This window comes from Verrucomicrobium sp. BvORR034 (genome assembly GCF_000739635.1).
GTDB lineage: Bacteria > Verrucomicrobiota > Verrucomicrobiia > Verrucomicrobiales > Verrucomicrobiaceae > Verrucomicrobium.
Map to the genome: position 1 here is coordinate 1 of NZ_BATQ01000007.1, position 100427 is coordinate 100427.

The 100427-nt window shown below is 63.3% G+C and carries 61 protein-coding genes; 37 read left to right on the plus strand and 24 right to left on the minus strand.

Going from position 1 to position 100427, the window contains the following annotated elements; all coding sequences use genetic code 11:
* The coding region (locus tag BV034_RS00810; protein ID WP_050023149.1) for a hypothetical protein at positions 1-2306 on the minus strand (2306 nt) is incomplete at its 3' end.
* A gap of 165 nt (positions 2307-2471) precedes the next feature.
* On the opposite strand from BV034_RS00810, the gene BV034_RS00815 reads away from it, so the two are divergent.
* Complete coding sequence (locus BV034_RS00815; protein ID WP_265592492.1) at positions 2472-4064, plus strand: hypothetical protein; 1593 nt, start codon at positions 2472-2474, stop codon at positions 4062-4064.
* A 222-nt stretch (positions 4065-4286) separates the two neighbouring features.
* Here the strand turns inward: BV034_RS00815 and rtcA are convergent, their stop codons facing one another.
* From rtcA to BV034_RS00835, 5 genes are all read right to left on the minus strand, one after another.
* Positions 4287-5342: an RNA 3'-terminal phosphate cyclase gene (rtcA, locus tag BV034_RS00820; RefSeq protein ID WP_050023153.1), complete on the minus strand. Its 1056-nt coding sequence runs from the start codon at positions 5340-5342 to the stop codon at positions 4287-4289.
* Between the two features lie 117 nt (positions 5343-5459).
* Positions 5460-6974 carry an RtcB family protein gene (locus tag BV034_RS00825; RefSeq protein WP_050023155.1) on the minus strand — a complete coding sequence of 505 codons (1515 nt, stop codon included), beginning with the start codon at positions 6972-6974 and terminating at the stop codon, positions 5460-5462.
* A gap of 118 nt (positions 6975-7092) precedes the next feature.
* Positions 7093-8049 carry a hypothetical protein gene (locus BV034_RS35525; RefSeq protein WP_265592493.1) on the minus strand — a complete coding sequence of 319 codons (957 nt, stop codon included), beginning with the start codon at positions 8047-8049 and terminating at the stop codon, positions 7093-7095.
* A 746-nt stretch (positions 8050-8795) separates the two neighbouring features.
* Positions 8796-10364: a TROVE domain-containing protein gene (locus tag BV034_RS00830; RefSeq protein ID WP_050023157.1), complete on the minus strand. Its 1569-nt coding sequence runs from the start codon at positions 10362-10364 to the stop codon at positions 8796-8798.
* 23 nt (positions 10365-10387) lie between these two features.
* Positions 10388-11119 carry a slipin family protein gene (locus tag BV034_RS00835; RefSeq protein WP_050023159.1) on the minus strand — a complete coding sequence of 244 codons (732 nt, stop codon included), beginning with the start codon at positions 11117-11119 and terminating at the stop codon, positions 10388-10390.
* A 460-nt stretch (positions 11120-11579) separates the two neighbouring features.
* On the opposite strand from BV034_RS00835, the gene rtcR reads away from it, so the two are divergent.
* The 3 genes from rtcR (at position 11580) to BV034_RS00850 (ending at position 15690) form a co-directional block, all read left to right on the plus strand.
* Positions 11580-13217: an RNA repair transcriptional activator RtcR gene (rtcR, locus tag BV034_RS00840; protein WP_050023161.1), complete on the plus strand. Its 1638-nt coding sequence runs from the start codon at positions 11580-11582 to the stop codon at positions 13215-13217.
* A gap of 525 nt (positions 13218-13742) precedes the next feature.
* Positions 13743-14270: a hypothetical protein gene (locus BV034_RS00845; protein ID WP_050023163.1), complete on the plus strand. Its 528-nt coding sequence runs from the start codon at positions 13743-13745 to the stop codon at positions 14268-14270.
* A gap of 61 nt (positions 14271-14331) precedes the next feature.
* Positions 14332-15690 (plus strand): FAD-dependent oxidoreductase, encoded by a 1359-nt coding sequence (locus BV034_RS00850; RefSeq protein WP_050023164.1) that lies wholly within the window; start codon positions 14332-14334, stop codon positions 15688-15690.
* A gap of 10 nt (positions 15691-15700) precedes the next feature.
* Here the strand turns inward: BV034_RS00850 and BV034_RS00855 are convergent, their stop codons facing one another.
* Together BV034_RS00855 and BV034_RS00860 are read right to left on the minus strand one after the other, a co-directional pair.
* Positions 15701-17272, minus strand: coding sequence for a hypothetical protein (locus tag BV034_RS00855; RefSeq protein WP_050023165.1), 1572 nt, complete (start codon positions 17270-17272; stop codon positions 15701-15703).
* A 27-nt stretch (positions 17273-17299) separates the two neighbouring features.
* On the minus strand, positions 17300-18871 hold the full coding sequence (locus BV034_RS00860; protein WP_050023166.1) for a hypothetical protein: 1572 nt from the start codon (positions 18869-18871) through the stop codon (positions 17300-17302).
* 579 nt (positions 18872-19450) lie between these two features.
* Here BV034_RS00860 and BV034_RS00865 point away from each other — a divergent pair.
* The 11 genes from BV034_RS00865 to BV034_RS00915 all read left to right on the plus strand — a co-directional run bounded on the left by BV034_RS00865 (position 19451) and on the right by BV034_RS00915 (position 28097).
* The gene (locus tag BV034_RS00865) at positions 19451-20221 is read left to right on the plus strand and encodes a DUF6065 family protein (protein ID WP_050023168.1); all 771 of its coding nucleotides are present in this window, start codon (positions 19451-19453) and stop codon (positions 20219-20221) included.
* 335 nt (positions 20222-20556) lie between these two features.
* Complete coding sequence (locus BV034_RS00870) at positions 20557-21093, plus strand: MarR family transcriptional regulator (protein ID WP_050023170.1); 537 nt, start codon at positions 20557-20559, stop codon at positions 21091-21093.
* Positions 21094-21149: 56 nt separating this feature from the next.
* The gene (locus BV034_RS00875; protein WP_050023172.1) at positions 21150-21980 is read left to right on the plus strand and encodes an MBOAT family protein; all 831 of its coding nucleotides are present in this window, start codon (positions 21150-21152) and stop codon (positions 21978-21980) included.
* Positions 21977-22444, plus strand: a complete 468-nt coding sequence (locus tag BV034_RS00880) for a hypothetical protein (RefSeq protein WP_050023175.1) — start codon at positions 21977-21979, stop codon at positions 22442-22444. The genes BV034_RS00875 and BV034_RS00880 overlap by 4 nt, the downstream gene beginning before the upstream one ends.
* A complete protein-coding gene (locus BV034_RS00885; protein WP_050023178.1) occupies positions 22441-23367 on the plus strand; it encodes a TIGR01777 family oxidoreductase in 927 nt (308 codons plus the stop codon). The genes BV034_RS00880 and BV034_RS00885 overlap by 4 nt, the downstream gene beginning before the upstream one ends.
* 54 nt (positions 23368-23421) lie before the next feature.
* Positions 23422-23871 (plus strand): hypothetical protein, encoded by a 450-nt coding sequence (locus BV034_RS00890; RefSeq protein ID WP_050023180.1) that lies wholly within the window; start codon positions 23422-23424, stop codon positions 23869-23871.
* Positions 23868-24677: a DUF2071 domain-containing protein gene (locus BV034_RS00895; RefSeq protein WP_081887492.1), complete on the plus strand. Its 810-nt coding sequence runs from the start codon at positions 23868-23870 to the stop codon at positions 24675-24677. Before BV034_RS00890 ends, BV034_RS00895 begins: the two co-directional genes overlap by 4 nt.
* Positions 24678-24716: 39 nt before the next feature.
* The gene (locus tag BV034_RS00900; protein ID WP_265592494.1) at positions 24717-25172 is read left to right on the plus strand and encodes a DoxX-like family protein; all 456 of its coding nucleotides are present in this window, start codon (positions 24717-24719) and stop codon (positions 25170-25172) included.
* A 90-nt stretch (positions 25173-25262) separates the two neighbouring features.
* Positions 25263-25778, plus strand: coding sequence for a hypothetical protein (locus BV034_RS00905; protein WP_050023185.1), 516 nt, complete (start codon positions 25263-25265; stop codon positions 25776-25778).
* 90 nt (positions 25779-25868) lie between these two features.
* On the plus strand, positions 25869-26594 hold the full coding sequence (locus BV034_RS00910; protein ID WP_050023187.1) for a DUF4013 domain-containing protein: 726 nt from the start codon (positions 25869-25871) through the stop codon (positions 26592-26594).
* A 165-nt stretch (positions 26595-26759) separates the two neighbouring features.
* On the plus strand, positions 26760-28097 hold the full coding sequence (locus BV034_RS00915) for a Gfo/Idh/MocA family oxidoreductase (RefSeq protein WP_050023265.1): 1338 nt from the start codon (positions 26760-26762) through the stop codon (positions 28095-28097).
* Between the two features lie 1210 nt (positions 28098-29307).
* Here the strand turns inward: BV034_RS00915 and BV034_RS00920 are convergent.
* On the minus strand, positions 29308-30060 hold the full coding sequence (locus BV034_RS00920) for an exodeoxyribonuclease III (protein ID WP_050023189.1): 753 nt from the start codon (positions 30058-30060) through the stop codon (positions 29308-29310).
* Between the two features lie 397 nt (positions 30061-30457).
* On the opposite strand from BV034_RS00920, the gene BV034_RS00925 reads away from it, so the two are divergent.
* The 4 genes from BV034_RS00925 (at position 30458) to BV034_RS00940 (ending at position 38542) form a co-directional block, all read left to right on the plus strand.
* A complete protein-coding gene (locus tag BV034_RS00925) occupies positions 30458-32776 on the plus strand; it encodes a DUF1549 domain-containing protein (protein ID WP_050023191.1) in 2319 nt (772 codons plus the stop codon).
* Positions 32777-32831: 55 nt separating this feature from the next.
* Positions 32832-34136 carry a DUF1501 domain-containing protein gene (locus tag BV034_RS00930; RefSeq protein WP_050023193.1) on the plus strand — a complete coding sequence of 435 codons (1305 nt, stop codon included), beginning with the start codon at positions 32832-32834 and terminating at the stop codon, positions 34134-34136.
* A gap of 164 nt (positions 34137-34300) precedes the next feature.
* A complete protein-coding gene (locus BV034_RS00935) occupies positions 34301-35314 on the plus strand; it encodes a ThuA domain-containing protein (protein ID WP_050023195.1) in 1014 nt (337 codons plus the stop codon).
* Between the two features lie 507 nt (positions 35315-35821).
* Entirely contained in the window at positions 35822-38542 is a 2721-nt protein-coding gene (locus tag BV034_RS00940; protein WP_050023197.1) for a hypothetical protein, read from the plus strand.
* Positions 38543-39295: 753 nt separating this feature from the next.
* On the opposite strand, the gene BV034_RS00945 is transcribed toward BV034_RS00940, so the two are convergent.
* The 6 genes from BV034_RS00945 to BV034_RS00970 all read right to left on the minus strand — a co-directional run bounded on the left by BV034_RS00945 (position 39296) and on the right by BV034_RS00970 (position 46009).
* Positions 39296-40198, minus strand: coding sequence for a polysaccharide pyruvyl transferase family protein (locus tag BV034_RS00945; protein WP_050023199.1), 903 nt, complete (start codon positions 40196-40198; stop codon positions 39296-39298).
* Complete coding sequence (locus BV034_RS00950) at positions 40195-41676, minus strand: glycosyltransferase family 4 protein (RefSeq protein ID WP_050023201.1); 1482 nt, start codon at positions 41674-41676, stop codon at positions 40195-40197. Before BV034_RS00950 ends, BV034_RS00945 begins: the two co-directional genes overlap by 4 nt.
* Positions 41677-41685: 9 nt before the next feature.
* The gene (locus BV034_RS00955) at positions 41686-43335 is read right to left on the minus strand and encodes a serine/threonine-protein kinase (protein ID WP_050023203.1); all 1650 of its coding nucleotides are present in this window, start codon (positions 43333-43335) and stop codon (positions 41686-41688) included.
* A 297-nt stretch (positions 43336-43632) separates the two neighbouring features.
* Complete coding sequence (locus BV034_RS00960) at positions 43633-44574, minus strand: ROK family protein (RefSeq protein WP_050023205.1); 942 nt, start codon at positions 44572-44574, stop codon at positions 43633-43635.
* 103 nt (positions 44575-44677) lie between these two features.
* Positions 44678-45433, minus strand: a complete 756-nt coding sequence (locus BV034_RS00965; protein ID WP_050023207.1) for a type III pantothenate kinase — start codon at positions 45431-45433, stop codon at positions 44678-44680.
* Positions 45434-45490: 57 nt separating this feature from the next.
* Positions 45491-46009, minus strand: coding sequence for a hypothetical protein (locus BV034_RS00970; protein WP_050023209.1), 519 nt, complete (start codon positions 46007-46009; stop codon positions 45491-45493).
* A 189-nt stretch (positions 46010-46198) separates the two neighbouring features.
* Between BV034_RS00970 and tig the strand changes: the two genes are divergently transcribed.
* The 3 genes from tig (at position 46199) to BV034_RS00985 (ending at position 60214) form a co-directional block, all read left to right on the plus strand.
* The gene (gene tig, locus BV034_RS00975; protein WP_050023211.1) at positions 46199-47545 is read left to right on the plus strand and encodes a trigger factor; all 1347 of its coding nucleotides are present in this window, start codon (positions 46199-46201) and stop codon (positions 47543-47545) included.
* 585 nt (positions 47546-48130) lie between these two features.
* Complete coding sequence (locus BV034_RS00980) at positions 48131-56158, plus strand: autotransporter-associated beta strand repeat-containing protein (protein WP_265592495.1); 8028 nt, start codon at positions 48131-48133, stop codon at positions 56156-56158.
* Positions 56159-56992: 834 nt separating this feature from the next.
* Positions 56993-60214, plus strand: a complete 3222-nt coding sequence (locus BV034_RS00985; protein ID WP_050023219.1) for an inverse autotransporter beta-barrel domain-containing protein — start codon at positions 56993-56995, stop codon at positions 60212-60214.
* A gap of 871 nt (positions 60215-61085) precedes the next feature.
* Here BV034_RS00985 and BV034_RS00990 read toward each other — a convergent pair.
* The 3 genes from BV034_RS00990 to BV034_RS01005 all read right to left on the minus strand — a co-directional run bounded on the left by BV034_RS00990 (position 61086) and on the right by BV034_RS01005 (position 64024).
* Positions 61086-62510 carry a hypothetical protein gene (locus BV034_RS00990; protein WP_265592496.1) on the minus strand — a complete coding sequence of 475 codons (1425 nt, stop codon included), beginning with the start codon at positions 62508-62510 and terminating at the stop codon, positions 61086-61088.
* A gap of 64 nt (positions 62511-62574) precedes the next feature.
* Positions 62575-63606 (minus strand): hypothetical protein, encoded by a 1032-nt coding sequence (locus tag BV034_RS00995; protein WP_265592497.1) that lies wholly within the window; start codon positions 63604-63606, stop codon positions 62575-62577.
* Between the two features lie 178 nt (positions 63607-63784).
* Positions 63785-64024 carry a helix-turn-helix domain-containing protein gene (locus tag BV034_RS01005; RefSeq protein ID WP_050023226.1) on the minus strand — a complete coding sequence of 80 codons (240 nt, stop codon included), beginning with the start codon at positions 64022-64024 and terminating at the stop codon, positions 63785-63787.
* Positions 64025-64217: 193 nt separating this feature from the next.
* Here BV034_RS01005 and BV034_RS01010 point away from each other — a divergent pair, with 193 nt between their 5' ends.
* Both BV034_RS01010 and BV034_RS01015 read left to right on the plus strand, forming a co-directional pair.
* Positions 64218-65141, plus strand: a complete 924-nt coding sequence (locus BV034_RS01010) for a manganese catalase family protein (protein ID WP_050023228.1) — start codon at positions 64218-64220, stop codon at positions 65139-65141.
* A 149-nt stretch (positions 65142-65290) separates the two neighbouring features.
* Positions 65291-65596, plus strand: coding sequence for a DUF2892 domain-containing protein (locus BV034_RS01015; protein ID WP_050023230.1), 306 nt, complete (start codon positions 65291-65293; stop codon positions 65594-65596).
* Positions 65597-66280: 684 nt separating this feature from the next.
* Here the strand turns inward: BV034_RS01015 and BV034_RS01020 are convergent.
* Both BV034_RS01020 and BV034_RS01025 read right to left on the minus strand, forming a co-directional pair.
* Positions 66281-66631: a helix-turn-helix domain-containing protein gene (locus BV034_RS01020; protein ID WP_050023232.1), complete on the minus strand. Its 351-nt coding sequence runs from the start codon at positions 66629-66631 to the stop codon at positions 66281-66283.
* A gap of 553 nt (positions 66632-67184) precedes the next feature.
* A complete protein-coding gene (locus BV034_RS01025; RefSeq protein ID WP_063768637.1) occupies positions 67185-68270 on the minus strand; it encodes a twin-arginine translocation signal domain-containing protein in 1086 nt (361 codons plus the stop codon).
* Positions 68271-68806: 536 nt separating this feature from the next.
* Here BV034_RS01025 and BV034_RS01030 point away from each other — a divergent pair.
* The 5 genes from BV034_RS01030 to BV034_RS01050 all read left to right on the plus strand — a co-directional run bounded on the left by BV034_RS01030 (position 68807) and on the right by BV034_RS01050 (position 76642).
* Positions 68807-70093 (plus strand): serine hydrolase domain-containing protein, encoded by a 1287-nt coding sequence (locus BV034_RS01030; protein ID WP_050023234.1) that lies wholly within the window; start codon positions 68807-68809, stop codon positions 70091-70093.
* 585 nt (positions 70094-70678) lie between these two features.
* A complete protein-coding gene (lpxD, locus tag BV034_RS01035; RefSeq protein WP_050023236.1) occupies positions 70679-71731 on the plus strand; it encodes a UDP-3-O-(3-hydroxymyristoyl)glucosamine N-acyltransferase in 1053 nt (350 codons plus the stop codon).
* Between the two features lie 468 nt (positions 71732-72199).
* A complete protein-coding gene (locus tag BV034_RS34355; RefSeq protein WP_050023238.1) occupies positions 72200-72970 on the plus strand; it encodes a sigma-70 family RNA polymerase sigma factor in 771 nt (256 codons plus the stop codon).
* Positions 72971-73057: 87 nt separating this feature from the next.
* Positions 73058-75724: a serine/threonine-protein kinase gene (locus BV034_RS01045; protein WP_050023240.1), complete on the plus strand. Its 2667-nt coding sequence runs from the start codon at positions 73058-73060 to the stop codon at positions 75722-75724.
* A 174-nt stretch (positions 75725-75898) separates the two neighbouring features.
* Positions 75899-76642: a hypothetical protein gene (locus BV034_RS01050; protein WP_050023242.1), complete on the plus strand. Its 744-nt coding sequence runs from the start codon at positions 75899-75901 to the stop codon at positions 76640-76642.
* A 674-nt stretch (positions 76643-77316) separates the two neighbouring features.
* Here the strand turns inward: BV034_RS01050 and BV034_RS01055 are convergent.
* Complete coding sequence (locus tag BV034_RS01055; protein ID WP_050023244.1) at positions 77317-78915, minus strand: DHA2 family efflux MFS transporter permease subunit; 1599 nt, start codon at positions 78913-78915, stop codon at positions 77317-77319.
* A gap of 68 nt (positions 78916-78983) precedes the next feature.
* Complete coding sequence (locus BV034_RS01060) at positions 78984-80213, minus strand: HlyD family secretion protein (protein ID WP_081887495.1); 1230 nt, start codon at positions 80211-80213, stop codon at positions 78984-78986.
* A 47-nt stretch (positions 80214-80260) separates the two neighbouring features.
* Between BV034_RS01060 and BV034_RS01065 the strand changes: the two genes are divergently transcribed.
* A complete protein-coding gene (locus BV034_RS01065) occupies positions 80261-81202 on the plus strand; it encodes a LysR substrate-binding domain-containing protein (protein WP_050023246.1) in 942 nt (313 codons plus the stop codon).
* 337 nt (positions 81203-81539) lie between these two features.
* Here the strand turns inward: BV034_RS01065 and uvrA are convergent, their stop codons facing one another.
* Entirely contained in the window at positions 81540-87143 is a 5604-nt protein-coding gene (gene uvrA / locus BV034_RS01070; protein ID WP_081887496.1) for an excinuclease ABC subunit UvrA, read from the minus strand.
* A gap of 268 nt (positions 87144-87411) precedes the next feature.
* On the opposite strand from uvrA, the gene BV034_RS36770 reads away from it, so the two are divergent.
* From BV034_RS36770 to BV034_RS01090, 4 genes are all read left to right on the plus strand, one after another.
* Positions 87412-87612, plus strand: a complete 201-nt coding sequence (locus tag BV034_RS36770; protein WP_009966051.1) for an addiction module protein — start codon at positions 87412-87414, stop codon at positions 87610-87612.
* Entirely contained in the window at positions 87609-87902 is a 294-nt protein-coding gene (locus BV034_RS36775) for a type II toxin-antitoxin system RelE/ParE family toxin (protein ID WP_050023248.1), read from the plus strand. Before BV034_RS36770 ends, BV034_RS36775 begins: the two co-directional genes overlap by 4 nt.
* A gap of 283 nt (positions 87903-88185) precedes the next feature.
* Positions 88186-89961, plus strand: a complete 1776-nt coding sequence (locus BV034_RS01085) for a hypothetical protein (RefSeq protein WP_265592498.1) — start codon at positions 88186-88188, stop codon at positions 89959-89961.
* 68 nt (positions 89962-90029) lie between these two features.
* Positions 90030-91265: an inner membrane CreD family protein gene (locus BV034_RS01090; RefSeq protein WP_050023255.1), complete on the plus strand. Its 1236-nt coding sequence runs from the start codon at positions 90030-90032 to the stop codon at positions 91263-91265.
* A 401-nt stretch (positions 91266-91666) separates the two neighbouring features.
* Here the strand turns inward: BV034_RS01090 and BV034_RS01095 are convergent, their stop codons facing one another.
* A complete protein-coding gene (locus BV034_RS01095) occupies positions 91667-93541 on the minus strand; it encodes a S16 family serine protease (protein WP_050023257.1) in 1875 nt (624 codons plus the stop codon).
* A gap of 193 nt (positions 93542-93734) precedes the next feature.
* On the opposite strand from BV034_RS01095, the gene BV034_RS01100 reads away from it, so the two are divergent.
* From BV034_RS01100 to BV034_RS01110, 3 genes are all read left to right on the plus strand, one after another.
* Positions 93735-95960: an NADP-dependent isocitrate dehydrogenase gene (locus BV034_RS01100; RefSeq protein WP_050023259.1), complete on the plus strand. Its 2226-nt coding sequence runs from the start codon at positions 93735-93737 to the stop codon at positions 95958-95960.
* A 1117-nt stretch (positions 95961-97077) separates the two neighbouring features.
* Entirely contained in the window at positions 97078-98442 is a 1365-nt protein-coding gene (locus tag BV034_RS01105; protein ID WP_050023261.1) for a DUF1501 domain-containing protein, read from the plus strand.
* A gap of 17 nt (positions 98443-98459) precedes the next feature.
* A complete protein-coding gene (locus tag BV034_RS01110; protein ID WP_050023263.1) occupies positions 98460-100226 on the plus strand; it encodes a hypothetical protein in 1767 nt (588 codons plus the stop codon).
* The last annotated feature ends 201 nt before the right edge of the window (positions 100227-100427 follow it).

Here is a 100427-nt window from a genome sequence, read left to right on the forward strand (position 1 = left end):
GGAGCTGCGACTTTCTGCACGGCTTTGGGGTTCTTGGAACCAACGGTAGGGGCGGGGGCGGGAGCGGCCTCACCAGCCAGGGCGCGCTGACCGAGTCGGCGGGCGCTGAGCTGCTGGTGAAGAAGCTGGCCGTGGTTGTGGCTGAGCTCAATGCCGGTGCGGAGCGCGCCGTCATAGTAGGTGGGCAGGATCGCCTCAAATGCGGCGGGATATTGATCGGCGCGCAGGACATCCAGCGCGAGAGTGACCTCGCCGATGTCACCGTGCTCGGTGCCGATCCAGTGATCCAGCGCACGCGCGAGGCGGGCCTGGTTGGGCGTCTGCGCCACCAGGGTGTAGCTGGCCGGGGCTACGAGCAGGATGCCCGTGCCGCCTTCCGTAAGGAAACGGCCCCGCAGCACGCCGGGATTCGGCATGACGATGCGATCAAAGCGGCCAGTAATCTTGCCCGCGCGGAGGAAGGGGTACTGGTCGCCAAAGGACACATGCTTGTTCAGCGCCGCGATGCGGAGCGTGCCGTCCAGATGCGCGGTGCCGTGCACGGTGAGGCGGTCAAAGCGTCCGGGGCCAGCCACTTCAATGAGAAGCGTGCCGCTGGAGGTCTGGGTGTAGTTTCCGCCAATCGTGAGGTGGCCGATGGAGTTGCCGGGGCTCACGGTGTCGGCGTTGTGGACGTTGCCGGAGATGTATCCGTTGCCGCCGAGCAGGGCCCCGTGGGAAACATGGACCTGTGGGGTCATGAGGTTTCCGTTCACAAGCAGACTGCCGCCAGTGACGGAGGTGGTGCCTGCCAGGAAGCTCGTCCCGTTGAGCACCGTGGTGCCGCCCTGGAACTGCGCGTTCTGGAAGTCGTAGAAGGAGTGGTTGAAGATGAAGCGTCCGCCCGCACCTGGATTGACGACCAGGGTGTTGGCTCCTGTACCACCGTGGACGTCGCCCACGATGGCCGCTTCTCCGCCGAGGATGGAGAGGGCATCGTCGCCCTCACCGAGATCGATGGCCTTGCTGCCGCCGCTGATCACGGTGCCGCGGTTCGTTATGATGTCGGCGCCGCCGCCGGTCTCGATGGTGGTGACGCCACTCGCGCCTCGGATGACGCCGCCGGCGTTGTTGATGAGGGTGTCGCCAAAGGTGCCGATGATTTTGATGGCGTAGCCGTTCTTGCCCTGGATCAGGCCGCTGTTGGTAATGCTGGTGGCGCTGAGAGCGTTGCCGCCGCTGGAGTCGTCTACCAGGATCCCGTTGCCCGCTGCGGAGGTGTTCGTGGGGTTTTCACCAATGATCTGGCCGCCCGCGAGGTTCACGATGGTGCCGCCGCCGATGGAGACGCCTTCTGCATTGTTGGAACGGTTGTCGCTGTCATTGACCCCGCCAGCGCCGATGCCTTTGATGATGCCGCTGTTGGTCAGGTGCAGGATGCCGTCCACGTCCACGCCGTCGCCATCGCCCACCTGGTACTGGGTGTCGTAGGAGCCGGTGATGGTGCCGCTGTTGTTGACGGTGACTACGGAGCCGAACTCATCGATGTTGATGCCTGCCCCGTTCACGCCGACGAGCTTGCCCCCGGCGAGGTTCGTGATGTTCACGGTGATGTTGACACCTTCGCCGCCGGTGATGCCGTGGCGGCCGGAGATGGTGCCGGAGTTTGTGATCTGCACGCCGGTCTTGTCACGCACGTCGATGCCGTCGCTGCCGCTGGCCTGAGTGAAGTCGTTGTCGTCCACGTCGGCCACCGGCGTGGCCTGAATGAGGCCCTGGTTGGTGATGACCGCGTTGGTGCCGGGGCGGATCGCGTCTTCGCCCGTGGACTTGATGGTGCCCGTCAGGTAGTTGTTGATGATGGCCTTGCCGGTGGTGATCGCGTTGAAGTCGAGGGCCTGGTTGGCACCGATGGATTCGATGGCCCCGTAGTTGTCGAGCGTGATCTTGGAGCCCGCCACATTCACCCGGATGGTGTCTCCGTTTTGGGTCGTGATGGTGCCCGTGGTGCTGTTGGTGATGTTGATCGTGGCGATATTGCTGCCGCCTGTATTGTCGATGCCGCGTCCCGTACCCGTTTGGGAAATGGTCCCGTTGTTGTCGAGGGTCACGATCCCCGTGCCGGTGATGCCGACGGCCGTGGTGCCGCCGCTGATGGAGAGGGTGCCAGTGGCCTGGACCGTGCCCGTTTCACCGGCGGCGAGGGTCTTGGCGTTGGGGTCGGTGACACCGGCGTTGACGGTGAAGTTGGCGGCCTGGATGGCAGGCATCGGCAGGGCGAACAGTCCGGTGACTGCCAGCCCTTGGAGTAAGCGGGAGTGCTTCATGGGAGGATGGGTTGAGGATGAACCCGGTCCCTAATACCGCCCTCCCCCAGGGTGAAAGCGGGGACGGGTGACGATTCCGTCGCATGAATTGGGGTCTCGAAGGCGCGGTTGAACGAAAGCCGGGTTCGCCTGCGTATGGGGAAAACAGCGCACCCTGCTCTCCTCATGAACCGTCTCTTCCTCCCCACGCTGGCCTTGCTCGCCAGCGCCTCTGGCTTGTCTGCCGAGATCAAGCTCTCCAAGCTCTTCACCCCGCACATGGTGCTTCAGCGCGAGATGGCCGTCCCCATCTGGGGCACGGCATCACCCGGGGAGAAGGTGGTCGTGAAGTTCCGGAACCAGGAAAAAACCACGCAGGCCGATGCGGCGGGCAAGTGGTCGGTGAAGCTGGACGCCCTGAAGCCCGGTGGACCGGATGTGCTGATGATTGGCGAGAAGAAGATCGATGACGTGCTGGTGGGAGATGTGTGGGTTGGCTCCGGCCAGTCCAACATGGAGATGCCGGTGACGCGATACTCTGCGGATGACGCCGTGCTGGCGGAGGCGGCCAAGCAGACCTATCCCAAGCTGCGTCTTATGAAAAAGGGGCCCGGGGACGTATGGCAGGAGGCCACGCCTGAGACGATCGCACCATTTAGCGCCCTGCTGTTCTCCTTTGGTCATCCCTTGCAGAAGGAGTTGGATGTCCCTGTAGGCCTCATGGTGGGCGCGGTGGGCGGCACGCCCTCGGGTTTCTGGCTCAGTGAGGAAATGTATCGCTCGGATGCCGAATGCGCCGCGGCCGCTAAGAAGTTCGCGGAAACCTACGACTACCCCGCAGAGAAGGCCAAGTACGACGAACTGAAGACCAAGTATGATGCGGAACTGGCCGTCTGGAAACCTCTGGCCGAGGCGGCCAAGAAGGAAGGGAAACAACCGCCGCCCGGTCCCAAGAATCCGCAAGCGGTTTCTCCAGCGGGAGAGCCCATCAACGGGAAGGTGGGGAATCTCTTTGAATCTTTCATTCGCCCTTATGTGGGCTACGGCATCAAAGGGGTGCTCTGGGATCAGGGAGAGAGCCGCACCGCCATCACCGGGGTGGATCAAGTGACGCTGATGAAGGCGCTCATCAAGGGTTGGCGCAAGGACTGGGGGCAGGGAGATTTCCCGTTCCTCTATGTGCAGAAGCCCAGCGGTGGCAGCCCTGCGTGGGACCCGACGAATCCGGTCACTGCAAAGGCCAATGCCTTCGCGCCCCAGCCCAGAAGCCTGCCGTTCCCGCCTGACCCAACCTATTCCTATGAGGCGCATCTGAAAATCATGAACAACCCCAACACGTTCATGGTCACGAGCACCGATCTGGGCCCGGGCGTCCATCCCGTGAACAAGTCCGGCTACGGTGCCCGCGGCGCCCAGATCGCCATGGCGGCCGTGTATGGAAAGAAGCAGGAGATCTACGGCCCGCTCTATGCGGGGCATGAGGTTCAGGGTAATAAAGTGCGCATCCGCTACACCCATGTCGGCAAAGGGCTGGCGGTGAAGCATGCACCGCAGCTCCAGGGTTTCTTGATTGCGGGCGAGGACAAGAAGTTCGTCTGGGCGGACGCGGTCATTGAAGGCAACGAAGTCGTGGTTTCAAGCCCAACCGTGCCCGCGCCGAAGGCCGTGCGTTATGCCTGGAGCTACCAGTTCCCTTGGGCGAATTTGTTCAATCTGGATGGATTGCCTGCGCAGCCGTTCAGGACGGATGAGCCGGCTGCGCCGGAGACGAAAGACTAGAAGACAAAAGACAGAAGACCTGAGAGCTATTGGCAGCTGTTCGTAGTACAAACTTTAGTTTGCTCAGTCGATCGAGAGTAGTGCGAACTGAGCAAACTAAAGTTTGTACTACGAACAGAACCTCGCTGCGGCAGAGGAAAGTAGTGCAGGTCCCGCATGCGGGATCGGTATTGTAAAACGTGAGTCAGTGCGACTGACGAGCTAAAGCTCTTTACTACTTTTTCATGCCCTTGACTTCAGGTCTGACGTCTGGAGTCTGGCAGTCTGGTGTCTAGTGCATATTTCCTTCATGCCGCGCTCTTTCTCGATCACCTCAAACGCCACCTCCAGAAACTTCGGAATGAGCGCCATGTTGCTCATGGTATGACGGCTCAGGGCGAAGGTGGTGAAGGAGCCTTTGCCAGCGAGGGCGAGGGGCAGTAGGAGTTGATCAGCCAGGTGCACGCCGACAGGGGCATCGTTTTCCAGGTACTTGGCCAGGCCTTTGGCGGCGGAGGAGCCGACCTGCTCGGCAGAGCGTCCCATCTGGGCCACGGAGGAGCAAATTTCTGTGATGTGCTCGAACCGGGCACCCAGCATGACGATGTTGCCAGGGCCGGTGCTTTCGGGCACGGCGCGAACGTTCACGGTATCCGGTTCCCAGCCCAATGAGCCCAGCACGGTTTTCAGCTCACGTTGGACAATCCCTCCATCGAGGTGGGCGTTGAGCACCGTGCCGAACTTGGTCACCAGATCCCCGCGTTCATGCAGATCGAGCTTCTTCCACTTCTTCACCGGGGTGATGGAGGCGTGGAGAATTCCGCCGCCCGATTGCATGAAGCCGGGACGGCCAAGGGCGACGGACGCTTTCACCCCCATGCGGTGTAGCACCGGGAGGAAACACTCTTCAATGAACTCGAACGGCGGAGCGAGCGGGTTGTGGGTGCCACCCTCGATGCGCACCGTGCTGGGGCCGGGAGCATGAAGCAGCGCGGGCAGCAGCGTCTGCAGCACCAGGGTGGTGGCCCCGCCGCTGCCGATCGCAAACTGGTAGTCGCCAGCGCGCACGGGACCCGGACGGAACGTCAGCTCCTGGGAACCCAGATGAGCCCCCTCCACCACGGCACCGCTGATCTCCGCCGCCGCGTTCACACAAGTCAGGTGCTGCCGCATGAGCCCCGGTTTGGGCCGGGCTCCGCGGATGCAGGTCATGTGGAAGGCTTTGCCGGTGATCAGGGAGAGCGAGAGCGAGCTTCGGAGAAGCTGGCCGCCGCCTTCAGTGCCGTTGATGGAGAGCAAGAGAGTTATGGGTTAGGAGTTGGAAGTTATGAGTTAAGAGGTAGGTGTGGTGGCTGGTTATCGGGCTGCATGGATGCTGCTCTCACAACCTTTAACATCTAACCCTTAACTTTTGCATTAATCATCCGCTTCGCTCGCATCTTTGATCACGAAGCGGGCCTTCAGTTTGCAGACCGTTTCTGCCAGACCGGCGGTTTCCACCGAGCGCAGGACTTCGTTGAAATCCTTGTACGCGTTCGGGGCCTCGTCGATCGGGTAGGTGCGGCAGTTGGTGAGGATGTCGTGGGTCACGAAGTCGGCGTCCACCAGCTTCTGATCCAGGACACGCCCCGCCTGCTTGCGGCCCATGCAGCGCCCGGCACCGTGGTTCACACTGTAGCAGGACTTCACGGCTCCGGGCTTGGCGACCATGACGACGGAGCCGTCACGCGGGTTGCCAGGCAGGAGGATCGGGTGACCGGTCTCATGAAATGGCGTTTCCTTTAACCCAGGGTGCAGGGCCGGGAAGGCGCGGGTGGCTCCCTTGCGGTGCACCCAGGTGTTGCGTCCCTCCACCAGCTCTTCGCGGGCGATGTTGTGGCTGATGAAGTACACGAGCTCCCCCTGGGTTCCAGGAAGGATTTCCTGAAACGCCTCCAGCACGAGCGAGTTGATGAGCAGGTGGTTCACGGTGGCGAAGTTCGCCCCCATGGCCATGTCATCAAGGTACGCATTGGCCTCCGGCGAACCGAGCGGTGCATACACGAGCTGGCGGTCATCCGCCGGGAACGGCAGCGACCACTGGCGGAAGAAGCTCTCCAGGGACTTGAACTGGCGCGAGGCCAGATCATGACCAAACCCGCGGGACCCGCAGTGGGAGAGGAAGGCCACATGACCATCCTTGAGACCAAAGGCCTCGGCCGCACGGCGCGCCTCGGGCGATCCGTCCGCAAGCTCTACGCGTTCGCATTCCCCGAAGTGGTTTCCTCCACCATAGGACCCGAGCTGCTCCACCTTCTTGTCGAAGTTGGGGTAGCCGTTGAATCGGCGCATCTTCTCAAGGCGCTCGATGAGCGTGGAGACGTTTCCGTCGTGACCGACATGCGCGCTGTCTTCGCAGCGGGCCGTCCATTCCGGCGGGATCCCGAGCGCTTCGCACACTTCCTTGGAGGCACCTTGGGTCACCACCTTTTCACCGAGGTCCCCATTCACACGACGGGACTTCTTGGCCGTGCGCTGACCGCGGCCGGCACCCGTAGGTGTGCGTTCCACGATGGCATTGATGAGGGCACGACGCACCGCCTTGTCGGCGATGGCGTCATCCGGAATGTTCAGCTGGAGCAGGCTCATCGAGCACTTGATATCCACGCCCACCGGGCCTGGATAGATGTGCGTCGGCGAGACCATAACGCAACCCACCGGAGCCCCGTAGCCAGCATGCGCATCGGGGTTGAGCACGAGATCCGTCACCCCTGGAGCGGAGCGGGAGTTGAGGGCCTGCGCCAAACATGTGGCGTCGAAGCCGTTGCGGATGGCCTCCGTTCCGATCACGGTGATCGGCTTGCCTTTGCTATCCCGGGCAGGGAGAATGGCTTCGGCTTCACCAGTGACGTGGAAAGGGGAGATGTGCATTTGATCTGAAGTGTCGGACATATTCTAACGAAGTAGACAAGTTTGGATGGATTGGGCGTGCCTTCTCGGCAGGGAGGCCCTTCTATCAGTTCGGGAGGTGGGCGGATTTCCCACGTATCAGATCTGACTTGTGGCATCATCACATTGCGTAGGCTCCTGGCTGGAGAGTTGCGAGTTTGTGTTGCGGCTCATTCCAGAGTTTGTTTCTCCATTCTGTGTAATCCTTTGCGGAGTCGAAGCCGTCATTGGAACCTTCACCAAAGATGAAGTGATCGTGGAGTCCACCTTTCCATCCAATCACCGGAAAGTGCGCAACAATGCCTTTAGGCTTTGGTGACTTGTAGCACGATACCTTTGCGAGTGTTCGGCTGATGGATCTCTCCCAATTTTCAAGACCTACAATTAGTCCTTTCATGCATAAGGGCATGTTCAATTTCTTCGATCTTGTCTTGGGGACGCGCTTATTGCGAGCCTTGAGGTAAACATCAAACAGTCCACGCTCCGCAGTGAGGGCTAGCCCTACCTCATCTTTCCACTTTGGCCATTCACCTCTGTGAACGACGCGGTGTCGCCCTTCGCGGAGACCTGAGAGCCATCGTGAATTGTAGAGCTTGTCTACCTTGCGGAACAAAAGCTCCCTAAGGGGATGGGAACCTCTCTCCTTTTTCAATCTATTTCGCAAGCTAGTGAGATCGGGCGTTTCTCTATCTGAAGGAGCTTCTTTGAAGATTAACGCCCAGAGCACACAGGCGAGAGCATCAATCGATGAAATGGCCGAAGCAAGGCAAAGATACATGGGGGTTCCTACACTAGTCCATTGATGACGCCCTGTGCAGTTTCCGACGCTTTCGTAGGCGTAAATTGAAATGCTTTTCAAGCGCATCGCCGCTCTACAATGTTCTTTGATGAACTCAGCCAGCCGTTTGTCTGACGCCAATCTTGAAATATCCCCTACTCCATACCCTAAAATGATGGAGTGATATGCAAAATGATCCTTGGTTTCCAAGGGTTGCCCATCCTGCAAACCGAATGCAGTGTCACCCCAGTGGTCTGGCACCAGATTTCGCAACGAAGTATTGGCGTATGTGAATTGCATTGCGGACAATTTTGTTGGGTTGTGAATTTCGGATGTATAGTTCCGAAGTGCAGCAACGCTGAATGAGAAGGGTGTGGGCGGCAAGGAATGGTGAAACGTATTTTTTCCTGCTCTACCATTGAGCTACCCGTGCTGAACCAGCATGAGACGGGAGTCGAACCCGTAACCAAGTAAGATGTAGTTTCCCCGGCATCCGCCCGCGCAAAGCGGGCCACGATGTGGCATTGACATGTTTGAAAAAGGTGACCGCGACAAGGGGTGAAGAAGCTTTGTCGTGCTCTACCGCTGAGCTACCGCAGGGTGTTGAGCCCTGCGAGTGGGGATCGAACCCACGTCCACGCTTTGGTAAAAGGAGCTCCTTCGGGCATTCGCCGTCATTGGAGAAATGGATGTTTGAGTCAGAAAAGGTGCTGGCGACTAGAGTTTGCGAAACACTCCGTATGTAGTTTCGATGGCATTCGTCAGCGTTTTGGGGATGGAAAGGGGTGACGATGACTAGGGTTTGAGGAACAGACTCTGCTGCTCTACCACTGAGCTACCGCCTGTATTGCTACAGAGGGGCGGGAGTCGAACCCGCGACCGGCAGATTGAGATGTAGTTCCTCGGGCATTCATCGTCGTTTGGGGGAAAATCAAGAAGGGGGGATTGGAGGCTGGTGACAAAGGGGTTAATGAGACAGAACAGTTTGCAATGTAGTCTCAAAGGCATTCACCAGCCTCCAAAGGGTTGTTGTGAGAGTGCGCTGGTTAGAGCGGCACCTGGTTGATCTCGCCGACCCAGTGTTCCGGCCCCAGTTCACCCCGGGCGAAGGCGGCGATCACCTCAAAGACCGAGTCCGAGAACCCGCCGATGTTGAGGATGTCCTTTTGTTCCTTCGCTTGCGTAGTGGTGTAGGGCTGGATGTCCAGGCACACGAGCCGTGCTTGCGGGTTACTCTGCTTGAAGAGTGACCATTCCGCCATGGTGCGGGTCGGGCTTCCGCCAAACCGGCCGTGAGCAGGTGTATCCATCCAAGATTCGTTGTCCGAGACATAGATGACCAGGTCTGCCTGAGCCTTCTGGCGGTTGAGTTCCGCCATGGGCGCGCTGCAGTTGGTTCCGCCCGAGGGCAGGGCCATGAGCTTTTCAGCATTGGTCATCACGGAGTCACGCGGGTTCAGGGTCGCTGGCACCACGTTGTCGGAGAACGGCAGCACCACAGAGTTGCGGTTCTGACGCAGGAGGCATGCGGAGACCAGGGCGGCAACGTGCAGGCACGTCACGGCCGAGGTGGCACCCTTGCGGTAGCCGGTTACGGCGGAACGCATGGAGCCGGACACGTCCGGGCAGATGATGACCTTGCCGTTCACTTGGGGCACGTTGGCCGTGGCGTGTTCCATGGCGTCCTGGAGGGCGTCACGGATCTCCGCCGGCACATCCTGCCCAGCGCTGGTGTAGGCCATCAACAACTGGTACGGAAAGGCGCGGGCGCGCTTCACCTGAGTCTCATTGCGGAGCCGGTCTGCCACGAGGGAGACGATCTGCTTGTCTTCAAACACACCGTGCCGGGCAAAGGTGTTCAAGTTCATGCGGGTCATCTGCCAGGGTGCCCGACGGGCAATGGACTTCCACTGGTCCGATGTAAGCGGCAGGGCCGTCAGCATCTGGAAAGGCACATCCGGCACGGGTCCCTGGCGGTCCTTCTTCCAGGCCTCGAACTCACGTACGATGGCCGGGAGGAGATCTGCCGGGTGCTCACGCTCGAGGAGATAACCATAGAGGGCGGCGCGCGCGGCGGTGGCCGGGCGGGGGTGCACCATCTTGATGATGTCTGCCAGGGACGGGGACTGGCCCACGTCGGCACGGAAGAGGTCTTCATCCCGGCGGGACTCGAGCCAGCGACGCACGAGCCGCTTCGGCAGCGTCCCAAGGGACTTGCGACCGGTCACGCCGGAGCGCAGGATCTGGACGAAGTTGCGGAGCATCTTGGCGTCGTCAATCACGCGATCGAAGATCAGCTCCAGCCGGTCCACATCCCGGGAGGCCAGCACCGCGCAGAGCAGCGCGGGCGTGTCCTTCATGAGGCCCTTCTTGCGGCAGTAGAGAGCGGTGCGGGCCAGGAAGTCCGTGGGCGTCTTGACCGCGAGCTGCAGCACGGTTTCGAGCTGAGTTTCGGCCGAGGCGTAGTAGGTCGCGTTAAGGCATCCCGTGGCGGCGAGCTGGGCCAGGGCAGCCCGGTCTTCGAGCTGGTAGGCCACACCGCCGGCCTCGTTCATCCCCGTGGTACGGGGTAGAAGGGCACCGGGTTGGGATTGGAAGAGTTGCTTGTTGGCCATGGTGGCAGATTGCTTAGGTTATTTCAAATTCCGGACTGGACCTTGGAGGCCAGTTTGTCGCTTTCGGTGAGTCCCAACACGAGGGTGGTGGCCTTGCCGGCACCGATCTCGCCGAGGGTCTGGAGGTAGCGGAGCTGGAGCAGCTCCGGGTGGTCGCGCATGAGTTTCGCGGCGTTGGCCAGCGTACGGATGGCGGCAGTTTCGGCCCGGGCCTTTTCCAGCGAGGCGTTTGCCTCCTGGCGCTGCTGCAGTGCGGCCATGAAGGCCTTCTTGAGCTCTGGAGGCAGCATCACGTCCCGGATCTCCACCCGCTCGATTTCCAACCCGAGGGCTGCGGCACGAGGGCGGAGGGCTTCCAGCAAGGCCGAGCCGTGAGACGACTTGGATTTGAGGAAATCTTCCGAGGTGTTGGATCCCACGAGCTCGCGGAGCGCGAGTTGCACTTCCACATAGAGGGTGGCGGCGGGGTCCGCGACGGCGCGGTAGCTCACCAGGGCATCCGCCACGCGGTAGAGCAGCACCGTGCTGATCTTGAGCGCGACCTGGTCCGAGGTAAGAACGTCCTGACCCTGTGTGATGACCTGCTGGATGCGGAGGTCATACTGCACCACCTGGTGGCCGCCCTGCCAGAGACGGTAGCGTCCAGGAGCAAGCGGGCGGACAAACGCTCCATGCTGGAACAGCAGTGCCGCACGAGAGTCCGGAATAGAGAAAGAAAATCCGGCTGCGAGGTGGAGGGTTTCGATGAGGGCCATGGGAGTTTGAGTGAAAGGGAAGATGCGGAGTATTTTGAGGTGCCTCACCCGCAGAGGCCGCGGCTTGGTGCGGAGGGCGGTCCGGCTGACCTTCGGGACTTCCGAAGGTGCCTGAACCGTCCTGCAGGGCACCGGGCCGTTGCTTCCATTCCCGGAGGAACTTCGGCAGGGTCTGCGGATGAGGCAGGGTAGGGATTGCTCCCTTCCAAGTTTCAGTTGGTACCCAAGTGCTCCGATGTGCGTCTTCGTTGGCGATTGCCGCAGAGTCTGCGTGAAGCGTTGGGGTTGTGTCTTCCTATTGCCAGGAGCGTGCCAAGTCGTGCCAACTGGACCCATCAACGCGCTGGAACCCTTGATTTCACTAGGGAAGAAAGCGCACAATTATTTTTCAGGCCCGTTTTGGCCTATCGAGAAAATCCAATCTTGTTTATATACTGGGATAAGAGTATATCCAGACATCGTGTCTGCTCATCGCCCAACCGTTGTCATTGGCTTTATTGGCGTCCAACTGGACCGCGCTCGGGGTCCGGAGCGCTGGTCGAGGTGGCGTCCGACTGTCGGTCTGTGCCAGCATGAGGACCTGCTGGTGAGCCGGTTCGAGCTGATCTTCGATCCCCGGCATGAGCCGCTGGCCAGGGAGGTGATGGCGGACATGAGAACTTGCTCCCCGGAGACGCAGGTGAACCTGGTGCCGATGCCCGTGCGGGATCCCTGGGACTTTCAGGAGGTATATGAGGCGCTCTATGACTGGGTGCGGGCCTATCCTTTTGATGCCGAGGCGGAGGACTACCTCATTCATCTCACCACGGGCACGCACGTGGCGCAGATCTGCTGGTACCTGCTCAATGAGGCCCGGTATCTGCCGGCGCGCATTCTGCAGACGTCGCCCCCGCGGGGGACGAATCGCGGGGACACCCCGGCGGGCGAGTACTCGATCATCGATCTGGACCTCTCCAAGTACGATCGCATTGCGACGCGCTTCGCCCAGGAGCAGGAGCAGACGTTGGACTTCCTGAAGAGCGGCATCGCCACACGCAACCCGGCGTTCAACCGGCTCATCGGTCAGATCGAGCAGGTGGCAGTAAATTCCTCGCACCCGATGTTGCTCACGGGCCCGACCGGGGCGGGCAAGTCCCTGCTGGCCAGCCGCATCTATGAACTAAGGCAGCAGCGCTCCGGGCTGGCGGGAAGGTTCGTGGAAGTAAACTGCGCCACCCTGCGCGGGGACCAGGCCATGTCCGCGCTCTTTGGCCATCGCAAGGGCTCCTTCACCGGAGCCCAAACGGACCGGCCCGGTTTGCTGAAGGAGGCGGACAAGGGGCTTATCTTTCTGGATGAAATCGGCGAGCTGGGCGCGGATGAGCAGGCCATGTTGCTGCGTGCGGTGGAGGACAAGACCTTCCTCCCGCTGGGGTCGGACAAGCCGGTGCGCAGCGACTTCCAGCTCATCGCAGGGACGAACCGCGACCTGCGGGCAGAGGTGGTTCGAGGAACTTTCCGTGAGGACCTGCTGGCCCGCATCAACCTTTGGACCTTCGCCCTGCCGGGGCTGGCAGAGCGGCGGGAGGACATCGGGCCGAACCTCGACTACGAGTTGGAGCGGCTGTCCCGCGGCCAGCGCAAGCAGGTGCGGTTCAACAAGGAGGCGCGCGACCGGTTTCTCAAGTTCGCCCTGAGCGCCGAGGCCAGATGGAGTGCGAACTTCCGCGATCTCAACGCGGCGGTAACCCGCCTGGCCACCCTGGCACCGCGAGGTCGTATCACGGAGGAGTGTGTGGAGGCTGAGATCGGTCGTCTGAAGGACGCCTGGCTACGACCCGGGGAGGAGGGGGAGGCGACCGTGCCTTGCAAGCTCCTTCCTTCCTTGCTGGGTGAAGAGGCCTGTGCGGAGATCGACCCCTTTGACCTAGTGCAACTGGAGCATGTGGTGCAGGTATGCCGGGATTCCGTTTCGTTGTCGGATGCCGGGCGGAAGCTCTTCACGGTGTCGCGGAAATCGAAGGCGAAGTCCAATGATGCCGATCGCCTGAAGAAGTATCTGGCGCGGTTTGAGTTGAGTTGGGCCCGCTGCGCGGGAGACACAAGACGTAAGACCTGAGCTCACGCCGGGGAGAGGACGACGAGCGGAGCGGTTGGTCAAGGTAGTCACAGAGCTTGAGCTCGGAAACTCCACGCCAACGGCTTGATACATAAGAGCCCGGGGTCAGACCGCGAAGCGGTCGCCACCCCGGGTATCGATGCGAGAGCGATGGAACTCCAAGGGAGCTCTAAAGACCGTCCAGATCATCCGGAGACGACCGTCTTGCATGCGGTGGTCACCTCAGGGATGAGGCCACGGTTTGTAGAACTCACTTCGGAGTTCTGGTCCATCTGCTTGTGTACCCAGGGTGGCGGCTCGTGCCTCGCCTGACCCTGGGCTATTTTGTATGACGCCCTTGGCGTCAGAGCGCTCTCATGCGACAGCGGTAACACCTTGGAATGCCTTCGACATGGGCAGAAAATGCGGTGCCGGATGGTGGGCTCTCTTTGCAGCGAATGGATCCAATCTGACTACAGCAACTTCATGCGGCGCAGGAGGGATTTGTCTCTTGAACACCCAATTCCATCCAGTAGCCTTTCGCGCATGCAGGTACCTCTCCTTACCTTGATGGCGATGTTCATCTGGCTTGGTTGCATCGAGTGCCGGGGAGACTCCATCACGATCCCCAAGCACGAGAGAATCATCAACAGGAGGGACCTCCTCGCCGAGACCAACAAGGTGTTGGTGCAAATGAATCATCAGCAACTGTCCATGGATGAGCTATTGGTTCGTCTGGCGCATCGTGCGTGGATTTCTTCGTCCGATCGGGAAGTGGATGTTCGCATCGAACGCTTCCTGAGGGACATTGCAGAGGACCGGAAGTTCCGCTACCCGATGGAGCTTTGTGTTGAGTACATTGGAGAGGGTATCCCTGTTAACGGCAAGGATCTCCGGCTTCCGCCCCATTATGTGCTCTATGTTCACCTACTCAATCACACCCGTGGCAGTGTGGATCGCGAGCGGATTCCACTGAAGATCACCTGGATATCACTCATGATAGCCACCTCTCCCGCTCCATCGCCAGCACCTCAGAAGGGCCGGCGGTCGTCGGGAAGAGGCAAAGCGGCATAAGCCCATTCTTTTTTTGCTTCGCTGCCTTGCTTGTTTTGTGTAGCGTCCTCCCAAATCATTGATGGCGGAGGACGCAGACATCATCGTGTTGGGAGGGGGCGCGTCAGGGCTGGCGGCGGCCTATCTGGCGGCGCGGGCCGGGTTGAAGGTGATGCTGGTGGAGGCGAATGAAACGGTGGGTGGGCTGCTTTCCACGTTCGCGGTGGGCGGCACGCGGCTGGAACACTACTACCACCACTTCTTCTCGCATGATGAGGAGCTGCGCTGGCTCTGTGCGGAGCTGGGCATTGCCGACCGTCTGCACTACCATGCCGCCACGATGGGCATGTATCGAGGAGGCAACCACTATGCCTTCAACAGTCCTGCGGACCTCTTGTTGCGGTTCAAGCCCGTGGATCTGCCGGGGCGATTCCGGTTCGCGGCGACCAGTCTGTATCTGGGTTCCTATGCCGACTGGCGGAACTGGGAGCACATGACGGCGTTGGAATGGTTTCGCCGCTATGCTGGAAGATCTGCCGCCGACGCGATCTGGCGGCCGATGCTGGAGATCAAGTTTGGCCCCTATGCCAGTGAGGTGCCGGTCTCGTGGATGATTGGACGGCTGCGGCAGCGCATGAACTCCCGGGAGCGGGGCGATGAGCGCCTGGGCTATCTGGAAGGCAGTCTGGAGGTGCTCCTGAGGGCGCTCCTGCAACATCTCCAGCAACTGGGCGTGGTGGTGAAAACGAGCCTGCCGGTGGAGGAGTTCGTGGTGGAGAGGGGCGCAGTGCGTGCCATCAAGACGGCGGAGGGGGCTTACTCGGCCCGTCAGTTCTTGTCCTGTCTGCCCACGCCAGTTCTGGCTCGGCTGTTGGCTCCTCATCATGCCGACTATGCCGCGGCGCTGGGGAGAGTGCAGTACTTCGGCGCGGTGTGCACGATCCTGGAGATGAAACAGCCGCTCAGCAACACGTACTGGCTCAATGTGGCGGATGAGGGTTTTCCTTTTGGTGGCGTGATCGAGCACACGAATTTGATCCCGGCCTCGAACTATCAAGGGCGGCATCTCGCCTACCTGTCCCGCTACTTCGAGGCAGGACATGCCTTGTCCAGCCTGTCCAAGGCGGAGGTGGCGGAGACGATGATGCGCCCGTTGTCACGCCTCTATCCGCATTGGAAAGACTCGCACGTGGACAACGTGCATGTCTTCCGTACCAACACGGCCGCGGTGGTTTGTGATCGCGGGTTCTCCCGGAAGGTGCCGCAAGTTGCCACTCCGCTGGGTGGACTGCACGCCATCTCCATGGCGCATGTGTATCCCGATGAGCGCAGTTGTAACAACTCGATCCGGACGGCGGCGGCGGCCCTGCGGAGCATGGGCCACCCGACCGGTGCTCTCCCGCGAGGGCCCAGCCTGGCGGGTCAGATCGGGTTTGCGTGAGTGAACCTCTTCACGGTGGCGAAGCGGGCGTTGCAGGCTTCACGAGTGGCACTGTGCTGGGCTCCACGCGCACAAGGTTGCGGGGAAGCTTGGGATCCACGGTGAAACGAAATCCCGGGTACATGCTGCTGAGTTGTTCCAGGCGGGCTCCGGAAAGGAGCAACAGGGTGTTCTCTCCGATGAGCGGGTTGGGAGCCTGCCAGTTGGGAAGGCGGAAGGCGCGGGGGTAGAAGGCCGTGCCGCAGAAGGGGCCTTCATCGTAAAAGTATCTCAGCGTCGGGTAGCTGTGCACTTCCACCGCCACGGTGCCGCGTTTCGGCTTGTGGCGGTCGAGGTAAGCCAGCGTCTTTTCGAGGTCGAAGGTCAGATCCTGGCGATGCACGACGAGACACGTGCAGAGCACGCAGATGGCTGCGGCCAGCACGGCTTCTTGCAGAACGGGGTTCGAGCCCGTCAGTCCTCTGCGACGGGAGAGGCTCTCCAGAACATCCGCCGTCAACCGCACGAGCATCACCGCAGAGAGTGCGTGGAGATAACTGCTCCACTTCGTCTGCACTGCCCAGGGGTGCCACTTCCACAGGGCGGCGGTGAAGAGCACCGCCGCGAGTGACATGAGATAGAACTGCCGTGAGCGGTGCCAGACGTCCCCTTCAGCCAGTGAGCCAGCAGGCTTCTTCAGAAGGAAGAGAGCGATTGCGGGAATCACCGTGGTGGGGAGCGCAACGAGGGAGAAGAGATTGTCCGCCAACAGTTTGAGGGTGTCTGCCCAAGGGATCGCCCCCAGCTTGTGAGGGTTCAGGTATTCCACCATGGTGCCACCGTCGTAGGCGATGCGGGCATGATACTGGGGGACGAACCCCAGAAACACCACGCCAAGACCCGCAAGGCCCAGCGGCACAAAGAAGAGCAGCAGGTGCGCGGTGCGCCTGGACCAGGAAACAGGCAGCCTCACCACCTGAAGGAGCCAGATCACACTGATCGCTCCGGCAATGAAGATCGCACTGTATCGGGAGGTGAGAAACAACCCCAGCAGCAGCCCTGCGATGAGACTGGTGGCCGGTTTGGGCCTGGTGAGGAAGAGGTCCACCAGCAGGCACCCGACAAAGACGCCGGTGAACTCCATGCTGTAAGCGCGGGTTTCGTTGGCATGGTCCAGCAGGAGGGGAAAGGCGGCGGGCATGAGGGCGCTGAGCAGGGCGAAGCGCCAGCTCTGCCGCCAGCGCCAGCCCAGCCAGCCGAGGGAGAGCATCCCCACCAGGAAGATGGCCAGCGGCAGGATGCGCATCCAGAGGGGATCTCGTGCGATGAGGAGCCAGTAGTAAAAGATCACGCTGAAGCCACCCGGGTCCAGGTTGGCAAGGCCGTTGTGTTTCATCACGTCGGCGAGCCCGCCCGGCGTCTGGAAGGGTGGGCCGAAGGCGTCCAGCCCCCGCGAGATCCAGTACTGCACGGATTCATCGTACCAGAAGGCGGTGGAGGCCATCGCCCGGTTCATGAAATTGCCCACGGCCACCACGCCTGCGCACGCCAGCAGGAGAGTGAGGATCAGGTTCCATCTTGGATTGAGGGGCTGTGCTCGCATGGAATGATAAAAGGGGGGCAGGCAGGGCTAGGGGGAAGGGCGGGGTGAGACCGTTTTGTTGAGGGTCTTCTCCGGCAAGGGTTTCGCCAGGTGGGTGAAAAACGGTGAGCGGACGGACCCAACGTACTGACCGATGAAGAAGAGCATCTCACGGGTCTGACGCTGCTGCTTGAAGAGGTCTGGCACTTCAGACGCTGGAGGAATGTAAACCCAGTCCCAGGATCTTTCCGCGAACCGCTGGCCGGTGATGCGCAGCATGTTCAAGGGGTAGAGGGCTCCTACGGCCAGGAGCACCACCAAGGCTGATCCCCAGGGGCTCCATCGCCCGCGACCGGGCGTAGGTGTCTGTGCCGCGAGAGTTCGCAGCGCGATGAACTGGAGAACGAACAAGGCCGGAATGCAGACGCGCATCACCAGGTCGTTGTAGGCTCCGTAGTGGATCCAGGGCAGCAGCATCAATGTGACAGCGGCTGCGAACACCCAACGCCGCTCCTGGGCGGCCTGCCGGGGAAGCGCCAGCAGGATCAACGCTGCCAGCAGGCCGAACTCGATGATGAAGGTGCCGGTGTAAGCTGGGAGGAACTTGGCGAAGCCCACCTTTAGGGGTGTCACGTAGAGTTCCCCGCGCTGGACGACCTGAGGCTCGGAAGTGAGGGAAGGAGGAAAGCGGACTGGCGCGCTCCGGGAGTGGAAGTACATCACCAGCACCGCGAGGAGCAGGGTTGCGGCCAGGTTGGCGGGGTGCCACAGCTGACGGATGCTGCTCGTCCACCGGCTCCGCGAGGCTCCGGTCCAGAGCAGAAAGAGGAGGCCTAGGCCCACGGTGACAAAGGGTGACCAGAGCAGGCTGAGCGCGAAGATCCCGCCGAGCGGAGGGGTCTTGTCCCCCCGCTCCAGAGCGGAGACCAGCAGTGCAGTGAAGAGCCAGCCTGGAATCGCCTGGTGCGGCGCGTAGGCGATGAGGGTGAGGTTGGACGGGAGGGTCCAGAGACTGTTCCACCACTCGCCATCAAAATTGTTTTTCCAATGGTCAGGTTTCCACAGGGCGTCTCCGACCAGGTCCCAGCCGGAGAAGAAGAGCAGGCAGGCGAGCACGAGCCACCAGCGCGCCCATGAGAGAGACCAGAGCCAGAGCCCAGCGAGGAAACAGCCTGCAACCGTCCAGAGGTAGATGGCGACGTTGGCCGCCTCCCATCCCCAGATTTTGCCGACTACGCTGGCGGGCAGGTAGTAGGCCACATAGTAGATCAGCGCGACGGGCTGCTTCAGTTGGTCATACACGACCGGCCAGGGGCGCTCGATGAGGTCCTTGAGTATCGCGTTGTGCTTGATCCAGTCCCAGTTCTGCACGCCCAGCCCTCCGGCTCCCTGGGTGCTGACCAGCAGCATCACCGCTGCCAGCAGTGTCCCCACCTGCCACCACGGCCACGGTCGTGTGCCGGTGCTGGGCACGAGGGTGGCACGCACGAGCGGCCAGCCCGCGCCCAACGTGCAAATCACGGCAGGGATCGACCACTGCCACCGCAGCCACCCCGCCAAAAAAATGACCTCGGGCAGGGTCAGATAGGCCAGCGTGACCAAAGGCAGCCAGCGCGGCAAGCGGGCAGCTGGGGGATGTGGAGAGGCCACATCAAGGTGGGATGAGGAGGCGGGTCGCGCTGACGATTTCGACATCATTTTGCCATCTCGCCGGGGGACCGGCGTCGACAGCCACTCTGGCCACGCCCTGCCGTTTATCAATTTTTCTTCACCCTCACCCAGTGCAAACCCTCACAAAGTTCAGGGGCCGTGCCCCGTTGGAAGGGGCTGATGGGGTCTGGGTCCCGGGGGATGCGCAAGCCCTGCTTCACTGGGCGAAGCAGGGCTTGCACCGGGCCTCAGGGCTATCAACCGGGAGGTTGTGGTGGCGGCGGCGGGGGTGGGGGAGGTGGAACGGTGTTCATACGGTATAGGTATTTCTGTCCGCTCGGATGAGCCTAGTGCCGATTTTGGCAGTTGGGTTATCCGGCCAACAGCCCGGAATATCATTTAATAGAATAATGCGCAAAAAATTACTGTTTGGTAACATTTCGCCGAGGTCGGGTCCGGGATCGTGTGCGCCTTTTGCTCCAGGGAAGTGGACCCGCCCGGTTGACTTGCCCAGACGGCAAGCCATCATGCGCCGAGGTGCCATCAGCCATGGAAGATCATCCCCCACTGCCGCCGCATTCAGAAGTCCCCCAGCACTTCACGGCCTACGAAATCACTGCAGGGGCCAAGGACTGGACCCTGACGGCCGCGCCCTACCAGCGGCAGCTCATGGATGACACGCCCGGGCGGGGAGCCTACCGATGCCTGCCGCTGAGCATGGCCAACCAGGCGGGGTGGTTTGTGCATGCTCCAGTGTCATTCACTGCGGTCTGGCATGGCGGGGTGGAGGCCACGGCGGTGGACATTGAGTTCGATGAGTCTTCTGTCGTCCGTTCCGAGGCGGTGATGTCCCATTTCGGCAGCGGCATCATCACCTTCAGATTGCCGTTCCTCTTTCGCACGCCGCCTGGGATCGGGCTGCTGGTCCGGGGTGCCCCCAACTGGCCGCTGGTCAACTTCGCCCCGCTGGAAGGGCTGGTGGAGACGGACTGGAATCCCGCCAGCTTCACCATGAACTGGAAGATCCTCGAACCCGAAAGGCCCGTCCGGTTTGAAAAGGAGGTGCCGGTGTGTTTCATCCAACCGTTCGACCTGAACCTGCCCGAACGTCTTGAAACAGAGCGCAAACCGCTGGACCAGCAATCCGACGATGGCCGCGACTACGTGACGTGGCGGCAGGAGCGGCAGGAATTTCTGGGTTCAGAGGCCCAGAAGCGGGGCGAATGGCAGAAAGATTATTTCCGTGGGATGGACGCCTCGGGCAAAGGCGTCGAGAGTCACCGCACGAATTTCCGGCTGAAGGATTTCGGTGATGCTTGAGCGTGGCTAAAAAAAGTTGCGCACATCCGCATGTGTTGTCAGGATGGCACTGGTCCTGCGTTCAAGGGTGCTCGCGCATCCACCGTAGGACCGCACTTAAACAGAATACACATTCTATGAACACGGTACCACCACCCCCCCCTCCGCCCCCGCCGCCGCCGCCGTGATTGGCGTCGGCTCCGGCTTGGAGCCCAGCCCCGGTCTGCGCAAGCGGTCCGGGGCTGTTTACTTTTGGGAGAGTACGGCGTGTTGAAAAATCTACTCGACAGGAACACATCCTTCGATTATTTCTGTCTTAACCGAAAGAACGAAAAGAGCGCTTAACACTCGCCGCCGTGAAAGACCTTCCGCCCACCGCCCAAAAGTTCATCCTCCACTGGGGGGAGATGGGTGTGCGCTGGGGGATCAACCGCACGATGGCGCAGATCCACGCGCTGCTCTTCCTTTCGGAGAAGCCGCGACACGCGGAAGATATCTGCGAGATCCTGGAACTGGCGCGTTCCAATGTCAGCGTGGCGCTGCGGGAGCTGCAGGGCTGGGGCATTGTGAAGATGGTGCATCTGCCCGGGGACCGGCGGGATCACTTCGAGAGCATGAAGGACGTCTTCGAGATGTTCCGCGTCATCGTCAATGAGCGCCGTCGTCGCGAGGTGGACCCTACCGTGAGGCTGCTGGACGACTGCCTGCAGGAGAGCGGGAGCAAGGCCAAGGCGGGTGAGGCGCATGTGCGGGAGCGCCTGCAGGAGATGCGAGATTTCTTTGAGGTGGCCACCACCTTCTCCGCCCAGCTGGACCGCCTGCCGACGGGGTCCCTGGTGAAGATCGCCCGCATGGGGGAGAAGACGCTCAAGCTGCTCGGCTTGGGCGGCTAGGGCCGGGGTTGTGCTTTTTTTGATTTCAGATTTCGTTAGTTTCCGAAATTACAGATATGATCGCCGAGATCGCCATCGCTGAACCTCTGCCCCGCTGGGCCGTGATGTGGCTGCTGGCGGGCGGGGTGTTCCTCGCCGGGAAGCTGGCCATGCGGGCCGCCCTGGGCCGGGTGCAGCCAGCTCCTACGGGGTGGGATGAGGTGGCCTGGCTGGCGCTGTGGCCGGGCATGGATGCCGGGGCCTTCTTCCGGCGCGGGGCGGCTCCGGCGCGCACGGTGGCAGATGGGTCGGGGCTTACGGCGGTCTTGCTGGGGCTTGGTTTGATCTGGGGCGGGGCCAGACATCTGGAGTCGCCGCTCGCGGCTGGGTGGGTGGCCATGGTGGGGCTGGTGCTGGTCCTGCACTTTGGCCTCTTTCGTCTGCTGGCAGGGTGCTGGCAGCGGCAGGGGCGGAGGGTGCGGCCCATCATGGACCGCCCGGCGCTCTCCCTCTCGCTGGCGGAGTTCTGGGGGCAGCGGTGGAACCGGGCCTTCCGGGATCTGGCCCATCGCTGGATTTTCCGCCCGGTGCTGCGCCGCTGGGGACGGCACGCGGCCACGGCGGCGGTGTTCCTGGCCTCCGGGCTGGTGCATGAGCTCGTCATCACGGTGCCCGCCGGGGCGGGTTACGGTCTGCCGCTCATTTATTTCCTCATCCAGGAGCTCGGCATGACCCTGGAGCGCCGGTTGTTTCCCGGAAGCGCGGCGGTAGCCGGGCGCGGGCACCTCCTGCCCCGCTGGATCTTCACCCATGTCTTCACCCTCGGGCCCGCCTTCATCCTCTTTCCCCCGCCGTTCGTGGAGCGGGTCATCCTCCCGTTCCTCCACTTCATCCACGCCCTGCCATGAAAACGCTGCTCACCCTGGAAAATGCCCTTTACCTGGCCGGAGGGCTGCATTTCGCGATCCTGAGCGCCAGCGCCCTCACTCCGGTGGTGCTGGACTGGAAGTCGGTGCTCAAACCGCTGCCCGCATTCCTGCGCACCCTCTTCTGGGTGTATGGCGTCTTCATCGTGCTCATGATCGTGAGTCTGGGCACCCTGACGTTGTTGCATGCGCCGGAGCTGGCCCGGGGAGCACCGGTGGCCCGCAGTCTGGCGGCGATGACGGCGGTGTTCTGGGGGGCACGCCTGATGGTGCAGTTTTTCATCTTTGATGCGCGGGCCTATCTCACCAACGGCTGGCTGAAGCTGGGCTACCACCTGCTCACGGTGGTCTTCATCTTCCTCACGCTCACCTACACCCTGGCGGCCCTTCAGCCGGGCTTTGCCTTCGATTTCTACACCTTTCACCCCTGTCATCAGCATCCATGAAACAACAACTGAAAGTCATCCTCGCCGGCGGCAGCGGCTTCCTGGGCCTGGCGCTGGCCCGCAGCCTGGCCGCGCGGGACGTGGAGGTGGTCATCCTGGCGCGCAGTCCCCAACCCGCCGGGGCACCGGGCCGCTGGGTGCGGTGGGACGGTCGCACCGTGGAGCCCGCCTGGGCCGGGGAACTGGAGGGCGCCCATGCGGTCGTGAACGTGACTGGAAAGAATGTGAACTGCCGGTATACGGCGGCCGCACTCCAGGAGATCAATGACTCGCGGGTGGACTCGGTGCGGGCCGTTGGCGCGGCCATCCGGGCCTGCCGGCGTCCGCCCGGTGCGTGGGTGCAGGCGGGTTCCCTGGCCATCTATGGCGATGCCGGGGAACGCGAGTGCGATGAAATGACTGCCCCCGGCACGGGCATCCCGGTGGAGACCTGTTTGAAATGGGAGGCGGCCTTCGCCGCCGAGGCCACCCCGGGCACCCGGAAGGTGCTCTACCGCATCAGTTTCGTGCTTGGTCACGGCGGGGGCGCGCTGCGGATGCTGGTGAATCTCACGCGTTGTTTCCTCGGCGGTGCGATCGGCAGCGGGCGGCAGTACATCAGCTGGATCCACGAGGCGGACATGATCCGGCTTTGGGAACGGGCGATGGAGGACCCCGCCATGGAGGGGGTGTACAACGTCACCAGCCCCGGTCCGGTGCCGAATGCCACCTTCATGCAGGAGCTGCGCCGGGCGCTGCACCGGCCGTGGTCACCCCCGCTGCCGGCCTTCCTGGTGCCGCTGGGCTGCTGGTTCCTGAGGACGGAGCCGGTCCTGGCCCTCACGGGACGCCGGGGCACTCCGGCGAGACTGGAAGCGGAGGGCTTTCAGTTTCATCACACCGATCTCCGCCAGGCCCTCCGGCAGCTCTTTGCCAATGATTGAGGTTGTTTCCCGCAACTGCATCCAATCGAACCTGAACCCGAATCTCTTTTCCCTATGAACACGCTCATCCAGACCGCCTTCACCCACCTCGAAGCCCTGCTCCGTTTTGTCGCCATCCTGCAGCTGGGGCTGGCCGTGCTGAGCTTCTTCCTCCCGCGGATCATGAAGTGGGAGGGGGACATCTCCCGCATGTCGCTGCTGGTCCGGGATGTGTTCACCATTCACTCCTGGTTCATCAGCATCACGCTGATCATCTGGGGCGTGCTGACGTGGCGGTTCGCGCCGGAGATGGCGCATGCCCCCACCGAGCTGTCCCGCTGGTTGTGCGGGGCGATGGGTGCGTTCTGGGGCATCCGCTGTGTCTTGCAGTGGCTGCACTACAGCCCGGCCCACTGGCGTGGCATCCCCAGCCGCACCGTCATTCACTGGGTGCTGTTCGTGGGCTACGCGGCCTGGACCACGGTGTACGGCATGGCGGCGCTACAAGCCGGGAGGGTCTTATGAAGACACTAGTCCCACCTGCCGCAGTACCTCTGAAAAGCTGGCTGCCCAGCGCGGCGGGTCGCGAGCGTTTGTTGCAGGGCGGGTTGGGCGAGCCCCTGCTCACCGCCGACTGGGAGCGGGTGCTGATGCTGCACTACGAGGTGGATCCCGCCGCGCTCCAGCCCTGGGTGCCCTTCCCGTTGGATCTGCATGAAGGGCGCGCCTATGTGAGTCTGGTGGCCTTCACCATGCGGGACATGGCCCCACGTCGCGGCGGGCGCTGGACCTCGTGGATGCTGCGGCCGATCGCCACGCACGAGTTCCTCAATGTGCGCACCTACGTACTCTCCCATGCCGGGGAGGGGCCCGATGTGGAAGAAGGGATTCACTTCCTGCACGAGTGGCTGCCGAACCGTCTGGCGGTACGGCTGGGGCGACCGGTGTTCGGATTGCCCTATCGGCTGGGGAGGCTGCGCTACGATCACCGGCATGAGGAAGGTGAGCTCGCCGGGTGCGTGGAGGATGCTCACCGGCGAGGTTGCCTGCGCTATCGGGCGCCTGTGGCGGGGCCGTTTGCACCGTGTGTGGCGGGCAGCCTCACCGAGTTTCTGATGGAGCGTTACAGCGCCTTCACGGAGTGGCTGGGGTGGAAGCGGCGTTTCCGCATCTGGCACCCGCCCTGGCCGCAGGTGGAGGTGGTGCCGGAGGTGCTGGATGACAGCCTCCTGCGTGACAACTGTCCCTGGTTCAAGGAAGCCCGACTGCGCGGAGCACACTATTCACCAGGATCCCCGGGCGTGTGGATGAGCCGCCCCAGCAAAATCTAGTTCGCAAACAAACCGTAAATTTTCTCCAACACCATGAACATGCACAAAGTCAGTATTGCTGTGGAGCCCGAAATCGTGTCCGTCAGCCTCGGGGACTTTCATCGCCTGCAATGGATCAAGAACTTCGCCCGCATCTCCATTGGGCTGGTCTGGGTGTGGGAAGGGCTCATGCCGAAGATCTTGTATCCTTCAGCCACGCAGTTCGAAATGGTGCGCCGCAGCGGCTGGTGGTGGGGCTCGCCAGAGCAGACGCTCTACTGGCTGGGGGTGGCGATGATCGTGGCGGGCTTTGGCATCATGAGCGGGATCTGGGAGCGTGCGGCGGCCCTGATCTCCACGCTGGCGGTGCTGGTGCTCATGGTGCTGGTCATCACGAGCAACCCGGAGGCTCTGCATGATCCCTTTGGCGGTCTGGTCAAAGATGCATGCCTCTTTACCTGCGCCGCGCTGGTGTGGTGGTGGCCCCGGACGCCCGAGAGTGTGTCAAAAAGGTGAAGGCTTTTTTCATTTTGCGTGTCGCAAAGGGGACCAATATGCACAAGAATCGGCGTAGATACTGCACACGGTCACCTACACGCACCTGTCATGAAATCGTTTCCCGCCCTTGTCGCTGTTCCATTCCTTGCGCTCGCCTTGAGCGCGCCCCTCACTGGTCACGCCCAGGAAAAGGAGAAAGACAAACCCCTCGTGGACAAGACCACGGCGGACAAAGCCAAGAACATGCTCGACAAGGTGATCGGCGAAGTGTCGAAGGCCGCCAACAAGACGGAGATCAAGGGCAAGGAGCTCTGGGAGCGGACGAAGGACAATCTGCGCCTGAGCAAGGAGGAGTACCTGAAGAAGGCGCAGTCCGCCATCGCCACGATGGAGGCCGAGATCGACGTGATGGTGGAAAGCGGGGCAGCGATCACCACGCGGGATTATTTCAAGCTGCGCATTGAGTCCTTCAAGCTGCAGCTGGACTACTGCAAGCGCGACATGGAGCGGCTCAAGGAAGCGCCTTCTGAAGAGGCCTTCCGTGTGAAGCAGCGCGGCTTTGACCGCACTCTGGGCGCCTTGAGTGACAACCTCACGCTCGCCAAAGACGAGGCGGGTCTGTGAGACCCCGCTTGAACTGCTTTCTGCGCCTTTCCTCATAAACCCCCCCGCTGCCTCAGTCACTAACACCCGTCTCCCTGCCTTGATTGCACCATGAAATTTGCCGAATCCATCACTGACTTCTTCAAGAGCCCCAAGTGGGTCACGAACCTGCTCTTCGCCGGTCTGTGTGCCCTGGTCTCCAGCATCATCCCGCTCGTTGGTTTCATCGTGCTGGCCGGCTGGCTGGTGACGGGCTTCTACATGCGCCAAAACGACGAGGACTTCGTCACCTTCCCGGACTTTGACTTCAATCAACTGGGCAAGTACCTGGAGCGCGGCCTGTGGCCGGTGCTCACCACGGCGGCGGTTGGCATTGGCGTGGGCCTGGTGCTGTGGGTGGTGCTTTTCATTCCCATCATGATCCTCTCGGCATTGCTCTCTGATTCCAACGGGGTCGTAGGCGGGTTCTTCGCCCTGATCATCAGCCTGCTTTCCCTGGTGATCTACTTCGGCATCTACGCGGTGCTCTCCCTCATCATGATGCCGCTGAGCATCCGCGCCTCGCTGGTGCAGGATTTTGTGCAGGCGTTCGACATCAACTTCATCAAGAAGTTCGCCCTCATGATGTGGAAGGAGATTCTCATGGCCTCTCTGTTCGTGCTGGTGGCCGGGGCGGTGATGAGCTTCATCGGGTTCTTCGCCTTCTGCGTCGGGATCTTCGCCGCCCAGGCGCTGATGTACTTCGCCTGGACGCACCTGAGCAAGCAGGTCTACAAGCTCTACCTGAGCCGCGGTGGTGAACCCGTGCCGGTGAGCCCGAAACTGGCCGTCGCATAGCCGGAACAGGCACACAAATCATCCAGATTCCCGCGGGGCAGGCTGAAAAGCCTGCCCCGCTTGCTTTCCAGGTCAGGGAGGGCGGGATTTGGCAGCGTGCGGATGCAAGAATGCCCCTCAGCCTGCGTAGGGTTGTCCCCTCACCAACTCATCTACACCGTCTCCATGTCCGCACCCTCCTCCTCCAGCCGTCGTCGCTTTTTGCAGACTGCGACCGCCGGCGTTGCCGCTCCGTTCTTCATCCCTGGTCGCACCTGGGCCCAGGACGCCGCTCCCAATGAGCGCATCGTCATGGGTTTCATCGGCATGGGCAAGCAGATGGGCGGCCTTCTGAACCGCTTCCTCCAGTACCCGAACGTCCAGGTGGTCGCCGTCTGCGATGTGGACACCACCCGGCGCGAGGACGCCAAGGCCAAGGTGGACAAGGCCTATGGCAACACCAGCTGCAAGGCGGTGAACGACTTCCGTGAGATCACCACGAACAAGGACATCAATGCGGTCTGCATCGCCACGCCGGACCACTGGCACGCGATCATCAGCCTTTCGGCCGTGACCAACGGCAAGGATGTGTACTGCGAAAAGCCGCTGACCCACAACATCCACGAGGCGGTCACGCTGGTGGACACGGTGCGGAAGCACAACCGCATCCTCCAGACCGGCTCCATGCAGCGCAGTAGTGCGGAGTTCCGCATCGCCTGTGAGCTGGTGCGCAACGGCGTCATCGGTGAGATCAAGACGGTGGACACCTCCTTCGGCGGCCCGGCCAAGCCGTGCACCCTCCCCGAGGAAGCGATGGAACCCGGTCTCGACTGGAATCTGTGGCTTGGGCCTGCCCCGGAGCGCCCGTACAACTCGGAGCTCAGCCCCCGCGGCGTCTCCAAGAACTTCCCCATGGGCTGGCGCTACTCCCGTGAGTACGGCGGCGGCATGGTGACCGACTGGGGCGCCCACCATATCGACATCGCTCAGTGGGGCCTCGGCATGGACGAGAACGGCCCGGTGGAACTTCGTCCGCCCGCCGACTGGCAGACCGCCCAGAAGGGTGGCCAGCTCGTGTACGCGAACGGCGTGATCCTGAACCACGTGACCGGCAAAGGTTGCAGCTTCTTCGGCACCGAAGGGGAAGTGCACGTGAACCGCGGCAAGTTCGAGCTCGTGCTCGGCGGCAAGACGAAGGCCAAGTTCTGGGACAAGGACCTCGACAAAGGCACCTCCCTCCAGCGTGAATACACGCTGATGGAGCGTGAGTTCCTCACCAACGCCAAGGTGAAGCTGTACAACAGCAAGGACCAGATTCAGGACTTCCTGGCCTGCATCAAGTCCCGCCAGAAGCCGGTGTGCGACGTGGGCATCGGCGCCAGCAGCGCCATCGCCTGCCACCTGCTGAGCATCGGCTACTACTACGGTGCGAACCTGAAGTGGGACCCCATCAAGAACCAAATCGTCAGCGGTGGCGATCCCAAGTGGTTGACGCGTGACTACCGCGGCGAGTGGAAGGTGTGATGGGGAGGTGGGAGTTAAGAGTCTGAGATGTAAATGACTCGAACCGCCGGTGCCGATGAGGTGCCGGCGGTTTTTTGTTTGGGGGGGCGGAGTTCGTGGAAGTGACACCTTGGGCAATGTAGAAGAGCCGTCCCGGCTCTTGGGTACGCTGGATGATGCGGGAACTGGGACCGGGGTATGCAGTACAACTGTTGCGGCGAACAAGGTTTTTCAGGCTGTGTTGGTAGACAAAGGGGCTGGCATTTGCCCTCTGCGATTCAACTTCCATTGCCGGTCGTAGTTGTCGACGTAGGGAGGCACCAATTTCCCGGTCTTTGGCGGCAAGGCTGAGGAGTGGATCAAGAGGCCAAGGTGTCCGCTTGGGTGTTTGGAACCGGGGCGTTGGGTGGTTGGAGTTCGATCACCAGATTCATGCCGTAGAAGCTTCAGTTAGTGCCTCCTTACGTCGACAGCTACGACCGGTGTTGGGGTGGCAAGGCAGAGGGTGAGGTGCTGCGGCTGTTGGAGCTTGGGGCAGGCTGAGGGGGGAAACGGCTGGCTAGGGTGCAGGGAGGGTTGGAAGTGCATCTCGCAGGCGAAAGCGGCGCTTCACGCACGCACTCCACAGCGACTTCGTCGCCAGGTGTTGGCCGCGTAAGGGCGTCTGAATGCCGTCAGGCCTGCGACATCGGAGGCCGGGTGGGCGGTCTTGGATCGATGCGCAATCTCCCCCCTGGATGCGTCCCGACGCGTCGGGATGGAGTGCGCGCGGGAACCACCGCTTTGGCGGCCCTTGTGATGGGCTTGAACCCTTTGTCATCCAGCAGCGTCTGCCGTGATCGCAGCAAGACGTGACTGCCAAGGAACCGACTCAGGAGACGGAGCATCTACACAACGCTTTCAGCGTTGAAGAGCTTCCCTGACCGTACCCAACGTTGACTCGCCTAGGGCTCGTCCAACGTTGGGCTGTGTTAGAGATCCCCGCTGGGGATCAACTTCGGAATGAGGCTGGCACCTCCTGGTGGTTCCCTGGTGGTTCCCTGGTGGCCACCCCAAAACGCGCGCGGTTGGTCGGTTCTCCTTACGTCGACAGCGCGACCGGCGTTAAGGGTGGCGAGGCAGAGGGAGAGTCAGTGTGGTAGATGAAGGCATAGGCAAGCTGGAGTGGTGCTGCTGCGGTCACTCAACACTCCATTTCTCCAATACTCCCTCACTCCATCGTCCCCGCACCTCACCCTATCACCAACTCTACCGGGCAATGGTCAGACCCGTGGATGTCGGGGCGGATGATGGAGCTCTTCAGGCCGTCTTTGAGACCCAGGGAGGCGAGCCAGTAGTCGATGCGCCAGCCCACGTTGTTGCCGCGGGCATTGGCACGGTAGCTCCACCAGGAGTACTGGTGTGGGCGGGAGTCGAAGTGGCGGAAGGTGTCCACAAAGCCGGATTCCAGCAGCTTGCCGAAGCTGGCTCGCTCCTGATCGCTGAAGCCGGGGCTGAAGCGGTTTTCCTTGGGCCGCGCGATGTCGATCTCGTTGTGCGCGACGTTCAGGTCGCCGCAGGCCAGCACGGGCTTGGTCTGCTCCAGATGCTTGAGATAGAGGCGGAAGGCGTCGTCCCAGAGCAGGCGATACGGCAGGCGGGCCAGCTCGGCCTGGGCGTTGGGCGTGTACACGTTCACCACGTAGTGATCGGGGAACTCCACGGTGATGACGCGGCCTTCTTTGTCGTGCTCGTCAATGCCCATGCCGATGGCGTGGGACTTGATGGGCAGGCGCGTCAGGATCGCGGTGCCGGAGTAGCCCTTTTTCTGGGCGGCGTTCCAGACGACCTGATAATCCTTGAACCACTCCAGCCCGGCCTGGTCCTCCATGGCCTTCACCTCCTGCAGGCAGATCACGTCAGCATCGCAGGCGGTGAGGTATTCGCGCAGGCCTTTGTCCATGCAGGCGCGGATGCCGTTGACGTTCCAGGAAACGAGTTTCATCGGAGGAGGAAGATGAGAGTGAGGGGAGTTTGAGAAGGTTTGTCGGTCGGTGAAGACCGGGGGAAAGCGGTTATCATGGCAAGGCAGGGCGGGCTCGCAACCCCTTCTGCCTTGGTGCCCACGTCACCGGAGTCGCGGGAAAATACGCTTCTGCGGCCATGGTGGATCTTGCTCAGCCGCATGGACTGGATGTGCGCCCTTTTTTACAAAGTCGCGCTCATGACGGCCTGCCCCGGCCGCCTGCTCAGACGGCCTGCAAGCCGCCCGTCATCAGGCACGGAACCTTTTTCGCCTATCGAATCACAGGGTAGAATGATCCATTCACCTCCCTTCGATGTCCATACACCGTATTGTTCTTACTGATAGAAAGAAAAACACCCATCGTTTTTAGCCCAAGATGAAGACGCTCACGCCTTGCCTTGCTATTCTCGCCTTTGCCGTGGCGGGAACGCTGCCTGCCGCCAAGCCGGACCCCCTCAAGGCGGCGGCGGAGATTGACGCCATTCTGGTCACTGACTGGCAGAAGAACAAGCTCAAGGGCAACGAGCCGGTCTCGGACGAGATGTTTGTGCGCCGCATCCATCTGGACATCGTGGGCCGCATCCCGACCTACCGTGAGACGGAGGAGTATCTGAACTCCAAGGATCCGGCCAAGCGGCAGAAGCTCATCGACCGCCTGCTGGCTGGCGAGGGGTATGTGCAGCACTTTTACAACTTCTGGGCGGACGTGCTGCGGGCCCAGAGCAACGGTCAGGCGGGTGCCATCACTGGCACGGCCTACACGAACTTCGTGAAGGACAGCCTGCGCACGAACAAGCCGTACGATCAGTTCGTGCGGGAGATGGTTTCCGCGCAGGGCCGCTCCTGGGAGAACGGTGCGATTGGCTACTACATGAGAGACCGCGGCATGCCGCTGGACAACATGGCCAACACGGTGCGCATCTTCCTGGGCACGCGTGTGGAGTGCGCCCAGTGTCACAACCACCCCTTCGACAAGTGGTCGCAAAAGCAGTTCTATGAAATGGCGGCCTTCACCTACGGGGTGGAGACCAACGACTACAATGGCGGGGCCCTGACGGGTGTGCGCGACCTGCTGCGCGACCGTGAAAAGGCCATCCGCGAGATGGAGAAGGCTCACGGCAAGGACGTGGCCAACAAGGCCCGTGAAGAATATCGCAAGGAGTCCCGCTTTGTGAATGAGGCCCTGACCCGCCTGCGTGACCCCGTTCGCTACACCGACGCCAGCTTCAACGACCGTCGTGAGCTGCGTCTGCCGCACGACTATCAGTACACCGATGCCAAACCCAAATCCACCGTGGCCCCTGCTGCGATGATGGGCAAGGCGGTGGAGAAGAAGGAAGGCCAGGGCCAGCTGGACGCCTATGCTGCGTGGATGACCTCCCGGGACAACCCGCGTTTCACCAATGTGGTGGCGAACCGTCTGTGGAAGAAGGCCTTTGGCATGGGCCTGATCGAGCCTGTGGACGAGCTCATGGACAGCACGGTGGCCATGAACCCGGAGCTGATGAAACACCTGGAAGGCCTGATGGTCAGCCTGGACTATGACATGAAGGCCTATCTGCGGACGCTCTTCAACACCCGGGCTTATCAGAGCGCGGTCACCCGTGAGGAGATTCCTGCGGGCATGCCCTATCACTTCACCGGTCCCGTCCTGCGCCGCATGTCGGCCGAGCAGATGTGGGACTCCTTTGTGGCGCTCATCAACCCCACGCCGGACATGCCCAACCTGCCGGTGCGTGAGCAGGCGGATCAGCGCATCGCTGCGGCCAAGAAGTACAGTGCCTCCCTGGATACCCTGACGCCTGAGGAGATGCTGAAGGGCGCCGAAGCGGCGGGCCTGAAGTTCAAGGAACAATCCACCAAGCTTACGGAGCTGCAGAAGCAGATCGCCCAGGCTCGGGAGGATGGCGACAAGGAGAAAGTCAAGGCCTTGGGGCGTGAGTCCGGCGAGCTCCAGCGGGCGGCGCGTCAGTCGGTGAACGCCAACATTGTCGTACCTGCCATGCGCAAGCTGGCGTCCAACGTGAGCGGCAAGACTGGGACACCAGAGGCCTCGGCGACGCTGGCCGCAGTGGACGGTGCCGCGGCCGGCCCGGCCATGGCGGAAGGGGCGACCTCCATGATGGCCATGAACCCGATGGAAGCGAGCATGGGCATCGACACCAAGGTGATGATCCCCGGCTATGACAAGGCACCCAAGACGGACGAGCAGATCCGTGAAGAGCGCGAGGCCCAACAGAAGGTGTTGCTGGATGAAGCCGCGTATTTTGGCATCCCCGAGAAAAAGGTGCGCGACTACGCGAAGTCCCGGGTGGGCCAGATGCGCCAGTGGCTGCGCTCGGCAGAGATCGAGTCCCCTGCGCCCCGTGGCCACTACCTGCGTGAGTTCGGCCAGAGCGATCGCGAGACGATCGAAAACGCCAACTACGATGCCTCCGTGCCCCAGGCGCTGGCGATGATGAACAGTCCTCTGCTCCCGCAGATCATGGACCAGTACTCCCAGCTGATGCTGACCATCAACAAGGCGCCGTATCCCGATGACAAGGTGGATGCCGCCTACATGACGCTGCTCTCCCGCAAGCCGACGCCGCAGGAGAGGGAGGTCTGGAGCAAGGCCCAGGATAAAGGTCTTAACACGATGGAAGACCTCATCTACGCCCTGATCAACACCCAGCAGTTCATCTTCATCCAGTAAGTATTTCGTCAGTTCATTTCCTCACCCGCCAGTTCAATCAAGCCCACCCGCTACCATGAATAACCGACTGCTCCGCTCCGACGAAATCAATCGTCGCCAGTTTGTTGCCCGCACGGCGAGCACCCTCCTCGGGGTGGGTCTGCTGCCGGAAGTGTTCACCCCGTCGCAGGCGCACGCCGCCTTTGAGGGATCTTCCAAGCTCAAGCAGGTGGCCACGGCCAAGAACGTGATCTACCTCTACATGTCCGGCGGGCAGAGCCATCTGGACACGTGGGATCCGAAGGAGGGCGTGGAGACGGCCGGTCCCACCAAGCCGATCAAGACCAGCGCGGATGGCGTGCGTATTTCCGAGTACCTGCCCCTCACGGCGCAGCAGATGCATCATGCGGCCGTGCTGAACTCCATCACCTCCACGCAGGGGGCGCATGAGCAGGGCAACTACTTCATGCACACCAGTTACACGCTGCGTGGCACGATCCGCCACCCCGGCATGGGTGCCTGGCTCAATGTCTTCCAGGGCGGTGGCAACAGCACCCTGCCCAACTATGTGTACGTGGGCAATGACAGCCGCCACCCCGGGGCTGGCTTCTTCCCGGCGGGCAACAACCCGCTCTTTGTGGGCAATCCCGAGGCAGGGCTGAAGAACGTCAAGATCCAGCGCAACCTCACGGAGGAGCGCTTTGCCTCCCGCATGTCCCTGGCGGACGATCTGGACAAGGAGTTCCGCAGCACGTTCCCGCACCGGAATGTGAAGGCGTACTCGGACATGTATGACAACGCCATCTCCATGATGAAGAGCGAGGACCTCAAGGCCTTCGACCTCACGGAGGAGCCCGAAGATCTGCGCAAGGCTTATGGCACCGAGGCCTTCGGCCAGGGCTGTCTGCTCGCCCGCCGTCTGGTGGAGCGTGGGGTGCGCTTTGTGGAAGTGTCACTGGGTGGCTGGGACACCCACACGGCCAACTTCGTGCGCGTGCCGGAACTGTGCGAGACGCTCGACAAGGGCCTCTCCTCGCTGCTCGCCGATCTGAACGCCCGCGGCCTGCTGAAGGAGACGCTGGTGGTGTTGATGTCTGAGTTCGGCCGCACGCCGACGATCAACCAGAACGTGGGTCGCGACCACTACCCGAAGGTCTTCTCCGGCATCATGGCCGGCGGTGGCATCCAGGGCGGCATGACCTACGGCAAGTCCGATGCGGAAGGCCGCGAGGTGGCGGAGAACAAGATCGAGATTCCCGACATCAACGCGACCATCGGCTACGCCCTGGGCCTGCCGCTGGACCAGGTGATCTACTCCCCCAGCAAGCGCCCCTTCACGGTGGCGGACAAGGGGCAGCCGCTCACGGGCATCTTTGGCTAAGTCAGTCCCCGCGACGAGTTCTTCTCTGTTCAAAAAACCACGGACCATCCTGTTGGGTGGCCGTGGTTTTTTGGTTTCTGTGATGCAAAGCGGGCGGCTCGGACGTTAAACTCCGCCCTCATCTCAATCACCTTTCAAAGCACCCACCTCACCCACACACTGTCATGAAACGTCGCACCTTCTCCTGGACCCTCGCCATCCTGGCCGCTGCCGCCGGGCTGCTGCCGGTCGTCAGCCACGCCGCTGAGGCCAAGAAAGTCATCCTGGTGACCACCACCACCGGCTTCCGCCACGGCTCCATCCCGTTTGCAGAAAAGACCCTGGCCCAGCTCGCGGAGAGCTCCAAGGCCTACACCATTGTGGACACCTGCAAGCAGCCGGAAGTCCAGGTGCCGAAGAAGCCCAACAAGCCCAAGGATCTGGCCCCGGACGCTGACGCGAAGGCCAAGGAAAAGTACGACAAGGAGATCAAGGGCTACGAGGCCGCCATGGCCAAGTGGACGCCGGAAGTCGAGGCTCAGGCCAAGGCCGCGCAGGCGGAGTTCGACACCCAAATCAAGGCCAACCTCGCCAAGCTGAGCCCGGAGAACCTCAAGGCCCAGGGCATCGACGGCGTGATCTTCGCCAACACCACCGGCGATCTCCCGCTGCCTGATCCAGAAGGTTTCATCAAGTGGATCGAAGAAGGCCACGCCTTCATCGGCATGCACTCCGCCAGCGACACCTTCCACAAGTTCACCGGCTACATCGGCATGCTCCAGGGTGAGTTCGCCGGTCACGGTGCCCAGGTCCCCGCGGACCTCGTGGCCGCCGACACCAAGCACCCGGCCAACGCTGGCATCGGTGAGACCTGGAACCTGAAGCAGGAGGAGATGTATCTCATCAAGAGCCAGGACCGCAGCAAGATCCGCTCCCTCTGGCATATGCGCCACCACCCGAACAAGGTGGAGGAAACCGGCTTCTTCCCCGTGGCCTGGGCTCGTAAAGCCGGTGAAGGCAAGGTGTTCTACACCTCCCTCGGCCACCGTGAAGACCTCTGGAGCGCCGATCCGGAGATGAAAGGCCGTGTGAACTCCGTGGAGCTGGCCCAGCAGTACCAGGCCCACATCCTCGGCGGCATCAAGTGGGCCCTCGGCCTGGCCGATGGGAGTGCGGAGCCGAACCCGGACGCGAAGTAAGCGGAGGATTGGCAGAAGGTCGTTTGTTTGAACTAGCAGTGAGGGCGCGCCTGGAAAGGGTGCGCCCTTTTTTGTGGGGTGTTGGGGGACGCTGATGGGGAGGATGCTGGCGGGGGTACTGGGTGGGGAGGGGATATGTCGGCTGACGAGTCGGGGGCCGTTTGCGGCAAGCGGGGCGCTTGCCCTACAGGGCGTCGAGGGTGGGATGCGGGCACACAGATCTATGGATGTTCTGTCAATGAACCCGCGGGCGAAGATCCTGGGTTGTAGGGCGACCGCCTCGGTTGCCTTGGTCAGGGGCGCTTGTGATGGGATAGAACCTTGGCGTGGGAGCAGGGCGGAGGGGGGCCCCAAGCCCATCTCGCCCTCGCTCCCACCTCTTCTTGACGCATATCGAACAAATCCCTGCGCTCTCTGGGCATGGACCCTCAAAGTCACGCCGTCTTCCCTCCGGGCCGGAGCAAGTTCGTTCTTTTATCGCTTTTGGTCGTCGCAGCTTGGTGCGGCATGGCCCCGGAAGTGATCCTGGCCCAAGGGGATGTGGTTTATCGCCGTCTGGCGCCGGGTCCCGATCCGCTGAAGTTTCTGCTCTCGAACGAAAGTCGCCAACTCGATCCGGGGAGAATCCGCTTGTCCCTGGGACTGCTGCGCATCTCTGCCCAGGACTTTGCAGAGGCCATGTCGCAGCAAGAAGACGGGGACTCGCAGTCCTGGCATCGCTGGCTGGAGAAGGCCAATGCGGACAAGAAGCTGACGCTGGTGACAGCCGAAGATGCCGAAACTGGGCCAGGTCAGGAATTCCGGGAGGGCTATACCAAGCCGTACCGATTTGTCCCGCAGGGAGAGTCGTCCCAAATTTGGGACGACATGCAGCGGGAAGGAGCCACACAGTTGAGCCCCCAGCTCTGGGGCAATCTGGTGCAGAATCTTTCAGAAGAGCGGGTGGGCACGCAGATGAACGGCGCCATCCACGTGGCACCTGACCGCGGAGCCGCGCACCTGGACCTCACCTTCCTCCATGTGAACGAGCCCACGTTGCGCCCCGCGCCTGTGTGGAAGCATGCTCTCTTTGACACGCCCCGGGCGATCTTCCGACCCTGGTCCGTTTACACTCAGTCGGTGGTGCCTCTGGAGGCGCCCTTCCTGGTGGCGGCACAGATGGAACCATCGGACGGGAGCGATCCCAACAACACGGGCACTCACGTGCTGGCGCTGTTTGGGAAGATCGCCTACCAACCGAACCCTGAGGCGAGGAAAGCACCAACCTTTGCTCCAGAGCGGCTGCATTCAGCAGGCACCTTGCAGACCTGGACGCTGGATCTGGCCAGGGAGGATTTTCAGCGTTGGCTCCTGAATCGCCAGACCAGTGAAGGCGATGAGTCGAAGTTGCGCGAATGGCTCGCCGTGGCGTTCCGCCGTCCGGAGGATCCGGCTGCACCGCGAGTGCTGCGCGCAGCTTCTCTGGCGACCTCGACAGGAGGTGGTCCGAACTGGGTGAGCGGTGAACTTCAATGGAATGACCCCAGCGGGTTTGAGCCTCCGGCGAACTCCCGCATCTTCCGCCCGCTGGTCAGTGAGGACAGCCCCTACAGCGTGCGCCAGCGAATGGAGGTGGGCACGCTTTTCCTGACTGCACCACCTGATGATCCCAAGTTGCGGGTGGTGGCCGAACTGAAACTGGAAGCGCCTACCGGGCCGCTTCGCTGGCAGCGGTGGAAGCACGCGATGGAAGGACGCGAGGATGAGCCGGACAACCTGGAACTTGCTGACAAGGGTCTCTACGGCCTGCAGGGGCAGAGGCTGGACACTGCGGTGGTGTGGGCGTCAGGGAAGGGCGTCCTCACCGCCGCGGCCATTCGGCGCGACCGGGTTCACGCTGTTTTCACCCGGTATGTCTGCCGTGGATTTCAGGGGCCGAAGGATGCGTCCGGGGTGAGCGAACCCACTGCCTTTTTCGTGGGAGGCACATCTCCACCGCCGGGCCCGGCCTTCCAGGCGACCTTGTGGCGTATCGAGACGCCGCTGACCTGGACCGATAAACTCCTCGCGGCGGGTCCTGGGCAGGCGGCTCCGTTGGCGGCAGACTTGCTCAAGTCGGTGGAGTCGGGTCAGGCAACGCTGTCCACCCTTTCTACGCAGTCGTTGCGTCTGGACGAAACCTCCAAGTGCACGCTTGGGGAGCCGGTAAACTTCTACGGCGGCAGCTATGTCAACACGGCCTCGCATGCGGGTGGCATCTACTTCAACATGCGCATGCTGGGTCAGCGTCACACTGGGGAGGAGGTCGAGCTGGGAGTGCAAAAGTTCGATACGGATGGGGTCGAGGTGGCGATGGCGCTGCAATCCACAGGTGAGCCTGTTTGGCGGCATTGGGGAGTGTGGCAGCCGGGGGTTGCAGGAACCAACGCGAGCAGCTCCGGGCTTCGGCGGCCTCAGTTTCGCGCCAGCAATCTGGTCACCCAGTTGCGGCTGCCGTTGAATCAGCCGCAGGTGGTGGCGGTGGAGCCGGTGCGTGATCCCAATGCCCCGGGAGGCGCTCTCACCGGTTTGCGCTGGTGCGTGTTGAGAGTGACGGCTGAGGACAATCCGCCTCCAGCCGTGCCGCCCCGGGAGGCGGGGCACGAGATCCAGCCGCAGCAGAGTTCGCGCTTTCAGCTTCTTGTCCTGCCGCTGCCCGCGAGCGAAGTGGTTCCTCCGTCGGCCGAGAGTCAGGAACTGGCGCAACGGTTGTTGGGCGAGGTCAAAGCCGGGGCGCGGCCCGTGTTGGATGTCCTGAGCGTCTTTCGCCCGGGGACTGCTGGTCCTGGCTATGGCCTCAGCTTCAGCAGCGGGATGGATTATTATTTCATGGATCCCCGCGGCCAGCCGGACAATCGCGTGCAGAAGGCCTCGTTGCAGGCTCCCGCCGTGATGCCGCCGGGGACCGTGTTCAGCGAGCAGATCTACTTTGAGGATCACCTGGTGGGTTTGGATCTGAAGTTCTCTGAGCGAAACTGGGACCTGACGCGGGATAACGCGCCGCCCCAGGTGGTGACGGACACGTTCACGGACGTGCGTTATGAGTTTCCCTATGTGCCATCGCCCGACAACCGGCGCACGACGATTTCCGTAGAGCGACCTGTTTTCCAGATGGCGTCCATTTATGGGCGGCGGCTCAAGGTGGGTGAGGCTAGCGTGACGCGGTTGGATGAGAATACGGTGGTGGTGGTGAGCGAGGTGGGACCGTAGGGGGGAGGTCGGTGGGAGGAAAGTACCGTTCTGGCATCCCTTCAGGATGCGGGAAATTTTGCGGCGTTCCAGGGGCAGGGCTCGTGAGACTCGCCCGGCCCCTGGCTACCGTCTGGGATGCCTTCGGCATGACGGGGGAGGGGCGGAGAGGCTGGGGTGAGTCTGGGTGATGGGATAGAACCTTGAGGGGAGAGCAGGGAGGGAAGCTTAAAGGAGGCGGGGGTTCCAGCCCCGCAGGGGAGCGGAGGGGAGGGGGGGTGCGGGTTGGTTGGGTGGATGACCGTCTGGGGTGGGAGTGAAGTCAGTCGTCGTTTGGTTGTGCGGGGCCGGAGACCCCGCCTCCTTTGCCGGCTGGCGGGGGTGTTGGATGGGGAGGGGATTTTGTGGGGTGATTGGGTCAGGGGCCGTTTGCGGCAAGCGGGGCGCTTGCCCTACAGGGCGTCGGGGGATGCGGGCACACAGGTCTATGGATGTTGTGTCCAGGAACCCGAGGGTGGAGATCCTGGGTTGTAGGGCGACCGCCTCGGTTGCCTTGGTCAGGGGCCGTTTGCGGCAAGCGAGGCGCTTGCCCTACAGGGTGTCAGGGGGCAGCGCGGTGTACGCTCCTCCGTTCGTGTCAAACGGCGTTGGATTGACACTGGACTCCCGAAAGCGGTGATGCTCACCGCAGTCCCAAAGCGGCTGCGCCGCCAGGTGTTTGGAGCGTTTGGCTGGTTTGTATGCCGACAGGCCTCCGGAGTTGGAGGCACGTCATCAGCGAACCCGCGCCATCGCTGCCTGCAACGTTTCCACATGCCCCCTCGCGCTCGCGGGATCGGCCTGCAGGTCTTCCTTTCGGATTTTGTAGGGGGCGTCTTCGGGCACGTAAAAAGGGATGCGCTGGACGCGGGCGAAGATCATGCCGTGGTAGCGGCCGGAGAAGACGAGGCGGGAGGCACCGATCTGGGTGTAGGCGGTGGTGGGATCGGGGTTCCAGATCAGCCGCACGGTAGGTTCGAGGAGCAAAGCATCTTCCAGATGCCTGGCGTCATCCACCGGCGCACCCATGTTCATCCAGACGACTTCGTAGTTCATGGACCGGGCCAGGCGCACCATGTGCTGGGTGTGCTGGTTGTGCGGGTTGATGATCCCGGAGGGGACAATGGTGAGCATGGGCGGGTCGCTCGCGGGCATGCTGACGGCAGCGGGAGGCCGCAAGAGGTAGGCGGCATCAGGAAAGAAGGAGACGCCGTCCTGCCGCCCAGTAATTTCTTGGATCTTCTGGACGCATTCCGGGGAACGGACGGTGATGAAGTCCGCGTGCTGCAGATAGGGAACCCAGGGGGCGAGGTCGGTGCGGAAGTGCTCGTCCCGGTGGGCGCGGAGCTGGAGTCCGCAGGAGAGGAAGCCCCAGCGGGTGCCGCTGGCGATGGCATGGTCCATGTAGAACTGCATGCAGCGGAAGTGCGGGGAGGGCGACTGGTCGGGGGTGGCGGAGTTGTAGATGATTCCGCCCCCGCCCAGGACGATGAGGTCCAGGTCGGAGGGCATCTCCGCGGGGAGGTCAGAGTTGAAGAAGAGCAGTTCCGCCCCGCGGAACTGCTCCTGAAACACGAGGGGGTACGTGTCGTCCCCGACATTGCCGTACCCGGAGGCTCCTACAAAAGCGATCTTCATGCGAGCGCCAGGGCGCGACGCCGTGAGGCTGTGGGTGATTTCCTCGCTCCGGACTGAATGACCTGTTCCAGCACGTTTTCCATCTGGTGCGCGATGACGTCCCAGTGGAACCGGTTCTGGCGCGCAAAACGCACGCTCTGCCGGGTGATCTGGCGGCGGCGTCCGGCATCAGTGTAGAGTTCCTGGAGGGCGCTGACGAAGGCGTCCTTGTCGGCCACCGCGCCCACGGTGTTGATCTCGGGGTGCACGAGGGTGATGGGGCAGGGCACCTTGAGGGCGGGGGTGGCCCACTCGCCCAGGGCGGCCCAGTCGGGCACGATCTGGGGCACGCCGCAGGCCATGCCCTCCATGGTGGTGAGGCCCCAGCCCTCGCCGAGGGTGGTGGAGACCTGGACGTCCAGGGCGCTGTAGATGAGCGGCAGCATCGAGGAGTCAACACTGTCCCTGATGTGGCCGCCGCCGGTGAAGAGGAGGCGGTTGCCGATGCCGTAGTAGCGGGCCACGCTCTCCAGGTCCCAGCCGACGTCCTGCCTGGCGCAGTGCAGGAGCAGGTACGCATCCGGCACCTGGTGCTGCTGCACCCACTGGGCGAAGTACTGGAGGGTCAGGTCCAGCCGCTTGCGGGGCTGGTTGCGGTTCACGTTGCCCACGATGAAGGCGTTCTCCAGCACGGGGAGTTCAAGGAGCCGACGGGCGACGCTGCGGTCCACCGGGCGGAACTGGCGGGTGTCCAGGCCGTGGGAGATGACGTGCCGGGGGCCGCGGAAACCGGCGTTGACCGCCTCGCGATGGCCGAAGTGCGTGTACCACACGGCGGCGGCCAGCTGGTTGAGCTGCGGGATCACGGCGGGGTTGAGGTTCGCACCGTCAACAGGCATGTAGGCGATGACGGGCACGCTGGCGGGGGCCTCCCGGAGGAAGGCGGCGACATTCCACCAGTCATTGTTGATGATGACGGCGTCGGGCTTGTGCCGGGCGCAGAGTTCGCGGAAATGATCGATGCCCCACATGTCGCCGCCCTGGCAGGCGGGCAGGATGGTGTAGGGGTGGGAGTGCGGGCTGCCGTCGTAGTTCACGCCGGAGACGACCACGTCCCAGTCCTGGCAGAGATGCTGCAGCATGGAGTGGGTCACGGTGCCGAAGCCAGTGGGGACCACGGCATCACCGATCCAGAGCACGCGGCCTTTTTTGCCGTGGGCGCTGGAGCGGATGGTCTCGGTCGTCAGCATGGCCTTGGGCGTGGAGCCAAAGGAGAACAGCCTGCGGAACAAACTGGTGCCACTGGGCACCACCGCCATGGACGTCGGCATCGCTGCATGGAGCGCGGTCGGGGTGCTGGCGCCGGGCGTCTTCTGCGGCGGGGGCAGGGTGATCGCGCGTGCTTTCAGTTTGGCAGGCAGGGCCGGGCGACGGACACGACGACCCTCGGTGAGTAGGTGTTTGGCGTTCTTCATCTTGGCGGAGACAATGTACTTCAAGAACTTCAGTTACTCCACAGCAATGCGGCAGTTTGGCAGAAATTCCTGCATCTTTTGTACCAAGCGCATGTCTGCAGCCACGTCCAGGTTCATGGGATCCGACGCGGAGGTGGTGATAAAAAGATGCGTGAGGTTGGTGCACGCCTTCAGAAAATGAACGCTGTCCTCGGTAAACGCCACGGTGTTGGTCAGGCGCAGATGGGTCAGGTGGGGGGCCAGCTTGATGAGGAGCGCGAGGCTGGAGGGGGAGATCTGCGTGCCGTGCAGATTGAGATTGTTGATGGTGTCGACGTGCTCGCAGTGCCTGATCAACTCGGCCATATCGGCGTCGTTGAAATAGTCGCATTGCGCCGCGCTCACCCGCCAGACTTCGAAGTCGCCCTTGGGGAGGCTGGCGATGTCGCGGATGTCAGCCTTGTCCCCCATCGGGCGGCCGGCGGGTGCTTCCAGAGCGGCGGCATCGGGCTTCAGGCTGACATTCACCATGCCGCCGTGGTTGATGACCCACTCCGCCAGGGCGCGCTGCCGGGCCTGCTGGCTGACCGGCGGCCGGGCAGGGTCTTCCGGCTGGAAGGGAATGGGGGTGGGCCCAGGGGCGAAGAACTGCATGAGCGTGCCGTCCATGGCCAGCTTCCCGCTGGCGATGAGCATGAAGAGCGCGATCACTCCGCCGCCCCAGGCGCGCATGCGACGATGCGCGGGTGGCAGGGGGCCCGGAGCGGGCAGGTGGGAGTAGGGCTTGGTCACCGCTCCCGCATCCACCTTGGCCGAGATTCCGGGGGTGGTCTGCTTGATGGGGCCGTTGTCCAGCATCCCCTGGAGGGCGCGGCTCACATCGCTCACCTGCTGGTAGCGTTTGTTGGGATTGGTCTGGAGGGCGGTGCTGACCACCACATCCAGTCGCGCATCCGCTCCGGCAGCGCGGGAGGGGGGATCCCAGCCCAGGCCGCGGGGCACGCTGCCGGTGAGCATTTCGTAGAGCATCACGCCCAGGGAGTAGATGTCGGCGCGGTGGTCCACTTGCTGGTCGCGGGTCATCGCCTCTGGCGCGATGTAGTCCGGCGTGCCCAGGGCATCGCTGGCGGAGGTGAGGCCCTGCCCGTCGGCATCCAGGCCGAGTTTCTTGGCCAGACCGAAATCGGCCACCTTCACATTGCCCTGTTCGTCGATGAGGATGTTGGCCGGTTTGACGTCGCGATGGATGACGCCCTTGTGGTGGGAGTACTGGAGCGCATCGCAAATCTGGGTGACGATGGTCAGCATCTGCCGGGAGGACATGTCCCCCTTGCGCATGAGGTGGCGCAGGTTCGTCCCCTTCACGTACTCCATCGCGTAGAACATGCTGCCGCCGCCGGGGATCTCGCCGTAGTCGTAGATGGAGACGATGTGGCGGTGGCTCAGCTTCGCCAGGATGCGGGCCTCACGATGGAAGCGCTCGGCGAAGACGCGGCGGTTGCGCAGGGCGGGGGGCAGCATCTTCACGGCCACGATGCGGTTCAGGGCCTTCTGCATGGCCTGGTACACCGCACCCATGCCGCCGCGGTCGATCAAGGTGACGAACTCGTAGTCCGGGATCAATCCGTTGAGCTCCTCGATCGAAGGAGGCTCGAATCTGCCTAGTCGGAAGGGATCGTCTGCGTCCTGTGGATCTAGGTTCATGACGAGAGGAAACACCGCATGGCGCGGCGGGCAGCCATGCGGGACAGGAATGCCCGCGGTGCTGTGACTGTACTACTGGGCAGAGAAATTAGAATTTCTGCCGATGAAGACAAGGGTTTTCTCCGCGAAAATACCCGCAGACATGCCTGCGAATCTGCGCAGATAAAGCCGCGGTTGGGAGCGGGCAGGGGCGCGAGGGGAGCGCGACCCGTCCGCACTTTTACAAGTGCAGCTACGAGTTACCAGCTACGAACTGCTGGATACGGGCTGCGGGCGGGTGATGCCCGGACTTCGGAATCAGGCCACGGAGTCGCCTGCGAGCGCGGCGTTGCCGATGATGCCTGCTTCGTTGCTGAACTTGGCCGGGAGAATCTTCAGGCCCTCCCACACGACGGTGGAGAGCATGGACTGCATCTTCTTCTGGAGCGGCTCAAAAAGCAGGGAGCCTGCCTGGGCCACACCGCCACCGACGACGAAGGCATCCGGGTTCAGCAGCCAGGCCACGCTGGCCAGGGCGGTGCCGAGCCACTCGGCGACGTCATGCCAGATCTGGATGGCGACGGGGTCGCCTGCCTGGGCGGCCTCCGCAATGGCGCGCGGGGTGCAGTCTGCGGCGGTCTTGCCGAGACCGGCCTGGGCGAAGACTCTTACCGCGTACTCTGCGATCTGGTTGTTGCCCACGTACTTCTCCAGCGCGCCGAGGTTCCCGTAGTGGCCGTGCACGCCCTGGTAGTGGACGCTCATCTGGCCGATCTCGCCGGCGGAGAACTGGCTGCCGCGGTAGAGCTCGTTGTTGAGGATGAGGCCGCCGCCCACGCCGGTGCCGAGGGTGAGGGCCACCACATTGCGCAGGCCCTGGCCCGCGCCGTAGCGCCACTCGGCATACGCCATGGCGTTGGCGTCGTTTTCCACCACGGTGGGGAGGCCGGTCATCTCGCTGAGGATCTTTTTGAGCGGCACTTCCTTCCAGCCGGGCACGTTGGTCAGCACGTGGACGAAGCCGTTGTCGAAGTCCACCAGCCCGGGCACGCCCACGCCCACGGCGCAGATGTCGGGGTGGCGCTCCTGAAGCTTGGCAATCCGGTCGGCGATGACCCGGATGAGCGCCACGGGGCCGTCATGCCCCTGCGTGGGGATCGGCGCATCCACTTCCAGGAGATCCGCTCCACGACACACGCCCAGCTTGATGGAGGTGCCACCGAAGTCTACGCCAACGGCGACAGGAGCCGAATCACTCATAGGATCAGATAAAGAAGGAAGTAGTGAGTTTTGAAAATGCGAGCGCTGGGATTAATGCATTTTCCACGAGTTGCAAGCGCCACCGTGGCATTCCCCGCTGCGCTCAGGAGGGCTGACGGGCGTGCAGATTGGCCACGATCCGCAGCCCGTGAAGGGTGAGGTCACCCTCTACATGTGCGATCTCTGGCAGACGTGACGCGATCCATGCGGCATCGCCGCCGGTGGCCACCACGTGCAGGGTGGCCGGGTTGCCCATCTCCTCGCGGAGCTTCTCCAGGATGCCGCGCACCATGCCGCGGTAGCCGATGGCGGCCCCGGCCAGGATGGCGCCCACGGTGGACTTGCCGATGGCGGTGTCCGGCTCCCGCAGCTCCACCTGGGGGAGGAGGGCGGTGCGCTCATGCAGGTAGTCCGTCATGAGTCGCAGACCGGGGGCGATGACGCCGCCCACGTAGGCGGCGTCTGCCTCCACGATGTCGAACGTCACGGCGGTGCCGAAATCGATGACGATGCCCGGGGCTCCGTGCAGGGTGGCGAGGGCCACGGCATTGGCCAGACGGTCGGCGCCGATCGACTCCGGCTTGGGGTAGCGGATGCCGATGCCCAGCGGGATGTCGTGGCGCAGATTCAGCATCTGGCTGCCGAAGTGGGCCTGGAGCCGCTCCGTGGCGTCGGGCACCACGGAGGAGGCAACCACGAGGCCGTGGGACCAGCCGGTCAGCACGGTGGCCAGAGTGCGGGTGGTATCCGCCACCAGCAGGGAGGTGGGCGTGTCCCGCTGCTCCAGGATGGCGTCCGACGTGGCGAGACCAAACTTCGTGCGGCCGTTGCCGACGTCGATGAGCAGGTAGGGTGACATGGGAGGATGCTATTGCGGTACGCCCGGCGGGATCGGCTCAGCTCAGCTCAAATCAAATCAGGGCTTCCAGTCCACGCGGGTGAAGGTCGTCTTCTCACCGTTTTTCAGGGTCTCGATATCCAGCGGGGTGGAGCTCTTCACCTCCAGGGTGCGCCCCTGCACTTCCAGAGTCAGGCCCTGTTTCAGATCGGCGGCCTCCAGCCAGTAGCGGAGCTGCACGTCCTGGGTGGTCTTGGCGGGCACTTGGGGGATGGCGTCGAAGGCGAGGAAGAAGCTGGGGATCTCCCGTCCGCCCGAGGTGAGCAGGCGCACTTCCGGGGCGTGCATGGCCAGCTTGTCTGCGGAGTCGTTTTTCACCCGTACTTCCAGGTCCAGCCGGACGTTGCCGTAGTCGCGCTCCGCCACGGCGCGGTGGAATTTCAGCGGGGCATCGCTGGCGGCGGCTGGGGTTCCTGAGTTTCCGCCGGGGCCGTCCTCTTCACCGGAGTCACCGGGGCCGGAGAGGAACACATAGGAGAGACCGGCCACGATGATGGCGAGCAGCACCCACAGTTCGAGGCGTTTGAGCAGATTCATGGCCGCACCTTGGGGTGGATGCGGGGTAAAATCCAGTGTTCTTCTCCGGTCGGCTCATTGGCAGCCGGGCAGGGTGCGGACCCCCTGGCGGCTGATTCCTGTTTGCCAAGCTTGATTTTCTGAATACCATCACCGCCCCCTCCGCCGCGTGCGCGGTTGCGGCCTGTGTTTCCCCCTTCGCTTCCCGTCATGAACATCACGTTTGAGTCCCAGCCCAACTGCCGTGCCGTCTACCGTATCGAGATCCCCGCTGCCGATGTGCAGCGTGAGCGCGAGGACGTGACGGCCAACTACGCCCGCTCTGCCCGTCTCCCTGGCTTCCGCCCCGGCAAGGCCCCCAAGGCCGTCGTCGCCAAAAAGTATGAAGGCCAGATCCGTGAAGAGCTGGAGACCGCCCTGGTTCGCAAGGGCTACAACGAGGCCTCCAAGCGCGGTGACGCCGACATCCTGAGCGTGCTGAACGTGCGTGACCAGGCCCTCCATGGCGACGACCACTACACCTTCACCATCGAGGTGAGCACGGTGCCCCAGTTCGAACTGCCAGAGTACAAGGGCATCCCGGTCAAGCTGCCGAAAGTGGACGTGACCGATGCGGATGTGGACCACGACCTCCTTCACCTGCGCGAGCGCTACCAGACCTTCACCGACGTGGAGCGCGAGTCCAAGCTGGGCGACTACGCCGTGCTGCAAGTGACCGGTTCCGTGGACGGTAAGCCCGTGGAAGAGGCCCATCCCGACGCCCCGGCTTACCTTAAGAAGATCGACGGCAACTGGTTCCAGCTCAGCGAGAAGGAAAACTTCCTGCCCGGATTCTACGCCGGTCTGGTGGGCGCCAAGAAGGGCGACACCCGCGACATCGCCGTGACGCTGCCCGAGGACTTCCCGTATGAAGCGCTGCGCAACCAGGTCGTCACCTTCCACACCACGGTGGATGCCGTGAAGGAAGGCGTGCTGCCTGAGCTGGACGAAGAGTTCGCCAAGAAGCTGAACCCGGAATGGGACCTGGAGCGCGTGCGCACCGAGGTGAAAAACAGCATCGAGGCCCGTCGCCAGCAGAACCGCGAGAATGATCGCACGAACCAGGTGATCGCCCACCTTGCCGATAAGCTTGAGTTCGAACTTCCCCAGGAAGTGGTGAACCGCGAGGCCCAGCGCCGCACGAATGACATCGCCCGCAACGCGCTGAACCAGGGCATGGACCAGAGCCAGATCATGGACGCCCAGGAGCAGATCGTGAGCGCCGCGACCCAGCAGGCCCGCCAGAACGTGAAGGTGAGTTTCATCCTTGGCGAAGTGGCCAAGAAGGAAAACCTCCGCGTGAGCGAAGACCAGCTCCGCATGGCGCTGGCCCAGATCGCGATGCGCCAGAAGGTGACCCCGAAGAAGCTCCTCCAGGACGCCAAAAAGAACAACCTCATCGAGCGCCTTCGCGAAGACCTCTTGATTGAGAACGCCATCGGCTTCCTCAAGGAGCACGCCGTGGTGGAAGAAGTGGAAGCGACCCAGGAAGACTGCGGTCACGACCACAGCCACTGAGGCGCGGGTGTGGAAAGTTAGTCAGGTGATTTTTGGCAAGGCCACTCCGGAGACGGGGTGGCCTTTCTGCTTCGCAGAGACACCAGACTGACCCGCTGCGCGGGAGACGCCAGACTAGACGACGAAAGACAGAAGACTTGAGCTGGCGCATGGGAGTACGCCCCCAACGGAGTGGGGCGGGTTGGTCAGTAAAGCAGTGCAGAGCTTTCAGCCATCGCCACGGGCGTAGTCCGGTTGTCCCAACCGGCTCAGGCATCGGAGGGGTGCGGGGTGTTGGGGTGCTTGGGCGTGATGAGGTCTGCGGCGTCAGGGGTGGCGCGTCCGACCGGGACAGGAACGCCCCTCCCTCCCTTGCTGACCGGCTTCACTGGGCATGGGCTCTCATGCGTCAGCTCAAGTCTTCTGTCTTTCGTCTTCCCGTCTTCTGTCTCCCGCGAAGCGGGTCTTAGCGAAACGAAATTATTTCGAGAGTCTGTGTGTCAAACCGTTGGCCTGGAGACAACGCATTAAAAGGGGTGTTGCCAGTTAATGAGTGAAGGACCCGGGGGCGACGCCTTGTTTTTTTCCTCACGCTTGCGCACTCACATGAACGCCCTTTCTGCTCAGAAGACGTCGTCGCCGCCTCCGCCTCTCTCCGCCCGCCCCTGGCGATTGCGGTCGGCCGTCCTGTCCGGCATGGCTTTGCTCGGCCTGCTCGGGCGGGCGGAAGCCACCACCTACACGCTGCCCAGTGGCTCCACCGCAGGCTGGGACACGGCGATGTGGACGCCAGCGGGGTTCCCTAACGCGGCGGGCGACATCGCCCAGTACAACACCGCGACGACCGCGGCTTCCACGCCGCTCAACCTCACCGGCGGTGGAGCCATCACCCTGGGCCAGCTCTTGAACCTGAACACGGGAAACTGGTCCATCACGGCCGGAACCGCGTCGGGTATGGTCTTCGACAATACGAACGGGGTGGGGGCCAATGCCGTGATCAGCACCGCCAGCTCCGGCTCGCTGAGCATCGCGCCCAGCATCACCATCGCCAACACGAACCTGGTCATCAGCACGGGGTCCAACCAGACCGGGACCATTACCATCACCGGAGCGATCGGCGGCACGGGCAATCTCACCCTGACCGGGGCGCGGGCCGCCACGGTAATCTCCCTGGGCGACGTGAACAACACCGGCACGGTGAGTGCAGCCGTCTCCACAACAGGATTCACCGGCACGATCTTCAGCATCGGCAGCCTGGGGGCGAATGTCTCCTCCCTGACAGTTGGAGACTCGGCCAATCCCACCTTCGGCGGCCGGTTGAACATCACGGGGACCAGTGCCTTCACGGGGCCCATCGTCATTCAGGGCGCGGCCACGCTGGCCACCAGCACGGCGGGGCTCAATGGAGCGAGCAGCACGAGCGGCATCACCTTTGGCACCGGCGGCGGCACGCTGCTTTCTGCGGGCGGCATCGCCACGGCCAAGGCGATCCTGATCAATGCCGCAGCAAACTTCACCACGAGTTCAGGAAACGACATCACCCTCAGCGGTGTCATTTCCGGCACGGCCGGATTCACGAAGCGGGGCAACGGCAACCTCATCCTCAGCGGCAGTACCAGCAACACTTATGTGGGCGATACCGTCGTGACCGGCGGCGCGGTGATGACTGGCATCCTGTCCCTCCAGAAGACGGGCGGGGCCATCGCCGTGCCGGGAGATCTCGTCATGGACGGCACCTCGCTCAACGCCGCGGGGGTCGGCACCGCGGCCAACACGGTGCGCAACCAGTTCGGCCAGCAGTTCGGGGCGAACTCGGTCATCCGCTTTCAGAACAACACCTCCGCCATCCACTCCTACTTCTCCCTGTACGGCAATGACCAGACGGTGGCGGGGATTTCGGAAACAACTTCACTCGGCGGCATCATCCAGAACTCCCACACAGAGGCCTTTGCGATCGACTCGGTGCTGACCATCAACAACAGCGCGGACTTCACCTATGCCGGGTACCTGCGGAATGTCAGCGGCATCGGCACCGGGACCTTGGGCATCACCAAGACCGGTTCCGGGAAACAGACATTGTCCGGCGTCCAGATCATCTACACCGGGGCCACGACGATCAACCAGGGCATTCTGGAGCTGGTCGGCACCACCGGATTCAACAGTGCGGTCACCTTCGGCGCGGGCAGCACCGGCACGCTGCAACTGGGCAGCGCCGCGCACACCATCAACGGCCTGGCCAGTGCGGACACGGTGAACAACAACGCCTTTGTCCAGAGCGCCACCGTCAACACCACGCTCACAGTCAACCAGGCGGCGGACACGAACTTCGGCGGCATCCTGCGGGACAACGGACTCTTCACCCTGCGGCTCGTGAAGACCGGCGCGGGCAAGCTCACGCTTTCCGGGGCCAACAGCTACACCGGCGGCACGGCCATCAATGCGGGCGTCATCGAGGTGGGCAGCGCCGGGGCGCTGGGCAGCACCGGCACCATCTCCTTCGGCGGCGGCACCTTGCGCTTCACGGCGGGCAATACCACGGACTACTCCGGCCGCTTCGCCACCACGGCGGGTCAGACCTTCCGGATCGATACCAACGGGCAGACGGTGACTTTTGCCTCGAACCTGACCAGCTCCGTCGGCCACCTCACCAAGCTGGGGGCGGGCACGCTCATCATCTCCGGCACCAGCGGGTATGGCGGGGAGACCACCATCATGGAGGGCGTGCTCCAGATGGGCAGCACCACGGCCCTCACGAGCTCCCGGAACCTGTTCTTTGACTCGACCGCGCCCGCCAACACGACCCTGCGCCTGAACGGCTTCAACACCACGGTGGGCTCCAGCGCCAACTCTGGCCTCGCCTCCTCCACGACGAACGCCGTCATTGAAAACGGCAGCAATGCCACGGCGGCCACCTTCACGGTGGTGAGCGGCCTCGCGAGCACCTACGCGGGCCTCATCCAGGACGGCGGCACCCAGGCGCTGAACTTCACCCGCGGCGGCACCGGCATCACCACGCTGACCCTGACCGGGGCCAACACCTACACGGGCGTGACCACGGTGAACACCGGGGTTTTGGAAATCACCCTGCTGGGCAACGGCGGACAGAACAGCGGCATCGGCAAGTCCACCGCCGACGCTGCGAACCTGGTGCTGAACGGCGGCGGCTTCTCCTACGCGGGCACCACCGCCGCCAGCACGGACCGTCTCTTCACCCTGGGGGCCTCCGGAGGTTCGCTGCATAACAACGCCGTGTCCGCTGCCAGCGCGGTGAACTTCACGAACACCGGAGACATCGCCTTCACCGGCAGCGGGACCCGCACCCTCACCCTGCGCGGCACGAATATGGGAAACAACATCTTCGCCGCGCGCCTCACGGACAACGGCGGGGACGTCGTCTCCCTCACCAAGACGGATGACGGCACCTGGACGCTCACGGGCGATCACCTCTACACCGGGAACACCAGCGTCAGCGGAGGCAGACTGGTGCTGACGGGCTCCATCACGGGCTCGGCGGTGACCGTGGCCAACCGCGCCACGCTGGCCGGGACGGGCACCATCGGCTCCCTGACGGGGACCAAGGGCCTCACGCTGAACGGCGGGGACCTGGGGGGCACGCTGGACCTGCTCAGCGGCACGATCAACACCTTCACCCTGCAGGGCACTGCGGCCACGAACATCCTCGTCCTGGGCAGCACCACGGCAGGGAATGCGGCCGTGCTGAAGTTCGACATCGCCGCGCCGGGAAGCTCCGACCAGATCGTGCTCAATGGCGGCAAGCTCCTGGTGAATGCAGGCGGGGCGCGCATTGATCTGAACAGCCTCGGCGGCGTGGGGCTGGGCACGTACAACCTCATCACCTACGGCGCTGGGCAGGCCACGAACACGGCATTCCTGTATTTGGGGGCCACCACCGGCGGCGGCTTCTCCTACTCCCTGGTGAACTCCGGCACCGCGCTGCAACTGGTGGTCTCCAGCAGTGCCGCCTCCTCCACCTGGAATGTGGACGCCAGCAGCACCTGGTTCACGGCGGCGAACTGGACCGGCAGCATCATCCCCAATGGCACCGGGGCCACGGCCACGCTCGGCGGCATCATCACCGCGCCGCGGAACGTGACCATCAACTCCGCTGCCGCCACGGTGGGCACGCTGAACATCAACAGCGCGCAGAGTTATACCCTGAATGCCACCGGAGGCGGGTTCCTGGTCTTTAACAACAACGGCAACGGCGCCGCGCTGAACGTGACCACCGGCACGCACACCATCTCCGCCCCCGTGGTGCTGGCGGAGGACACCGCCCTGTCGCTCACCGCCACGCAGCTCACCATCTCCGGCCCCTTGAGCGGACCTGGGCAACTGGTGAAGACCGGCACCGGCACGCTGGTGCTGAGCGGGGCCAATACCTTCACCGGCGGCGTGTCCTTTGTGGATGGCATCCTGCGCTTCACGGTGGATACCTCCTGGGGCGGAGTGCCCGCCGTGGCGGATGCCTCCCACTTCTACTTCAACAATGCCACGGTGGAAGGCGCAGGCGCAGATCTGGATGCGCGCAAAGGCGTGACGTTGGGAGCCGGTGGGGTCACCTTCAAAGTGAATGGTTCCACGCTCTTCCTGCGCGGAGACATCACTGGACCCGGCGGCGTCATCGTCGGGCCAGCCACCGGGAGCGGCCAGTACGCTCCGGGCGGGGCCAGCACCTACTCGGGCGGCACGATCATTCAGACAGGCTCCAACGTCGTGCCGCTCGTCAGTTCCAGCGGGGCGGGGGATGCCCCCACCAGCGGACCCTTTGGCACCGGTACGATCACCCTGGCCGGAGGCCGCATGCGTGCCACCAGCAGCGCGACCGCCATCACGCTGCATAACACCATCATCCTGGCGGCAGACACCACGTTCTACTCCTCCGGCGCAGGCGTGCCCAATGACAGGAACTTGATCTTCGAGGGCTCCACCACCATCACCGGCGGCACGCGGACGCTGACCGTGGAGACCGCCCTGCCCTCGGGGACCACCGGCATCACCTTCAACGGAGCCATCGGGGATGGCGGAAACAACTACGGCCTGATCAAGGCGGGTGTCTCCACCCTGCTGCTGAACGGGGCCAATACCTTCACGGGCGGGCTCACCATCCAGGAGGGCACCGTGGTGGGCGGCAGCAGTGCTTCCGCTCTGGGCGGCTCGGGCACGGGCCTGGTCACTCTGGGCCATACCACCGGCACGGCCAGCGCCTCCCTCCTCAGTGCGGCCAACATAACCTACGCCAATGCTATCACCGTGGCGGCCGGGTCCACGGGCACGGCTACGATCGGCAACTCTGGAAACAGCGCCGCCCTCTTCAGCGGCACGGTCACGATGAACAAGGGGCTCACCCTCACCTCCACCGGGACCGGCTCTGTCACCCTCAGCGGGCCGCTCGTCGGGGCGTTTGACCTCACCATCACCGGCAGCTCGGGGAACTTCGCCCAGCTTTCAGGAAACAACGCCAGCTTCACCGGGGACGTGCTGGTGAACTCCGGCACCCTGCGGATGAACTCGACCACCGCCCTGAGCGTGGTGAACACCGTCTCGGTGGCCTCAGGTGCCACCTTTGATCTCAATGCGCGCAACACCACGATCGAGGGCCTGAGCAACGGCACCGGCATTGTGACCAACACCAATACCACCACCGCGGCCACCCTCACCCTGGGCGGCAGTGGCAGCTACAGCTTTGGCGGCTCCCTGCGTGCCACGACGACGGGGAACCTGAGCGTCATCAAGACCGGCACCGGCACGCAGACGCTCACCGGCCTGAGCCTCTATACGGGCAGCACCACCGTGAGCGGCGGCACTTTGCTACTGGACCTGGGTACGAATACCACCGGCGTGCTGGCTTCCACCTCGGCGCTCACCTTGTCCGGCGGCACGCTGGGCGTGCGGGGCGCGGCCACGGGGGCCTCCAGCCAGACTCTGGGGAACCTCACCCTCACCGCAGGCACGAGCAGCAGCATCGTCATCAACAACAACGGCGGCACCAGCACCACCCTCACCCTGGGCAGCACCTGGACGGTGGGCACCAATGCCCGGCTGTTCCTGGACATCTCCTCCGGCTCTGCCGTACTGACCTCGAACCCCAGCGCCCAGCTCACCAATGGCCTGCTCGCCTTCGTGACGGTGAAGGACGCCACCGGCACCGGCTTCGGCACCATCAGCTCCGGGCAGGTCGTGCGGGCCGCCACCTCCGAGCTGCGCAACAACAGCAACAGCGGAGCCACCAACTTCATCACCCAGGTGGGTCACACGGACTATGTGGGCACGACGCTGACCATGCTGTCGGGCACGCACCTCTTGAATTCCCTCACCATCAACACGGACCCCGGCGCAGGCACGTTGGTGCTCACCGGGACGTCGCTCACGTTTAACAACAACATCCTTCTCATCACGGGTGCGAACAACTTCGCCATCGACGGTGGCAACCTCGGCGCCAGTGCGGCGGCGATGGGCCTGCATCACCTCGGCACCGGCACGCTCACCATCAGCAGCACGATCAGCGGCGCCGCGGGCAGCCTGCTGAAGACGGGCACCGGCACCGTGGCCCTCACGGGGACGAATGCCTACACCGGCGGCACGACCATCAATGAAGGCACGCTGTCTGTCTCCGGCGGCGCGGCCCTGGCGGATACCGGCGCGGTCACGCTGGCGAACAATGCCACAGCAGTGTTTCAGGTGAACGCGTCTGAGACCATCGGCACGCTGAATGGCGGCGGGGCTCTGGGTGGGAACATCAGCATCGCTTCAGGAGCCACGCTCACCGTCACCCAGGGCTCCACGCAGACCTTTGCAGGCATCGTGGGAGGGTTGGGCAGCTTCACCAAGGCGGGCACCGGCCTTCTTGTGCTCAGCAATGCCAACACCTATGCCGGATTGACCACGGTCAATGACGGCATCCTGCGCATCACGAATGCTTCTGCGCTGGGCAATACGGGCAGTGTCACGCAGACCACGGTGGCAGCTGGCGGTCGGGTGGAGCTCTCTGGCGGCATCACGGTGGTGAATGAAGACATCACCATCACGGGTGTGGGCAACGGCAGCCAGGGCGGTCTGCACGGCAGCTCCGGCGTTAGTGAGTGGGCCGGGCAGGTGACGCTGGCCAGTGATCTGGCCCGTGTGGGCTCCAGCGGGGGCAGCGCCCTGGTCATCAGCGGGAAGATCACGGATGGCGTTAATACCTTTGGCCTCGCCATTCGCGCGGCGGACAGCCCGACCTTTGCCAATGTGGTGGAGCTGACCAATGCGGGCAACGACTACGGTGGCAGCACGGATGTCGTGGTGGGTGTGCTCCGCATCGCTGGCGGTGACAACCGCCTGCCCACGGGCACGGTCTTGCGAATCGGCAACGGCTCCAACGTGGATCGCGCCCGGTTTGACCTCAATGGCTTCAACCAGCAGGTGGCGGGGTTGAGCTTCCAGGGCAACACCATGCTGAAGAACGTGCACAGCGCGACGGCCGCCACGCTGACGATCAACAACTCCTCGAACTTCAGCTACGACGGCTCCATCACCGGAGCCGTGTCGCTGGTGAAGACCGGCTCCGCCGTGCAGACGCTGCTGCTCAGCACTCCGGCCAACGGAGCGTCCAGCTACACCGGCACCACCACCATCAACGGCGGCATCCTGCGGGCCGGTTCCACCAGCGCTTTTTCCGCGAACTCCGCCGTGTCCCTGGCGGACACCGCGGGCGCGGCGCTGGATCTGGCGGGCTTCGCCCAGACCATTGCCTCTCTGGCGGGTGGCGGGGCGACCGGTGGCAATGTCACCCTGGGCAACGCCACACTCACGACCGGAGGAAATAACTCCAGCACCACCTATGACGGCGTGATCTCCGGCACCGGCGGCGGCCTGGACAAGCAGGGCACGGGCGCCTTCAAGCTCACCCGCGCCAATACTTACACCGGCACCACCACCGTCAGCGCGGGGGCGCTCATCGTGAACGGCAGCACGGCCAGCGGCGCCATGAACGTCTCCGGCGTGCTCGGCGGGAACGGCACCGTGGGCGGCATCACGACCATCCTCACAGGAGGTTCCTTGAACCCGGGCGACCCCGATGCAAACGGCGGCATCGGCAAGATCAACCTGAGCCAGGGCGTCACGCTCAACACCGGCTCCAACTCCACGCTGGAGATTCGCGGCGCCACCTTCACCAGCACGGACGGCTTTGGAGGCAATACCATCGGCTCCGCCGGGTACATCACCTATGTGAAGACCAACGGCGTGGGCCAAGGCGATCATGATCAGGTCAGCGTGACCGGCACCTTTGTGCAGCAGAACGGGGCGGGCATCGATGTGGTGCCTGTGACTGGCTTCTCTGCCAGCTACGGGCAGATCTTCAACCTGCTGGACTGGACGACCTTGGTCGGTACCTCCTTCTCCAACAATCTGGGGCTCTCCATGCGCGATGGCTCGGGAGACGCCCTGCTCGATCTGGATCTGCCCAGCCTCGCCGGTACCGGCCTGGTCTGGGACACCAGCTTCTTCGTCAGTGATGGCATCCTCGTGGTGGTGCCCGAGCCCAGCCGGATGGTCTTGCTGATGGTGGGGATGGTCTTGGCCGGGATGCGGAGACAGAAGACTGGAAGACGAAAGACAGAAGACCTGAGCTGATGCACGGGGCACGCCCAGCGAAGGGGGCAGGCCAAAGGAGGCGGGGGTTCCCAGCTCCGCGTGGGAGCGGAGGCTGGCGCGTCCGCCTTCATGCCTGCCGAGTTGCCGCATTGGACTCAGTGCGCACCTTCCTCCCGCGTTCTGAATGGCTGAGGACAGCCGAATTACTTTCAGCTGCCTTACCGGGCGTAGTCCGGTTGTCCCAACCGGCATCTTGAGCGGAGGGATGCGGCGTGTGGGGTGTTTGAGCGGGATGAGATCTGCAGCGTCAGGAGACGCGCACGGCAAGCGGGGCGCTTGCCCTACAGTGCGTCACGAAGCGGTTGTCCAAGGAGCGGCGGTTTGTGCTTCAAGCACAACCGCTGTGGGTGGCCGGAGGGATTGAGGCGCCCCATTGCCCATGAGGTCTCCAACCCCCCTGAGGTCCCATACCTCATGCGGCTTCGGGGCAGGGGCACACGCTGAGCTTCGCTCCTCCTCGGCGGTTGTGCTCAAGGCACAAACCGCCGCTCCTTGGTCAGGAGCGACTCCAGGACCTCCAGCACCCAACCACCCCGGGCCTGTAGGGCGACCGCTTCGGTTGCCTCAGTCAGGGGACGCGCGTGGCAAGCTGGGCGCTTGCCCTACAGTGCGTCAGGGGGGGTGTCCAAGGAGCGACGAATCAACCTCTGTCCCCAGTGACACACCCTTTCCACCCCACCGCCGAGTCACCATAGCGACTAAAAATTCAGAACATCACCATTGCAGGGAGTCATTGCTTTTACTAATTGTAAAAATAGGAAATTAATCTCACAAAATACTCACCCTCAGTCCTCTAACAGACTCCCGACTCCCATGAGAACCCCCAGTGCCTGCTCCGGGCTCCTACTGGCCCTCCTTCCTCTGCTGCCCGCTTCGGCGGGCACGCTGGATAACAAGAACCCCAGCGGCAAGGAGGTCATCCAGCCTGCCCAAGCCGAGCCCCTCTACTGGGGCACGATCAACTCCGGCATCAAAACCAATGATGCCTACACGGACGGCAACTTCAGCATCGTGGCTCCGTTGTGGAGTTCCCTGGGGGCAGATGCCACCCTGAGCGGCGGGCTGCTCTTCCTGGAGCCCTATGTCTCCTATGGCGAGGGCGGGGAGATCGCCGCCTCGCTCGGCCTGGGCTACCGGCACCTCTTTGGCAGCCAGCCGCTCAGCGCGCTGACGATCCACGACGGTCATCAGGCGGGTTTCTTTGAAGAAGGCGCTTTCATCGGGGCCAACCTCTTTGTGGACATGCTGGACACGGAGTCGGACAACCAGTTCTGGCAGCTCGGGGTCGGCCTGGAGGCAGGCACGCGCTACATCGAGTTCCGCGGGAATTATTACATCCCCCTCTCGGATCGCCAGCTCGCGGAGGAGCAGCGCTCCCGCGAGACCTTCCGCACCTCCCGCTCGAGCAGCGGGGTGAGCGGCTCCCAGTCCGTCACTCCCCTGGGCGATGCCTTCGCCACGGGCAACACGGTCGCCCAGGACGGCCTCTTCACCAACTACAGCACGCGCACGACGCGGACCACCACCACCACCACCACCATCGAGCGCCTGCTCCAGCGGTTCGAGGAAGGCATGGAAGGCTGGGACGCAGAAGTAGCGGTGCTGATCCCCGGGCTGGATCGTTACCTGGACGTGATGCTGATCGGCGGCTACTACAGCTTCGACAACCAACCCTTCGGCCCCCAGCAGGGCGGTACCGGCAATGTGGAAGGCTGGAAGGCCGGCCTGGAAGTGCGCCCCGTGCCCGCCCTCATCCTGAGCGGCACCTGGTATGAGGACGAGCGCCTCACGGGCAGCGACTGGACCGCGGGCGTGCAGCTTCAGATCCCCTTCGAAATGGGCGACCTGGGCGATGGCAAAGGCTTCTGGGATCGCGTCGGCGATGCCTTCACCCCCCGCCGCCGTCATCTGCTGGAGCGCATGGCTGAGCCCGTGGGCCGCCAGAACGCCGCGGTGAAGCTCGCCAACAGCTTCAAGGAATCCGAGCGCGTTGTTTCCCAGACCAGCAGCACCAGCGTGAAGCGCGTCACGCGAGTTGTTTCCCAGACCGCCCAGCGCGTCGTGCTGGCAGATGACATCATCTTCGTGAACAACGGCATCTCCGTGGGCAACGGCATCCAGGCCGGGACCTCCGGCAAAGCAGGGGCCGATGGCACGGCGGAGAAGCCCTTCGACAACGTCGCGGAAGGCGCGTTCGCAGCGGGCAGCAACTCCAACGTCAGCACCGACGGCAGCATCTGGAAGGTGTACACCCAGGGCGGCACCGGCACGGACTACATCGGCAGCGTAGTGGCCACGGGCAGCACCCGGTTCATCAGTTCCTTCACGCCCCTCGTGGCGCTGGGGAACACCTACTTCGGCGGCGGCACACCCCGTCCGGGCTTGAACGGGAACTTCAACGCCACCAACATCGGCTTCCTGCAGGTGACCGGGTATGACGTGCGGAAACCGTTGCTCCTCCCCGCAGCCATCGATGCGCTGAACGTCCGGGAACTCCTCGTGACGGACAATCTCACCTCCGGCGGCAGCGGCATCCGGTCCACCACAAATGACGGCGGCACCTCCGCGGTCAATGTCCTGCGCAACCAGGTGACCGGTGTGGGTACCGGCTCGACGTACAATGGCATCGATGTGCTCAGCGAAGGCAGCTCCACCGTGAATGCTCTCGTCCAGGGGAATGACGTGCTTGGAGGTTTCGACCGGGGCATCGCGCTCATCACTGCCGGAACGGGCGTGATCGATGGCACGGTGGTGGACAACAACCTAAGCGGCTTCTACCGGCTCTACGGCATTCTTGTTGATCACGCCTCCGGAAGTGAAAGTACTGCCGTGGTGGCGAACAACCACCTGACGGGCGACTTCGATCAGGTCGGCATGTCCTTCCGCTCTACCAGCTCGACGGCCGGGTCAGTTCTTGACATCACCGCACAGGGGAACGTCTTCAGCGGCGAGTTCGAGGATACGGGGATCACCTTCACCGCCGGGAACGGTTCCAGCATGGTGGGCAAGACCATTGGCAACCAGTTCAGCGGCACTTTCAACGACATCGGCGTGTGGGGCACGACGGTCGGGACGAACTCGCATCTGGAGCTGGAGATCCTGAACAACAGCTTCTCCGGTTCCTTTGGCTCCGGGGTCGAGTTCGCGACAAACGGCACGACCACCATTGATGGGCATGTGGAAGGCAATACCTTCTCCGGCACCTTCACCTCCGGCGTCGAAGCCCGCAGGAGTGGGTCCAGCACGGTGGATGTGGATGTGTTGAACAACACCTTCTCCGGCACGTTCTCAGACGCGGGCATCTATTACTTCCAGAACGGCACGGGTACTGGCAACGTGTGCGGCCAGGTGCAGGGCAACCTGCTGAGCGGCACGTTCACGGCATACGGGGTTAACGTCGAGGCCCGCAACGGCATCGTGGACGTGGATGTCATCGGCAATGCGCTGACCGGCAACTTCGGCACGGGCATCTCCCTGCGCCGCAACGTGGCCTCTGGCACGGCTGCCAAGCTCAGCTCTGATATCCTGAACAACACCCTCTCCGGCGACTTCTCCGTGGCAGGTATTTCCGTGGACCACCGCGGCATGGCCCCGGCAGATGCCTCGTTCATCGGTGACGTGGACATCATTGGCAACGTGCTGAGCGGTGACTTCAACGAAGCGATCCTGGTCTCGGCGACTGGCGGCAGCCAGCTCAATGCGACGGTCACGAACAACGCGATCACCGCAGCCGCCACCGTGGACACCGTGGGCATTCACCTCCGGTCCGGCGGCACCAGCATCCTCACAGTTTCAGGGTTCAACAACAACGTCATCAGCGGCCTCTCGCAGACCGGCATCCTGGTCGAGCGCATCGCGCCCAATGGCCTGGGCGGCGGACTCAGCGTGAACGGCACTCTGAATGCCCCTTCCAGCAACAGCGTCAGCAACGAGACCGCGAACAAGCTGGACGTCATCAACGGCACCACGGAACCGATCAGCGGCAGCTTCTTGCTGAATAACACCCAGGCGACCCTGCCAGCCATCGTGCCCTGATCGATCGTTGGCGCGAGTGCGCTCGCGAGCGGGGAGCGGGGAGCCGCGCAACCGCTCCGTGCACATGCATCACACGAAGCCGCACCCTTCACCGGGTGCGGCTTTTTTGTGGGGGGTGTGGCAGTGTCAGGGGTGGCTCGCGGCAAGCGGGGCGCTTGCCCTATAGTGAGTCTGGAAGCGATTGTTCAAGGAGCGACTCCAGCACCTCCAGCAACCGTCCACCCTGGGCCTGTAGGGCGACCGCTTCGGTTGCCTCAGCCAGGGGCCGCGCGCGGCAAGCGGAGCGCTTGCCCTACAGTGAGTCTGGAAGCGATGGTCCAAGGAGCGACTCCAGCACCTCCAGCAACCACCCACCCCGGGCCTGTAGGGCGACCGCCTCGGTTGCCTCAGTCAGGGGCCGCTCGCTGAACCCGGCAAGCAGAGCGCTTGCCCTACAGTGTTTCAGGAAGCGATTGTCCAAGGAGCGGCGGTTTGTGCTTCAAGCACAACCGCCGTGGGTGGCCGGAGGGATTGCGGCACCCCATTGCCCTTGAGGTCCCATACCTCATACGGCTTCGGGGTAGGGGCACACGCTGCGCTTCGTTCCCAATCGGCGGTTGTGCTCAAGGCACAAACCGCCGCTCCTTGGTCAGGAGCGACTCCAGCACCTCCAGCAACCACCCACCCCGGGCCTGTAGGGCGACCGCCCCGGTTGCCTCAGTCAGGGGCCGCGCGCGGCAAGCGGAGCGCTTGCCCTACAGGAGTAATTCCAGGCCTACCCGCTCCCATTCTGCGACACCATCGACACCCTTTTTAGAGGTTCACTGAGAAATAGAGAGAGGGACTTTTTTGTGAACTACTAAATATGGTGTCGATGGTGTCGCAAAACCTCTTAATTGCTCTCCAGTGGGATGATCACCCAGCTCCGGCAGTTTCGGGTATTTTGATGCCTCACCCGATCCGGGCACAACCGCGCCAGCCTTCCCAGAAAAGTGCCGCAGGCATTGGGGAAATACAGGGCCCGCTGCACGTCTCCCCGCACCTCGGGGATGGCCAGGAGCTGGGCTTCCAGTTCGTTGGCGGTGCCGGTCCAGGTGTCCTTCAGGTGCAGGGTGAGCAGGGCGCGGTCCACGAGGGCGAGGAAACGCACCTCGGCCGAGAGCTCGCGGATGGACTGGATCAGCTCCGGGTGGTGCCAGTGGCGGATGCCGCTGCGGCTGTCGCGCAGATCCGCCGGGATCTGAAACTCGTGCAGCAGGTAGTGGGTGAAGTGGGGCAGCTCGTCCATGAGCGTCTGCCAGAAGGCGGACTCCTGCTCCAGGGAGTTCGTGGGCATGGGCATGGGGCAGCGGGCGGCGCGCAGGATCATGAGCTTGTCCTCCAGGCTGTCATCCAGCGGGGGCAGCACCTGCATGTTCTCCGGCTCCTCATTCAGCGCCACGGTCATGCGCCACACGGGGTCCAGCAGCAGGGCATCCTTGCGCTTGGCGTGCAGACGCTGCTCATGCCCGTAGAGCAGCTCCTTGATGCGGGCGCCGAACTGACGGCGGGCGCGCATGTCGGTGGTGCCGTTCTCGTCATCCAGCCGCAGGTGCTCGCAGCCGAAGAGGTCCGCATTGAAGTCCGTGGTGCCGGTCATGTAGCCGTAGGGGCGGCACTCGCGACCGCCCAGCAGCCGGGTGATCACCTTTTGAAACAGGGACTTCCCGCTCTTCACCGGGCCTGCCATCACCAGCACCTGCCCGGCCTTCCGCCAGTGGGCGTGCATGGCCAGGATGGAGCACTGCAGCCAGCCGTAGAGGTGCACGCGCTGGTCATGCTCCTCGCTCACGAAGAGGCCGTCGATCAAGGCCCGCAGCACAGGCCAGGGCCCCGGCACCGCCACGGGCATCTGGGGATCGGTCGTCACCAGGATGAGCTGCCCGTTCACCTCGCGTGGACCCTTCACATGCCCGGCCAGCGGACCGGCGTAGCCCACCGGGCGGCGGCACTGCACCATGGTGATAAACTCCTCGAACTCGGAGATGAGCCCGGGCTTGGCCGTCATGATGGCCATGCCGCGCACCTTGCAGTGGCGGCGCAGGGGACCTTCCATCACAGGGAACCAGTCCCCGCGATCATCCAGGATGAGGTATTCCTTGTGGGCCTTGTCGTAGTACACTTCCTCGAACCACGCGGCATGGCTGCGGCGCAGGGCGCGCGTGTAGGCCGGGCGCTGCTGGATCTCCTCCCCGATGTCGCGGCGGGTGGCCTGATCCTCGATACCGGTGGCGTCATCAAGGGAGAGCCGGGAGGCGAAGAGAGGCGGCAGGTCCATGGTCGGTCGTGTGTTCGTGTTCGTCGTCGTAGTTGCGTACATGAGAAATGAAGAAAGGGTTGTGTCAGTCGGCGAAGAGAAGCTGGAGGGACCGCGCGTGAGCCTGCGGATCCGCCAGAAGATTGGCCAGGTCATTGCGAATGGCGGGCAGCTCGATGACGTCCACCTGCGCCCCGGCCACCCTCAGCTCGGCATGCCAGGTGGCGGCGCCATTGCGACCGGCCTCGCCCTCATCCGGCAGGATGCGCACGCGACGGCCGCGCAGCAGCTCCAGCAGCTTGGGATCGCGGGTGAAGGAGGCCCCTGCCGTGACGGCGGCCAGCGGCACCCAGGGGGCATCGGCCAGATCGATGGCGGAGGCCGCCTCCAGCAGGCCCACCACGCCCTCCACCATCAGCACCGGCGGGCGGCCGCGACTGAGGAAACTACGTCCGAAGAAACTGCCACGTGACCCCGCCAGCGTCCTGGCCTTGGTCGGGCCCCGGGAGGTGCGCAGCAGGCCGCCATCGTAGCGGCGCGCCTGGGCAAAGGTGTCCTCCACCAGGCACCAGCAGGTCTGCCCGTCCACCCGCGTGTTGTGCAGCAGCCCCTTGTTTTTGAACAGATGCACCATGCCCGGGGTGACGTGCCGGAGCGCCGCGATGCGCGCCTCGTCGGCATCGGTAAGAGGAAAGAACGTATGCCGGGCGCGATGCTCCGCCGGATTCACCGCCGGGGGCTCAGACGCCCGCCTCCGGGGCGGCAGGCTGGAGCGGTGCAGGGGCGGGGAGCCTGTCCCGCCTCCCGACTCATCCTCCTGCAGCAGGTGGCCATACGGCATGTGGCCACTGCGGTCGGCATCTCGCAGCTTGTGGCGCAGCTCCGCCTCCGTCCACACGGGGCGGGAGAAAGCACGGTTCCAGTGCTCCAGCAGCGGGCTGGCCGCATCCGGCGGGAGGTTAAAACCACGAACCAGCACCACCGCCACGCGAAAGAGCGCCGCGCTGCCGCCCTCACCCTGGACGGAGGGCGGCATGCGGGAGATATATTGCCAGGCCCGGTCCTCCACGGGTTGCGGCGGACGCTGCCTGGGTGTCGCAGCCAGTGGCGTTCTCATCGTCGTCGTTTTCATCATCACCATCATCAGCGTCTCCTCGTTTGTTCCTCTCCTTGATGCTCTCTCTCTCCGTGCTGTCCCCGGCACCGGGCACAGCAAATCCCTTTCCGGTATGGGAACTCCCACCCGGTGAATGAAGGGCCGCGCTCTTCCGCGCGAGTGCGGGTACTATGAAATATCAGTCCGTTCCGTCCGGCTTCGGGGCGGCTGACGCAGGCACCGTGAGCCGCCGCTTGAACTCCTCCACCCCCGCGCGCTCGAAGCGCACCAGACGGCCGATCTTGATGTAAGGCAGCTCCCGTTGGGCCATGAACCGCTCGATCGTCTTGGGCCTGACCCTCAGGATGCCCGCCACCTCCAGCTTGGTCAGCAGCCCCTCCGTACCCTCCAGTGACTTGTCAGTCGCATTTCCAACCATGGAGAACAATGTGCGCTAAGCTTGGACATAAATCAAACGGGGAAAAAGGCAGAAGGGATCTTTCCTCAACTCCCCAGGGCCAACGTTAAACACTCCCCCTCGTGCCCCTGCCCATTTTCTCCATTGTCCCCTTGCTCGGGGGTCAGGGGTCCGAATGATCCCTTGCCTCGAGCTGGCCCGGCGATACCCAAGTATGATTCAGAAATTCGACAAACTCGCCATGGCGCTTCCTGTACCTGAAGCCCCCGATGCCAATGCCGCCGCCGCCGTCCAGGAGCTCCTGGGAGGGAAGTTCGGGGAGATGTCCACCCTGATGAACTACACCTTTCAGTCGTTCAACTTCCGGGGACGTCAGAAGATCCGTCCCTTCTACGATCTCATCTCCAACATCGCTGCGGAGGAGTACAGCCACATCGAGCTGGTATCTGCGACGATCAACCTCCTGCTCACCGGCACCACCGCGCGCGCCGACCGCAACAAGACACCAGAGACGGCGAACAAGCTGGACCCTTCCCCGCTGGCCCAGGCGATGGGAGCACGGAACTCGTATCACTTTCTCTCCTCGGGTCAGACGGCCCTGCCTATGGACTCCATGGGGCAGCCGTGGACCGGCGCCAATGTGACGGCGACCGGCAACCTCAAGATGGACCTCCTGCATAACTTCTTCCTGGAATGCGGAGCGCGCGCCGGGAAGATCCGGGTGTATGAAATGGTGAGCAATCCCACCGCGCGCGCCATGGTGGGATTCCTGCTCGTGCGAGGTGGCGTGCACATCGTCGCGTATGCCCGTGCGCTGGAGAAGCTGACCGGGGCGAACGTGGGCGCGCTCCTGCCCATCCCAGACGTGTGCAACAAGAAGTTCCCTGAGGCCATGGTGCATGAGGCCAAAGGCATCCACCGGATCATGTATCGCTGGAGTCCTGAGGACTATCGTGAACTGGACAAGATCTGGAATGGCCCACACCCCGAGGATGGCCAGGAGTTGATCGTGCAAGATGGGATGCCAGAAGGCGCGCCCTGGCCGGAGCTCGAGGAGGAGCCCCAACTCGGCGCCCCGGGTGCAGATGACATCGATCCCGAAATGCTCGACTGGTACGGCAAGATGCTGGACAAGTAGGCCAGGCCGGAATGCAAGAAGGGGACAACGATAGGTTATAGGGGCGAACCCAGCCCCGCCGCCGTGCTGTGCTGCGCTGTGTGGGGAAAGTTGGATCAAGCTTGCACTATTTTGAGGCTGACGCTCCGCCCGGCCCGATCCTGCCATGTATGTCCCTCACTTACCAACCCTTTGCAGAAGTGCCAGAAGTCGTTGAACTTGGAAAACAGCTCGACAAAAACGTAGGCGTTGGCGAACGCTGGTTGACGTTGGCCCTGTCCGGCGCGCTCTTTACGGCGGGATTGCGTTCCCGGGGGCTTGCTGCCGTGGCCCTGCACGCGGGCGCCCTGGCTCTCAGTGCACGGAGTGTGACGGCCCATTGTCCGCTTTATTACCGTATGGGCATCAACACCAACCGGCCCGGCGCAGCGACCCCGGAGCATGAGGAAACAACGGAAGCCGGGTCGCAAGATTGAAGGCGCGCCCATTTTCTTGCGGGAGCGCCTCAGTCGTGGCTGCGTTCGTAAGAACGCGGTCCGGCTGCGCGGAACCCAGCGTGCTCTTTTGACGCTACAGGGTCGTGCCACGCTCCGCACTCTCACGAGTGCAGCCACGAGCTACTCGCGGGGAGCGCCTCAGTTGTGGCTGCGTTCGTAAGAACGTGGTCAGGCCGTGCGGAACCCAGCACGCTCTTTTGACGCAACAGGATCGTGCCAGCCACCGCACTCTCACGAGTGCAGCCACGAGCTACGAGCTACTCGCGGGAAGCTCCTCAGTCGTGGCTGCGTTCGTAAGAACGCGGTCCGGCTGCGCGGAACCCAGCGTGCTCTTTTGACGCAACAGGGTCGTGCCAACCACCGCACTCTCACGAGTGCAGCCACGAGCTACAAGCTACTCGCGGGAAGCTCCTCAGTCGTGGCTGCGTTTGTAAAAACGCGGTCAGGCCCCAAGTCACCCACCACGCTCTTTTGACGCTACAGGGTCGCGCCACCCACCGCACTCTCACGAGTGCAGCCACGAGTTACGAGCTACGACTTACTCGCGGGCAGGCCCCCTGCCTTCCCTTAACCCTTCGTGCCTTCGTGTGAGAACATCAGATTCCCAGCACGCAAGGCTTCCGTACTTCCTCACTTTTCACTCTCAACTTTTCACTTTGCCCATCAGCTACCCGTCCCCGTACAGGGCTGGCTCTGCTGCTTGTAGGCCCCCAGAATGGCTGCAATGAGCGGGCCAAAGCGTTCCTTCAGCTCCAGAATGCGGCTGGTGTTGTGCATCTCCACGCCCTTGCGCTCACTGCGGATGAGCCCTGCCTCCCGCAGCACCTTGAAGTGTTGGGAGAGCGTGGACTTGGGCAACGTGCGATTGTCCACCACCAGGAAGTTTGAGCACGTCATCGGGCACTGGGAGCCCTGGATGTCGGCAAAGATCTGCACCCGCACCGGATCGGAGAAGGCATGAAGAATGCCTTCCACGGTGATGTCGTTGACGGATGGATGATGCAGCGGTCGCATGGGGTGTTTACATAGCATACGGTCGCCGGGCCCGCTACGCGGCAGACACAAGACGGGAAGACACAAGACGCAAGACCTGAACTGGCGCATGGGGGCACGCCCAGCGGAGCGGTCCTACCAAAGGAGGTGGGGGTTCCCAGCCCCCAACCGGCTGCGGGAGCGGAGGGATACAACGTGTTGGGCGTTTTGGACACCACGAGGTCTGCCACGTCAGGGGCCGCTCGCCCTACAGCGTGTCAGGAAGCGATGGTCCAAGGAGCGGCGGTTTGTGCTTCAAGCACAACCGCCGTGGGTGGCCGGAGAGATTGAGGCACCCCATTGCCCCTGAGGTCCCATACCTCAGGCGGCTTCGGGGTAGGGCCACACGCTGCGCTTCGCTCCTCCTCGGCGGTTGTGTTCAAGGCACAAACCGCCGCTCCTTGGTCGTGGAGGGCTTGCTGGCGATATCGTGGTGCAACGGAACGGCGCTGGGACCCCCGCCTCCTTTATGTGAATCGCTCCTCTGATCGTGCCCTTCCCTGCGCCAGCTCAAGTCTGATGTCTGGAGTCTCCTTTAGACCCGATGCAGCTTGTACGGGTACACCTTGTTCGCATTCCACTGGCACACGTACAGATCCCCCTGGTCATCCGCACACACATCATGCCCGTGCTGGATGACGGCCTGTTCCTGCATCATCAGCAGCACCTGGCCGTTGTCGTCGAACTTGGGCGCGGTGCCGCCGGGGTTCGAGATCACACGGTTGTCCTTGTCCAGGATGGTGACAAAGCCGCGGTTCAGCTTGGGACGGTAGTCGTTGGGGATCATGCCAAAGCAGACCCCCGCCAGGAGATGCTCACCGCTGATGACCGGGCGGCTGATGAAGGCCCCCGGCAGATACACGGACCGGACAAACTTGCCATCCAGCGTGAACCACTGGAACTCATTGCGCATGCGCTCCGTGCACAGCAGCAGCGGCTCCGGTGTGCGGGTGTCGATTGCCACGCCATGCGCCTGCAGGAACTTCCCGGGGGCGAGATCGCTTTTGCCGCCAAACTTGTCCAGGAACTTGCCCGCGGCATCGAAGCGGAGGACAAACTGCGAGCCGTAGCCATCCGCCACGTAGATCGTCCCGTCCGGGCTGGCCGTGGCCTCCGTGGGCGCATACTTCTGGCCCACGGGGTAGGCCCCGCACTCTGCCGCCGTGGGCAGTTCCAGCAGGATCTTGCCCTCCAGATCCGCCTTCAGCACCCGCCCTTTGGTATCGGTGATCCAGAGCACCTCCTTGTCGCCCTCGCGCACCAGAGAGAGACCGTGTGCCCCGCCCAGGTTGAGCGTCCAGGTGCCCAGCAGAGCGCCCTTCTTGTCGTAGATCAGCATGTTGTTCTTCGCCTGATCCGTCAGCATGAAAAGGCGGCCATCCCGCACCTGCACCATCTCGTGGCAGTTGTTCACCGGCACCTTCGTGGCATCCGCCTGGCTCCAGAGCTTGTCCACCCGGTAACGGTGCGTGCCGTGGCCGATGACGGCCCCGTGAAACTCCGGCGCCGTCTTGTCCGCTGCCTGCACATACGGGAACGGGAATGCCGTCAAGGCCGCGGCGGCGCTCGCGGTGGAGTGGGAGAGGAAACTACGACGAGTGAGAGGGCGGGCGGGGGACATGGGCATGGACATGCTGGTGCGGGAGAGAAAGAGGGAAGCGGTGCGACGGGCCGGTCTTGCAGATGAAGGCGCGTAGAGTCAGATCCCACCACAGGGATGCGAAGATCCGACCGCTGCGCGGAGACAGGAGCCGCTGCGCGGGAGACGCCAGACAGAAGACTTGAGCTGGCGCATGGAAGGGCACGATCAGAGGAGCGATTCGCATAAAGGAGGCGGGGGTCCCAGCGCCGCTCCTTGGACCATCGCTTCCTGACACACTGTAGGGCAAGCGCTCCGCTTGCCACGCGCGGCCCCTGACGTGGCAGACCCCGTGGTGCCCCCCAAACGCCCAATACGCTGTATCTCTCCGCTCCCACGCGGGGCTGGGACCCCCGCCTCCTTTGGCCTGACCACTTCGCTGGGCGTGGCTCCTCATGCGCCAGCTCAAGTCTGGTGTCTGGTGTCTTCCAGTCTGGCGTCTCCCTCGCAGCGTGACAGGAAGTTCATGGGAGAAGCAGGCGGAAGCGCGCGTTTTGCTCCCCGATGCTTCTCGTTTCATGAAACTACCTTCCGCCACGCTCCGCCCCGGTCTGCTGGGGCTTCTCCTCGCGTCCTCCGTGCTTCTCAAGGCAGCAGAGCCCGCCCCTGCCCCCGGCCCCCTCGCCGCGGCACTCCAGCCGCTGGTGGACCGTCAGATCATTGCCGGGGCGGTCGCTCTGGTGGCAGACAAGGAGAAAGTGCTGGCTCTGGAGGCCGTGGGCCTGGCCAGCGTGAAGGACAAGATCCCCATGCGGACGGACAACCTTTTTTGGATCGCCTCCATGTCCAAATCAGTGACCGGCGCTTCCCTCATGATGCTGGTGGATGAAGGGAAGCTCAGCCTCGATGATGCGGTGGAAAAGCACCTGCCTGAATTCAAAGGCCAGAAACTGGTCCCGGAAGAAGGCGGAGCCGAGCGGTCACCAGGGCATCCCATCACCGTGCGGGAGGTGATGAGCCACACCAGCGGCCTCATCTCCGCAGGCGACAAGAGATTGAAGCAGAAGAACCTGCTCGCAGAGAATGTGGCGCAGTACGCCGCGGCTCCGTTGCTCCGCGAACCCGGCGCGAAATACCAGTACAACAACTCCGGCATCAACACCGGTGCCCGCGTCGTAGAGGTGCTGGCGGGACAGCCCTTTGCCGAATTCCAGAAGTCCCGCCTGTTCACCCCTCTGGGCATGAAGGACACCACCTACTGGCCCACAGAGGAACAAGGCAGCCGCCTGGCCAGGACCGTGAAACGCACAGACGACCAGAAGGGGCTGGAGGACATCCACCTCGACAAGACCCTGACTCCGGAGGGGATCGCGCGGCTCAGCAAAGGGGTGAAGGTGCCCCAGTTGATGCTCACGAACTTCGGGGTGGGCAAGATCTTCGAGTACCAGAACCAGTACGGCGAGCCTGCAGGGGGCCTGTTCTCCACCGCCGCTGACATGGGCACCTTCTGCCAGATGCTGCTCAACGGCGGCACCTGGAAAGGGACGCGTTACCTGTCAGAAAAAGCCGTGCACGAAATGGCCGCCTCCCAGACAGCCGGTGTTTCCGTGAACCCCTCAGAAACCTATGGCGTGGGCGTCTCCATCAAGATCAAAGAGGACGAAGGCCTGCCCGCAGGCAGCTACGGGCATCGCGGTGCCCGCAAGACCATGATGTGGATCGACCCTCAACATGATCTCGCGCTCGTGCTGCTGGTGCAACTCTGGGAACTCCGGCCGGAGGATCAGAAGGAGCTGTACAGCACCTTCTTGAAGACGGCCGTGGAGAAGTACGGGAGCCCGCTGCGCGGGCAGACAAAAGAATAGAAGACGTCAGACACCAGACTTGAGCTGACGCCTGGAAGGACGCCCCCAACGAAGCGGTCAGGCCAAAGGAGGCGGGGGTTCCCAGCCCCGCGTGGGAGCGGAGGGATGAAACACATCAGGCATTTGACCGTGATGGGGTCTGCGGCGTCAGGGGACGCTCGAGGCAAGCGGGGCGCTTGTCCTACAGTGAGTCAGGGGCGGGGCAAAGGAGTCACAGTCCCGCCACCCAGGCCCTTCAAAGGCAGTCCCGCATGCGGGACTGCCACTACTTTGCGCAGCCGCCTCGGGCGTAGTCCGACGGTCCCCGTCGGCTTGGCAGCGGAGGGAAAACGCATGGCTACCCTCACCGGCGATTCGCCGCGATAGACTCAGTCCACCCGTGCAGCTAGCGCCCCTTCATGGCCTCCGCCCCCTCAGGCCCGAATCGCTCCGCTGCTCGTGCCCTCCCCGGCACCAGCTCAAGTCTTCTGTCTGCCCGCGCAGCAGGCCGCTGACCATTTTTATCCAAGGGTTCCGAAGATTGTGTCGGAATCGCCAAAATCAGTTTTCTTTCCCCGGTCGAAATGCAATTTATCCGCTCTTAATATGAACATCACTTTGCTTGAGCTCGCGGAGCTTTTGGGCGTTAACCCGCCTGCTGATGGCGCAAACTTGTCCATCACTGGCTTTGCCTCGCTGGGAGACGCCCGTGCGGGGGAACTCACCTTTTTCTCAGATGCCCGCTATCGCCAGCACCTGAACAGCACCAAGGCCAGCGTCGTGCTCGTCACGGCCGATTGCGAAAAGGTGCCAGACCATCTCACGCCGCTCGTCGTGCCGAATCCCCCCGCCGCCTTTGAGAAGGTGGTGCAAAAGTATGGGTTCCAGCCCACCCCGCCCGTGCCGGGCATTCACCCCAGTGCCGTGGTGGCAGAGCCGGATTTCGGCGGCAGCACCGGCATCAGCATCGGCGCGCATGCAGTCGTCGAGGCTGGCGTCCGCCTGGGGAACAACGTCGTCATCGGCGCGGGCTGCTACGTCGGACACAATGTGCAGTTGGGCGAGGGCACCCGCCTTTATCCCAATGTGACCGTCCAGGAATCCTGCCAGATCGGCCGACGCGTCACGATCCACTCCAACACCGTCATCGGCGCGGATGGCTTCGGCTATGAGTTCGTCAACGGCGAGCACCGGAAGGTCCGCCAGACCGGCATCGTCCAGATCGATGACGATGTGGAAATCGGTGCGGGCACGACCATTGACCGCGCCCGCTTCGGCCGCACGTGGATCGGCCAGGGCACCAAGATCGACAACCAGGTGCAGGTGGCGCACAACGTCGTCGTCGGGAAGCATTGCGTCATCGTCGCCTCCGTCGGCATCTGCGGCAGCGTCCAGATCGGCGATTACGTGGTGATCGGCGGGCAGGTGGGCATCATCGAGCACGTGAAGATCGGCTCAGGCGCCTCCATCGCCGCCCGCACCGTGGTCACCAAGGATCTGCCCCCCGGCCGCGCCGCCTACATGGGCTTCCCCGCGGCCCCGGCCAAGGAAGAGCGCCGCCGTATGGCCGCCGCCCGGAAACTTCCCGAGCTGGTGGAGACCGTGCGTGAGTTGCAGAAGAAGGTCGAAGTGCTGCAACCCGCTTCGACCGAGCCCTGACCGACCCGCGAAGCGGGAGACGCCAGACGAGAAGACACCAGACGCCAGACATGAGCTGGCGCATGGGGAGCCATGCCCAGCGAAGCAGTCAGGCCGAAGGAGGAGGGGGTTCCCAGCCCCGCTCAGTCGCGCGACCCACGTCCTCCAAAAGCCGAGCCAAGCTTCGAGACTCCGCTGAGTAGCCTTCTCGGACTGCTTTGCTCCGCCCCCGACGCTGTAGGGCAAGCGCCCCGCCTGCCACGCGCCACCCCTGGCGCCGCAGATCTCACCCCGTTCTACCACCGCCAACGCTGCCTCCCTCTGCTCCCAAAGCCGGTTGGGACAACCGGACTACGCCCGCCCCGCCCCTCGCCCCCAACCCCTGCGCCAGCTCATGTCTTCTGTCTTTCGTCTTCCAGTCTTCTGTCTCCCTGCCCTGCCCGCTTCGCGGGCCTTGACTTCGCACCATCCTGTTTTCCGGTGGAGGGCATGGAAGGCAGGCAGGGCGGATTCCCCACCACAGAATGGACAGCCGTGGTCAAGGCAGCGTGCACCGGGGACACCCAGGTGCGGCGGCAGGCTCTGGACGGCCTGTGCCGGGACTACTGGATGCCCCTCTACGCCTTTGCCCGGCGTATGGGGCATGACCAGCATGATGCCCAGGACCTCACGCAGGGCTTCTTTGCCTATCTGCTGGGGAAGGACCTGCTCACCTCAGCCAACCGCGAACTGGGCACGCTGCGCACCTTTTTGCTGAAGACCTTTCAGCGCCACATCGGCGACGTGCTGGATCGCGAGCGCGCCCTGAAGCGCGGCGGCGGGCGGGAGTTCATCTCGCTGAATGTGAACCTGCAGGAGGTGGAGACCCTTCTGAGCGAGGCAGGCACCGCGACCTCCGGTCACACGCCCGAGGCGCTCTACGACCAGGCCTGGGCCCACGCCATGCTGCGGGCCGCCGTGCTGCATCTGGCGGATCTGGAGACCCTGGCGGGGCGGGGGCGGCAGTTCCAGGTGCTGGAGGGCTGCCTGAATCCCGACGCCACGGATTCGAGGAGTGCACAGGAAGCCGGCGCCCTCCTGCAGATGTCTGAGGAGGCGGTGCGCCAGACCGTGAGCCGCCTGCGCAAGAAATTCCGCCAATGTCTCCGCGACCGCATCGCCGCCACCCTGCAGGACCCAGATGACGCGCGCATCGATGAGGAACTGCACGCGCTCAAAGCGGGCCTGCGCAGCCGCAGCGCCTCGTCAGCCGCGGGCTGATGAAGTTTTTTGCCAGAGCCGCCTGCACTCGTCAGATGCGGACAGCCTCATCGCGTGCATGGTAGCAGGCAGCAGACAGATCCGATCATGGCCGAGATCCCTCCATCCGACCCCAATGACGCCCCCGTCCGGCTGCCGGGCCTGGGGTTGTTGGAGCTCGGCTTCCTCACCGATGGGGCGGGGGAGCCCTCACCCGACGCCCTGCCTGGCGAACGGGCAGGGGATGTGATCGGCCGCTACAAGCTGGTGGAACAACTCGGCGAGGGCGGCTTTGGCCACGTGTGGAAGGCAGAGCAGACCCGCCCCTTCCACCGCACGCTCGCGCTCAAGCTCATCAAGCCCGGCATGGACAGCCGGGAGATCCTCGTGCGCTTCGCCGGGGAGCGGCAGGCCCTGGCCCGCATGGATCACCCGAACATCGCGACCGTGCTGGACGCAGGCACCACCCTCACCGGCCGGCCCTACTTTGTGATGGAGTTCGTCAACGGCGTGCCCATCACCTGCTACTGCGAAGATCGCGCGCTGGGCCTTATCGAGCGGTTGCGGCTCTTCATCGCCGTATGCGGTGCCGTCCAGCACGCCCATCAGAAGGCGGTGCTGCACCGCGATCTGAAGCCCTCCAACATCCTCGTGGCCGAGGTGGACGGCCGGCCCGTGCCCAAGGTCATCGACTTCGGCATCGCCAAGGCGCTCGGTGCCGCCACAGAGGAGACCCTGGGCGCCGCCCACCTGGGTAGTCTCCTCTACACCCAGAGCGGCACCATCATCGGCACCCCGCAGTACATGAGCCCGGAGCAGGCCGGGAGCGTGGCGGATGTGGACACCCGCAGTGATGTGTACTCCCTGGGCGTGATCCTCTGCGAGCTCCTCACCGGGTGCAGCCCCTTCCCCGGCCGCCCCACCGGGCTCACAGACACCCTCCGCTGGATCCGCGAGACGGAGGCGGTGCGCCCCAGCCAGCTCGCGCTGGATCCCGCATTGGGCTCCTCGAACTCCGGTCAATCCGATCCGGCCCGCCTCTCGCGCCTCCTCAGAGGAGATCTGGACTGGATCGTCCTCAAGGCACTGGACAAGGACCGCGCCCGCCGCTACGAGACCGCCGCCGCCCTCGCGGAGGACGTGCAGCGTCATCTGGACCAGCTCCCCGTCCGCGCCGCCGCCCCCACCTGGCAGTACCAGATGGGCAAGTTCACCCGCCGGCACCGCGCCGCCTTGATTTCCTCGACCCTCATCGCCGCGGCCCTCCTGGCCGGCACCGCCGCCAGCCTCTGGCAGGCCGCCCGCGCCGAGGAGAGCCGGGCCGAGGCCGAGGCCAATTTCCAGCGGGCGCGCAGCGCGGTGGATCACTACCTGAATGAGGTGACGGATCACGCCCGGCTCAAGGAGGCAGACTTCACCGATCTGCAGCGGAACCTTCTGGAGACCGCGCTGCCCTTCTATCTGGAGATGAGCAAGTCGCCCAAGGGAGACGCCCGGCTCGACAGCAACCGGGCCGCGGCGCTATGGCGGCTGGGCACCATCTACCAGAGGATCGGCGAGCTGGAGAAGGCCGAGCCCTTCATCCTGGAAGCCATCGAGATCGAGACCAACCGCTTAAAACAGCGGCCCCATGACGCCGTCCTGCAGTCAGGTCTGGCCCTCCGGTACGGCACCCTGGGGGTTATCAGAGAAATGCGCGGGCGCTTTGAGGAATCCATCGCCGACCAGATCAAGGCAGAGGAGTTCTATGAAATGCTCCTGCGCAAGACTCCCGACCACCCGGCCTACTTGAATGGCCTGTGCGTCGTCCTGGGCAATCGGACGAACGCCCTCCTCTTCATGGGCCGCCATGTGGAAGGCGTGCCCCTGATGCTCAGGGCCGTCGACATCGCGGAAGACCTTGCCACCCGCTTTCCCAACAACCCCAAGTACCGCCTGCAGCTCGCGGTTTGCCAGACCCGCCTGGGCGCCACCTATCACAACCTGAACCGGAACCAGGAGGCAGAGCCCCTGTTCCGGAGGTCCGTGGTGTTGCTGCAGGACGTCATGCGGACAGAGCCTGTCAATCGCGAGGGTCAGCGCCAGCTCGCCGCCAGCGTGTATCATCTGGGCGTCACCCTCTGCATGCTGGACCGCGTGGAGGAGGGCATCACCCAGATCCGCCGCTCCGTCGGCCTCCAGCAGAAGCTGTGTGATGACTTCCCCTCCGTCGCGAAGTACCGGGAAAACCAGGTCATCCGCCTGGAGTACCTGGCAGACATGTTGGAACGCGTGGGTCAGGACGAGGAGGCCTTCCGGTTGGCCGGGCAGGCGGGATGGATGCTCGTGGACCTCAACTCCCGCTTCCCCAAGACGCCGCAGTACCGGGAGCTCGGTGCCTCTGTGGAGGAGGTGCTGAACAAGCTGCACAAAAAGGGGAAAGCGACCTCGCTGGTTAAAGGAAACGCCCTCATGCTGCCCGCGACACCTGGCACCGGCCCTCTGCGGCAGCCCACCAAGTTCAAGTTCGACTACCACGGCACCGACCCCGGGCCGCGCATCTGGACCAAGACACCAGATGGCTGGACGGAAACCCAGCCTTCCGGCGTGCAGAACCGCTATCTCATCGTCGGTCCCAACAAGGTGGAGGGCGTGTCCGGCGTGGAGATCCGGCGCGACGGCGTGAACAACCTGCGCCTCTTCATCCCGGACATGAACATCATGCAGACCCCCTGCCTCTGGATGCATACAGAAGGCGTCTGGCAGATCATCGGCGGCATCACGGGGATGGAGTAGCAGAGGAAAAAAGATTCCGGGAAATCTCTGTCACGTCACAGGCGGGTTTCCCAAGGAAGCAGTTGAACCCGGCCGAAGACAGGGCGGGGGCGCATTGGGCATCGGCATCGCCGTGCCCGGTCCCTGCCTGCCCATCTGTCGTCCGCGGCACTCACACCTCCATCATCCACCGCAATGAAACACCTCCTGTCTGCCATGCTGACCGCCACCGCCATCACCTTCACCCCGGCCGTCATGAGCTGCGACGTGAAGCTCAACAACGACCCCAAGCTGGCCAAGTCCCCCAGCCTGAAGATCACCGGCGCCACCGTGGAGCACCTCAAGGACCTGGACCTCATGGTCTTCAGCATGAACCTGGAAGGGCCCGCCGGGGACACCGTGCCCAAGAAGGCCGGCCAGCTCGACGGCGCACCCGTGCTGGCCTATGTATTTCCTACCACCCTGAAGGCGTCAGATGTCGGCATGGGCAAGGCCGAGGGCATCGTCGCCCTCGCCATCACCTCGCACCCGGACTTTGATGACACACCCCTCTGGGATGAGAACGCCAACGGCCGCTATGATGATGACAAGGTCATCTACCACACCCACTGGGCCCTCCTGACCAAGGACGACCGCGTTCCCGGCGGACTGTCCGTGAAGGAGTTCAAGAAAGAAGACAAGACCGTGGTTCTGCCCCCCACCAACTGCGGCATGCCCATGTACCTCGATGCCGCCGGTCATCCCGTGGTCACCAAGGGCAACACCATCCGCGCCATCGTGCCCGCCTACTACTTGAGAAACAAGACCGAGTTCAAGTTCGACGCCGTCACCTGCTACATGCAGGTGAACACCTCCTGCATGGCCAAGCCCATGCTCGGCGTGTATGAAGTGTACTCCGTCGCCTCCAAAGATCTCAGCCTGCCCTACAAGACCAAGTAAGCAGCAGCGCTGCGCTGCGCCCCGGGCCTGCGATGCGTTTGGGCATCGCAGGCTCTGTTGCGCAGAAGAGAACCCCCGCCATCCGCCGGAGCCCACCGCCCATCCAGCCTGCCTGCGCCGACAACTGGCCCAGCACAATCCCTTCTGCCCAAGCCTCATCAACACCGGCTGTAGTTGTCGACGTGAGGAGGCACAAATTTTCCCGTCTATCACCCAGCGGCCGGAAGCGGGACCAAGGAGCCGAGGTGTCCGCTGGAACAGGCGGGACCAAAGCCAAGGGCAACCGGGCATCTCCTGCGAGATTCACGCAGCAGACGCTTCAGCTAGTGCCTCCTCACGTCGACAACTACGACCGCCTCTGGAGATCATCAGGCAGAGGGAAAAGCACCAGAGCCATTGGAACTTGAGGCAAGCTGAAGGAGAACATGCTGGGCAGGCGGGATGTACATCGCGCAGGCGAAAGCGGCGCTTAGCCCATGCGGCAAACTAAAGTTTGAACTACGAAGAGCTTCCAACAGCCCTCTGCGCTGGGGCTTTGTTGGTGGTTCGAACTTCAGGGTTGTTTCAGTGCACTGCAGATGGCCCGAGCAGACTGAAGTCTGTACTCCATACAGCTTCCAGATCCCCACACTTCAAGTCTTCTGTCTTTCGTCTTCCAGTCTTTGGTCTCCCTCTCAATGCGCTCCTGCTTGTGCTGGACCGGTGGCCTTGCGAGTCAGGAAGATCAGCGGGATCATCGCGAAGAGCAGCAGTGAGGCGACGTGGAAGCTGTCGTTGTAGGCCATGATGTAGGCCTGCTTGCGCACACCCAGATCCAGCAGCCCTAGGGCGCGGGATTGAGCGGTCACGGCGTCCAGTCCCTGGTTCATGAAATTTTGCGCCATGGCGGTGAGCCGCTCATTGGTGAGTGGATTGTAGGCGCTGATGGCCTCGCCCAGGTGATGGGAGTGGAAGTGCTCGCGGTTTGTGAGCAGGGCGGAGAGCAGGGCGATGCCGATGGATCCGCCGAGGTTGCGCAGCATGTTGAACAGGCCGGAGGCGCTGGCAGCTTGTTCGGACTCGATGCCGCCCGTGGTGATGAGGGAGAGCGGCACGATGGTGCAGGTCAGGCCGATGGCGCGGATGATCTGCGGCAGGACGAGCTGGTCATGGCCGGTGTCGGCACTCATGCCGCTCATGAGCAGGGCGCTGAGGCCGAACATGCCGAGCCCGAAGGCCACCACGACGCGCTTGTCCACCCACTGCATGATCTTGGGGATGAAAGGCATGACCACGAGCTGGGGCAGGCCCACCCACATGAGGGTGCGTCCGATTTCCAGGGCGTTATACCCTTGAATCTGGGCCAGGTACAGCGGCAGCAGGTACATCATGCCGTACAGGCAGAGGCCCACCACGAGGTTCACGATGCAGCCGAGGAGGAAGTTGCGGCGGGAAAAGAGACTGAGGTTGACTGCCGGGGTGCGCTTCCGCTTTGTCAGAGAGAGGATCACAAACACCGGGAGCGTGATGGCGGCAATGATGGCCAGGGTGGTGATGAACTCAGACCCGAACCAGTCCTCGCGAGTGCCTTCTTCCAGAAACACCGTCAGGGAACCCAGGCCCACGGCCATGAAGGCGATGCCCCACCAGTCACCTTTCTTCAGGAGGTCCAGTTTGGCCGGAGTGGAGTTCAGGCCGTAGCCGATGGCACTGATAAGGATGATGCCCGGCACCAGGTTGAGGTAGAAGATCCAGGGCCAGGAGTAGTTCTCAGTGATCCAGCCGCCGATGCTCGGCCCGATGGCGGGTGCAAACATCGCGGAGAGGCCAAAGAGGGCGAAACCCACCGGCTGCTTTTCCGCGGGCAGCATGATCATGACCATGGTGGAGGCCATGGGGATGAGGGCGCCGCCCGTGAACCCCTGAAAGGCGCGGAAGGCTATCATGCTTTCCAGGTTCCAGGCAAAACCACAGCACATGGAGAAGATGAGGAAGAGCACGCTGTTCCACATGAGGTAGCGGCGCAACCCGAAGACCTGGGCCAGCCAGCCGCACAGGGGAATGACGATGATCTCCGGCACCAGGTAGGCGATGGAGATCCAGGAGCCCTCATCCAGCGTGGCTCCGATGCCGCCTGTGATGTTTTGCAGGGAGGAGTTGGAGATCTGGATGTCGAGCACCGCCATGAACGCGCCGAGCAGGGCGCCCAACACAGCAATCCAGTTGCGCAGTGACGTCCCGGGGTTCGTGGAGTCACGCGAGCCTGTCAGGGGCAGGGAGGCGGTCGCGTTCATGGAGGGAAGGAGTTTTCAGGTTCAAGTTTTCAGTATTCAGGATCCGGAGAGGAAGCCAAAGAACTGGTTTACTTGACCTTGACGGTGGCGATGGCGGAGAGGCCGGGGGCGATGCGGTCCTGATTGGCCTCGGTGTTGGCGTTGTGATCGAAGATGATTTTCACTGGCACGCGCTGGACGATCTTGGTGAAGTTCCCCGTGGCATTGTCAGGAGGCAGCAGGCTGAACTTGGCACCGGTGCCGGGGGCAAAGCTCTCCACCCGGCCTTCGAAGCGCTGGCCTTTGATGGCGTCGATCTTGATCTCCACAGGCTGGCCAGCCTTCATGGTGGCGAGCTGGTTTTCCTTGAAGTTGGCCACCAGCCAGTGGTCTGGGGAAACAACCGCCAGCAGGGCCTGACCGGGTTGAATCTGCTGGCCCACCTGGAGGGTGCGCTTGCCCACCGTGCCAGCGGCGGGCGCCCGCACGATGGTGTAGGAGAGCTGCAGCTCGGCATCGGACACGGCGGCCTGGGCGTGGTGTTGGCCAGCCTTGGCCACGGCGAGGTTGGCTTCCGCGGTTTTCACTCCGGCTTCACCAGCCTGGCGGGCGGCTTGAGTGGACGCGTGGCTGGCCTGAGCGGCCACGTAGGCAGCTTTGGTGGCATCGAAGTCCTGGTCGGAGATGGCCTTGCCTGAGAGGTTGCGGAGCTTCTGGGCGCGTTCGAAGTCCAGCCGGAACTTCTCCAGCTGGGCGGCACTGGCGTTGACCTGGGCTTCCGTCTGGGCGCTGGTCGCCTGCGCCTGGGCGAGAGCGGCCTCCGCCTGGGGTATCTGGGCGGCAGCCTGTTCGAGGGCGGTGCGGGCAGACTGCAGCTTCATCTCGTAGTCCCTAGGATCGAGCTGGGCGACGGGCTCTCCGGCTTTGACCTTCTGGTTGTCCTCCACCAGCACGCTCTGGATGTTGCCCGCCACGCGGCTGCTCACCGGATGCACATCGGCCTCGATGAAGGCGTTGTCGGTTTCCACAAACTGGGCAGCGTAGTGCAGCCAGAAGCCGACGGTGGTCGCCACCACCAGCAGGATCGGAAGCCCGATCAGGAGGGGCTTGCGGCTGCGGTGGCCGGTGGATTGAGGCGGCTTGGGCTCCGATTCCGCCGGGGTCGTGGTTTGCGGGGCGGCCGCTCCGTTGTGCTCCACTTCGGGGGCCGGAGAAAAGCCCCGTTTGGGAAGCTCATTGAGGCTGATGACTCGACTGCTCATAGGAAAGAGTTCTGGGGTTGCACCCGGAATCTCCTTCACCGCCGTACCTGTGGACATGACTTGTTTCCTTTGCGCGTGATAGGAAAAACCTATAAGCTCATTCTATGGAACTCCGGCATTTGCGTTACTTCGTCGCAGTGGCGGAAGCCCTGAGTTTCAGTCGGGCGGCCACGCGTCTGAGGCTGGCTCAGCCCTCTCTGAGTGCGCAAATCCGCAGCCTGGAGGATGATCTGGGCCTGCAACTGCTGGAGCGTGACCGGAATCGCGTGGCGTTGACGGATGCCGGAGCGGTGTTCCTCAAAGAAGCCCGGCAGGTGCTGGCGCGGGCGGACAAGGCGGTGGCGCGGGCGAGGGAGGCTGCCGAAGGGAAAACCGGGGAACTCCGGGTCGCCTCCATGGGGCCGCTGACGTTCAACTTCCTCCCAGCCTGTCTGACGCGGCTGCATGCGGAACTGCCGGCCGCCAAGGTCAATATCACGGAGATGTCCGCCTCGGATCAGCTCACCCAAGTGACTTCAGGGCGGGTGCATCTCGGCTTTGTGCCCGCTCCGTTTCCGAGCCTGGGAGCGGGAAAGAAGCTCGCGGCCCAGCTGATCTTGAAAAGCCCCCTGGCCATCGTGATTTCCACGGGGCACCCGCTCGCATCGCAGAAGAGCATCCGGCTCAATGCGCTGGAGGATGAGACTTTTGTGCCCATCACGATGTTCGGCACAGACGCCCAGCGGATCTGGAGCCAGGAAGTCTGCCGGAAGTCAGGCTTCCTCCCGCGCTTCGGACCGGCAGCATCCAGTCCGGACAATCTGGTCACCCTGGTGGCAGCTGGCAGCGGAGTGGCCTTGATCCCGAAGATCGCCGAACGCATGAGTTCGCCGGGATGCATCACCGTGCCCGTCGCAGACCGGGGTCTGCGTTATGAGTTGTATGCGCTGTACGATGACCGGTTTCCCTCCGTGTTGCGGGACCGGTTCCTCGCTATCGTCACGGATGAAGCGGTGAAGGTGCAGGCCATCCTTGAGAGCAACGGAAGCGTGACGGGTTCGCACTAGGGATTGGTTTTTGAGTGGCGGCGTGCGGACGTAGTCCGACGGTCCCCAGTCTCCAACCGGTTGTGGGAGCGGAGGGAGGCAGCGTGTTGGGCGTTTGGACGTGCTGAGGTCTGCGGTGTCAGGGGTGGGGTTGGGCGTGCAAAGGCCTTTGGAGGTTCTGCTTCTGACCTCGCGGACGAATACCCTGGGTTGTAGGGCGACCGCATCGGTTGCCTCATCAGGGCCGAGCGCGGCAACCCCGACGCGTCTGAGGCGGAGCAAAGTAGTCACAGTCGCGCTGCCCACGTCCTGACCGCCAGTCCCGCATGCGGGACCAGCACTACTTTGTCTGACCACCCTACCTCAGCACGGGTTTTAGGAACTTACCTGTCCAGCTGTCCTTCACCTTGGCCACCTCTTCCGGGGTGCCCAGGGCGATGACCTTGCCGCCGCGTTCGCCGGCCTCGGGGCCGATGTCCACGAGGTAGTCCGCCTCGGCGATGACGTCGAGATGGTGCTCAATGACGACCACGGTGTGGCCTTCATCCACCAGGCGGTGCAGGACCTCGATCAACCGGCGCACATCGTGGGCGTGGAGGCCGATGGTTGGCTCCTCGATGATGTAGAGGTTGCGCTTGTCACTCTTCAGCCCGCGCATCTTCTCGGTGACGGTGCGGCCTTGCCCCACGTTGAGCTCGGTGACCAGCTTCAAGCGCTGGGCTTCGCCGCCGCTCAGGGTTGGGCTGGGCTGCCCCAGTTGCAGGTAGCCCAGACCGGTGTCGGCCAGCAACTGCAGCGGTCGGGCAACGCGAGGGATGCTGGCAAAGAAATCTGCCGCCTCCGCAATGCTCATGCGCAGCACTTCGCCGATGTGTTTGCCGTTGAACTCCACCTCCATGGTGGCGGCGTTGAAGCGCAGGCCGTGGCAGACTTCACAATGCACACGGGTGGTGGGGAGGAAGTTCATCTCCACCTTGATCTCTCCATTGCCCTGGCAGGTTTCGCAGCGTCCGCCCTCGGTGTTGAAGGAAAACCGCCCCGCTTCATAGCCGCGGGCACGGGCCAGCGGCACCTGGGCGAAGAGCTTGCGGATGTCGTCCAGGACGCCCACATACGTGGCTGGACAGGATCGCGAGCTCTTGCCTATGGGGGACTGATCCACCTCGTACACGGCGGCGATCTGGTCGGCGTTCAAGACTTCCTTCCAGGTGCGCTCCTCGTTCTTCTTCCGTTTGGTTTTGGAAATCACCGCCTGCACGGCGGGATGCAGGCAGCCCCGGATGAGGGAGCTCTTGCCACTGCCGCTCACGCCGGTGATCACCGAGAGCCGGCTGAAGGGCAGGGCCACATCCACGTTCCGCAGGTTGTTGGCCGTGGCCCCCTTGAGCCGGAGCCAGCCGGTGGGGGAGTTCCGGGCCGGAAGCTTGCGCCGCTGCCCGTGAAGTGGATGCTTCATGACATCCTTCAAGGCGCGTCCGGTGGCCGAGGCCGGATTGGACTGGATGTCTTCCAGGGTGCCCATGGCGGTGATCTCACCGCCAAAGCGCCCGGCACCAGGTCCGAGGTCGATGATGGTGTCCGCCCGCTTCATGGTCTCATCATCATGCTCCACGATGAGCAGGGAGTTACCTTTATCCCGCAGGGCCAGCAGGGTGTTGAGCAGGTTCTCGTTGTCACGCGGATGGAGCCCGATGGTGGGTTCATCCAGGACATAGAGCACGCCACGCAGGTTTGAGCCCAGCTGGGAGGCCAGCCGGATGCGCTGCGCCTCGCCGCCGCTCAGGGTGTCGGCACTGCGGTTGAGCTGCAGGTACCCGAGGCCCACCTCCTGCATGAAGCGGAGCCGCTGGGTGATCTCCTTCATGATATCGCGGGCAATCTCGGACTGGATCCCGCTGAACTTGAACTGGGCAGCGAGCTCCCCGCCGCGTTCGGCAGAGAGGCAGACAATCTGCTCCATGCGCACTCCCTTTACCTCCACCGCGCGGGCCACGGGGTTGAGGCGGCTGCCGTGGCAGGATTCACAGGGGACGAGGGCGTGCTCCTCGCTGGCGAACTTGCGTTCCTCCTCCATCTCGGCCTCCAGCAGGGAGACATCGTCGCGGCGGTGGTCCAGATTTTCCGTGGCCGGGCGGAAGCCGAAGCCGCGGCAGTCGCGGCACCAGCCATGCGGGCTGTTGAAGGAGAAGAGGCGGGGATCCAGCTCTTCAAAGGACATGCCGCACTGCGGGCAGCTCATCTCCGTGTTGAGCACGTGGGTGGACTTGTCCGCCAGCAGCACTTTGATCGTGCCCTTGCCCATCTTAAGCGCCTTTTCGATCACCGGGCGCAGCGCGATGGCGGAGGCCTTCTTGTCCACCTGGCCGAGCACGGCGTCGATGGTGTGTTCCTTGAACCGCTCCAGGCGCTTGAACCCGGCGGTTTCCTTGAACTGGCCGTCCACCAGCAGGGTCGTGATGCCCTGTTTGGCGGCGAACTCCGCCACATCCGTGTGGAAGCCCTTCCGGGCCTTCACGAGCGGGGCGAGGATGTGCACCTTGCCCTTGGCGGCCATGGTCTCCACGGAGCGGACGATGGCTGCCACGCTCTGCTTCTCCACCGCCACGTTGCAGTTCGGGCAGAACTGGGTGCCCACCTTGGAGTAGAGGAGCCGCAGGAAGTGATAGACCTCGGTGACGGTGGCCACGGTGCTCTTCCCGCTGCCGCGGGAGACGCGTTGCTCGATCGCCACGGTGGGAGGCACGCCGGTTATGAGATCCACATCCGGCTTCTCCATCTGCTCCACGAAGGTGCGGGCATAGACAGACATGCTGTCGAGGAAGCGGCGCTGCCCCTCGGCAAAGACGAGGTCGAAGGCCAGGGAGGATTTCCCGGAACCGCTCAGGCCTGTGACGACGACCATCTTGTCGCGCGGGATGTCGAGGTTGAAGTTCTTGAGATTGTGCTCCCGAGCCCCGCGGATGGCGATGGTGTTGGGCGCAGCCTCCACTGTCTTGCTTCCATACTTGGGTGAGGCTTCCTTGAGGGAGGCGGCACGTCTGGCGGCGGTGCCGGAGCCTTCCAGCACCTCGCCGAGATAGCGCCCGGTCCAGGAGATGTCGCATGCGGCCACCGTTTCTGGTGTGCCTGTCACGACGATGTTTCCGCCGGTTGCGCCCGCTTCCGGTCCCAGATCAATGACCCAGTCCGCGCACTTGATGACTTCCATGTTGTGCTCGATCACCAGGATGCTGTGCCCCTCCTGGGTGAGGCGTTGCAGCAGCTTGAGGAGGAGGGCGATGTCGTCGAAATGGAGCCCTGTGGTGGGCTCGTCCAGCAGGAAAAGGGTTTTTCCCTTTGGATCATCGCTCTCGGCCATGCCCTGGGTGTCGAGCAGGTGGCCGATGAGCTTGAGCCGCTGGGCCTCCCCGCCGCTCAAGGTGTTGAGCGGCTGGCCCAGACGCAGGTAGCCCAGGCCGGCTTCCACCAGCATGTTCATGGAGGCGACCACGGCCTTCGCCCGGCTGGACTCGATGGCGCCGAAGAACTCTGCGGCCTCCTCGACCGTGAGGCTCAGCACCTCGTGAATGTTCTTTCCTCGAAGCTTGAGCCGCAGGGCATGCGGCTGGTAGCGCTTGCCCTCGCACTCCGGACACGTCACGTAGAGGTCGCTGAGGAACTGCATCTCGATCTTCTCGAAGCCGTTGCCCCAGCAACGCTCGCAGCGGCCGTCTCCGCTGTTGAAGCTGAAGAATCCGGCGGTGACCCCCTCCGTCTTGGCATCTTCCGTGTCGGCAAAGAGCTGGCGGATCTGGTCAAAGGCGCCCACGTACACGGCAGGTGTGCTGCGTGGGGTGCGGGCCAGCGGGCTCTGGTCCACCATCACCACCTGGCCGACCTTGTCGCCGCCTTCGATGGTTTTCACTTTGCCGGGCTCTTCCTCGATCACCTCGCCGCGCTGGCGGAGCAGGTTGCGGTAGAGCACATCATGCACCAGGGTGCTCTTGCCGCTGCCGCTGACACCGGTGACGCAGCACATCAGCCCCAGAGGCACATCCACACTCACGTTTTTGAGGTTGTGCTGGCGGGCACCCACGATGCGCAGATTCTGACCCTTCTTCACGGCGCGACGTTTGGAGGGCACGGGAATGCTTTTGCGACCAAAGAGATAGTCTCCCGTGAGCGTGCCCGGCGTGTCCTGCAGGGCGGTCAGCGGGCCGTGGAAGACGAGCTCGCCGCCTTTCTCGCCGCGACCGGGCCCGATTTCGACGAGGTTGTCCGCCGCATGCATCACGGCCTCCTCATGCTCCACCACGAGCAGGGTGTTTCCTTTATCCCTAAGGCCCTCCATCACCCCGATGAGGCGGCCGATGTCGCGCGGATGCAGGCCGATGCTCGGCTCATCCAGGACAAAGAGCGTGTTCACGAGTGAGGCACCCAGGCAGGTGGTGAGGTTCACGCGCTGCAGCTCCCCGCCGCTCAGCGTGCGCGTCTGGCGGTCCAGATCCAGATACCCCAGGCCGGCGCGCTCCATGTAGCTGAGGCGGGAGACAATCTCATCCCGCAGCATCTTTACCGCGCGATCGCCGTCCGGGACCTCCAGCCCCTGGATGAAAGGCGATAGATCGCTCACCGGCGTTTTCCAGAACTCCGCCAGCGACTTCCCGCCGACGCGGAAATACGCGGCCTCTTTCTTCAGCCGCCCGCCTCCGCAGGCCTCGCATTCCGTGTAGGCGCGGTAACGGCTCAGGAAGACGCGGACGTGCATCTTGTAAGCGCGGCTTTCCTGCCACTTGAAGAATCCGCGCACGCCGTACCATTCGCCATTGCGATGGGCTTCTTCAGGGTCGCTGTTGTCGCCCTCAATGAGCCAGCGCTGCTGTTGCACCGGCAGCTCGTTGAAGGGGGTGTTGATGTTCACTTTGGCGGCCTTGGCGCAGCGCTCCAGGTCGTCCTGGCACTCGCTGTAGGTGTCGCCTTGAAAGGCCCGCACCAGACCGCCACGGATGCTCAGCGTTTCGTCCGGCATCGCCTTGCCCATGTCGAGACCCAGGGTGCGGCCAAAGCCACGGCAGCTGGGGCAGGCTCCGATGGGGTTGTTGAAACTGAAGAGCCCCGGCGTGGGCTCCGGTAGCTTGAAGTCGCAATCGGCGCAGCGCCAGTCGGTGGAGAAGCTTAACATCTCCGGCTTGGCAGGGGCGTCTTTGCCGGTGAGCGACACGCTCACCTGCCCCTTGCCGTGACGCAACGCAACCTCGATGGCTTCCGTCAGACGGGGTTTGTTGGCGGGTTCGAGGACAATACGATCCTGCACCACATGCACCATCGCCGGCAGTTTGCGGCCTTTCAGATTCTGCGGTTCGTCGGTGCGCAAGACCTCGCCGTAGATCAGCACGCGCACATAACCTTGCGCCTGGAGGAAGCTGAAGAAATCCTCCACTGCCGTGTCTGCGGGCACGGGTACGCCGAAGAGGAGGAGGGCGGTCTTCCCCGTGTGCGCAGGCAGCAGCGCATGGAGGATGCTTTCCGGCGTCTCGGGCTTCACAGGCCGGTGACACTCCGGACACTCGCCCACGGCCAGCCGCGGGAAGAGCATCTTCAGGTAGTCATTGATCTCCGTGATGGTGCCGACGGTGGACCGGGTGGAGCGGATGTTGTTGACCTGCTCAATGGCGATGGCCGGCGGGATGCCGTGGATGGCGTCCACATTCGGCTTGTCCATGCGCTCGAAGAACTGGCGCGTGTACGGCGAGAAGGTCTCCACATACCGGCGCTGGCCTTCCGCGTAGATGGTGTCGAAGGCCAGGGAGGATTTCCCGGAGCCACTGGGGCCGGTGATGACGTTCAGCTTGCCCAGAGGGAGGTCCAGGTCGAAGCCCTTCAGGTTGTTTTGCCGCACACCCCGGATGTGGATGAAGGCATCGGTCGGCGCAGCAGCGGGAGAAGGCTCGGCAGGGGCGGCTTTTTTCTTGCGGGTGGACATGGTGGTCGCGAGGCAGGCGGGCGTGCGGAAAAGAAAAGGGCGGGGGACAAGATCCAGCCAATCCGATTCGTGCGCCAGCGGCGGTCGGGTGCATCGGACTGGTGTTTATTTGACCACCTATGGTGCCTTTAGCCGGGATTGGCGGCGGTGCAAGGGGAGATGATGTTGGGCAGGGTGGGGGATACCCCGCGGAAGGGAACGGCAGTGGAAGGATCACCTGTTGAGAACCTCCCCAGTTGTGTTATCTGACAGAATGAGCGTTGAAGAAATGGCCCTTGAACTTCCACGTGCTGACAAGCTGAGGTTGATGGAAGCGCTCTGGACAGATCTTTCCAGACAGGATCAGGAACTGGAATCCCCATCTTGGCATGGGCCCGCGTTGAGGGAAACAGAAGCGCGGATCGCCGCTGGCAGTGAAGCTGTCTATACTTGGGAACAGGCTAAAGCGAGGCTCTCTGCCGGCAAATGACCATCAGAATCTCCGAGTCGGCCGTCCAGGATCTTGAAGATGGCCGAGACTTTTATGAGTTCCAGGAAGCCGGTTTGGGCCGGTACTTTGAGGACTGCCTTTCTTCGGATATTGAATCTCTGATTCTCTACAAGGGGCTTCAGCGTAAGATCTTCGGACACTACCGACTGCTCTCGAAGCGATTCCCTTTTGCGATCTACTATAAGATCGATGACGATGGGGGAGTCTTGATACATCGAGTGTTAGATTGCAGGAGCAATCCAGCGAGGCACTACAGGGCACTTCGATAAGCGTTTCAGCCTGACTGAGGCAATCCCGCACGTCGGGATTGCCCTACAACCCAGGATGGTGGCAAGTGAGGGTGAGACTTCACCTCATGGGACGTTTGGCCGGGACCGGGACAAGAATGTCCCTCACTCCTTTTACTGATGAGGGGGCAGGAACAGAACAGCCCAGGGGGCTCCGGCGATCCCAACCTCACTCCCGAAAGTTTCTCTGCCGTTTCTTGGACATTTCACCGTCTTTTCATGAGCGGTTCATCAACGTTTCACGTGCGGGTGGGAGGATGCACTCATGAAATGCCCACCCGCTTTTGCGCTTCCTTTGCTGGTCGCTTCTGGATTGATGACCTTTGGAGAAGCGACTGGACTCGGCCAGGAAGCTGGCGGGCAGGCTGCCTCTCCTACTCTGCTGGATAAAGCGGAGGTCCGCATCCCCTACTCGGAGCTCAAGAAGCTCTGGGATGAGGCGCATGCGGCGAAAACCCCTGTTCCCCCAGAACCATTGCCCGAGGGCTTGTTGCTTGCCGCGTTGTTTCGCGCCGACTTGTCCTCGGGTAAGGTGGGGGTGGAAGCTGAGTTCAAAGTGGAAAGCTTTGCCGGGAAGTGGGAGCGCATCCCGCTGATGGGCGCAGGGCTGACGGTGGCCAGCGTGGAGCCGCCCGACACCCGCCTCACCGTGGTGGAGGACAACCTGCTCTTTGTCGCGCCGCAAACTGGGCCCGCCACGATCAAAGTGAAGTTCGCGGAAACACCCCTGCCAGGGGCGGGCGGGGCTCCGTTCCTGCGGTTGACCACGTTGCCCAGTGCGGTGGGCTCCCTGGAGCTGCGCGGCCTGCCGGAGGGCCGGGCGGTGCTGATGGGCGATGGCAGCGCGGCCTCTGGCCAGGTCCAGGAGGGGGTCATGAAACTGAGCCTTCCGGCCCGCGGTGGTCCGGTGACACTCAGCCTGACGGATGCCGCGCTGCTCCCGAAGGAGGAGGCCCCGCCCCCGCCTCCACCGCCGCTCGCGCCCAGCGAGTGGGCGTTGCAGAATGAGGTGCTGGTGTATGAAGGTGAGGGTGAACTTTGCTACCGCTCTCTCATCAATGCCTCCGCGCTCAATGGATCCGCCGTGGAAGCGGTGCTCCTGCTGCCAGCCAATGCGCGCTCCGTGAAGGTGACCGGGGATGACCTCCTGGACAGCCGTCCCGCCCGCACGGCCAGCGGCCAGACGGAACTGCGACTGAAATGGAAGACGCGCGACATCATGGAGCGCCAGTTCACCGTTTCCTACGCCCTGCAGCAGATGCCGATGGCCTCCGAGTGGGCGTTGCGCGCGCCGACGTTGGCGAAAGAGGATCAGGTGAAGTCCCTCTTCATGTTTGTGCTGTCGCCAGGCGTGGAGTTTGCCGGAGTCGGTCTGCAAGGTCCCATCCCGGCCCACAAGCTGCCCCGCTGGGTGATTGCGGAGACGAAGGCCCCCGAGTTTGGCACCGTGACCGCCGCCAGTGGCGTCACATTGCAAAGCCGGGTGCTGCCGCGGCTGGAGACAGCGGTGGGCGTCATCACCCGCAGTGACTATGTGACCAAACTGGTGGGAGACGGCTCTGTGCTCACGACCGGGACGGTGGAGATCGAGCATGATGAAGCCCTGCGCTGGAGTGTGGCGCTGCCCGAGAAAAGCAACCTTCTCAAGTGTTCTGTGGACGGTACTCCGGTGAAGCCCATCGTGCGGGAAAATGGCGTGGTAGAAGTGCCACTGCCCTATACCGGCACGGGCTCCAAGACGGTGAAGAGTCAGGTGGCCTTCTCCTACACGGAGACCAAGGACAAGCTCCATGCCGTGGAAGGCCAGACGAGCCTGGAACTCCCGCTCACCCCGCTCTTCATCCAGGAGGTGCTCTGGTCCGTGGAGATCCCGGACACCTACCAGATCAGCGGTGTGGGGGAGGGGATCGAGCACGCCGCCCCTGCAGCCGATGGAGGAGCAGGAAACAACGGCCACACCGTCCGGCTGGTGCGCAAGCTCTGCCGCAATGAGCGGCCGCAGGCGCAGCTCTTCTATCAAAAGAGCGGCCTGCTCCAGTAGGCGCGCCCCGGCAGTCTTCATGCAGGTAGTTTCATCCAATCTCTTCATCCTTTTCACCCCATCTTGACATGACCCCTCTACGTATTCTTGCCATCGCGGCCATCACCCTCTGCACGGCCGTGGCTTGGGCCGTGCTGGGACGCACCCTCCAGGTTCGCACCTCCGGCTCCGGCAGCCAGCTCGGCGATGACGTGACGGATGTCTGGGGCCCGGAGATGCGCCAGGCGCATCCCACGGCCTTCTACTTCAGCCCCACCGGGGCCAAGGGCCGCGTCACCCTGCAGCCCAGCCGCAGCAAGGTGACGGTGAAGCTCGACTACGAACCCAAGAAGCGCGGCCTGCTTTGGCACCGGACCTATCGCGCCGACTTCGCCGCCGACTACGAGTTCTCCAACCCCACGCCGGTGCCGCAGACCCTCTATTTGCAGTTTCCTCTGCCCTCGGGTGACGCGAGCTACCAGCGCTTCTCCTTCACCCTGGGCGGGGCCGCCGCCAGCCAGGCCACGCCTTCCGGCGGGATGGTGACGGAGGCAGTGGTGGTGCCCGCCCGCAGTGCGGTGCCGCTGAAGGTGACCTATGAAACCCGCGGCATGGACACCTGGGGCTACGCGTTTCCCCAGGCCGGACGGGTCGCACAGTTCAGCCTGGTGATGCAGACGAACTTTGACGAGATCAACTTTCCCAAGGGCACCGGCTCCCCCACGGATCGAGATGTTAACAATCGCCTCTTCACCTGGGACTACCCGGATGTGCTCTCCGCCCCGGCCATCGGCATGGACATGCCCAAGGTGCTCAATGCCGGTCCTGTGGCTTCGCGCATCGCGTTCTTCGCCCCCGTGTCACTCGTGTTCTTCTTCACGGTGCTGCTCATTGTGGGCATGGTTTATGGAGCCAACCTCCACCCCATGAACTACTTCTTCCTCGCCGCGGGCTGCTTTGCTTTCCAGCTCCTGTTTGCCTACCTCGTGGATCTGGTGCCGCTCCATTTGAGTTTCATCATCTCTGCCGTGGTGTCCCTGGCCCTCGTCTGCCCCTATGTCGGAGCCGTGTCGGGGCGGAAGATGTTCTGGGTCGCCCTGGCCGCGCAGACGGTTTACATGGTGCTTTTCAGCTACAGCTTCTTCTTTGACGGGCTCACGGGTCTGACCATCACCATCGGAGCCATCCTGACGCTGGCACTGCTCATGCTGCTGACCGCCAAGGTGAACTGGGTGGAGAAGCTGGGAGCGTTCAAGGGAAGCCCGCCGCAGTCACCGCCCGCGCCTCCCATGCCACCGAAATTGAATCCGAATCCCGCGGCGTAAGACGTGCCCGCTGCGCGGGAGACAGAAGACTGGAAGACACAAGACTCAAGACCTGAGCTGGCGCATGAGAGAACTCCCTAGCGGAGCGGTCAGGCAATGTAGTCCAGAGCTCTAGCTCGTCAGTCGCGCTACCCACCTCCTCCAATACCGATCCCGCATGCGGGACTCTGGACTACTTTTCAGCTGCCGCCTGCGGCGTAGTCCGGTTGTCCCAACCGGCATTGGAGCGAAGTGAAGAGCATGTTTGGCGTTCGAGCGTGATGGGGGCTGCGGCCTCAGGGGACGCTCGCAGCAAGCGGAGCGCTTGCCCTACAGAGTCAGGGGCGGAGCAAAGTGGTTCAGAGCTTTGGTGCGTCAGCTCAACGCAAGTCTGGCGTCTTCCGTCTCTCGCTTCGCGGGCCCTACTTCATGATCTCTTCCATGAACTCGCTGTTCCCCTCCAGCTTCTGGGCCTCCGCACCGATGCGCTGGCCCGCGGCCTTGAACTGCGTAAGCATTTGCGGGGTGGCAGAGCGGCGGGTGATGATCTGGTCGGCAAGGGTCGTCCACTCCGTCCAGGCATCCACATAGGGGTGAAGCCGGCTGTCCAGCAGGGCGCGCATGCGCTGGAGCCGATTCCGGATGCCAGCCACCTCGCCACCGTCCAGGGAGCTGGTGGTCGTCACGTCCAGGCGGGTAGCGTCTTTGATGGCGGCCACCGTTTGGTCCACCGCCTCCAGAGAGCCGGCGGCGCTGAGCTGCCGTGGCATGCGGCCTTCGCCAATGGCGAGCAAGAGGCGGGCAGCCACATGATTGGGGGCGGCAGCCGCGATCTCACCCAGCGTCTTCTTCACCGCCGGGGTGTTGAGCAGGGCTGGGTTGCTGCGAAGCTGGTCGCTGAGGATCGAGTAAGCCACCATCGCCTTGCTGATCTCCGGGTCACGATCTCTGCGTGCCAGTGCGAGTGCCTCGTCAAACTGGCCGATGCTGAAGAGCTGCACACCCAGAAAGGGGGTGATACCCTCCCCCAGCGCCAGATCCACCGCGCTGGTCCGGTTCTTCAACGGGATGGCGGTGATCTGCTGGCCCGCCCTGGAGGCACCGCGCAGCTTGGCAATGACGCCACCGATAGGCTGTACCGAGCCGTCGGCGTTCATGTCCCCGGTGACGGAGAAGCCGGGATCGAGCTCCACACCAGTGATCAGAGACTCTAGCAGCAGGGCGCAGGCCACGGCGGCGGAGGGGCCGTCCTTGGGCGAGTACTTGTCGTCGAAGGACAATTCCATGCGGTGGTCCCGCAGCGCACCATCGTGGCGCACGGCGTGAAACTTCACCACCTCATCCAGCGCGGTGGTCATGCTGGGGCCCACTTCCTGATTGAAGGCCACGGTGGCGGGTCCACCATAGTCCAGCTTCAAAGCGGAGACAGAGAGCCGGGACGTCTTGCCAGCATAGCGGGATCCTCCCAGTGGCACTACGAGCAGCCCGCCTACTGAGGCACTGCGCCGCTTGAGCGCCATGCCTGGCTGAGCGGGTGCGGGTGTGCTTGGGGGCAGCATGACGGTCCTGGACGCCGTCGACCCGTTGGCCGAGGCCACCACTGGACCCGAGGCTTGCCCCCACGAGGAGTACCACTGGTAGCTGTCTTGATGCGGGCTGAAGATGAGCAGACTCCGGTCGAGCGCATTGTGCCATTCGCACTCCACCAAGCCTGGCACGATGGTCCGGTACTCACCGCGGCTGCGATCCCCGTTCCAGGTCAGGTGCCGGTCGTCGCCCACCGCGATGGTGCTGCCGCCTTGAAGCTCCTGACCGAGGAGCCATTTCTCAAACTCCGCAGGGGTGGTGCTCTTTTCCAGGGCGGCAGGCGTGCGGCGACCGAGGAGTTTGAGAGGCAGATCGTCTGTGCCGTTGTTCAGGGTGCCAGAGGTCAGGTCCTCCGCCACCGTCATCTGGTTGGGACTGGCTTCCTTGCGTGGCTCGAAGTTCCAGAAGACGGAGCCTTTGCCCGTCACGCGGTAGCCGAATCCCACGGAGTGTCCGCCTTCACGGCCAGAGGTCCAGATCACAAAGGTCGGCGTCACGAACCAGTAGGTTTTGATCCGGCCTTGCCGTTCGGATTCCCACTGCGTGCCCACCAGCCATTTGGCGAAGTCTGCCTCCTGCATGGCCGAGAGTTTGGTCGGCGCGGCGGTGGCGGGGCTTTGCCCGTGTACCTGAGCAGGCTGGAAATTCAGGGCGATGACGGCGGCGAGCAGGCCTGGCACGAGATGCGAGATCCGGGGGCGGAAGAACATGATCGGTGAAATGGGGGGTTGGAGCAAGTTGTGGAAAAAATGCCCCTTCTTCAAGGGGAAGCATTACAAAAATCCCCGCGTTGCCCGGCCTCACATTTGCTTTTTGACCAGTTGCCGCGCCTGCCTTATGTGACCACAGGCACCAAGGGGGTGCCCCTTTCACCCCGTTTTGTTTTCACCGTCCCGTCCTACCATGTCCGAGCGTCCCACCATCATCTACACGAAGACCGACGAAGCACCTGCCCTGGCGACTTACTCCTTTTTGCCAATCATCCAGGCGTTTACCAAGCACTCCGGCATCGCGGTGGAGACCCGGGATATCTCGCTGGCGGGCCGCATCATCGCGAACTTCCCCGAGTCCCTCACGGAGGAGCAACGCATCGCGGACGCCCTCACCGAGCTGGGCGCACTGACCCTGAAGGCCGAGGCCAACATCATCAAGCTGCCGAACATCAGCGCCTCCATCCCCCAGCTCAAGGCGGCTATTGCCGAGCTCCAGGCCCAGGGCTACAAGCTGCCCGACTACCCGGCGGACCCCAAGACGGACGAGGAAAAGATCGCCAAGACCAAGTACGACAAGATCAAGGGCAGCGCGGTGAACCCGGTGTTGCGCGAGGGCAACTCCGACCGCCGCGCCCCGAAGGCGGTGAAGGAATACGCCCGCCAGAACCCGCACTCCATGGGCGCGTGGTCCGCCGATTCGAAGACGTCAGTCGCCACCATGGGTGCTGACGATTTCTTCTCCAATGAGAAGTCGGTGACCGTGGCCAACGGCGGCGCGGTGCGCATCGAGTTCGTGGGCGAAGACGGCACCACCCGAGTGCTGAAGGAGAAAGTTGCCCTGAAGCCGGGCGAGATCATCGACGGCACCAAGATGAGCAAGAAGGCGCTCGTGGCGTTTCTTGAGGAGCAAGTGGCCGCGGCCAAGGAGCAAGGCGTGCTCTTCTCCCTGCACATGAAGGCGACGATGATGAAGGTCTCCGACCCCATCATCTTTGCCCACGGCGTGCGCGCTTACTTCAAAGACGTGTTTGCCAAGCACGAAGAGACCTTCTCCAAGCTGGGCGTGGATTTGACCAACGGCTTCGGCGACCTCGTGGCAAAGATCGCCACGCTGCCGGCGGACCAGAAGGCGGAGATCGAAGCCGACATCCAGGCTGCCTATGCCAGTGGCCCCGGCCTGGCGATGGTGAATTCCGACAAGGGCATCACCAACCTCCACGTGCCTAGCGACGTGATCATCGACGCCTCCATGCCGGCCATGATCCGCTCCTCCGGCAAGATGTGGGACGCTCAGGGCAAGCTGCAGGACACGCTGGCCGTGATTCCCGACAGCAGCTATGCCGGTGTCTACCAGGCCACGATCGCGTTCTGCAAGAAGCACGGCGCCTTTGACCCGCGCACCATGGGGACGGTGCCAAACGTGGGCCTCATGGCCCAGGCAGCCGAGGAGTACGGCTCGCATGACAAGACCTTCCAGATCGCCGGCAACGGCACCGTCAGCGTCGTGGATGCGGACGGCAACGTGCTCCTCGAGCATAGCGTGGAGAAGGGCGACATCTGGCGCATGTGCCAGGTGAAGGACGCCCCCGTGCAGGACTGGGTGAAGCTGGCCGTGAGCCGCGCCCGCGCCACGAACACCCCGGCGGTGTTCTGGCTCGACGAGAACCGCGCCCATGATGCGCAGTTGATCCAGAAGGTGAAACAGTACCTGGCTGATCACGACACCTCTGGCCTGGAGATCCACATCCTCGCCCCGGCCGCCGCGACCGAGTTTACGCTGGAGCGCCTCAAGGCCGGGCAGGACACCATCTCCGTCACCGGCAACGTGCTGCGTGACTACCTCACCGACCTCTTCCCCATCCTGGAGCTGGGCACCAGCGCGAAGATGCTCTCCATCGTGCCGCTCATGAACGGCGGTGGCCTCTTCGAGACCGGTGCCGGCGGCTCCGCGCCGAAGCACGTGCAGCAGTTCCTGGAGGAGAACTACCTCCGTTGGGATTCGCTCGGTGAGTTCCTCGCACTCGCCGTGTCACTGGAGCACCTGAGCATCGTCTTCGGCAATGCCAAGGCCAAGGTGCTGGCCGACACACTCGACGCGGCCACCGGCCAGTTCCTCATTCATGACAAGTCCCCCTCCCGCAAGGTGGGCGGCATCGACAACCGCGGCAGCCACTTCTACCTCGCCCTCTACTGGGCCCAGGCCCTGGCCGCCCAGAATGACGATACCGAACTGAAGGCCATCTTCGAGAAGCCTGCCGCAGATCTCACCGCCAACGAAGCCAAGATCGTGGCCGAGCTCGGTGCCGTCCAAGGCAAGCCCGTGGACATCGGCGGCTACTACCAGCCGAATGATGAGCTGGCAGACGCAGCCCTGCGCCCCAGCGCAACGCTGAACGGGATCCTGGCGGCGATTTAAAGATCGCGGTTGGGCTAGGGTAAACGATTGCGAAACTGCTTTGCGCCCCCGTGGTGCAAAGCAGTTTTTTGTTGGTGGAGAACAACGTCGGTCCCACTGCGGGACCGGCACTACTTTCGTGGGCCGCAGTGGGCGTAGTCCGGTTGTCCCAACCGGCATGGTGAGCGGAGGGATGCGGCGTATGGGGTGTTTGGGCGGGATGAGGTCTGCAGCCTCAGGAGACGCGCGCGGCAAGCGGGGCGCTTGCCCTACAGTGCGTCAGGGGCGGGAAGGGTATTCTCTTGCATCAAGCTCGTGGAGTACCTGAGTCTGTCTAAACCTGGTGACTTGGGTGGGAAGGGGAGGTCCGCAGACGCTTCAGCGAGTGCCTCCTCACGTCGACAACTACAGGGGCGCTGGGTGGTCGGGATTCAAACACCAGGGGGTGGGTTCGGAGGCGTGAGCCATCTGGGTGAGTGCGGATGCAGTGGGTGTTTGACGATCCCTTCTGTCTGGTGCTCAACAACACCGGTAGTAGATGTCGACGTGAGGAGAACGAACCAATCGCGTGCGTTTTGGGGTGGTCACCAAGGAACCGACCTGCACATGGGTGTTTTGGGGAGCGCAGGCGGCTCGCCTGCCACAAGGGCGGCCCCGCCCGCGTAGCACATCGTTATCCGGTGGAGGCCCTCTTTTTGTTCCAGCCACCTCACCTGCCCGGCGGGCCGCCGGGCTGAAGCAGGCGAGCCGCCTGCGCTCCCCTTCGCAAATCCGTTGCTAAGGGGAAATGGTGATGATCTGACTGCCGTTCACCACCCCAGGTTCCTTGGCAGGCACTTATTTCCCCGTATGCGAGGTCTGCCTGCGGCGAGTTACCTAGTGCCCAAGAGGTTCTTCATGGCGGAGCAAAGTAGTCCAGAGTCCCGCATGCGGGATCCGGACTACTTTCAGCTACTGCCTACCACTTCAGGGGCCGCGTGTCCGACCGGGACACGAATGTCCCTCCCTCCTCGGCCCCTATCCCCCGCAGAAAGGCATCCATTCTGATCTTTTTGTAACCATCGAGGGGGTCATCTTGGGGTGTTGGCGCAAGAAAAGCACCATTTTTCCGTTACTGTCTCACTGTCACGATTCTGCAATGTCCCGCCCCTACCTGACCCGCACCACCCACAACTGCGCCGGAGCCACGCGCAGGGATTTCCTCCGCCTCGGGCTGACGGCTGCGGGCGGCGGTCTGGGTTTTACGGATCTCATGCGGGCGCGGGCGGCCAATGCAGCGGACCTCCCCACCACGGGCGTCTCCATGTCGCGTCCCATCAACTGCATCATGGTGTGGCTGGACGGAGGTCCGTCGCACTACGAGTCTTTTGACCCCAAGCCGGATGCGCCTTCGGAGATCCGCGGTGAGTTCGGCACGATTCCGACGAATGTGCCGGGCGTTCATTTCTCCGACTGTGTGCCGCACCTGGCCAAGGTGATGGACAAGATGACGGTGGTGCGGTCCATCTGCCACAAGGATCCCAATCACGGCGCGGGGAACCACTACCTCATGACGGGCTCACCCACACCCGTGCCGGTGGGCTGTGGGGCGTTCGTCACGTTTCACCCGTCCTTTGGATCGGTTGTTTCCTATGAGCGCGGGGTCAAGAGCGGACTGCCCGCCTACATGTCCCTGCCCTCCATCACGCGCTCCGGCGGACCGAATTTTCTCGGGGCCCAGCATGCTCCCTTTGTCATCGGCGGTGATCCCAATGCCAAGGGCTTCAAGGTGCGGGACGTGGTGTTGCCCACGGAGATCTCGGATGCGCGCGGTCTGGCCCGTCGGGAGCTGCGCACCTCGCTTGACCGCATGAAGCGCTTCCACGAAGCGGTTGCAGATGATCCGGCTGTGAGCTTTGACACCTTTTACGGCCAGGCGGTGGACCTCATCGGTTCGCAGCCCGCGCAGGAGGCCTTCGACATCCAGCGCGAGGATGAGAAGACGCGTGATCTCTATGGTCGCAACAATCTGGGCCAGCAGATGCTGCTCGCCCGGCGGTTGGTGGAGGTGGGCGTGTCGTTTGTCACCGTTCACTACGGCGGTTGGGATCATCACCGGCAGCTCTTCAAGACCTGCAAAGGTGAGTTCATGCAGAAGTTTGACCAGGGCATGGCCGCGCTGCTGACGGACCTGGACCGCCGCGGGTTGTTGGAAAGTACGCTGGTGGTGGCGCTCGGTGAATTTGGCCGGACGCCGAAGATCAACAAGGACGGTGGCCGGGATCACTGGCCCGGGGCGATGAGTGTGCTCTTCGCCGGAGCAGGCGTGCCACGCGGTGGGGTGATCGGAGCCACGGATCCCAAGGGGTATTACGCCAGTGATGACGTGCACTCCCCCGAGGACTTCGCGAACACCCTCTACACCAAGCTGGGCATCAACCCCCATCAGGTGCTGCACACGAACACGGGCCGGCCCATCCAGCTCGTGAACGGCGGCAGCCCCATTGCACCGCTTTTTGCCTGATCGCCCCCGGGCTCCTCATGAAGCGGTTGTGGCAGACTCTCGGCCTCCTTGCCCCCTGCTGGGCAGCGGGGGCGCTCCATGGTGCTGCGCCAGCGGTGACCACCCTGTATCCCGCCGGCGGACGTCCGGGGACGACGTTTCCTTTAACCGTGACTGGCGCGGTGGGAAAGACGGCGCCCGCGGTGTGGGCTGATCATGCTGGCATCACTTTCAAGCCGGGGGCGAAGCCGAATGCCTTTGAGGTGAGCTTGGCCGCGGACACTCCCCCAGGGCCGCATTTGGTGCGTTTCTTCAATGCCGAAGGAGCGAGCGCGCCCAAGACCTTCATGGTGGGCGCGGCATCGGTAGCCGAGGTCACGGACACGGAGCCCAACGACGATGCGCATGCGACGGCCCAGGCGCTCGCCGTGCTGCCCGTGACGGTGAATGGCCGTCTCGACAAGGCGGGCGATGCCGATGCCTTCAAGTTCACGGCCAAGGAGGGCCAGTGGCTCGTGGCGGTGCTGCAGGGCTATGGCCTGGGTATGCAGATGGATCCCGCGCTGCGGTTGCTGGATGAGCACGGCACCGAACTGGCGCTGGGGCATGACTCGTACAACCTCGATCCGCAGATCGCCTATGAGATCAAGAAGGCGGGCACGTATGTCCTCCAAGTGATGGGCTATGCGCACCCCCCTGCGGCCGATGTCAGTCTGAGGGGGAGCCCGGACCATGTGTATCGGCTGACGATCACGCAGGAACCCACGCCGCGACTGGCCTGGCCACCCGGCGTGAAACGGGGCGCGAAGTCGTCCGTGCAGCCGCTGGGCTGGAACTGCGGGGCAGGGGACTTCAAAGGTCCTGCGTTTGAGGTGGACGCCTCGGAAGCCGCATCCGGTGCCGAGTTCGTGGAAATCATGGGCTCCGGCCCCGAGCCATTGCGGGTGGCATTGTTCGATGGGGAGCCAGTGCTGGAGATGGAGCCCAACCAAACCGCTAAAGAGGCTGAGGCCCACGTGTTGACTCCCACGGGCGCAGTCGCATGGCACGGCGTGTTGCAATCTCCGGGGGACGAAGACCGGCTCATGTTCGCCACCAAAAAAGGGGAGACCTATGTTTTCAAGGTCGCTTCTTCCACTTTGCATGCACCGCTGGATGCGTGGCTCAGGGTCGAGAACCTTGTTGGCACGCTGATCGGTCAGGCCGATGACGCGAAGGAGGGGAACTTTGACCCTGTGCTGAACTGGAAGGCTCCTGTGGACGGGAAGTTCGTGCTGGCCATCAGCGATCGTTTCCAGCGCGGCGGATGGGATTTTGTTTACCAGGTGCAGATCAGTCCCGCGTCTGCTGTGCCCGTGCGGCCGATGGTGCTGGGCACGCTCACGGAAAACGCTTTGAAACTTGAGGCCGGCAAGACGGCGGAGCTTAAACTGACCGCCGCCGTGACCGGCGAGTTCAAGGGGAAGCTGGCAGCCACTGTCACCGGGCTGCCCGCCGGTGTGACCGTGGCAGAGGTGGAGGTTCCCGGAAAGAAGGGCGGCGAGGTGACGCTGAAGCTGGCCGCGACGGCAGAGGTTGTTTCCTTTAGCGGACCCGTGGAGGTGGTCGTCAAGACCTCCCCGCCCGATGCCGCGGCGGAGTACAAGGCCGTCTATGACCTGCGCGGCGTGGAGCCCCGCGGAGACCGTCTGGTGAACGAGGACTCCCGGGTGTGGCTGAGCGTGGCGGGGAAGCCGGCTGTGAAGGAGACAGAAGAGGTGAAGACACAAGACGCAAGACCTGAGGTCGGGAGCGGAGCAAAGTAGGCCCGCTGCGCGGGAGACGCCAGGCTAGCACTACTTTTCAGCTGTCACCTGCGGCGTAGTCCGGTTGTCCCAACCGGCTTTGGGAGCGGAGTAGGGGACGCGCTGAGACGGTTGAACGCAATGAGGTCTGCCACCTCAGTGATGTCCGTCCAACCGGGATAAGAATGTCCCTTGCTCCTTTTACTGACCGGCAGATCCAGC

Excerpts from the sequence above, each read along its gene's own strand:
- BV034_RS00815 (WP_265592492.1), top strand. The coding sequence starts at position 2,472 with ATGAACCGTCTCTTCCTCCCCACGCTGGCCTTGCTCGCCAGCGCCTCT.
- BV034_RS00825 (WP_050023155.1), bottom strand. The coding sequence starts at position 6,974 with ATGTCCGACACTTCAGATCAAATGCACATCTCCCCTTTCCACGTCACT.
- BV034_RS35525 (WP_265592493.1), bottom strand. The coding sequence starts at position 8,049 with ATGCAATTCACATACGCCAATACTTCGTTGCGAAATCTGGTGCCAGAC.
- BV034_RS00830 (WP_050023157.1), bottom strand. The coding sequence starts at position 10,364 with ATGGCCAACAAGCAACTCTTCCAATCCCAACCCGGTGCCCTTCTACCC.
- BV034_RS00835 (WP_050023159.1), bottom strand. The coding sequence starts at position 11,119 with ATGGCCCTCATCGAAACCCTCCACCTCGCAGCCGGATTTTCTTTCTCT.
- BV034_RS00845 (WP_050023163.1), top strand. The coding sequence starts at position 13,743 with ATGCAGGTACCTCTCCTTACCTTGATGGCGATGTTCATCTGGCTTGGT.
- BV034_RS00850 (WP_050023164.1), top strand. The coding sequence starts at position 14,332 with ATGGCGGAGGACGCAGACATCATCGTGTTGGGAGGGGGCGCGTCAGGG.
- BV034_RS00855 (WP_050023165.1), bottom strand. The coding sequence starts at position 17,272 with ATGCGAGCACAGCCCCTCAATCCAAGATGGAACCTGATCCTCACTCTC.
- BV034_RS00865 (WP_050023168.1), top strand. The coding sequence starts at position 19,451 with ATGGAAGATCATCCCCCACTGCCGCCGCATTCAGAAGTCCCCCAGCAC.
- BV034_RS00875 (WP_050023172.1), top strand. The coding sequence starts at position 21,150 with ATGATCGCCGAGATCGCCATCGCTGAACCTCTGCCCCGCTGGGCCGTG.
- BV034_RS00880 (WP_050023175.1), top strand. The coding sequence starts at position 21,977 with ATGAAAACGCTGCTCACCCTGGAAAATGCCCTTTACCTGGCCGGAGGG.
- BV034_RS00885 (WP_050023178.1), top strand. The coding sequence starts at position 22,441 with ATGAAACAACAACTGAAAGTCATCCTCGCCGGCGGCAGCGGCTTCCTG.
- BV034_RS00890 (WP_050023180.1), top strand. The coding sequence starts at position 23,422 with ATGAACACGCTCATCCAGACCGCCTTCACCCACCTCGAAGCCCTGCTC.
- BV034_RS00895 (WP_081887492.1), top strand. The coding sequence starts at position 23,868 with ATGAAGACACTAGTCCCACCTGCCGCAGTACCTCTGAAAAGCTGGCTG.
- BV034_RS00900 (WP_265592494.1), top strand. The coding sequence starts at position 24,717 with ATGCACAAAGTCAGTATTGCTGTGGAGCCCGAAATCGTGTCCGTCAGC.
- BV034_RS00905 (WP_050023185.1), top strand. The coding sequence starts at position 25,263 with ATGAAATCGTTTCCCGCCCTTGTCGCTGTTCCATTCCTTGCGCTCGCC.
- BV034_RS00910 (WP_050023187.1), top strand. The coding sequence starts at position 25,869 with ATGAAATTTGCCGAATCCATCACTGACTTCTTCAAGAGCCCCAAGTGG.
- BV034_RS00915 (WP_050023265.1), top strand. The coding sequence starts at position 26,760 with ATGTCCGCACCCTCCTCCTCCAGCCGTCGTCGCTTTTTGCAGACTGCG.
- BV034_RS00920 (WP_050023189.1), bottom strand. The coding sequence starts at position 30,060 with ATGAAACTCGTTTCCTGGAACGTCAACGGCATCCGCGCCTGCATGGAC.
- BV034_RS00925 (WP_050023191.1), top strand. The coding sequence starts at position 30,458 with ATGAAGACGCTCACGCCTTGCCTTGCTATTCTCGCCTTTGCCGTGGCG.
- BV034_RS00930 (WP_050023193.1), top strand. The coding sequence starts at position 32,832 with ATGAATAACCGACTGCTCCGCTCCGACGAAATCAATCGTCGCCAGTTT.
- BV034_RS00935 (WP_050023195.1), top strand. The coding sequence starts at position 34,301 with ATGAAACGTCGCACCTTCTCCTGGACCCTCGCCATCCTGGCCGCTGCC.
- BV034_RS00940 (WP_050023197.1), top strand. The coding sequence starts at position 35,822 with ATGGCCCCGGAAGTGATCCTGGCCCAAGGGGATGTGGTTTATCGCCGT.
- BV034_RS00945 (WP_050023199.1), bottom strand. The coding sequence starts at position 40,198 with ATGAAGATCGCTTTTGTAGGAGCCTCCGGGTACGGCAATGTCGGGGAC.
- BV034_RS00955 (WP_050023203.1), bottom strand. The coding sequence starts at position 43,335 with ATGAACCTAGATCCACAGGACGCAGACGATCCCTTCCGACTAGGCAGA.
- BV034_RS00960 (WP_050023205.1), bottom strand. The coding sequence starts at position 44,574 with ATGAGTGATTCGGCTCCTGTCGCCGTTGGCGTAGACTTCGGTGGCACC.
- BV034_RS00965 (WP_050023207.1), bottom strand. The coding sequence starts at position 45,433 with ATGTCACCCTACCTGCTCATCGACGTCGGCAACGGCCGCACGAAGTTT.
- BV034_RS00970 (WP_050023209.1), bottom strand. The coding sequence starts at position 46,009 with ATGAATCTGCTCAAACGCCTCGAACTGTGGGTGCTGCTCGCCATCATC.
- tig (WP_050023211.1), top strand. The coding sequence starts at position 46,199 with ATGAACATCACGTTTGAGTCCCAGCCCAACTGCCGTGCCGTCTACCGT.
- BV034_RS00980 (WP_265592495.1), top strand. The coding sequence starts at position 48,131 with ATGAACGCCCTTTCTGCTCAGAAGACGTCGTCGCCGCCTCCGCCTCTC.
- BV034_RS00985 (WP_050023219.1), top strand. The coding sequence starts at position 56,993 with ATGAGAACCCCCAGTGCCTGCTCCGGGCTCCTACTGGCCCTCCTTCCT.
- BV034_RS00990 (WP_265592496.1), bottom strand. The coding sequence starts at position 62,510 with ATGGACCTGCCGCCTCTCTTCGCCTCCCGGCTCTCCCTTGATGACGCC.
- BV034_RS00995 (WP_265592497.1), bottom strand. The coding sequence starts at position 63,606 with ATGAGAACGCCACTGGCTGCGACACCCAGGCAGCGTCCGCCGCAACCC.
- BV034_RS01005 (WP_050023226.1), bottom strand. The coding sequence starts at position 64,024 with ATGGTTGGAAATGCGACTGACAAGTCACTGGAGGGTACGGAGGGGCTG.
- BV034_RS01010 (WP_050023228.1), top strand. The coding sequence starts at position 64,218 with ATGATTCAGAAATTCGACAAACTCGCCATGGCGCTTCCTGTACCTGAA.
- BV034_RS01015 (WP_050023230.1), top strand. The coding sequence starts at position 65,291 with ATGTCCCTCACTTACCAACCCTTTGCAGAAGTGCCAGAAGTCGTTGAA.
- BV034_RS01020 (WP_050023232.1), bottom strand. The coding sequence starts at position 66,631 with ATGCGACCGCTGCATCATCCATCCGTCAACGACATCACCGTGGAAGGC.
- BV034_RS01025 (WP_063768637.1), bottom strand. The coding sequence starts at position 68,270 with ATGTCCCCCGCCCGCCCTCTCACTCGTCGTAGTTTCCTCTCCCACTCC.
- BV034_RS01030 (WP_050023234.1), top strand. The coding sequence starts at position 68,807 with ATGAAACTACCTTCCGCCACGCTCCGCCCCGGTCTGCTGGGGCTTCTC.
- lpxD (WP_050023236.1), top strand. The coding sequence starts at position 70,679 with ATGAACATCACTTTGCTTGAGCTCGCGGAGCTTTTGGGCGTTAACCCG.
- BV034_RS34355 (WP_050023238.1), top strand. The coding sequence starts at position 72,200 with ATGGAAGGCAGGCAGGGCGGATTCCCCACCACAGAATGGACAGCCGTG.
- BV034_RS01045 (WP_050023240.1), top strand. The coding sequence starts at position 73,058 with ATGGCCGAGATCCCTCCATCCGACCCCAATGACGCCCCCGTCCGGCTG.
- BV034_RS01050 (WP_050023242.1), top strand. The coding sequence starts at position 75,899 with ATGAAACACCTCCTGTCTGCCATGCTGACCGCCACCGCCATCACCTTC.
- BV034_RS01055 (WP_050023244.1), bottom strand. The coding sequence starts at position 78,915 with ATGAACGCGACCGCCTCCCTGCCCCTGACAGGCTCGCGTGACTCCACG.
- BV034_RS01060 (WP_081887495.1), bottom strand. The coding sequence starts at position 80,213 with ATGTCCACAGGTACGGCGGTGAAGGAGATTCCGGGTGCAACCCCAGAA.
- BV034_RS01065 (WP_050023246.1), top strand. The coding sequence starts at position 80,261 with ATGGAACTCCGGCATTTGCGTTACTTCGTCGCAGTGGCGGAAGCCCTG.
- uvrA (WP_081887496.1), bottom strand. The coding sequence starts at position 87,143 with ATGTCCACCCGCAAGAAAAAAGCCGCCCCTGCCGAGCCTTCTCCCGCT.
- BV034_RS36770 (WP_009966051.1), top strand. The coding sequence starts at position 87,412 with ATGGCCCTTGAACTTCCACGTGCTGACAAGCTGAGGTTGATGGAAGCG.
- BV034_RS36775 (WP_050023248.1), top strand. The coding sequence starts at position 87,609 with ATGACCATCAGAATCTCCGAGTCGGCCGTCCAGGATCTTGAAGATGGC.
- BV034_RS01085 (WP_265592498.1), top strand. The coding sequence starts at position 88,186 with ATGAAATGCCCACCCGCTTTTGCGCTTCCTTTGCTGGTCGCTTCTGGA.
- BV034_RS01090 (WP_050023255.1), top strand. The coding sequence starts at position 90,030 with ATGACCCCTCTACGTATTCTTGCCATCGCGGCCATCACCCTCTGCACG.
- BV034_RS01095 (WP_050023257.1), bottom strand. The coding sequence starts at position 93,541 with ATGTTCTTCCGCCCCCGGATCTCGCATCTCGTGCCAGGCCTGCTCGCC.
- BV034_RS01100 (WP_050023259.1), top strand. The coding sequence starts at position 93,735 with ATGTCCGAGCGTCCCACCATCATCTACACGAAGACCGACGAAGCACCT.
- BV034_RS01105 (WP_050023261.1), top strand. The coding sequence starts at position 97,078 with ATGTCCCGCCCCTACCTGACCCGCACCACCCACAACTGCGCCGGAGCC.
- BV034_RS01110 (WP_050023263.1), top strand. The coding sequence starts at position 98,460 with ATGAAGCGGTTGTGGCAGACTCTCGGCCTCCTTGCCCCCTGCTGGGCA.